The following is a 115343-nucleotide window of genomic DNA, read 5'->3' on the forward strand; positions in this document are numbered from 1 at the left end:
GCGAAGAGCCGGACAACCTGTTCGACGAGAGCGGTGGCCAGGTCGGCGATCGGCGGTCCGGGCGGCTGGTCGACGACGAGAGTGACGGCTGGAATGACGTCGAGAAGGATCTCGTGGCTGAGGATGTCGGTATCGACGGTGCCGGAGCCAGCGCCGAGGAGGCCGCCGTGCACGTCATCCCGGACGAGCAGTACGAGGACTGACCCGACAGGGGCCGGGACACCGGGTGCCACTCGCACCCGGTGTCCCGGCCCCTGTTCGTCCTGCGTCGCCCCGTTCACCGGGCGAGCGGCGCACCCACCCGGGGTGACGATCCGGGGTCCATGGCTCCCGGGCCGGATGGCTTCTGGGCGTCGGCCAGGGCTGCGCGGACCCGTTGCCGCCGGATCTCGATGGCCTCTCCCAGTTCGCGAGCCAACGCCGGATGGTGCTCGAGATAGTCGCCCAGCTCGGCGGTGGGCAGGCGTAGGACGGTCAACTCCTCGGTGACGGTGGCCGCGGCGGTGACGGGCTCCCGGGTCAGGGCGGTCTGGCCGAGGTACTCACCAGACCCGAGCAGGGCGATCGGTATGACGCCCCCCGCTGATCGCACCCACAGCTGGCAGCTCCCGCCGACGATGAACCGGAGTGCGTCGGGCACGCTGCCTTCCGCCTGCACCGTCTCGCCGACGCCGTAACGCTCCATGCGGGCCTGTCCCGACAGCTGCTCCTGGTCGTCGGAGGTCAGGCGGAACTGACGGGCGGCCTGGGCCATCGCCGCGCTGACCGCCGGCGGGCCCAGCTCGTCGTCGGCGCCGTCGAGGTGCAGCCCGGCCCGCCGGGCGGCGTACCAGAGCCACCGCCGGAACGTCGCCTCGGTCGCCCCGGCGTCGGCCGGGGACAGGATGGGAATGCGGGTCTGGAAGGTGCGGCTGGCGGTGTGGGCGGACGTCGGACGGGCCTCGGGGTGCAGGGTGGGCACGCCCCCGGCGACCTCGTTGAGCAGCCGCACCACCTGGTCGGGCGGGTCCTGGATCGGGAACGACGTCTCGATCAGCGCGGCCGGCGGGCCGACCGGTCGGCTGAGGTTGACGAAGGAGGCGCCGGCCAGCGAGGCGTTCGGAGTGACCTCGATGCCGTGACCGGTGTCGATGTGCACGGCCCGCCAGTTCACCTCGACCACCCGGCCGCGGCTGCCGCCCGCCTCCAACCAGTCGCCCAGCTTGAACGGCTGTTCGAACAACAGCAGCAGCCCGGAGATGATGGAGCCGACGGCCCCCTGGAGTGCGAAACCCAGGACCACCGAGCTGACACCGAGGAAGGTGAAGAGGCCGGCGACGTCGGCGTCCCAGACGTACGAGAAGATCAGCCCGAGTCCGGTGATGACCAGGACGAGACGGACGATGTCGACGAAGATCGACGGCATCCGGTCCCGCCAGGTGCCCTGGCCGGCGTTGGTGAACAGGGCGACGTTCAGCGCGGCCAGGATGGCCAGCAGCAGCATGAACCCGAAGATCGTCGCGACGATGCGGACCCAGGTGACCTCGACGGACACGTCGGCCGCCCGGGTCAGCAGCAGGAAGAGGGCCGCCGCGGGGACCACCCAGTTGCGGACCAGCGCCACCGGTTTGGCCAGCGGGCTGCCCGTCCGCTGCAGGGCGGTCAGCAGCTCGCTGAGCACGAACAGGGCGATGGGCAGTCCGACGACGATGCCGACCGTCCACCAGAACCACGGCTGATCGGTCAGCCCGGTCATGAGGTGGACACCTGCAGCTTCCAGACCGACTGCGTGCCGTCCTGGGTCTCGACGGTGCCGGCGGGCGCGAAGTCCTGCATGCCGACGAGCCGTTCCCGCACCCGTTCGGTGACGAAGATGCCCGACTCGCCGTGCCGGTCCTGCAGCCGGAACGCGAGACTGACGGCGTCGCCCCACATGTCGTACATGACACTGGTGCGGCCGATGAGACCGCTGGTGACCGGCCCGGTGTCGATGCCGGCGCGGAGGTTGAGCGAGGCGCCGTGCTGCAGGTTGAAGCGCCGCACCACAGCGGCCATCTCGAGGGCGAACTCGACGGTGCGTCGTTCGTTGTCGACCCGCGGCACCTGGAGGCCGCAGCTGGCCAGGTAACCGTCGCGCAGGGTCCGTACCCGTTCGATCCCCAGCCGCTGCGCGGCCTCGTCGAACCCGCGGACTAGCGAGTTGAGCAGTTCCAGCGACCGTTCCGACGGCATGCCGGAGGTGAACGCCTCGTAGCCCAGGACGTCGGCGTAGATGACGGAGACCCCGGTGTGGTCCTCGGCGATGGTCTGCTCGCCGTCCCGGTAGCGCCGGGCGACCTGCTCGGGCATCAGGGTGTGCAGCAGCCGGTCGTTCTCGGCCATCTGCTCGTCGAGCAGCTGTTGCTTGGTGCGCAGGCTACGGCCCATGTCGTTGAAAGCGGTGGCCAGGTCACCGAACTCGTCGCGGGTGTTGACGTCCACCCGGGCGTCGAGATCGCCGGTGGCGACCCGGTTCACGCCGGTGACGAGTCGCCGGACCGGCCGGGAGAAGATCTGCGCGAGCAGCAGGGAGGCCAGACAGACCACGAAGATGATCGCAGCCGTGGACAGCGCCAGGTTGCGGGTGAAGTCGTCGACCGGGGCGAACGCCTCGGAGGTGTCGAGTTTGGCGACGATGACCCACTGCAGGTCGCCGATGGTGATCGGCGCATAGGCGACCAGGGCCTCGTCGCCGAGATATTCGGTGTCGACGATGGTTCCGGTGCGTCCGGTCAACCCCTGACGGACGGCCTCGGTACGGGTGGGTTGCAGCAGGATCGTGTCGTTGATCCGGACGGCGTGTTCGGCGACCGCGCGGGGGGTGGCCGCGTCGACCGCCCGCGTGACGTACTCGGACGGGTTCTCGACGAGCATGCGCGAGATCGACCGCATCGTGAGATCCGGCCCGGCCAAATACGTCTCGCCGGTGGAGCCGAGTCCGTCCTGCGTCCACCGGTCCTGGTTGGTCATCACCTTGTTGATGAGCTGTTTCGGCAACTGCAGGGCCAGGACCCCGATGGTGACCCCGTCGCGGGCGACCGGGGAGACCGCCCAGGCGACCGGCTGACCGTAGTAGGGCGCGTAAAACTCGAAGTCGGTGATGTCGACGAAGTCCGGTGAGGTGGCCCGCATCGCCGCCCGGTAGGCGGTCGACAGGTTGGACTCGTTGAGCGGTCCGGTCAGGACGTTGGTGCCGAGGTCGGCGGACTTGTAGGCGGAGTAGACGACGTCGCCGTCGGTGTTCAGCAGCAGGGCGTCGTCGTATCCGAGACGGTTGATCGACTGCCGGAAGTAGTCCTGGAAGGTCGCGTTGGCCGCCGACCACGAGCTGCCGTCGCCGGCGTCGTCGACGGCCAGGGAGGCGTCGTAGTCGTCGCCGGCCGGGACGGTGTATCGGGCCTGCAGGTAGGTCTGGGCGGCGCTGGTCGGCTGGAAGGTCTGCGGGTCCGAGGCCTCACCGGTCTCCTCGGCGAGCTTGGGCGCGAAGGCGTTCGCATACCAGGAGTCGACGGTCTGGGTGTCGGCCGGGTCGGCCGGGCGGGCGTTGAGCTCGGCGAAGCCATTGTTGAACGAGGTCACCGCCTCGACCGCGGTCGTGCCCCGCGTCAGCACGACCGCTTCGCCCTGAATCCGGTCGAACAGGTCGGTGATGGCGGCGGTGCGGGACTGCCGGACCTCGGTCAACCGGTCGAACGCCGCCTGGCGGATCGACTCGCTGCCGGAGCGGTACCCGATCAGGCCGACGACCGCGGCGGACAGCACGCTCACGGCCAGCAGCATCAGCAGCAGTTTGGACTGGATGCCCAGGCCGAAACGTCGGCGCGGCCGGAGGGCGGGTGGCGGCGGTCCCGCCGCCGCGGCCTCCTTCGCCGGCGGTGGCCCGATCGTCGGTGGAACGCTGGTCTGCGTCGCCGCCGGGTTTCCGACGTCGGTCACCGCCATGGGTACCCCCTCGCACTGTCCCGACCCCCCGGGACTCGATACTCAATGTCACACATTAACTACTGACAGCTACTGAACACGAGGTCACCGTCGGCGGACGCGACGGCGCCCCGGGATCGGGATCCCGGGGCGCCGCGGTGCGAGGTGAGGTCGTCAGTCGTTGAGCGTCTTGGCCCGCCCGGCGACCGCGTCGACGATGGAGTCGATCTGGTCCGGGGTCTTGTCCTTGATCGCGTTGGCGATGCTGTCGATCTTGTCGTCGCTCAGGATCTCCTTGGCCTTGTCGATGAGGCCCTTGGACTCCTCGGCGGCGGCTTCCGCCTTCTCCGACGCGGCCGCGGCCACGTCCGTCGCGCCGTCCTTGGCGGCGGCCACCGCGTCACCGGCCGCGCCGGCGGCCTCGTCGGCCTTGTTCTCGGCGCCCCCGAGCAGATCCTTGGCCTTGTCGAGCAGATCGTCGAACCCCATGGTGTTTCCTCCCCTGGTGCGCCGGTGGGGCGCTCCTATTGTGGTTCCGCCACGGTACGACCGGATGTCGCTGGCGAGAATTGCCCGAAAGGGCCGGGCGCTAGCCACTTTCGGGCTCGCGGATGGTGACTGCCGCCGCCCGCCACGAGAGCGATATACCGTCCGACAGAACAGCTCTCGGATCGGGTCGGGGCCGGTACCGCGACGGGTGCCCCAGGCGGGGGATGGCGGGGACCCGCCCGGGCGGGCGACGATGACGCGCGGCGACCGAAAAGGCCTCTCCGACCCGGTCATCCGCTGCGGCGAATGCGGTGGCGGACCGCCCGAAAGAGGGAACGAAAATGTGGTTGCCGCCTCCCGGGGTCGTGCGTAGCGTTGTCGGTACACGGGAGAGGAGGTGGTCCAACGTTGAAGACGTCATGGACTCGTGAGGTGGCTGGCCGCTAGGCCGTCGACCCGCGTCAGGTCAGAACTGCTCCGGCACACCGGCGGAGATCACGGTCTGGCCATCACCGGACAGTCAGCCGACCCCCGAGCCGCCGACCGTGTCCAGTCGGCCCGGACCTCCACTCACCGGAGTGCGGAACGGACAAGGCTCGGGGGTTGTCCACGTTCTGGGCCGGTTGCACCGGTCCGTCGCCGGACGCGGCTCAGAGCCCGCGTTCCACCGGCATCTCGCCGCGCATGACCGCCTTCACCAGCGCGGCGTGGTCGGCCTCGGTCTGATCGGCGTAGAGCCGCGCGAACGTCACGAGGGCGTCGTCCAACCGCTGGGACTGCCCGACGTAGCCGGCGATCATCGACGCCCCACTGGTCCGCGCGTGGCCCTTGGCGAGCAGGTGTCCGACGATGCCGGCGTAGTCGGCCAGCGCGGATCCGTCGATGGAATCGAGCGCGACGGTGCCCTTCATGTTGCGGAACTGCCGCACGTAGTACTGCAGACCGTCGGCCGTCGACGCCCATCCCAACAGGGGGTCGCTGACCGTCTGCAGGGCCTGCTGGTACTCGACGACCCGCTGCCCCTGGTGGTCGTGCCAGGCCGATTCCCCGTGCACGTACTGGGCCAGCACGGACCGTCGGGCCTGCTTGAGCTGGAGGAACACGACGTCGTCCGGGTTGGATCCCTCCAGCAGGGCGACATAGGCGCGCAGGCCCACACTGCCCACGCCGACGACCTTGTGGGCGATGTCGACGAGCGTGTAGCCCCCGAGGGCGCGTCGCCAGTGCGGCGCGAGGGTGTCGAGGTACCCGTCGAGGGCATCGGCCAGCATCTCCCGCTCGGCGTCCCGCACCCGGGTGATGAGCGGCGGCTCCTCGACGATCCGCCGTCGACCCTCGTGCTCGCGGGTGAACCGGGGCAGCGCCCGGTCGCTCGTGCGGGTGCGGGCCTGCCGGACCGCCCGCCGGATCTCGGCCCGCAGCTGGGCGTGGGAGGTCGACTCGGACAGATGGTCGACGTCCAGGCGCTGGTAGGAGCGCATGAGCAACGGCATCTCGGCCAGTTCGCGCACCTCCTGCCGGTAGGCGGCGACACAGGCCCGGACACCCGCCTCGCACTGCCCCTCCGAGGCGCCGTTGTGGCGCCCGGCGACCCAGATGCTGGCCACCAGACGCCGCAGGTCCCATTCCCAGCCACCCGGGTGGGCCTCGTCGAAGTCGTTGAGGTCGATGACCAGATCCCGTTCGGGCGAGGCGTAGAAGCCGAAGTTGCCCAGGTGCGAGTCGCCGCAGATTACCGGGGTGATACCGGTGGCCGGTAGGCCGGCGACGTCGCGGGCCATGACCACGGCGGTCCCCCGAAGGAAGCCGTAGGGCGAGGCGGTCATCCGCCCGACCCGGATGGGGATCAGCCAGTCGAGCCGACCCTGGTGCGACTCCCGGATCTGCTCGACCGGATCCGGGCGGCCGTCCGGCGGCGTCCAGTCGGCCAACGAGGACCGCGGGACCCGGTGCCGCAGCTCCTTCCCCATCCGATAGCGGTCCTGCCGCGAGGTGGGCCGTCGCCGCAGGCTGCCGAACGCCTCGCTGTCGGCGGTGGCGAGGACGACGTGGCCGGTTCGTCCGTTCGTCGTCCCGGCCGTCGCCGTCGGAACGGGTCCGGACGGTTCCGTGGCCGGCTCGGTATCGGGCGCGAAGGGCGGCAGGTCGTTCACCGGACGGAACTCCAGAGGTCGCGGGGACTGTTCGGTTCGAGCTGTTCACCGGCGGTCAGGGATCGTCCGGCGGCGACGCGGCGACGGGCACCGACGAGCACCGGTCGCCGCGCCTGGGGGGCGCCGATCGTCGCGCGCGACCCGATGATCGCCTGTTCAGCGACGACGGCGCGCGCCACGGTGGCGTCCCGGCGGATGACGGCGTCGGCCATGACGACACTGTGCCGTACGGTCGCTCCGCGTTCGACAGTGACCCCCGGGCCGATGATGGAGTGGACCACGGTGCCGGCGACATGGGCTCCGGGGGAGATCCACGCCTGGTCCAGATCGGCCGACCGGTCGATGCGGGCCGGTCCGCGGACCGGCATCGAGGTCAGCATCGGCCAGTCCGGGTCGTCCAGGCGCAGCGGGGGACGCGGACGCAACAGTTCCAGCTGACCGTCCAGGTACGCCTCCGGGGTGCCGAGATCGCGCCAGTGACCTTCGTGCCGGTGTTCGGTCACGGTGCTGGTCTCCAGCATCCGGGGGATGAGGCGGTCGCCGTAGTCCCCGAGGTCACCGCCTTCTTCTCTCAGGTCGCGCAGGGTCTCGGCCAGGCGGTGCGGTCGGTACAGGAATACCTCGGTGCCGATCAGACGGCCGCGCGGGCGTTCCGGCTTGTAGTCGACCTCCCGCACCCGGTGACCGTCGCCCTGGACGACGAGGTACCGCGAGCAGTCGGTGCCGCGGGGGAGTTCGGTGGTGATGACGGTGACGTCCGCGTCGGAGTCCTGGTGGGCGGCGATGGCGTTGCGGAAATCGTGCCGCTCCAGATGGTCGGCACTGCACACCAGCAGGATGTCCGGATCGAAGGCGTCGATGAGCGGCCAGTTCCGGGCGAGCGCGTCGGCATTGCCGCTGGCGAAACCGTCGCGGTCGTGCCCCTCGAACGGCGGCAGGGTGCGGAACCCGCCGCGCGTCCGGTCCAGATCCCATGGACGACCGCCGGCAAGGTGCTCGTTGAGCAGATGCGGTTCGTACTGCTGCAGGACCCAGACGTCGGACAGGCCACTGTGGGCGGCGTTCGACAGAGAGATGTCGATCAGCCGGTAGTGCCCGCCGACCGGCAGGGACGGTTTGGCCCGACCGGTGGTCAGGGCCCCCAGGCGGGACCCCCGTCCACCAGCGAGGACGAGACACAGGACGCGGGAGCGGGGGGTGACGGCCATGGTCAGAGCCATCCTGCCGTACCCGTCGGGGGAGTGCCCGATCACGGTGGGTCGTCGAGCTCGTGATGCGGCAGAGCCTCGGACCGCCGGGGAGCGTCGGCCGGTCGGTGGTCGCGCACGGGCGGATGTCCCCTCGCCGGCAGTGGTCGGGCTGGTCGACACCGGTGACCAGGACGGCGATGTCACGTGACGGCGGTCACTGCTCTGTCGCAGTGAACCTGTGGGGTCGCTGTTCAGGAGCTGGGTGAAATCGAGAAAAATCAGCGGTCACCCGGTCGCCCGAATGAGTGAAACTACCGCCGCCACAAGGGGTACCGCGAAGGCCCCAGCGGACCCTCGGTGACCCCCATCAGCAGCGGAAATGGTCGAATGCTGGACAGTTACTTGATCGTTACCGCTCCGTGATCTGTGAACTGGGCCTCTGGTGTTTTCCCAGCCGATTTGTATGGTTGTCATCGGTCGCAGGGCATGCCTCTGAGACCGCCGCAGTCTGCTCCTGCCCGCCGCGCCGAGCGCTGTCCACTTTGGGCCAGGAGATCCGACCGAAACAGGAAAGGCTTGGACAGCGACGGGGAAACCAACTTTGGCCGGCAGGCAGTTCGCCGGTCTTGGGGTGAATCCGGCTCACGCCGGACGGGCAATCCCCTCCACGTCCGGAGCTTGCGCTCCGGGCTGCCCGAACCCGACAGCTCACCTCGCAGGCGCAGCTAGGGGAAGATTCTTCATGTCTCGTACCACCGCTCGTCACCGCGCCACCTCCCGTACCCGCGTCTGGGCCCTCCGCAGCGCCGCCGTCGGCGCCGTCGCCGGCGTCTCGGCCCTCGGCCTGGTCGGCACCGCCAACGCCGCCCCCGAGTCGACCTGGGATGCCGTCGCCAACTGCGAGAGCACCAACAACTGGTCGATCAACACCGGCAACGGCTACTACGGCGGCCTGCAGTTCTCGCAGTCCACCTGGGACGCCTACGGCGGCCAGGACTACGCCGCCCGTGCCGATCTGGCCACCAAGGACCAGCAGATCGCCGTCGCCGAGAAGACCCTCGCCGGCCAGGGCTGGGGCGCCTGGGCCTGCGCCGGTGCCGGCGGCCAGGAGCCGGCCGACACCTCCAAGACCGCTGCGAAGTCGTCTTCGTCCTCGTCCTCCAGCTCCAGCAGCTCGGACGACTCGTCCTCCAGCAGCTCGGCCAACCGCAGCCGCAGCTACGAGAGCAACGACGACGACAGCAGCTCGTACAGCGCGCCGGCCAAGAAGAAGAACTACGACAACGACGAGTCCTCCTCGTCCTCGTCGTGGAGCAACGACGACAGCAGCTCCTCCTCCTCCTCGTGGTCCTCGGACGACGAGGCCACCTCGTGGAGCAGCGCCGCCGACGGCACCTACACCGTGCAGTCGGGCGACACCCTGTACCTGATCGCTCAGGCCCAGGGCGTCTCCGGTGGCTGGGAGGCCCTGTACTCGGCCAACTCCGACGTCATCTCCGACCCGAACCTGATCTACCCGGGTCAGGTCCTCCGTCTCGGCTGAGTCGGACGTCCCGGGTAGCCCGGGGCAGCGACACGTTCGCACGGCCGAGCTCGTGAGCCAGTGACATCCCGAACGGGGGTGTCGGACACCGCAGGGTGTCCGACACCCCCGTTCGGCGTTTCCGGGTCCCCCGAGAGACCGGGCAATTCGACCGATCCCGTACCCCGCCGCCGGTTACGATCCCCGCATGATCACCGCGGAGGCCGCCACTGTCCGCGTCGGGGGAGACCACATCCAGCGCTCGTCCGGTGCGCTCTCCCGGGCGCGTCGTTCGGTCGTCGCCCTGACCCTGGCGCTCGGACTGGCGCTGTCCGCCTGCTCCGGGTCGAACAGCAGCCCACCGCCGGACCGGCCCACCGACCCCGCGGCCATCCTGGCCGCGTCGTCCACCGCGATGGCCGGTGTCGACACCGCCCACTTCACCCTCGCCGTCGACGGGACGATTCAGGGCGTCACCATCAGCAAGGCCGACGGTGACCTGACCCGGGGCGGGGACGCCAAGGGCACGGCCACCATCTCCCAGTTCGGCCAGCTCATCGAGGCGCAGTTCGTCCTCAAGGAGAAGCGCCTGTTCATCAAGGGCCCGACCGGCGGGTTCGTCGAGGTGCCGGCCTCGGCCACCGGGTCGCTGTACGATCCGTCGGCCATCCTGGACCCCGCCCGCGGGGTCGCGAATGTCCTGGCCAAGGCCTCCGCGCCGACCCTGGCCTCCTCGGACGGCTCCGCCAGCGTCGTCACCGCGACCGTTCCGCAGGCCGTGGCCGCCGCGCTGGTCCCGGGTCTGCAGTCCGACGTCAACGGCACCTTCACGGTCGCCGCGTCCGGGAACACCTTGACCTCGGCCCGCTTCGACGTCACCGACCAGTCGCTCACCGGGGGGCAGCCGGCGTCGGTGACCGTCGACCTGACCGACCTGAACGCGCCCGTCGACGTCACCGTCCCGTCTTGAGCCACCCGGGTCCGGCAAGTCCGTCCGGCCCGGATCGCGCATCGGCCCCGCCGTCGCGGGCGCGGTCCCGGTGGGCCATCGGCGCCGCCGGTGCGGCGGTCCTGCTCGGCGCGCTCGACGCCTATGTCGTGGTCGGTCTGCTCGTCGAGATGATCGGTGATCTCGGAATCCCGGTGAACCGACTGGAGCGGGCCACGCCCATCGTCTCCGGATACCTGCTCGGCTACGTCGCGGCCATGCCCCTGCTGGGCGCGCTGTCGGACCGCTGGGGGCGACGGACCGTCCTGCAGGCCGCACTGCTGGCCTTCGCCGTGGGATCGACCGTCACCGCGCTGGCCGACTCGGTGGGCCTGGTGGTGACCGGTCGACTGGTCCAGGGCATCGCCGGGGGAGCGCTCCTTCCCGTGACGATGGCCCTGGTCGCCGATCTCCGTACCGGTCGCCGAAGGACGGTGGGCCTCGGGCTCGTCGGTGCCCTGCAGGAGCTGGGCAGCGTGCTCGGCACGCTCTACGGCATCGGGGTGGCCGCGCTGCTCGCGGCCTGGCCGGTGACGGCCGCGATCGAACCGTCCGGCTGGCGCTGGGTGTTCTGGATCAATCTGCCGTTGACCGCGGTGGCCATGGTGCTGATCGCGCTGGCCGTGCCCGGCCGACGGCCGGCCGGGGCAGGGAGTCAGGGTCGACGTGTCGACGGAAGGGTCGTCGGAAGGGTCGACGTCGTCGGGGCCGCCCTGCTGGCCATCGGTCTGGCTCTGCTGGTGGTGGGCCTGCAGAACCCCGATCCGTCGGTGGCCGCCCTGCCGCCCTGGGGGCTCCCGATGCTGGGTGCGGCGGTGGTCGTGCTGGCCGGTTTCGCCGTGTGGGAGCGCCGGGCCAGCGTCCGGCTGTTGACCATCCCGCGGGGCGGCGGCCGGCCGGTGGCCGGGGCGCTGCTGGTGTCGTTCGCCACGGGCGCGGCCCTGCTGACCACCCTGGTCCAGGTCGAGTTGTACGGCCAGACGCTGCTGGGGTTGGACACCGCGGGATCGGCGGGCCTACTGGCCCGGTTCCTGGTGGCCCTGCCGATCGGTGCGGTCGTCGGTGGCGCTGTGGCCGGCCCCTGGGGGGACCGCATCGTCGCCACCCTCGGGCTCGTCGTGGCCGCACTCGGCTTCTGGGCGATGACGGCGTGGCCGGCGAGTACCGACGACCCGGCGGCCGCCGGACCCTGGATGCTCGGCCAGCTCGGGGTGACGGTTTTCGACATCTGGCTGGTGGTGGTCGGTCTCGGGCTGGGGTTCGTCCTGGCACCGGTCTCGGCGGTCGTCCTGCGGTCGGTCGGCGACGACCAGTTGGGGGCCGGCGCGGCGGCGGTGGTGGTCGCGCGGATGGTCGGCATGCTCATCGGGGTGGCCGCCCTCACCGCCTGGGGACTGCATCGGTTCGCGACGATGACCGCGGGTCTGGACACCCCGCTGCCGATCGGGGTCACCGAGCAGGAGTACGCGGTGCAGCTCGCCGACTACCAGGCGCAGGTGCGCGGGGCCCTGACGGTCGAGTACCACGAGATCTTCGGCATCACGTCGGTCGTCTGCGCCGTCGGAGCGCTGCTCGCCGCCGCTCTGCTCGGCCGCCGGGGCGGACCCGCTCGGTCGACAACGGAAACTGTCTCAGACAAGCAAGATTGTCGTTGACAACCATGATTGTCGTTGGCATGCTGTCGGCATGGACCTGCAGGAGATGTACGACTACATCGCCACCCTGCTGAGTGACGCCGCCGTACCACCGGCGGCCGAGCCAACCGAGACCGAGTTCGAGCTCACCCGCATCGCGCTCATCTCGCAGGCCAGGCTCATCCTCGACATCCTCGAGGCGCAGTCGGTGCACGAGCTGCGCAGCTCCCTCCCGCAGACCAGTTACGGCGAGATAGGTGCCGCGCAGGGCATCAGCAAGCAGGCCAGCCGAATCCGGCACACCAAGCTCGAGCAGGTGCTCAAGGTGCACCAGCTCGACGGTCGGCGCCATTCGCTGGCCAAGGCCGTGGTCAGCAGCAAACACCGTCGCGCTGCCCGTCCCGCCCGTCGGGCGAACCGGGAATCCGGCACGGTGTAGGGCCTTCGCGGTGTGCACCGCGTCAGGCGCATGTGGGGCGGCCCCGTCGGCCGTGCCCGTCTCCGTCGTCCTCGTTCGGCGACCGCCGCACGGCGTTCGCTGTCTTTCCCCACCCCAGATGCCGGACACCGGCATCCGATCGAAAGGACCCATCCGTCATGGCCAAGCCCGAGGTCGTGTCCGACCACACCGGAGCCTTCTACGGTGCCGCAGTCGCATTCCTGCTGGTCACCGGGATCTGGAACGCCGCCAACATCCTGCTGTCCGGGATGGCCGTCCAGCAGCAGTGGAATGTCGCGATGGGCATCGTGAGCGCGATGTTCGCGGTGGTCGTGGTCAGCAAGGTGATCCGCGACCGGCAGGAGTCGCAGAAGCTGGTCAACGGCATCCGGCAGGCCCGCTACGAGGAGATGCTGGCCAACGCCCCGGCTCCCGGGCTGGGCCACCTCTGATCATCCAGTGCGGCTCTCGCCCCCGGTTCGCCCGCCCGGTCGCGGGACGAACCGGGGGCGGGTGCGTCTGCGCCTTCGGGTGCACTCGCCCTAGCATCGGGCCATGGAGTTCTGGTGGTGGATCCTGCTGGGCGCGGTCGTCGTCATCAGCGGAACGGTCATCCTGTCGCGGCGGGCAGTGCGTTCCGGTCCCGACCCGACCCAGCTGACGTTCGAGCCGGCGCTGATCGCCGAGATCGAGCAGCTGTGCGCCCAGGGCCGTCAGGTGGAGGCCATCGCGGTGCTCCGTCGGGCCACCGGACTGAACCTGTTGAACGCCAAGGTGATCGTCGATCGCGTGGACCGTCGACGTCGGGAACGCGCCGCGGGCGGCGCCGCATCGACCGGGCGATCCCCGGCGCGAGGGCCGGAACCGGTCGCCCGGGTCGATCCGGCCCCGCCGCCGGTCAGCGAGGGTCCGTCGGTCAGCGAGATCGATCTGGACACCGAGTTGCACGCGCGCGGTCTCGTCGCCGATGGCCGGCGGACGGACGCGGTCAACCTGGTCCGCGCCCGCACCGACTGGGACACCGAACAAGCCGCCCGCTTCGTCGACTCGCTGTAGGGCGGGTCCGGCACCTCGGTCGGGACCGGCCTTCCCGTGCCTGGGGTGCCTCCGCAACCTCGGGCGGCCAGGCGTTCACCCACCTTCGGTACCGGTGATCACGGAAATGATCCATTTGCACCATGTCGTCGCCCGGTCGGGTTTCCTAGGATGATCACGAGCGGGCACTGTGTCCGTTTCGCGATTCGCCCAGGCTTCATCGACGACAAGGCGTGCATGGTGACTGCCGAGCCCGGTGCGGGTGTGTCCGGGGTGATCGTGTGCGGTGGTCACCCCGAGGTCAGGGACGCCATGGTCGCCGCTCTCCTGGCGCGCGGACAGCACGCCGCCGCATTCGAGACCGCAGACGTCAGAAGCGGGGTCGGGCCGCGGACCTCGGCCCTGGTGGTCATCCTGACCCGCTCGGCCGACGAGCTGGACCTGATCGCCTGGGCCGCCGGTTCCCCGGTCCGCGTCGTCGCCGTGCACGGTCCCGCGGACGTCCGCGGACGGGAGGCGGCCCGGCAAGCAGGCGCCGACGTCCTGCTGCCCCGCAGCGGACGGACATCGCCCCTGACGGACGCCCTGCTGGCCCCGATCTCCCGGTCGATCGGTGGGTCGGACCCGGCCGGGCTGCCGGATCAACCGCACGCGGAGGACACACGCTCCGCCCGGCCGACCCGCTGAGCAGCGGCCGGCCGGGCGGAGTAAGGATCGGCGTCAGCGTCCCCAACGCAAGGCCGGAGTGTGGACGGGGGCGTCCCACAGCTCGGTCAGCTCGTCGTCCAGTTTCAGCAGGGTGATCGACATGCCCTGCATCTCCAGGGACGTGAAGTAATTGCCCACCAGCGACCGGGCGACCTCGATGCCCCGCTCGGCCAGGTACGTCCGCGCCGAGTGGTAGGCCAGATACAGCTCCACCGACGGGGTCCCGCCCATGCCGTTGACGAAGAGCAGGGTCTTGTCGCCGCGCTCGAACGGAAGATCCTCGACGACGGAACCCAGCAGCGTGGCCACGATCTCGTCGGCCGAGGTGAGCTTGACCCGCTCGCGACCGGGCTCACCGTGGACGCCGATGCCGATCTCCATCTCGTCGTCCTCCAGGACGAACGACGGCTCGCCTGAGTGCGGCACCGTGCACGCGGTCAGGGCCATGCCCATGGTGCGGACGTTGGCCACCACCCGGCGGGAGATCTCCACGACGGTGTCCAGGTCGTCGCCGCGGGCGGCCGAGGCGCCGGTGATCTTGTACCAGGGGATTGCTCCGGCGACGCCGCGCCGACCGGCCGTGTAGGTGGAGTCCTTGACGGCGACGTCGTCGTCGAGGATGACCGGGACGACCTTGATGTCCTCGGCCTCGGCCAGCTCGGCGGCGGTCTCGAAGTTCAGGATGTCGCCGGTGTAGTTCAGCACCAGGTGGACGACCCCGGCGCCGGCATCCGCGGCCTTGGTGGCGTCGAGGATCTGGTCGGGCGTGGGCGAGGTGAAGACCGCGCCCGGCACGGCGGCGTGCAGGATGCCTTCGCCGACGTAACCGCCGGCCAGTGGCTCGTGCCCGCTGCCGCCGCCGGAGACGACGGCCACCTTGCCGGTGTCCGGGCCGCCGGCGCGGGTCACGAAGTTCGGGTCGAAGTGCACGGTGAGCAGGTCGGCGTGCGCCTCGCCCAGACCCTGCAGCGCTTCCCGCGCCACGTTGGCGGGGTCGTTGATGATCTTCTTCACGGGGTGGTTCCTCCGGTGTCGGTCCTCGTTGACGATCAGATCGTGCGGGTTGGCGGCCGCTCTGTCGACCCCAGAATCACGTGGCGGGAAACCCTCGGTCCGGAATCACCCGGGACGGGGCATTGTTGGACGGTGTGTGGGTCCGGGAACCACCCGGAACGCGAAGGGAGTCCCACCGATGAGTGCTGTCGATACTCAGCGAGCCGTGCTGGCCGGAGGCTGCTTCTGGGGCATGCAGGATCTGATCCGCAAGCAGCCCGGAGTGGTGTCGACCCGGGTCGGCTACACCGGCGGCGACGTGCCGAACGCGACCTACCGCAACCATGGCACCCACGCCGAGGCGATCGAGATCGTCTTCGATCCGGCGGCGACCTCGTACCGCGCGCTGCTGGAGTTCTTCTTCCAGATCCATGACCCGAGCACCCGCAACCGGCAGGGAAACGACGTCGGCATGAGCTACCGGTCGGCCATCTACTACGTCGACGAGGAGCAGAAGACCGTCGCGCTGGACACCATCGCCGACGTCGACGCCTCCGGTCTGTGGCCGGGCAAGGTCGTCACCGAGGTCCGGCCGGTCGGCGACTTCTGGGAGGCCGAGCCGGAGCACCAGGACTACCTGGAGCGCATCCCGTGGGGCTACACCTGCCACTTCCCGCGGCCCAACTGGGTGCTGCCGCGTCGGACCGAGTCGGTCGGCTGACGCGGGTCAGACGGCGAGGGGCGCGGCTGCGGCCTTGGTATCGACCACCTCGGTCCGCAGCCCGCGGCGCACCCGGGGGTGGTCGGTCAGGCTCACCGCCAGGGCGGTCAGCAGTGCCCACAGGACGAAGGCGCTGAACACCAGACCCAGCACCGGAACCCATGCCCCGCCGAGTTCCTCGGCCATCGAGCGCTTCGCCCAGACCTTCCAGGTGAGCACCCCGTTGACACCCAGTCCGATGGCGTACGAGCTGGCGAACGACAGCAGGAACGGCTTCCAGGTGCCGTCGGCGAACCGCGCCCTGAGCGGCTCGACCCGCAGGGGGCTGACCACCGACAGCACGTTTCCTACCCCGAGCCAGACCAGCATCATCGTGACGAGTTCGCCCAGAGCACTGATCAGGGTGTCCGTCGAACCGGACACCCAGGCCAGCAGTGCGGCCAGGACGACCCCGAGCGTCCCGACGATGAGGAACAGGGCGAGGTTCTTGCTGATCAACAGTCGGCCGAGCCGGCGCCCCCTGGACATCGCGTCCCGGACCCGACGGGCGTCCCACGCCAGCGAGTTGGTGCAGACGACCCCGCCGATCACCCCGGACAACGCCAGCAGGGCGAGGTAGGGGGCCTGCTCGACGTTGTCGTCCCAGCTGCTGGCGACGACGAAGGCCAGTGTGGCCAGTCCGATGGCGAAGCTGATGACAAGTTTCATCAGGATCTTGCGGTCGCCGAGGATGGTGGCCATCTCGCGGCGGGTCGAAGCGAAAGCGCCGCGCCCGGTGCTGGCGACGCGTCTGGGCAGTTCACGGGTCGAGCTCCTGGCCCGCTGCACGACCGGAGCGGGTGCATGTGCCGGGGGATTGGCGAGATCGGCCGACCATCCCCGGAGGACCTCGACGCTGGCCTGCAGGACGGCCAGTCGGGCGAGGGCGATGGCGGTGTCCGCGTCGGCCTGCCGCCGCCGGTCCTCGGGACCATCCGCTGCGTTCCCGTCGTCGTGCGGCGGGAGCTGGTCGATCTGCGCCGTCGCGTCGTCCAGGCGTCGTTGCCACACCGGGGACGGTGCCGGCGACAGCGGGTCGGGGTGCCGAAGGGCGGCGCGGGTTCTGCCCAGCTCCCGTTCGGCGCGGTGCAACGCGGCCCGGGTGGCGGCGGCGTCCTGGAACACCAGTGCCCGGGCGGCCTGCTCGGCGCGCTGCCCGGCGAGCACGATCTCCCGCAGACCGTCCGGTGTCGCCACGAGCGCCTCCTCCCGCTGGCCCACCCCCTGGTCGACCCCTCGTATCGTCCCCGGGTCGGCCGGCTGAGCGGTTGATCGACAGGCGCCTTCACTCCATTAGGCCGGCCGCCTGTCGCAGGTCCGCCACGAGGCCGTCGCGCGCGGCCTCGCGTTCGTGGGCGTCCCGCGCCCGCAGGACGGCCGAGGGGTGGATGGTGGCGAGGGCGCGACGGGGTGCGAGGTCCGCGGCGAACGGTCCACTCTCCGGCGGCCAGGTGAGCGGGGAGCCGCGGTGCGCGGAGATGGTGAAGGATGCGCCGAACAACGCCTTGCCCGCCGACGCGCCGAGTGCGACGACGACCCGGGGATCGACGGCGGCGAGTTCGGCGACCAGCCAGGGGGAGCAGGCCGTGATCTGCCCGCGGGTGGGGCTCTGGTGGATGCGGCGTCGCCCGGTGTCGGTGCTCTTCCACCGGAAATGCTTGACCGCATTGGTCACGTAGGCGGTGGACCGGTCGATCCCCGCCTCGGTGAGCACCTCGTCGAGCAGTCGACCGGCCGGCCCGATGAACGGTTCCCCGGCACGGTCCTCGGCGTCGCCCGGTTGCTCGCCGATGAGCATCATGCGGGCGCCGGCTCCACCCGCACCGAACACCGTCTGCGTCGCGTCGCGGAAGAGCTCGCATCCCTGGCAGCCACGCGCCGCCTCGGCCAGCTGGGTCAGATCGGTGGTGTCGGGAACGAACGGTCGCGCCGACGCGGGGGTGGTCATCTCAGTCGTTGGTGACGGCCTCGACCGTTTCGCCGACCTCGGAACCCGCGGTGTGGCGGGCGATGTCGGCCTCGGAGATGATGCCGACGAGTCGACCGTCGTCCATCACCGGCAGGCGCCGGACCTGGTACTCACCCATGGTGGCCAGGACGTCCTCGACCGGGTCGTCGGCACCGATGGTCACGGGTCCGCCTTCGGCGAGTTCCCCGGCCGTCGTGACAGTCGGATCGCCACCGTCGGCGACACACCGCACGACGATGTCCCGATCGGTCACCAGACCGACGAGCGCCCCGTCGGCACCGCAGATCGGCAGTACTCCGACGTCCAGGTCCCGCATCCGCCGGGCCGCCTCGGCCAGGGTCTGCGCTTGCCCGATGCACTCGGGGCCGCTGGTCATGATGTCGCGGGCGGTCTGGACCACGGCGTGCTCCTCCGTCGAAAGGGCTTTGCCGAAGCCCGGTTTCCGGTGGGGAGGGGCCTCAATCATCGGCGCGCGGAGCGTTCGCGGGACGTCCGCAGTGCTGGGCTCATCGGAGTACCGGCGTTGCGCCGAGGCGCGGCGGTGTGCAAGATGGAGTGACATCACCACTGGCTCAACCAGTCGCCAGCAGAATCCTCTCTTGTCTGAACGAGGATCGCCATGGCTCCCTTGATCGATTCCTTGGCCGGTGGGGCAGTTTCGTCCCCTGCGGTCACCACCACGCTGTCCCGCGATGGCGAGGTTCACCAGACGCCCGAATGTCTGGTCGATCTGGCGGCCGCGCAGAACGCCGGTAACGAGGCGGCGCTGCGACGGTGCGAACGGATCACCGTCGAGCGCTACCGGCCGTTGGCCGACCGTATCGCCGGCCGTTACCGCGGACGCGGGGTCGATGACGACGACCTGCGGCAACTCGCCCGCCTGGGCCTGTGCAAGGCCATTCGGCGGTGGCGACCCGACCTGGATCCCACCCTGGTCCAGTTCGCGACGCCGACCATCGAGGGCGAGATCAAGCGGTACTTCCGGGACCACTGTCGGCCGATCCGGATGCCGCGGTCCCTGCAGGAGGACACCGCGATGCACCAGTCGGTGCAGAACGATCTGACGCAGAAGTTGGGCCGGACCCCGCACGACGACGAGATCGCGGTGGCGGCCGGCACCAGTCTGCCCCGGGTCCGCCGGCAGCGGCTCGCCGCTCGGCTGTGTCAGCCGGTGTCGGCGGATTCGCTGACCGGGTCCCGGGTCAGCCGGGTGCCCTGCGAGGCCGCTGATCGTGAGATGAGCCTGCTGGTCGATAATCTCGCGCTCACCGATGTCGTGCAGCAACTGCCCGAGCGGGACCGGCGGGTGCTGGGACTGCGCTTCGTCGACGAGCTCAGTCAGCGCGAGATCGGCGAATGCCTCGGCGTCAGTCAGATGCAGGTGTCCCGCATCCTGCGCTCGATCCTGGATCGGTTGCGCGCCCAGCTCGTTTGACCCGTCGGTACCCGTCGGTACCGGTCGCTCAGGTCGGTACCGACTGCGAGATGCCCGGAGAGCTGGTTCGGCCGGCTCTCCGGGCGTTCGCCGCATCGGTCGGCGAACTAGTTGCGGCGTAGCACGATGGTCGTCCAGCTCGTCCGGCCGCGAATGTCGAGCGTGCCGCCGCCCGGTGCCGTCGGCGGCCCGGCCTTGTCCTTCAGGGTGGACATCGATCCGCCCTGCCAGTCGGTGGTCCGGATGACGGTCGCGCCGTCGACCGTCACCTTCACGGTGCTCCAGGAGGCCGACACGTCGACGACGCAGCCTCCGGTCGGGAAGGGCGAGTGGCTGAAGTCGAGGTCGGCGGACCCCATCGAGCCGACGACGGCCAGCACGGCCGGGATGGACCAGACCCCCCGCCGGCGGACGTTGGTCCAGTCGATGTCGATGGTTTCCGACGGCGTGGTCACCAGGGCGCCTCCGGCAGCGGCCGGCGGTCCGCCGGGGTGCGCGGTGACCGGGAAGAGTCGGTCGGCGGTGGGTAGGTCGTCCAGGACGGGGCGCAGCTCGCCCCGGGTCCGGGCCGCGTAGGCGCGGGTAGACCGTTCCTCGAATTCCTGCAGATCGAGGTAGCCGGCGCCGACCGCGTCGTGGAGCAGGGCGACCGCCCGTTCGCGGTCGGCGGTCCCGACGCGGATGGCAGCGGCAGGGTCGAGGGGGTCGGGGTTTCTCTCCGATCCGGTCATCGGTCCGATGCTACCGAGCGTCCCCCGATCTCGGCGGGGATCCCCGTCCGGCCCCCACCACCATGCGGTGGCCGGTATCGACCCGTCGGGTCCAGCCCCGGGTGTCGAGATGCTCCAAGAGTGGGATCACCACCCGCCGGGTGGTGTCCAGGGCGGTCCGTGCGGCGCTCGTCGTGAAGGGCTGGGGGAGTGCGGCCAGCAGCCGCATGGCCCGCGCCGGCGCGTTGGGCAGCAGAACGACCCCGTCGGGCAGGCGCAGCAGCCGTCCGATGCGTTCGGCCGCGGCCAGTTCGCGGACGCCCAGGCCGAGCGCCGCCAGGTCATCGGCCTCCGGCGCGGCGAAAGGGCTGATCCCGAGCCGGGTCTCGAGCGCGGCGATCGCCTGTTCCGTCGGGCCCAGGCCGACGGGTTCGCGGGTCCGCAGCTGGCCGCCCGACCGCTGCAATCCGCTGGCCACGACCAGTCCAGGCAGCAGCGCTGGATTGGGCAGACCGAGCAGGTCGACGGCCGCGCCCTCGGGGAGCCCGGCCGACAGCGGGTCGGCGGCGAGCACGGTGGTCACGCGGTCGATGAGTCGCCGGGACCAGGTCGCGTGGGTGGCCGCGTCGACCCACCAGCCGGCGCTCGCGACGACACCGTCGGGCGGCTCGGCGGTCTCGGCGTCGAGTATGCCGAGTCGGAGCAGCTCTGCCGGTCGGACGGCCCCCCGACGGCGTACCTCGAACGCCGGGTCGCCGGCGACGGGAAGGGTGCGCAGCGCCGCCGCTCGTCGGGTCCCGTCACCCCGGCGTCGCAGGGCCGGCGGGTCGGCGTCGAGAATCCGCACCCCGCCGACGATGCCGCGGGACGGCTCCCGCAGGACCATCCGGTCACCGAGGGTCAGGGGTAGCGGCCGGTCCAGTACCAGCCGGCCGTGGTCGTCGTCGAACGGTCGCAGTCGGGCCGGCCGGGCGGCCGTGCCGACGTGCACGGTCAGGGTGGCCGGAACGTCGGTCAGGGCCGGTCCGGTGACCCGGCGGACGTCGACCGTGGTGGTGATCGGCCAGGCCTCCGGGGTGAGGAGCGTGTCGCCCCGGCCCACCTGGTTCGCGGCGGCGCCCCGGACGTTGACCCCGACACGGTTGACCGGGGCGATCTCCGGTTGCGGACCGCCGCGGGTTTGCAGGCCGCGCACGGTGACGTCCCGGGCGCCGTCGGCCGTCCAGAGTTCCATCCGGTCGCCGCGCCGCAGGGTGCCGGCCGCGAGGGTGCCGGTCACCACGGTGCCCGCCCCGGTGACGGGGAAGGACCGGTCGATCCACAGGCGGACCCGCCCGCCCGCCGGTGGCTCGGGAACCCCGTCGAGGACGTCGTCCAGCGCCTGTCGCACGAGGTCGAGCCCGCGGGCGGAGTCCGGTGGTCCCGGCAGCGCCAGGTGCACCGCCGGGGCGCCGGCCAACCCGGTGGTGGCGAGGGCCTCCCTGGCCTGGGCGAGGGCCCGGGCGCCACCGTCGGCCGCGCGGTCGGCGCGGGTGATCGCGATCAGGCCGTGCCCGATGCCGAGCGCGGCGACGGCGTCCCGGTGGTCGTCCGACTGCGCCCGCCAGCCCTCGTCGGCGGCGACCACGAAACACACCACCGGTGTGGGCCCGAGGCCGGCCAGCATGTTGCCGAGAAACCTCTCGTGGCCGGGGACGTCGACGAAGGCCACCGGCCGCCCGGACGGCAGGGTCGTCCAGGCAAAGCCGAGGTCGATGGTCAGCCCGCGGCGGCGTTCCTCGGCCCAGCGGTCGGGTTCCATCCCGGTCAGGGCCCGGACCAGTGTGCTCTTGCCGTGGTCGACGTGACCGGCGGTGGCGACGACGAACACCCGGTCCTCAGTCCTGGCCCGGGCGCAGCGCCCGGCGGACGGCCGTCGTCAACCGTCCGTCGTCCGCTTCCGGGACGCAGCGCAGATCGAGCAGGCAGGCTCCGTCGTGGACGCGGGGCAGGACGGCGGGCGTCCCGGTCCGCAGCCGGGCGGCGACGTCTTCGGGCAGGCGCACCGCCCAGCCCGGGAGAGGGACGCCGGGCGCGCCGCCCCCGCCGACCCGGCCGTCGTGGGGCACGACCGTCCCGCCCACGGCCCGGGCCATCCGCTCGGTCCGCTCGCGCAGGGCATCGGGGTCGGCGTGCAGCGCCTGGGTGACCGGCGGTGGTGTTCCGTCCAGGGTGGCCGCCAACGCGGCGAGCGCCAGCTTGTCGGCGCGGACGGCTCGGGCCAGCGGGTGGCGGGCCAGGCGGTCCACCAGGTCCCTCCGGCCGAGCACGATCCCGGCCTGCGGTCCGCCCAGCAGCTTGTCCCCGCTGGCGGTGACCAGATCGGCCCCGTCCAGGAGTGCCCGTGTGGCGTCCGGCTCGTCGGGCAGCAGCGGATCGGCCCGCAGTTGGCCACTGCCGATGTCGACGACGAGGGGCACATCGTGTTCGCGGGCGAGGGCGGCCAGATCGGGAACGTCGACGGCTGCGGTGAACCCGGCAATCCGGAAGTTGCTCGGATGCACCTTGAGCAGGCATCCGGTGTCCGGGCCGATGGCGTCGGCGTAGTCCCGCAGGTGGGTGCGGTTGGTGCTGCCGACTTCGCGCAACCGCGCACCGGCACTGGCGATGAGGTCGAAAAGCCGGAACCCGGCGCCGATCTCGACGAGCTCACCGCGGCTGACGACCACGTCGCGGCCAGCGGCCAGGGCGGTGGTGGCCAGCACCAGGGCCGCCGCGCCGTTGTTGACGACCAGCGCGTCCGCCGCCGCGGGGCAGGCGGCCAGCAGCGCCGAACGGGTGCCCGCGCCACGCCGGGAGCGGGTGCCGGACGTCAGGTCGAGCTCGACATCGGTGTAGCCGGCGGCGTCGACCACGGCCTGCACCGCGGCCGCGGACAAGGGAGCGCGACCGAGGTTGGTGTGCACGATCACCCCGGTGGCGTTCAGGACCGCGGTCGGACCGGTCGGTCTCGCGGCGGCGGCTGCGTCGAGGTCTGCGGCCACCTGTGTCGTGACGTCCTCCGGGGCCAGTTCGCCGCGCCGGGCCCGGTCCTGGACGTTCCGCACGACGGAGCGGACGACGACGTCGCCGAGCCGTTCGCGCTGAGCGATCACCTCGGGCCGGGCGAGCAGTCCGTCGGTCCGCGGGATGCGCCGGCGCGGGTCGGGGTCGGCGGGCTGCTCGGTCACCCGGTCATTCTGCGACGTCCGGGGCCCGGAAGTGGCGGAGGCGGACGGGAATCGAACCCGCCAGGCCGAGATACTCGACCTCATCGGTGTTGAAGACCGTGGGGACCACCAGGAACCCGGACGCCTCCGCGCCCCGGCCACGGTAGCCGACCCGCCGCGCCCGCGGGTCCGCAGTCATAGCCTGGGCCCATGGACACCACGACGGGACCGGACGGCCGGCGACTGACCGGGTACGCGCACGGTGGGGGGTGCGCCTGCAAGATCCCGGCCGGCGAACTGGAGGACGCGGTCCGCGATCTGATCGGCCCCACGTCGGACGAGGTGCTGGTCGGCCTGGACACCGGGGACGACGCGGCGGTCGTGCGCCTGGGCCCGGATGCGGGCGCCGCGGTGGTGTCGACCGCCGACTTCTTCACCCCGGTGGTCGACGACGCCTACGACTGGGGCCGCATCGCCGCGGCCAACGCGCTGTCCGACGTCTACGCGATGGGGGGTCGGCCCATCGTCGCGATCAACCTGGTCGGCTGGCCGCGGGGCGTGCTGCCGATGGAACTGCTCACCGAGGTGCTGCGCGGCGGACAGGCCGTGGCCGGTGTCGCCGGGTGCCCGCTCATCGGTGGCCACACCATCGACACCCCCGAGCCCGTCTACGGTCTCGCCGTCACGGGGATCGCCGATCCGCACCGTCTGCTGCGCAACGACGCCGCCACGGCGGGTCTGCCCCTCACGCTGACCAAGCCGCTGGGCGTCGGCATCCTGAACAACCGGCACAAGCAGACGGGGGAGACCTTCCCCGAGGCCGTCGATCTCATGACGACGCTGAACCGGGAGGCCTCGCAGGCGGCCCTGGCCGCCGGCGTCACGGCGGCGACGGACGTCACCGGGTTCGGGCTCCTGGGTCACCTGTACAAGATGGTGCGGGCGTCCGGCGTCGGCGCGGTCGTGGAGCGGTCGGCGGTCCCGGTGCTCGAGGCGGCCCGGGCTTCGCTGCGACAGGGCTTCGTACCCGGGGGATCTCGGCGCAACCTCGACTGGGTGCGACCGCAGCTGACCAGTGGCGCCGACGTCAGCGAGGACGACCTGATCTTGCTGGCCGACGCGCAGACCTCCGGGGGACTGCTGGTCGTCGGTGAACTGCCCGGCCATCCGGTGATCGGGCATACCGTCGCCGGGTCGGGTGTCCGGGTGGTCTGACCGATCAGGCGGCGACGCCGGCCGGTTCGGAGACCGAATCGGCGCCGACCAGATCACGGTGGACCAGGGCGGCGTAGCGCCCATGACGAGCCATCAGCTCGTCGTGCGTGCCGGTCTCGACGATCCGCCCACAATCCAGCACGACGATGACGTCAGCCTCGCGGACCGTGGAAAGACGGTGGGCGATGGTCAGTGTGGTGCGTCCCTGGGTGAGACCGTCGAGCGCGGCCGTCACCGCGGCCTCGGTCCGCGTGTCCAGGGCGCTGGTCGCCTCGTCGAGGACGAGGATCGGCGGGTTGCGCAGGATCATCCGGGCGATGGCCAGCCGCTGCTTCTCGCCACCGGAGAACCGGTAGCCCCGTTCGCCGACCACGGTCTGATAGCCCTGCGGCAGCGCGACGATGAGATCGTGGATCTGCGCAGCCCTTGCGGCCGCGACGAGATTGGCGTCGCTGGCGTCCGGCCGCGCGAATCGCAGGTTGTCGGCAATGGACGCGTGCAGCAGATAAGCCTCCTGCGAGACGACGCCCACCACCGAGGCCAGGTCGGCCAACCGCAGCTCGCGCAGGTCGATGCCGTCCAGGGTCACCGTCCCGCCGGTCGGGTCGTAAAGGCGGGCGGCCAGGTAGCCCAGCGTCGTCTTGCCCGAGCCGGTTGAACCGACCACGGCGACATGCTGTCCGGCCGGGACGGTCAGGTCGATGTCGGCAAGGGTCGTCGCGTCGGTGCCGGGATAGGAGAAGGTGACACCGTCGAAGCGGAGTTGTCCGGGGCCGTGCGGCAGGGGGGACGGCGAGGTGGGTTCGTCGATCTCGACGGGGAGGTCGAGATAGTCGAAGACCCGCCGGAACATCGCCATCGACGTCTGCAGGTCCACCCCGGCGCGCAACAGCGAGATCATCGGGCGGAAGAGCTGGGCCTGCAGGGTGGTGAAGGCGACGAGGGTGCCGATGGACACCGGTCCGGTGCTGCCGGCGACGGTGAACGCGGCCGCCAGGTAGATGACGGCCGGCAGCACGGCGACGATCATGCTGATGCTGGACTGCCGCCAGCGTCCCGTGGTCGCCGCTCGCACCTCGAGATCGGCCAGCTCGCCGGACGTCTCGGTGAACCGGTCGCGCAGGGTCGCACCGCGTCCCATGGTCTTGGTGAGCAGGATGCCGGACACCGACAGCGATTCCGAGACCTGGCTGGACAGGTCGGCCATTCGTTCCTGTCGGACGGTCGCGATCTGCCGGCGCATCCCGCCGACACGGCGGGAGATGAGCACGAAGACGGGCACCAGGACCAGCGAGACGAGGGTCAGTTTCCAGTCCAGGGCGAGCATGGCGACCAGGGTGGCGATGACGGTGGTGCCGGAGGAGACGACCGTGGTCACCGTGCTGGTCACCGTCGCCTGCATCGCCACGATGTCACCGGCGATGCGCGACTGGATCTCGCCGGTGCGCGTGCGCGTGTAGAAGCCGAGCGAGAGTCGTTGCAGGTGGCCGTACACCGCGGTGCGCAGGCGATGCATGACGGACTGACCGACCAGGGTGGACTGGCGGGACTGGATGACGTCGAGCACGGTGGTGCCGATCGCGATGGCGATCAGGCCGGCGGTCAGCAGCGCGGTGAGGGCGGTGTCGCGGCTCGGCAGCGAGACGTCGAGGATCTCGCGGAGCAGGAACGGGGAGGCCACCGAGATCAGCGCAGAGGCGACGATGAGGGCGGCCACCACCATCAGTCGCCCCCGGTGCTCGGAGAACAGGGCCAGGATGCGGCTGATGTCGCCGGGTCGCCGGGACCGGCCGATGGGAGCGGCGAGGCGGGGGGACCGGGGTGATCGGGGGGAATGGCGCACTGGGGTCGTCACAGGCGCTCCTTTCGTCTAGGGTTTTCGCATGTCCTGAGTATGCCTCATAGTGAGGTGAGCTCACAATGAGGAACCCTCATGATATGGATTACCTGGTCCGAAGGAGGATGGCGTGGTCGACGGGCCGACGGAGGTCAGTGCGGCAGAGCTGGCGGAACGGGTCATGCAGATCGCCCATCGGATCCGTCGGTCGGCCTCGGCCGGGTTGGCGCCGCTGCAGATGACGCCGGCCCAGAGTCGGGCGCTCCGGGTTGTCGCCCGGGCCGAGGCTCCGATTCGGATGGGGGAGATTGCCGCCCGTCTCGACGTGGTCCCACGGTCCGCGACCGGGCTCGTCGAAGCGTTGGAATCCGCCGGACTGGTCGAGCGGACGGTCGACCCGGCCAACCGGCGTTCGGTGCTGGTCAGTCTCAGCGAGCAGGGGACGAGCATCCTGCGGGAGATGACCCAGGCGCGGGCGGCCACCGCCGAGGTCGTCTTCGGCGTCCTCGACCCGGGCGAACGGACGCAGCTGGCGGCCCTGCTGCATCGTGTGGTGGCGGTGTCCGACGAGGAGCCGGCGGGGTCGGAGCGCTGAACGGGTCTGTCGTCAGGACGGTGAACGGCCCCAGTGCTCCAGCGCCTGGATGGCTGCACGCAGGGCCAGTCCGCGATCAGTGAGGGCGTAGGCGCGCGTGTTGTGCTTCAGCGGCAGGCGGGTCAGCACGCCGGCCGCCTCCAGTTCCCGCAGCCGCGTGGCCAGGATGTTGGTCGGCACCCCGAGGTCGCGGTGCAGATCGCCGTACCGCTGGGGGCCGTCGAGCAACCGGCCCACGATGAGCAGCGCCCACCGCGCTCCGACGACTTCCAGTGCCGCGGCCAGGTCGTTCATGCGGTCGGCGCGGTGTCCGCCTTCATCCAGAACGGCGAGTAGTGGTAGCCGTCCGGGTCGTCGAACTGGCGCTGATACATGAAGGGGTAGTCGTCGGTGTCTCCGATCCGTCCGCCGGCCGCCCCGGCCCGCTCCACGATGGCGTCGACCGCCTCGGGGCTGTCCAGGTCGAAGGAGACGGTGACCTTCGACGGCGTGTCGGGGCCGCCCACCAGGTCCTCCGATCCGCCGACGCTGGCGTACATCTGGTGACTCCCGAGCATCACGTACTGGTCGGGAGCGATGGCGAAGCAGGACACGTTGTGATCGGACATCTCCGTGTTGAGGGTCCACCCGAGGGCCGTGTAGAACGCGGTCGCACGCTCGACATCGGCGACGGGGCAGGTGATGAAGAGGCTCATGACATGACACTTGCAAAAAGCAAGTGACGCGTCAAGACCGCTACGGGTTTTCGTCGGTCATCCGGACCCGGTCATCAGCGCGGCGATCCGCTCTCCGATCATCACCGCGGTCGCCGCCGGACCGCGGGAGGGCGTGAACGGCAGGATCGAGGTATCGGCCACCCGCAGGCCCGTGACCCCGTGCACCCGCCCGTTCTGGTCGACGACGGCGCCGTCCGCCGGGTCCGGCCCCATCCGGCAGGTGCCGCCGCCGTGGATGGCGGTGGCCAGGTGGGCGGCGATCCAGTCGTCGAGACACCCACGGTGGTGCAGGATCTCGTCGTCGATCCCGATGCCTTGGACGAGTGGCCGCATGGCCTCGGTGCGCAGCAACCGCACGGCAGTCCGCACCGCATCGCGCAGCCTCCGGCGATCCGACGCATGCTCCAGGTAGTGGTAGTCGATCCGCGGCGCAGCGGTGGGATCCGGGGAGACGGTGGTGACCGCGCCTCGGGAGTGCGGCCGTTGCAGGGCCAGGAACAGCGTCAGATCGGCGGTGGTGCCCTCCCTCGGCACGCCCATGATGTCGGGCAGGGGCCGGAGGAACGGCAGGATCTCCAGATCGGCCTCGTCGGCCCCCGCCTCACCGCAGTGCAGGACGCACTGCAGGAAGTCGCGTCCCGCCGCGGGTGCCGTCGGCCGGAGCGAGACGTCCAGGCGGATTTGCGGGTGATCGGTGAGGTTTCGTCCTACGCCTGGGAGGTCCACCATCGGCGGGATGCCGACCCGCTCCAGATCGGCCCGGGGGCCGATGCCGGACAGCATGAGCAGGTGCGGGGACATGAACGCCCCGGCGGCGAGCACGACCTCCGGGGCTTCGATCATCCGGACCGCGCCGGCGTGCTGCACCTCGACGCCGGTCACGGCCGCGCCGGTCAGTGCGAGCCGCCTGACCACGACGTCTCCGCGGACGGTGAGGTTGGGTCGACCCAGTGCCGGTATGACGTAGGTCAGACCGGTGTTCATCCGGATGCCGTCGACGGCGTTCATCGGGAGCGGCCCGACTCCGGGGGACTGCTCGCCGTTCTTGTCGGGCTCCCAGGGGTGGCCCAGTTCCCGACAGGCCGCGACGAACGCCGCCGTCACCGCCGTATGGTCCCGATCGGGCACCCGTCCGACGGGCACCGGACCGGTGCCGCCGTGCAGGGGCGTCTCGCCGAGGTCGAGGTCGGTCTCCAGGCGCCGGAAAAACGGCAGCACCGCCTCGTACGACCACGCGGGATTGCCGGCGGCGGCGTAGGCGTCGAAGTCCCGGCGCCGACCGCGGATGAAGTAGGTCCCGTTGAGCGTCGTCGAGCCGCCGAGGATGCGGCCCCGGGCCACCGTGGTGGAGACGGTGGGAGTGAGGTGACCGGCGAACGCCCAGTTATGGGTGTGGTCCGGGATCGCGCCGGTCAGTCGGGAGGCATCGAGCAGGTCGGCGGGGAAACCCGCCGTCGTGGTGGGGGTCGGCCCGGCCTCGAGCAGCAGCACGGTTCGCCGGGAGTCCTCGGACAGCCGGACCGCCAACGGAGCGCCTGACGCGCCGGCTCCGACGACGATGACGTCGTACCTCATGCCGCGCAGTCTGCCCCGTCCGGTGGTGACGAGCAGGCCTACCGCACCGTGATGATCGAGTCGTCGGCGGCGCCGGTGCCGCTTCGCCCGTCCGGCAGCCCGGATTGCAGTGTGCGGAAGAGGATGTCCAGCATCCGGTGCGGTTGTTCCTGCTCGGCGGCGAGGAGGTAGCCCTCGATGACGAGAGTGGCGACCAGATTTGCGGTCTCGACGTTCAGTGGCGACGACCGGCTGATCGACCCCGCCAGTCGACCCCGGTGTCCCCGCCAGGTCCGCTGCCAGACCGCGTAAAGGGCCGGGGTCTGCTCGACCAGGTTGCGGAAGCGGGTGAATTCCACGTCGTCGTCCCGTCGGGTCGTGGCTGCGCGTGAGGTCAGGAACCAGTCCCGCAGGGCTTCCAGAACGTCGACCCCCTCCGGCCGCCCCTCGACAGCGCGGGTCAGCGAAAGGATGACGGTCTCGTCCTCGTCGAAGACCAACGACTCCTTGCCGGGGAAGTGGGCGAACAGGGTGGCCACGGCGACGTCGGCCCGCTCGGCGACGTCCCGGACGCTCACCGCGTCGTAACCGCGTTCGGTGAACAGCTGTACCGCGGCGTCGGCGATCGCGGCCTTGGTGACTGCCTTCTTTCGCTCGCGCCGCCCGATCGGGCGGTCGGCTCGATCGGCGCTCGACGGATCTGACATGCCTCGACCCTAGGGCACCGGCACTCCTTCTTGTACTCTCTCTAAAATCAGAACCATTCTGACTTTAGCGGCCATCAACCTGGAGGTCCCCCGCATGAGCCCCACCACTGTCGGCAGCAACCCGGCCCGCATCGTGATCGTCGGCGCCGGCCCGGGAGGTCTGGTCTGCGCACGCATCCTGCAGCGGCACGGCATTACGGTGACCGTCCTCGAGCGTGACCGCGACGAGTCCGCACGCAACCAGGGCGGAACGCTGGACCTGCATCCGGACGACGGTCAGCTGGCATTGCGCGAGGCCGGCCTGCTCGACGACTTCTTCGCCCTCGCCCGTCTCGAGGGGCAGGAGATGCGACAACTCGCCCCCGACGGTGAACTGCTCGTGCGGCGGCTGCCCGAGCCGGGTGAGACCTCCGCGCCGGAGATCGACCGGGGGCAGTTGCGGGGGCTGCTGCTGCACTCCCTGGAACCCGGGACCGTCCAGTGGGGTCGTGCCGTCCAGACCGTGGTCGACCACCAGAACGGCTCCGCGACCGTCCTTCTCGACGATGAAACCGCCATCGAGGCCGATCTTGTCGTCGGAGCCGACGGCGGCAATTCCCGTGTTCGCCCGGCCGTGTCCGACGCCGTCCCGGTCTATTCGGGGGTCGACTTCCTGGAGGCCTGGTACGACGACGTCGATCGCCGGCACCCCGAGATCGCGGACCTGGTCGGCCAGGGGAGCGCGATGGTCGGTGACGCCGACGGGGCGTTGTTCGCGCAACGCAACAGCGGGGGTCACCTCCGGGTCTACATCATCCGCCGCCGACCACTCGACTGGATGGCGCGCCACGGTCTGCGCCCCGGGGACACCGACGGCATCCGCGCCCAGCTGCTCCGCGACTTCGACGGTTGGTCGCCCGAGGTGCTGCGGTTCATCACTGCCAACGACGGCGCGTACGTCGATCGGCCGCTGTTCGTCCTGCCGGCTCCACACAGCTGGCCGCGGTCGACGTCGGTCACGCTGGTCGGCGACGCCGCCCACCTGATGCCGCCGGCCGGGGTGGGGGTCAATCTCGCCCTGCTGGACGGGTGCGATCTCGCGCTGGCCCTGGTCCGGACGGCCACCGTTGCCGAGGCCATCGCCGCCTACGAGGCCACGATGCTGCCCCGGTCCGCCGCAATGGCCACAGCCCTGGACGGGCACGCCGATTTCCTCCTCGATGACGGCCGGCAGCCCGGCGGACGGGAGCCGGGCGACGTCAGTCCGCAGGCGGTGTCGGCGGGAAGACGGTAGGACTGACCGCGCTACCGCACCGTGGTGATCGAGTCGTCGGTGATGCCGGCGGCCCGACGGGCGGCCAACCGGCGCTTCTGCGGCTCGATGGTGTAACGGGGGTCCTTGGCCGACTCGATACCGGCCTCGAAGATCCCGAACCGGGTCAGCGCGGACGAACCCAGCAGGCACAACCCGGACACGGCTGCCACCCCACGATGCCGTCCGCCCATCACCGCGCCGAGACCGCCCACGACGGCGAGGATCTCGCTGGCTCGCAGCATCTTTCCGACCTTGCCGTGGTGCAGCGTCTCGGCCACCACCGGGTCCATGTTGCGGTGCATCACCTTCGACGCGGCCACGTCACCCGCGGCGCCGAGCACGGCGAGAACCCGGGCGGGGGCAGTCTCGTCGGTGGGTGTGGTCAGCAAGGCCAACCCGCCCGAGGCCATCGCGGCCGAGCTGACGAAGACGAACGGCAGCTCGTTGTGGGCCGCGTTCCAGGTCGGGGTGGCGGTATCGCCCAGCAGCACCGCGGTGTAGGCGGCCAACGGGGCGCCGAGCACGGCGGCCCAGATCCCGCCGCCGACGTCGACGGTGGGGAGCAGCGAGCGAAGCGGTCCCAGCGGCAGCCGGCTACCGGTCATCCGGTCCACCTCGACCGCGGCGGCGGCCCCGGCGCCAACGCTGAACGTGGCCAGGATCCAGGATCCCACGCTCATCGGAGAGGTCACCTTGAAGGTGCGCAGCATGTTGAGGAACCGCTCCGGGCGGCCGAGATCGGCGACCAGGGCCAGGCTGCCGACGCCGATCGCGCCGAGGGCCGACAGCCGGGAGTTGCGGCGCAGCCGCGGACGGCGGGTGAACTGGGCGCCCGCGGCCAGCAACGCCGAGCCTCCGGCCACGCCGCCGAGGAACAGGTACGCCGGGATCTCCTCGCCCCACGGCGGCGCCTTGACCACCGGTCGACCGTAGTAGGACTCGAACTCGACCTCCGGGACCATCGGCATCTCGCGCCCACCGTCGCCGCCGCTCGTCCGACGTCGCTGACCCGTACCCCGTGCACCCCCTCGGCGTCGGCGGCCCTCGGGTTCCGGTGGACGGAACGCGTCGAAATCCGACGTGGTCATCGACGGCCGCCGCTCAGGAACGAAATCGCCGCCGCGGCCAGCATTCCCGCGGCCGCGGCACCGGCCCGCCGCCACATCCGGGGCAGGTCGGCGGTGGGGACCCGCGGGTCCGGTGGCAGACCGTAGACCTCGGGTTCGTCGAGCAGCAGAAAGACCGAGCCGGTCCCGCCCACGCCGTCGTTCTCGTTGGCCCCGTACAGCCGGGCCTCGGTCTGGCCCTGCTCGTGGAGTTGGGCGACCCGCTCCCTGGCCGCCACCACCAGATCGTCGTGGTCGCCGTACTTGATCGACGTGGTCGGGCAGGTCTGCGCGCAGGCCGGGGTCTGACCCTCGACGATGCGGTCGTAGCAGAGGGTGCACTTCTGGGCCACGTGGTTCGGGGCGACCTCGGGGTGCTCGGGCCGGTCGGCCTGGGTGCCGTACGTCCCGTCGTCCCTGCGCTCGACCACGCCGAACGGGCAGCCCGCCACACAGGTGCCGCAGCCGTTGCAGACGTCGGCCTGCACGACCACGGTGCCGAACTCGGTGCGGAACAGTGCACCGGTCGGGCAGACGTCCAGGCATCCGGCGTGCGTGCAGTGCTTGCACACGTCCGAGGACATCAACCAGCGGAACTCCGGGGTGTCCGGTGGGCTCAGGTCAGGCTCGGGAAGTGTTGTCGCGGAACCGTTCCGGATGGTCGGCATGCCCAGGCCGACCAGCGCGCGACCGGACGCCCGGGCTTGTTCGATCCGGTCCTGCCCCTGCTCGACGAAGGCCACGTGCCGCCAGGTGCTGGCGCCCAGGGCCCCCGTGTTGTCGTACGACGAGCCGAGCAGCTGCAGGTCACCGTCGCGGGGGTTGCGGTTCCATTCCTTGCAGGCCACCTCGCAGGCCTTGCAGCCGATGCAGATCGACGTGTCGGTGAAAAACCCCTTACGGGGGTGCGTGTGCTCCCATCCCGCGTCGGCGGTCGGATCGGTGGGTCCGCTGAGCTGGCCCATCAGCCGCGCACTCCTTCGTGGGCCGGGTCGGTGACCGGCTGGTTGTCGGTCTGCACGGTCGTGCCCGACCGCGACTGGTACTCGTTGACCAGGCGCTGCAGGTCCTCGCCCTGGGGCCGCCGGCCGGGACGGATGTCGCAGGACCCGGCCTTGGACTCCTGGATCTGGACGTTCGGATCCAGGGTGATGCCCAGCAGGTCGTTGGCCGCGTCACCGCTGACCACCGCGTCACCACCGACGCCCCAGTGGTATGGCAGGCCGATCTGGTGCACCGTGCGCCCGCCCACGGTCAATGGCCGCACCCGGTCCGTGACCAGGACCTTGGCCTCGATGGCCGCCCGCGGCGAGACGATGGTCGCCCACCCGAAATTCTCCAGACCGCGTTCGGCGGCCAGTTCCGGCGAGACCTCACAGAACATCTCGGGCTGCAGCTCCGCGAGATACGGCAGCCACCGGCTCATCCCGCCCGCGGTGTGGTGCTCGGTCAGCCGATAGGTGGTGAAGATGAACGGGTACACATCGGCCCCCGGCGCGTCGGCACTGGGCGCCCACAGGTTGTCCTTGCGCGGGAACGTGACCCGCGACGGGTTCTGCTGCTGCGGGTAGAGCGCGTTGCCGACGGGGGATTCCTGCGGCTCGTAATGGGTGGGCAGCGGGCCGTCGAGCATCCCCTTGGGCGCGAACAGCCACCCCTTGCCATCGGACTGCATGATGAACGGATCGTCGCCGGCCAACGCCGCCGCTCCACCCTGGTCGGGGTCCGGCCGGGAATGCGGAGCCCGGTCGGCCACGAAATCCGGGATGTCGTCCCCGGTCCACCGGCCCTGCTCGGCGTCCCACCAGACCAGCTTCTTGCGCTCGCTCCACGGCTTGCCGTCCGGATCGGCCGAGGCCCGGTTGTACAGGATCCGGCGGTTGGCCGGCCACGCCCAGCCCCACTCGTTCTGACTGGGCCCGTCGCCACCCTGCGGCACCCGGTTGGCGGCCTGGTTCACGCCGCCCGCATAGACGCCGGTGTAGATCCAGCAACCACCGGCGGTCGAGCCGTCCGCCCGCATCTGGGTGTAGGAGGACAGCGGCTCGCGGTCGTCGGGGCCGCCGACGCGGTAACCGTTGATCTCGGCCAGCACCGCCTCCGAGATCACCTCGCCGTGCTCGTCGACCGGGTAGTCCCAGGTCAGGTCGAGCAGCGGCCGATCCCGCGGATCGGTGGACCCGGCCAGCCGCTGGCGGATCCGCACCCCCAGCTCGTGGAAGAAGTCGAGTTCGCTCTGCGCCTGCCCGGGCGGGTCGACCGCCTTCTCACGCCACTGCACCAGCCGTTGGGTCTGGGTGAAGGAGCCGGCCTTCTCCACGTGGCTGGCCGCGGGCATGAAGAACACCTCGGTGGCGATGTCCTGCGTGGTCAACTCGCCGGAGGCAATCTCCGGGCCGTCCTTCCACCAGGTGGCCGATTCGATGAGGTTGAGATCGCGGACGACCAGCCATTTCAGGTGCGACATGGCCATTCGCTGGAGCCGGCCGTTCGCCGATCCGACCGCCGGGTTCTGGCCCAGGATGAAGTAGCCGTCGACCTCGTCGTCCATCATCGCCATCAAGGTCTGATAGGTGCCGTGCGGGCCGGTCAGTTTGGGCAGATAGTCGTAGGCCCAGTCGTTCTCGGCCGTCGCCGCGTCTCCCCACCAGGCCTTGAGCAGGCTGATGGTGTAGGCGTCGGCGTCGGTCCAGAAGCCCTTCTGCTGCTTGCCGGCGATCGTGTCCAGGTAATTGCGGAAGGTGTCGTGACGGCCGGCCATCGGCATCGGAAGGTAGCCGGGCAGCAGGTTGAACAGGGTGGGGATGTCGGTCGAACCCTGGATGCTGGCGTGTCCGCGCAGCGCCATGATCCCGCCGCCCGGCCGCCCCATGTTGCCCAGCAGCAGCTGCAGGATCGCGGCCGTGCGGATGAACTGGGCGCCCAGGGTGTGCTGGGTCCAGCCGACGGCGTACGCGAAACAGGTGGTGCGGTCGCGCCCGGAGTTCTCGGTGACCGCCTTGGCCAGGTACGCGAAGTCAGCGGCATTGATGCCGCAGACCTCCTGCACCATCTCCGGGGTGTACCGGGCGTAGTGCCGACGCAGGATCTGGAACACCGTCCGGGGGTGCTGCAGGGTCTCGTCCCGCTGCACCCGGGCGTGCGGCAGGGGCGGACCGCCGCTGCCGTGTTCGTGACCGCCGGCCCGGGTCGAGGCGTCGGCCCCGTGCTCGTTGACCGCCTCGCCCTCGAGCTGGCTGTCGCCGTCCTCCTCGGCGTAGCCCCAGCTGGTCAGGTCGTACTTTCCGGTCTGGGGATCGAACCCGGAGAACAGCCCGCCGAGATCCTCGGTGTCGCGGTAGTCCTCGGTGATGATCGTGGCCGCGTTGGTGTACGGGATCACGTAGTCACGGAACCACAGGTCGTTGTCCAACACGTACCTGATCAGCGCCCCGAGCAGCACCACGTCCGATCCGGCGCGGATCGGCATGTACTTGTGCGCGATCGCCGACGTGCGGGTGTACCGCGGATCGATGTGGATGATCCGCGCCCCGCGGGCCTTGGCCTCGGACACCCACTGGAAGCCCACCGGGTGGCACTCGGCCATGTTGGAACCCTGGATCACGATGCAGTCGGCGTTCGCCATGTCCTGCAGGGATTGCGTCGCGCCGCCGCGTCCGAACGAGGCCCCCAGACTGGGAACCGTGGCGGAGTGTCAAATACGGGCCTGGTTCTCGACCTGGACAGCGCCGGCCGCCGTGAACAGCTTCTTGATGAGGTAGTTCTCCTCGTTGTCGAGGGTCGCGCCGCCCAGCGCCGCGATCCCCATGGTCCGGCGGACGTGACGGCCCTGCGGGTCCGTGTCCTGCCAGTGAGCCTGGCGGGCGGCCAGGAACCGATCGGCGATCATGTCGATCGCGGTGTCCCGGTCCAACGGCTGCCATTCGGTGGCATGCGGTGCGCGATAGAGGATCTCGGTCTGCCGGCCGGGCGAGTTGACCAGCTGCTCACTGGCCGAACCCTTGGGACACAGCCGTCCGCGGGAGATCGGCGAGTCAGGGTCGCCCTCGATCTGCACGACCCGCTCATCCTTGACGAAAACCTTTTGGCCGCAACCCACCGCGCAGTACGGGCAGACGCTGCGGGCGACCCGGTCGGCGGTCACGGTCCGTGGGGTCACGGCACGGGTCTGCGGCGACGTCACCGCGGGCCCCCGGCCCAGCACGTCGCCGGAGCGCAGCTGCCGGACCACCGGCCACTGCAGAGGACTCCATCGCGCCACGACGACACCGTAACCCCGGAGCCCGACTGTCGGGTGATCGGTACCGGTATTTCGTGCTGAGCCCGCCGCGAAGGGGTAATAGTTTGCCGCGCAAATGTTCCGGACCCAGGAATGGGGGCCGGCGTCCGGAGGAGGCAGCCAATGTCGGCGGAAGCCATCGGGAAGACCGTCACCAGCACCATCCCGGCCCGTCTGGACCGATTGCCCTGGTCCCCGTTCCACACCAGACTCGTCCTGGCCCTCGGCGTGGCCTGGGTGCTGGACGGGTTGGAGATCACCGTGGCCAGCGCCATCGGGGCGACGCTCACCGAGCCGAGCACCCTGGGGTTGTCGTCGGCCGAGGTCGGCCTGATCGCGACCGTCTACCTGGCCGGCGAGGTGGTCGGTGCCCTGTGGTTCGGCCGGCTGTCGGACAAACTGGGACGGCGCAAGCTGTTCATGATCACCCTCGGCGTCTACCTGCTCGGTTCCGGGCTCACCGCCCTGACGCTCGGCTCGGGCACCGGCTGGGTGCTCTTCCTGTACGCCACCCGGTTCATCGCCGGCATGGGCATCGGCGGTGAGTACGCGGCGATCAACTCGGCGATCGACGAGCTCATTCCGGCCAAGTATCGCGGGCGCATCGACATCGCCGTCAACGGGACCTACTGGTTCGGCGCGGTTCTCGGCACCCTGGGCACGCTGTTCCTGCTCAACGTGCTGGACCCGTCGATCGGCTGGCGGCTCGGTTTCCTCATCGGTCCGGTGCTCGGCCTGGTCATTCTGGTCGTCCGCCGGCACCTGCCGGAGAGTCCTCGGTGGCAGATCATGCACGGCCAGGCCGAGGCGGCCGAGGAGTCGATCACCGACATCGAGCACCGGGTGCGGGCCACCGGCCATGATCTGCCACCCGTCGACCCGGACAAGTCGATCGAGCTGCGGCCCGAGCGCAGCCACGGGTACCTCGCGCTGCTGAAGGTGCTGTTCAAGACCTACCCGCAGCGGTCCATCCTGGGTGCGACGTTGATGATCACGCAGTCGTTCCTGTACAACTCGATCTTCTTCACCTACACCCTGGTGCTCGGCAAGTTCTACGGCGTGCCGGCCAGTGCCACCCCCTGGTATCTCATCGCGTTCGCGGTCGGCAACTTCATCGGACCGCTGGTGCTGGGGCACCTGTTCGACACCCTGGGCCGGAAGAAGATGATCGCCGGGACGTACATCCTGTCCGGCGCGCTGTTGGCGGTCAGCGCGTTCCTGTTCGAGGCCGGCCTGCTCAACGCGGTCACCCAGACCATCGCCTGGTGCGCCATCTTCTTCTTCGCCTCCGCCGGCGCTTCTTCGGCCTACCTGACGGTCAGCGAGATCTTCCCGCTCGAGGTCCGGGCCATGGCCATCGCCGTGTTCTTCGCCATCGCCCAGGGCTTCGGTGCGCTCGGCCCGGTGATCTACGGCTTCCTCATCGGCGACGGCTCCAACCCCACCGCGCTGATGTGGGGCTACCTGATGGCCGCCGCGATCATGATCGTCGGCGGGCTGGTCGAGGTGTTCCTCGGCATCGATGCCGAGGGCAAGTCGCTCGAGGACATCGCCCTGCCGTTGTCGGCGCTGGAGAACGCCGACCGCTGAGTCGACATGTCAGATATGACGGGTCCGAGGTCGGGAGACCGGTCGGTGGTGGCATGTCGATCAGGGGCCCACCCGCCTCGGCGGAGCGCGCGCTGCACCCGGTCGACCACGTCCTGCGGGCGGCAGAACAGCTCGTCGGCCAAGGCAACGGCAGTGGCCACAGGATTGCCGCGGTGAGGTGGCTGAGGAAAGCGTCGGCCGGCGCGGCGACCATCAGGGCCCGGCAGCGGGCAACCAGGTCGTTCGCCTCCCACGGGGCCTGAGCTGTCCGCACTCACCGCCCACGCCACCCGATCGACGTGCCACCAACGACAGGTTCGGGTCAGCAGACCCGTCGGGACTGGCATGTCGATCTGCGGAAGCGACTCGAAGGGGTCGCGCACGCCCGAGAACCCTTGCCATGCTGTGGGCCATGGAGCTGCGCAGCCTGGAGTACTTCGTCGCGGTGGCCGACGAGCGGTCGTTCACCCGCGCCGCGCAGCTGTGCCACGTCACCCAGTCGACGATCAGCGCGCAGATCTCCGGTCTGGAGAAGCAACTGGGGGAGCCGCTGTTCGACCGCTCTGGTCGGGAAGTCGGGCTGACCGAGGGCGGGCAGGTGCTGCTGCCGTACGCCCGTCGCTGTCTGGCCGCGGCGGCCGACGCGCGGGCCGAGTTCTCCGCCCGGGCCGGGTTGGAACGGGGCGAACTGCGGATCGGCACCGGCGGCGGGGTGGAACACACCGCCATCCCCGAGTTGCTCGGACGGTTGCACCGCGAGCGCCCCGGCATCGACATCCATCTCGTCGAGGCGACGAGTGGACCGCTGCTGGATCTGCTGTTGCAGGGCCGGCTGCACGCCGCCGTCATCGCCCGCCCGGTCGAGGCGCTGCCGCCGACCGTCACCGCCGCTCCGCTCTTCACCGGCCGGCTGGTGGCCGCATTCGACCCCGCGGTCTATCGGCTGGACGAGCCGGTGTCCCTGGCCGAGCTGGCCGGCCATCCGGTGATCAGCTACCCGACCACCAGCGCACTGCGGACCCGACTGGACGCCGCGGCCCGCGACCAGGGGGTCACGCTGGCGGTCAACTACGTCGCCAACGACGTCCGCCTGCAGACGGCGTTCGCCCGCGAGGGCGTCGGTGTGGCCGTCTCGCTCGGCGCGGACCCCGCGCTGGGCGACCTGCGCGGGTTGGCCGTGCGCTCGATCTCACCGGCGGTACCGATCGAGAAGATCCTGGTCTGGCGGACCGACATCGTCGCCTGCGCGCCGCTCCGGGCTTTCCTGGCCCTGTGGAACGAGTGGTCCACCGACGATGAGCGACGGTCGGCCTGAGCGCCCCGCATCGGGGGACGGAACGCTCAGGCCGGTCGCCCGGCCATGTGGTGGTCAGGACCGGAAGAATTCCAGGAGATCGGCGTTGATGACGTCGGCGTGCACGGTCGGCATGCCGTGCGGATACCCCGGGTAGGACTTCAACGTGCCCTGCGGGAGCAGCTTCGCCGACAGCGGTCCCGAGTCGGCGTAGGGCACCACCTGGTCGTCCTCGCCGTGCATCACCAGGACCGGGATGTCGACCGCCTTCAGGTCCTCGGTGAAATCGGTCTGCGAGAAGGCGACCACCCCGTCGTAGTGCGCCTTGGCGCCACCCGACATGCCCTGCCGCCACCAGTTGGCGATGATGCCCGGGTCAGGCTCCACCCCGTCGCGGTTGTAGCCGTAGAACGGACCGGACGGGAACGACCAGAACAGCGAGGCCCGGTTCGTCGCCACCTGCTCCTGCAGCCCGTCGAAGAACGACTTGGGCAGGCCCCCCGGATTGTCCTCGGTCTGCACCATGATGGGCGGGACCGCCGACACCAGCACCGCCTTCGCGGCCCGGTCGACCCCGTGCCGGGCCAGATAGTGGATGACCTCGCCGCCGCCGGTCGAGTGACCGACGTGCAGCGCGTCGCGCAGATCGAGATGCCGCACGACGGCCGCCAGATCGTCGGCGTAGTGGTCCATGTCGTGGCCGTCGGCCACCTGCGCCGACCGGCCGTGGCCGCGCCGGTCGTGGGCGACCACCCGGTAGCCGTGGGCCAGGAAGAACATCAGCTGGGCGTCCCAGTCGTCGGACGACAGCGGCCAGCCGTGGCTGAAGACCACCGGTTGCCCCGATCCCCAGTCCTTGTAGAAGATCTCCACCCCGTCGTCCGTGGTCACCGTGGGCATCCGGCGGTCCGCCTCTCAGCACGGCGGGTCCGGAGATCGTCCGTCCCGCAGTCGATGTCGTCGACCAAGACGCTAGGACGCGGCCGCCGTGTCCGATAGGTACCGGATCATGAGGAATTTCGATGGAGCCATCGACGCGACGGATGTCGACGACTCGCTGCTCGGGCGGAGGACCCTGCGGGTCCGTGGTCCGTCAGGGTGGTGGGACGTCCTAGGGGCCTGGGTCGCCGGTCGGGAAGGCCGGGCGGGCACCCGCGGGCAGGTCGAGCGGGAGCACGGCAGTCATCAGGGTGCCGGCCCCGGGTGTGCTGACCAGGATCAGACGACCACCGAGGACATCCGCACGATCGACCAACCCCCGGATGCCGGTGCCGTTCTCGATCGCCGCACCCCCGCACCCGTCGTCCTCGATCTCGACGGTCAACGTCCCGTCGCGGACGGTGAGATCGACCGAGACCCGGCGGGCCCCGGCGTGTTTGATGACGTTGGCGACCGCCTCGGCGACCACGAAGTAGGCGGTGCTCTGGATCGCCAGGGGGAGGGGACCGATGTCCGCCAGGCGCAGGCTCGATCGGATCGGCAGCCGGTCGAGCAGGTCCTCGGTCGCCGCGACCAGGCCCCGTTCGACCAGTGACGAGGGCATGACCGCGTGCACCAGGGCCCGGAGTTCGGCCGCCGCGGCGTCGATGCGCTGGCGCAGTTCCGTCGCGTGGTCCCGGGGTTCGGAGCCGATGTCGAGGCTGTTGGCCACCTGCTGCGCGTCGAGGGCCAGCAGCACCAGCTTGACCTGGAGGCCGTCGTGCAGGTCCTGGGCGATCCGGCGACGTTCCTGGTCGGCGGTCCGCACGATCCGTTCCCGGGAGCGCCGCAGCGACTGCTCGCTGACCCGCAGCGCGGCGGTCAGCCGCTCCCGGTCGACCCCGAGGGCGACCACCCGGCCGGCCGCCCGGACCAGTTCGGGGTCGTCGATCAGGTCGGCGTCGTAGACGATCGCCGCGATCGTGCTGCCGGACAGCTCGATCCCGACCCACGCCCGATCGGCCCGTGACTCCGCCGGTAGTTCGACCGTCGTGCCCGCGGCGTCGACCCAGCGCTGCTGACCGGCGACCCGGAACGCGAGTTCCAGGCTGGGGTCGCCCAGGACGGACGACAACGCCCCACCGAGCTCGGAACGCTGGTCGTCGCCCGACCCCAGCCAGGTCGACAGTTCCTGCAGCTCGCCGGTGCGGGCGAAGCCGCCGCGAAACACGGCCGCCGCGAAGGCGACAGGGATGCCGGCGATGACGACCAGCTGCGTCAGGATGACCACGTCGAACGGCATTCCGAAGAAGCGGCCGAGCAGGTTGGCCGACAGCGGGATCCACAGCACCGCCAGCAGCCCGTAGCCGAACAACGGAATGAGGACCCGCCGCTGGAACGGCTGGGCGCGCCGCAGCCGGACGGCGAGGATCACCGTCGTGGCCACCATGACCGCGGTCCCGGACAACGCCTGCACCACCGTGCCGATCTCGAGCAGGTCGGGTCGGTCGGCGACGAACCAGGGCAGGCCCGCCGCAGCAGGATCGAAGGCATAGAGCGGGATCTGCAGAACGAAGCAGACCAGGTACCCGGCGATGACGGTCAACCGGGACGCCCGCCCCCGGACCCTCCCGGAAGGAAAAGCGTGCAGCAGGTGGACCATGACCGAGAGGGGAGCGGTCGCGAACACCGCCCCCACGGTGGCGACCGGGATCGCGGCGCTGCTGCTGGCGGCGGCCAGGTTCAAGGTGATCCCGCCCCACACCATCAGCGCACCCATGCCGTTGCTGGGCCGGCGCCACCAGGCGAAGACACCGGTGACCACCCACAACCAGCACACGGCCGTGTAGAAGACCATGTACGACGTGGGCTGACCGCTGTCGACCAGGTTCGTGAACAGCAGGCTGCTGACTGAGACCACGGCAAGGGTGAGGAACAGCAGCGCGCGGCGCAGCGACCGGACCAGGTCGGAGGCGGCTTTGCGGACCCCCGGCACGCTGCTGATGGACGCCGGTCCCACAGTCCCCGGCGTGCTGTCCGGTGGCGTCACGCGGATTCGCGGGTCAGGTACTTGAGCACGGCCTGCACCCGCCGGTGCCCGTCGTCGTCGGCGGCCAGGCCGAGGGCATCGTAGATCCGGGACGTGTGCTGGACGACGGCCTTCTCGGTGATGACCAGCTCGGCGGCGATGGCGCCGTTGCTCCGCCCCTGGGCGACCAGGGTCAACACCTCGTGCTGTCGGGGGGTGAGCCTGCTGATGGCGGTGTCGTCGTGACTGGCCCGGGCCACCATGATCGCCACGACCTCGGGGTCGATCACCGCGCCGCCGGCCGCTATCCGCCGCAGGTCACCGCAGAAGGTGTCGACGTCGGCGATCCGCTGCTTGAGCAGATAACCGATGCCCCGGCGCTTCTCGGTCAGCAACTCGATCGCGTACCGCCGCTGCACGTACTGGGAGAGCACGACGACGGCCATGTCCGGGTAGGTCCGCGCGACGTGCAGCGCAGCCACCATGCCCTCGTCGGTATGGGTCGGCGGCATACGGACGTCGGTGATGACCATGTCCGGCCGCACCTCGTCCGTCAGGCGGATCAGGTCGTCGGCGTTCTCCGCGGCGCCCGCCACCTCGATGTCGGCGGACCCCAGCACCAGGCGGAGCCCATGGCGCAGCAGCGCCTCGTCCTCGCCGATCACCACGCGCATGGCCGACCCCCGGGAAGCACGGCTCGGGCGCGGTGGATCCGCGCCGGCGACCCCAGTCTCGTGGATCGGCCCGGTCGGCGGAATGGACCCAGGCCCCCTGTCTGCAACCGGCGCCGCCCGGCGAGCCCGGGTGTCAGGGTCGCTGGTCGGCGGTGTCGAACTGACCTCGGAAGTACTCGCGCAGGGCTGTCATCGCCGGTGTGAAGGAGACCGCGCGGTGCCACGCCAAACCGATGCGCATGTCGGGAACGGGATCCCGCAGCACCACGGTGTCGACCTTCTTGCCCTCCAGGCTCCAGGGCCGGTAGACCATGTCCGAAAGGATGGCCACGCCGTCTCCGTTGGCCACGATGCTGCGCACGGCCTCGATGGACGACGTCTCGAGCAGCACCCGGGGCGAGAGCCCTCCCCAGTAGGAGCGGGTGGTGTAGTCAGCCTCGTCGACCGTCAGCTGGACGTAGGGGTGTTCGGCGACATCGGTCAGCCGCACCTCCGGCAGGTCCCCGAGGGCATGGCCGGGAGCGTGCCAGAGCCGGCGGCGGGAATGCACCAGGGTCTCGTGGTCCAGTTCGCGGCGGCGGATGTTGGAGGTCAGCACCAGTCCCAGATCGAGATGCCCGGAGTGCAGCAGGTCTTCGACCTCAGGCCGATCGAGCTCCAGCCACGAGATCTCCACCTGCGGGAACATGGCCCTCAGCCGCTGCAGGTGGTGCGGGACGAAGTACGCCATGACGGTGTACGTGACCCCGACCTGGATGTTGCCGCGCAGATCGGTGTCGCTCGTGGCCACCAGGGTGGCGTCGTCCATCAGTTGCAGGATGCGTCGCGCCTTGGGTAGGAACGCCCTGCCGGCCGGTGACAGGACGACCCCGCGGGGACCGCGGACGAAGAGTTCGGCCCGCAACTGCCGTTCGACCTCCTGCACGGCCATGGTGACCGCGGACTGCGAGACGTAGAGCTCGCGGGCGGCCGCGCTGATCTGCCCGGCGTCGGCCACCGCGACGACGTACTGCAGCTGTCGGAAGGACAACGAGGACATCACCGAGCTCGTCGTCATGGAACCTTCCTTGTCATCAGTTCTACCGATATGACGTCATCAGGATATTGATCTTGTCGATCACAGTCCACCGCCATAGCTTCCATTCCCAACAGAGGAAGGCGGGCGGATGACACGCACGGCACAGTCGGACCAACGATCGACCATCGACATCAACTGCGACATGGGTGAGGGCTTCGGCACCTGGACCGTCGGAGACGGCGTCGATGATCAGATCCTGCCGATGGTCAGCTCCGTCAACGTGGCCGCCGGCTTCCATGCGGGTGATCCGCTGACCATGTCCCGCACGGTCGAGCAGGCCCATGGCCTGGACATCGGGATCGGGGTGCACCCCGGGTTCCGTGACCTGGTGGGCTTCGGTCGTCGCCACATCGCCGCCGCCCCGGAGGAGCTGGTCGCCGACGTGCTCTACCAACTGGGCGCGCTGCGCGAATTCCTGCGCTACCACGGTGCACCGTTGCAGCATCTGAAGCTGCACGGCGCCCTGTACATGCACGCGGCCGCCGACGAGCCGTTTGCCGACGCGCTGACAGCGGCGCTGCAGCGCATCGACCCGGACCTCCCCGTGCTGGTGATGGCCGGCTCCACCGTGGACGTCGTCGCCTCCGCGGCCGGGCAACCGGTGGTCCGGGAGTTCTACGCCGATCGCCACTACGGCGACGACGGCCGCATCGTCTTCACCCGCGACATCGGCGCGCTGGACGCCGACGCCGTGGCGGCCAAGGTGTTGCGGGCCTGCCAGGACGGCACCGTCGAGACCGTGACCGGCGGCACCGTGCCCATCGACTTCGACTCCGTCTGCCTGCACAGCGACACCCCTGGTGCGCTGGAACTCATGACCCGGACGCGCGCCGCGCTCGACACCGCCGGAATTGCGGTGCGCTCGTTCGCGCGTTGACCGACCCGCGGGGTGCCGCCACCGACCGGCCCCGCCCGATGCCGTCATAGGCGGCCGGCATCGGACCTCTCACATCCCGTCACACGCTCGCCACGAGCGTGCCCCCCGACAAGGAGCCTCATGTCCGAGACCACGACGCCGCCGGAGACACGGTCGTCCGACGGCAGCGACACCGCCACCCACGCCATCGCCGACGCCGATCGGGCCGGTCGTGGATCGTTGACCATGGCCTGGTGGGGGGTCTGCAGTGCGCTGTTCTACATCTTCCTGGCGGCGACCCTGGCGATCGCCTACGGCACCGTCAACACCATCATCGCCATCGTGCTCACGATCGTCAGCTACGGCGTCGTCAACGGCGTGCTCGCCCGTTCGGCCATCAAGACCGGTCTGAGCGTCTCACTGTTCTCGCGGGTCCTCTTCGGGCGGGTGGGCGCCCTGGTGGCCACCGCGATCTTCTTCCTGACCGCCATCTACTACGCGGTGTTCGAGGGATCGGTCATCGCCGTCGCCGCCAGCCAGGTGGTCGGCGGACTGAGCTACGGCTGGGCCTGCGTGCTGGTCGTCGTCCTCGCCGTTCCGATGGTCTTCGGCAGCGTGCAGAAGTTCCTGGACAAGCTCAACGGTGTCCTGTTGCCGTTCTACGTCCTCGGCCTCATCGCCGCGGTGGTCGCCACCGTCGCGACCTACGGCTACAGCAACGCGTGGCTCACGTATCAGCCGGCCGGGGGAGCGCCGGGGACGGGCTGGTTCAGCGCCTACGTCGCCTACATGGGTGTGTGGGTCCTGATGATGTTCACCATGGACTTCGCGCGCTTCGGGAAGCGCTCCGATGTCGACTACCACGCCCGCTTCAACTTCGGTATCCCCTTCTACGTCATGACTTTCGGGGTGAACGGGCTTGTCGGCATCTTCCTGGTCACCTCCGGCGCGGTCGCTTCGGTCTCCGAGACCGCGGTCGTCGACCAGCTCATCACCGTCCTGGGCGGGGTGTGGGCACTGCTCTTCGTCTGGGTCACCCAGACCCGGATCAACACGGCCAACTTCTACCTGGCCACCGTCAACATGCAAGCGTTCTTCGACAAGCTCGGCATCCGGTTGACCAAAGCGGTCTGGGCCGTCGTGGTCGGGGTCGTCGCGCTCGTCATGATGCGCGCGACCGACGTGTTCAGTTACATCCTCACCGCTCTGAACTACCAGGGCATCTTCGTCACCGCCTGGGTCGGTATCGCGGTCGTGCACATCCTGAGCCCCGTCTACCGGCGGATGTTCGGTGACCAGGTGCGCTACCACTTCGATCAGGTACCGGCGTTCAACCCCGCTGGACTCATCGCCTGGTTCGGTGCGGCGATCACCGGTCTGGCCATGACCATCTCCGGGGTCGGCGCCGCCTGGGCGCCGGTCGCCACTGTCCTGATCTCCGCCGGCCTGTATGCCGCTTTGCAGCGGGTCGCCCGCCCGAGCTGGTACGCCACCGGTGTGCCGTCGGCGCCTGCCGTCACCCGTTGACGGGTCGCACGACCCGACCTCTCCCACCGCTGATCGACCGTCCGACGATTTGGAGAACCCCGTGAGCACCGTCCACGACGTCACCTCGCCCCTGCCCGGCACCTTCTACCACCGTGAGAGCCCTGCCAGCCCGCCGTTCGTCACGGTGGGCGCCACCGTCGCCGCAGGCGACACCGTCGGCCTCATCGAGGTCATGAAGATGTTCACCCCGGTCACCGCCGAGGTCGCCGGTGTGGTCACCGAGATCGTCGTGGAGGACGAGGACGCCGTGGATGCCGGTGACGTCCTGGTGCGGATCGAGGAACTGTGAGCGGAGCTCCCGCCGGGGTCGCCCGCCCCATCCGCCGGCTCCTCATCGCCAACCGCGGCGAGATCGCCGTCCGTCTCGTGCGTGCGGCCCAGGAGATGGGCATCACCGCGATCGTCGCGCACAGCGATCCGGACCTGGATTCGCTCGCCGTGCGGCTGGCCGACGAGGCCATCCGTATCGGTCCCGCCCACGCTCGCAAGAGTTATCTCGCGGTCGGGGCAGTGGTCGGCGCCGCTCTGGAGGTGAACGCCGACGCCGTCCACCCCGGATACGGCTTCCTCGCCGAGAACGCCGACTTCGCCCGCGCTGTCGTCGACGCCGGACTGATCTGGGTCGGACCCGACGCCGACACCATCTCGCGGATGGGTCACAAGGCGGAGGCGATCGCGACCGCCCGGAGTGCGGGTGTGCCGGTGGTCCCCGGCAGCGACGGCCTGGTCGAGTCCGACGACGCCGCCCACGAGATCGCCGCGAGCATCGGGTTTCCGTTGCTGATCAAGGCCGCCGCCGGGGGTGGGGGGCGCGGGATCCGTATCGCCTCCGACCCCGGGGAACTGACCGCAGCCATCGCCGCCGCCCGCCAGGAGGCGTCCGCGGCCTTCGGCGACCCCGGTGTGTACCTCGAGCGATTCGTCCCACGAGCCCGGCACATCGAGGTGCAGATCCTCGGGGACGGCGTGGATGCCGTGCACTTCTTCGAGCGCGACTGCTCGCTCCAGCGGCGCCGCCAGAAGATCTGGGAGGAAGCCCCCGCCGCCGCCCTCGACGACGCGACCCGCGAGCGGCTCTGCCGGTCGGCGGTCGACCTCGCCCGTTCCGTGGGGTACCGGGGGGCGGGAACGGTCGAGTATCTCTACGACCCCGACCGCGGGGAGTTCTACTTCATCGAGATGAACACGCGCATCCAGGTCGAGCACCCCATCACCGAGGAGATCTGCGGAGTCGACCTCATCCAGGCCATGCTGCTGGTCGCCGGGGGAGAGTCGCTGCCCGTGCGGCAGGACCAGGTGCACCGTCGCGGCCACGCGATCGAGGTGCGACTGAACGCCGAGGATCCCGACGCGGACTTCCGTCCCCAACCGGGCACGATCGCGGACGTGCGCTGGCCGGCCGGGCCCGGGGTACGGGTGGACGCCGCCGCCTTCCCGGGGTGGACCATCCCGCCGTTCTACGACTCGCTCATCGGCAAGCTCATCGTCTGGGCACCGGACCGGCCGTCCGCCCTCGCCCGGCTCCGTCGGGCGCTCGGCGAACTGCACATCGACGGTCCGGCCACCACCGCTCCGCTGTTCTCGCGGCTGGCCGACGATCCCGCGGTCGTCGACAACGACATCCACACCACCTGGATCGAGCAGTGGCTCAAGGGAGGGCAGGCATGACCCGCTACACACTCGGTGGCGACGAGCATCTGTTCGTCGAACTGTCGGAGAGCATGTCGCTGTCGGCGTTCTTCACCGGCAGCCTGATCACCCGGGAACTGGCGGCCCGCGGACTGTCCGGCATCCTCGACATCTGCCCGGCGAACGCCTCGTTCCAGGTGCGCTTCGATCCGGACGTCCTGCCGGTCGCCCGGCTGCGGGCTGAGCTGGAGGACATCGAGGCCGGTCTGGCTGCCGCATCCGGGATCCTCCAGACGCGGGTCATCGAGATACCCGTCCTGTACGACGATCCCTGGACCAACGAGACACAACTTCGTTTCCGCGATCGTCACCAGGACCCACAGTCGACGGACCTGCAGTACGCCGCCCGGATCAACGGCTACGACGACGTGCCGTCCTTCATCGAGGCGCACTCGGCGAAGCCGTGGTTCGTCTCGATGGTCGGCTTCGTCGCCGGGCTGCCGTTCATGTATCAGATGGTCGAGCGGGACAAGCAGATCCAGGTGCCCAAGTACCTGCGTCCGCGGACTGACACCCCGAAACTGACCGTGGGCTACGGAGGCTGCTTCAGCTGCATCTACTCGGTCCGCGGCGCCGGTGGGTACCAGATGTTCGGGGTGACCCCGGTCCCGATCTACGACCCCGAGCAGCGGATCGCGCACCTGTCGGACTTCCTGGTGCTGTTCCGACCCGGCGACATCGTGAAGTTCCGCCCGGTGGACCGGGCCGAGTACGACCGGATCGTGGCAGCGGTGGATAGCAACGAGTATCGCCTGCGCATCGCCCCCGTCGAGTTCTCCCTGCCGGACTTCGAGAGCGACCCGGCCGGTTACCCCGCTCGTCTCCTGGAGGTTCTCGATGCGCGTTGAGGTCGTCACACCCGGACTGGCCACGTCCGTGCAGGACGCCGGCCGAAGCGGCTACTACCACCTGGGCATCCCGCCGTCGGGTGCGATGGATCAGCTCTCCTACCGGGCCGGCAACCTGCTGGTCGGCAACCCGGAGACCGCTGCGTCGCTCGAATGCGCGCTGCTGGGGCCGGATCTGCGCTTCGAGCGGGACACTCGCCTGTCTCTGACCGGTGCGCGGACGCGGTTCACCGTCGACGGCGAGCCCCAACCCGCCGACACCGTCGTCGACGTCGCTGCCGGGCAGAAGGTCTCGGTCGGGTTCGCCACCGCGGGTGCGCGCGCCTACCTGGCGGTCGCCGGCGGGTTCGAGGTACCCGAACAGTTGGGAAGCCGCTCCACCTACGCACTCGGCGGTCTGGGCGGGCACCGCGGCCGTACCCTGCAGGCCGGTGACGAGCTGACCGTCGCGGGTCCGACCTCCCCGCCGCCGCCGGGCCGGGAGATCCCCGACGAGCTGCGGGTGCCGCTGCGCAAGGAATACGAGCTGCGGATGATCCGCGGTCTCTACGACCACCGGGTGCAACCGGACTCGATGGACACGTTCCTGGCCGAGACCTGGTCCGTCGCCTCGGAGGCCGACCGCATCGGGTACCGGTTGAAGGGGGGCACGCCACTGGACTTCGTCCCCCGGGAGGCCCCGTTCGGCGCCGGCGAGGACCCGTCGAACATCGTCGACGCCTGCTATCCGATCGGCTCCATCCAGGTCCCGTCGGGTCAGCAGCCGATCGTCCTGCATCGGGATGCCGTGTCCGGTGGCGGCTACATGATGGTCGGTACGGTCATCAGTGCCGATCTGGACCTCATCGGCCAGATGCCACCGAACACCCGGGTCCGCTTCACCTCCGTCTCCCTCGACGAGGCGCTGGCGGCGCGGGCCGACCGAGCCCGGTGGCTGGACAAGTTGCGTGCGGCGTTGGTCGGCTGACCGGTCCGTACTGAGACATCTCTGATCGCGATACGGCAGGGTGACCGGTAGCCGGTCGCCCCGTCCGGCGATCGGAGGGCGCGATGTCGACGACCGGGCAGAAGCCCGCACCCGGGCCGCGGCTGCTGCTGGTGGAGGACGACCGACAGCTGGGTCCCCTGCTGGCCGAGATCCTCGACGAGGCCTACGAGGTCGATCTGGTCACCGATGGCCAAGCGGGCCTGCACGCCGGTCTGACGGGCGGGTACGCCGCCCTCGTCGTCGACCGCGGGTTGCCGGTGGTCGAGGGCCTGGACATCGTCCGCGGGCTGCGGCAGAACGGGGTGATCACCCCGGTCCTGGTGCTGACCGCTCGGGGGACGGTCGCGGACCGGGTCGAGGGGCTCGACGCCGGCGCCGAGGACTATCTGGTCAAGCCGTTCGAGATCGACGAGTTGCTCGCCCGGTTGCGGGCCCTGCTCCGCCGGTCTGCCGACGTCGCCCAGACCCTCGCGGTCGGCGTGCTCCGGTTCGACGTCCTCGGTCGCCGGGTGACGGGGCCGGACGGCATCGTCGACCTCTCCGGTCGGGAGGCCGCTCTGCTGGAGGTGCTGGCCCGTCGCCCCCAGCAGGTGTTCACCCGGCCCCAACTGTTGGCCGCGGTCTTCGACCCCGCCGACGATCCCGGCAGCGTCGACACCTACGTCTACTACCTGCGCCGCAAACTGGGCCGGGACTGCGTGCAGACGGTGCACGGCATGGGCTACCGGCTGGGGACACCGTGACCGGGTGGTTGCGGCGCGCCTCGACCGACACGGATCCGGCCTCGGCCCGGACGGATCCGGACCGGGTGCTGCTGCGCCGGGCGACCACCCGGATGGCCTGGCAGCTGGCCGCGGCCAGCGCCGTCGTCGTGGTGCTGGCCGGGTTGACCGCGCTGCTGATCAGCCCACTTGTGCGCGACCACCATGGTGGACGTCCCGGCGGCCCCGACCGGGACGACGAGATCCTGCGGGACCTGCTGCTCATCGCCGCGGTCGTCGGCGTGGCGATCGCGGGGGTGGTCGGGTTCCTCATCGCCCGCCGGGCGGTCGCGCCGCTCGGTGAAGCGCTGGCCCGGCAGCGCCGGTTCGTCGCCGACGCCGGTCACGAGTTACGTACTCCGCTGACGGTGATGCACACCCGGGCGCAATTGATCGCTCGGCGGATGCCGCCGGACGACCCGTCCCTCCCGGCGATGCATCAGCTGCTGGACGACAGCCGCGTACTACGGGAGATCGTCGATGAACTGCTGGCCAGTGCCGCCCTGACGGGCGATCCGTCGGCCGGGGAGCCGGTCCGACTCCGCCCCCTGCTGTCCGACATCGCCGCGTCGATGGGTGATCTCGCCCGTCAGGGCGGGGTGCGGATCGAGATGCAGGCCCCTGACGACCTGACGGTGGTCGGTGCCCCGATCGCGCTGCGGCGGGCGGTGTCCGCGCTGGTCGACAACGCGCTCGGCCACACCCCGGCCGGCGGCACGGTCGAGTTGGCTGCGGTCCGGGACGGCACGGGAGTCGTCGTCGCGGTCACCGACGACGGTGAGGGCTTCGGTGACCAGGACCCCCAGGAATTGACCCGCCGGTTCGCCCGCGGCTCGCGGTCGGCCGACGGGCCCGGCGGACGCCGCTTCGGGCTCGGGCTGGCCCTGGTCCGGGAGGTCGCCGTCGCCCACGGGGGTGAGCTGGTGTTGCGGCCGGGTCCGACCGGGGGCGCGCGGGCCGAACTGCATCTGCCCGCTCGCACGGGGTAGTCGGCCGGCCGTCCCAGGTTCAGTCGGACGACGGACCGAACACCGCGAGACTGCCGTCGCGCCAGACCACCAGGCCGCTGCGGCCGGGTCGACGTCGCAGCCAGGTGGCCGCGTCCGGTCCGCGGGCGTAGGCGGCGGTCGCGTCGATGTCGGCGTCGGTGACGGTGGCCGCGACGACCGTGACCGACGCGACGGCGTCCGGGGTCGCACCCGTGCGGGCGTCGACCAGGTGCGCACCGCGGTGGGTGGTGCCCGAGGTGGCCACGCCGCCGTCGAGGACCGGGACGACGGCCAGGACGCGGGTCGGGTCGGAAGGGTCCTCGATCCCGATCCGCCAGGGTGCGGCTCCGGGACGGACGGTGCGGCAGAGCATGTCGCCGCCGGCGGACAGGCAATAGTCGGTCGCGGTCAGCTCGTCGAGGTGGCGGGCCGCCCGGTCGACCGCCCAGCCCTTGACCACGCCGCTGGGGTCGAGCCGGGTACGTCCGTCCGGACCGGGCAGCCGGACGCTGAACGCGCCACCGCTCTCCTGTTCGGCCCGCTCGCCCAGCGCGAGCACCTCCCGGACCTCGGCCGGGCAGTCGTCGAGGGCGATCTGCCCCCGTCCGAGCCGGCTGATGGTCGAGTCCGGACGGTAGGTGCTGAACGTCAGGTCGATCTCCCGGAGGGTCTGCACAACCCGGATCCACGCCGAGTCGGCGGCCGCGTCGTCGGTGTGCCGACCGCGTAGCGCCAGGCTGACCGGCATGCCCATCACGTGCACGACCCGTCGGCGGATCGGCGCGGGGTCGGGCGGCGTCCGGACGTCGTCCGGCGACGCGGTGATCACAGGCCCGCCTGGTCGAGGGCGCTCTGCAGCGATGTCCGGTAGCCCTGGCTGGTGACGGTCGCACCGCTGACCATGTCGATGTCGGCACTCTGGGCGCTGACCGTCTCGGAGATCAGGACCGGCAGGGCGCGGGCGTTGATCTGCTGGTCCTTGCCGTTGCCGTCCGGGTACTGCAGGACCGAGACCTGGGTGATCCTGCCGCTCTCGACGGTGAGCTGGACCTGGACCGGGCCCCACCGGGTCTGGGCCACCGAGCCGGTGACCGTGGTCGAGCCGGATGTCGTCGAGGGGTCGGCGGTGGTCGGGGCCGCGGTCGCGGACGTCCCCGAGTTCGACGACGTGCCGGCAGAGGAACCTCCCGACGACGTTGTCCCGGATGACGTGCTGCCGGACGATCCGGTGGACGGCGCGCCGCCGGTGGTCGGGGCGGTTCCGCCGACGATGGGCGCGACCGCCGACGATTCGGGGAGGACTGTGGCGGCCGACGAGTTGGTGGAGGTCTTGTAGCTGAACAGCAGAACGACGGCGGACAGCGTGCTCATCGCCCACAGCAGGATGCGTCGCATGTCCGTCACCACCCGAAGGTCTCGGTGTGGAACCGTCCGGCCGGGAGTCCGGCGGCGACGGCGGAGCGGCGCAGCGAGGTCGCCCACGCATCGGGTCCGCAGGCGAAGACGTCGCGGTCGGCGATGTCGGGGACCAGGGTGCGCAGGGCGGCGGCGTCGTCGATCGGCGGGACTCCGGCACCGAGCCAGGAGTCGGGGGAACGGCGGATGCCCGGTAGATAGACGACCTGCAGTCCGCGGTGGTCGGCCAGGGCCCGCAGTTCGCGGGCGAACAGCGGCTGATCGGTGAAGCGGTAGATCAGCACGGCGTCTCCCGGTGCGTAGGGCAGGGCCTCGGCCAGTGCGCGCAGCGGGGCGACGCCCACTCCGGCGCCGATGAGGGCGACCCGCGGGCGGGTCCGAGCCCGGGCGCTGAGCCGCCCGTGCGGGCCCTCGACCAGCACCCGGGTGCCGGGCCGGAGCGCGGCCAGCGCGGCGGTGCCGTCCCCGACGATCCGGGCGGTGAAGCGCAGCCGGCCGTCGACCGGGGCGGCGGACAGCGAGTACGGGTGGGCCCGCGTCCAACCACGGCCGGACAGGAAGCGGAAGGTGAAGAACTGTCCGGCTTCCGGGCGCGGACCTTGTTCGCGCCCGGACAGGTGGACCGACACCACGCCCGGTCCCTCGGTGACCACCTCGGTCACGCGGAGCCCGTAGCGGGCGCTGCGCACCAGGGGCAGCCCCACCCGCCAGACGAGGATCGCCAGAGTGGCGGCGATCCACAGCCCCCACCAGAACACCACGCGGCCGGGGGAGGAGGTGAACTCCTGGCCGGTCCACAGCTGGTGGGGCAGGGCCAGACCGACTCCCAGGTAGGCGTACAGGTGCAGCAGGTGCCAGGACTCGTAGCGCAGACGGCGCCGGGCGGCCTTCACACTGGTGACCACGACCATCACCAGGCACGCCGTTCCGGCGACCGCGATCAGCATCCCGGGGTCGTCGACGGTCAGCTCCCACGCCGTCCCCGGGGTGGACAGCAGCCGCCCGCCGGCGTAACCCCACGTGATGAGCCCGAGGTGGGCGAACATCAGAGTGAACGAGGTGAACCCGAGGAGCCGGTGGCCGCGGGCCAGCCGCTCCTGACCGAAAGCCCGCTCCACCAGAGGGATCCGGGCCATGGCCAGCACCTGGAAGAGCAGCAGGACGGCCGAGACCAGGCCGGTCAGCCGGCCGGCCGAGTCCAGCCCGGACACCCAGCCGTGCAGATCGCGGATTCCGCCGCCGGTCGCCCACCACCAGATGACCAGACCCGTCGCACCGACGAGTGCGGCGACCACCAGGCGTCGGACCAGAGCGTCGCGCCGGGCCCGGGTCGTGTCGACCGAGGGCCGTAGGGAGCGGCCCTCGCCCCAGACCGTGGGGCTGCGCACGGTGACGCCGGCCGGGGCCGGCGATGGCGGGAACGTCGCCGTGGACGCTGCTGGGGTGAGCGGAGGAGAAGCGAAAGGCCGTACGGACATGGACCACCTGCAGCGAACGGGTCAGGGTGGGTTCCCCGACCTTTTCGATGGTCCGGTGGGTCGGTCAGAGCTTTCTCACAACGGCCGCTTCCGCGGTGTTCTCACAGCAGCTGCTCAGTCGCGTTCACCCGAGGTCAGCGGTTGTTCTCGTGCTGGATGGCGTCGATCCCGACGGCGGTGGCGATGGCCAGCACGGGATCGAGTCCGTCGACCTGGACGGCGAAGGCGTCGGTGATCGAGATCCAGCGCCGGGTGGTCGTCCCGACGGTGGCGCCGGCCCGCTCGAAGCTGAACTCGTGGTTAAGCATGTCGCCGTGGATCTCGACGTCGTCGCCGCCGTCGCCTTCGATCGCCCAGGTCTCGTGGACCGGGGCGAAGCCGGTCTTACGGATGGTCACGTCGGCCCGGCCCGGTCGCGACAGGGTGAACGTCGGGTGCACGTGCATCGGCGGGCGGGCGAGGTCGGCGACCTCGGCCCCGTCCGGGGTGAACATGCTCCACTTCTGGCCGACCAGCGTGAAGTGGCCCTTGAACCGGTAGGCCTCCTGGCCGGCGGCGTCGTCGACCCGGTAGCCCTCGATCGTGCCCAGGCGACGGTGCACGACGAAGGTGCCGGGCGGCAGCGCGGTGGGGGTCGACTCGGCCGACGACGAGGAATGCGAGTGGAACACCGAACCTCCAGGTGAGCGTGGGCGGCTCGTGACGGCGCGAGCGGCCGACGGCAGGACGGATCCAGCAGACCACCCGGCGGTGAGCGGACGGTCGCTGCTGGACCGGGCCCACCCGATCGAGCGCGGGCCCCTTGCGATGCACAGTTTGAGTCACTTAGACTCAAATCATGCTCACGACGACCGAGGCGATCGACCGGATCACCGAAGCCCGTACCGCGGCCGATCTCTTCGGTGACACCGCGACGTCCAACGATCCGGTGCGCGCCGCCCGCCGGCGGTTCCACGGTCTGCTGCAACTGGTCCACCCGGACCGCGCTCCGGGGGATCTCCGGGCGGCCGACGCGGCCATGCGGCTGACCGCGCTCTACGACGCCTGGACCGCTCCGGCGGCCGGGGCGCCGAGCGGAGTGGTGCTCCAGACCCGTTCGGCCGACTACGAACTCGGTGACCTGATCGGGCGAGGGAGCATCGCCAACCTGTACCGGGCCCGCGTCCTGGATGGGACGGTCGGCAGCGGGCGTGCGGTGGTCGTCAAGCTGCCGCGAGACCCGCGCGCCAACGGGCTCATCGAGGCCGACTTCGAGACCCTGAGCGCCCTCGGGCGTCTGACGTCGGTGGCGGACTCCGCCTGGCTGGCCGGGTACTACCCGTCCCTGGTCGATCGCGGCGTCCACCTCGGTGCGGACGGCGTAGAGCGCTCGTTCACCGTGCAGGAACCGCTGGGTGGTCCCGGATGGGCGACCCTCGCCCAGATCCACGCCGCCCATCCCGACGGCATCGACGGCGACGACTACGCCTGGATGCACCGGCGCCTGCTGTGGGCTCTGGCCGGGCTGCATCGCACCGGGCGAGTGCACGGCGCCGTCCACCCCGACAACGTGCTGGTCTGCTCCGACCCGCGCACCGTCGTCCTGCTGGGCCACTCGTTCTCGGTGCGGGCCGGGCAAGTGCTGAACGCCACCGTCGATGGTGCCGCCTACCCGCCGGAGGCGCTGGCCGGGCGTCCGGTCAGCGGCGAGAGCGACGTGTTCCAGGCCCACCGCCTGATGCTGACGATGCTCGGCGACCGGGCCACCCCGGCCGAGATCTGCTTCGCCCAGGGGTGTCTGCAGGACGCCGCGGCGCTACGCCCGACCGCGGCCGACTTGATCACGGAATTTGACGATTTCATCGACCACACCTACGGGCCGCGGCGGTTCCGACCCTTCCCGCTGCCCAATAGCTGACCTCTGTTCCTCACCCACCACCCTGAAAGGGAGTGCCCGTCATGGGAAACGGCACCTGGTCCGACCACACCTACAACGCCGCCCGCACGTTCCGGGCCGCCACCGGCGCCGCCGACTTCGGCTACACCGCGGCGACCCGGTCGCAGCACCCGGACACCTGGAAGGCGCACCCCACGCTCGACCCGCTGAACGTGAGTGCCCGCGAAAGCCGCGACTCCGACGAGCACCCGGACGCGCTGCCGGTCGCCGTGCTGTTCGACGTCACCGGCTCGATGGGGCAGGTGCCGCGCATCCTGCAGACCAAGCTGGGCAAGCTGCACGGCCTGATCCAGCGCAAGGGCTACGCCCGTGACCCGCAGATCCTGTTCGGCGGGATCGGCGATGCCGACACCGATCGGGTGCCGCTGCAGGTCGGGCAATTCGAGAGCGACAACCGGATGGACGAGCAGCTCCGCACCATCTTCCTGGAAGGTGGTGGTGGCGGGCAGAAGTCGGAGTCCTACGAGCTGGCCGCGTACTTCATGGCTCGGCACATCAGGACGGACGCCTGGGAGAAGCGGCAGCGCAAGGGCTACCTGTTCATCATCGGCGACGAGTTCAACAAGCCGCGGCTGGCCGCCCGACACATCCGCCGGGTTATCGGCGACGACGTCCGCCTGGACGTCTCGGTCGAGTCGGTCTACCGCGAGCTGAGCCGGCAGTGGAACGTGTTCTTCATCCTGCCCCGGCAGAGTGCCTACTTCGACGACCCGGCAATCATCGATCACTGGCGGAAACTGTTGGGGCAGAACGCGATGAAGCTCGACGACCCGGCCGCCGTGTGCGAGTTGATCGCCCTGACCATCGGTCTCGGTGAGGATCGGGTCGACGTCGCCGACGGACTGGCCGATCTCGCCGACGTCGGATCCGGCGCGGAGGCGCAGTCGGTCCGTCGCGCGCTGGAGGGCGCGGCTGACGGTCGGAACCGGCGGACGTCGGCCGATGACGACGACGCGCTCCGCGCCCGCAACGGCGGGTGGGGGCGGCTGCGCCGGCTCGCGCACGGCACGGTCGCCATCCGGGGTGCCGGGACACCGGCCGGGTTGGACGACGCCGGCGGGGTGACGTTCCGATGACCGCCGCCCTGCCGTGGGCGGACGGCCGCCATGTCGTGGTGGTGGATCTCGGGTTCGGCGACGCCGGCAAGGGCGCCACCGTCGACTGGCTGTGCTCGCCGCGGTCGGGGCTCGACGTCAGTGCGGTCGTCCGCTTCAACGGCGGCGCTCAGGCCGCCCACAACGTGGTCGTCGGCGGACGGCACCACACGTTCCGGCAGTTCGGGTCGGGCACCTTCAGCGGCGTCCGCACCCTGCTCTCCCGGTACGTGCTGGTCGACCCGTACGCGCTGGCCCAGGAATCGGATCAACTCGCCGCCCTCGGCGTCGACCGTCCGCTCGATTTGATCGAGATCCACCGTGACGCGTTGATCACCACCCCACTGCACCGCCTGGCCAACCGGGCCCGGGAGGACGCCCGCGGTACCGCCCGGCATGGGTCCTGCGGGACGGGCGTGGGAGAGACCGTCGCCTACGCGCTCGACCACCCGGACGCGTTGCGGGTGCGGGACTGCGCGGACGGGGCGCTGGTCAACCGCAAGCTGGTGGCGCTCCTCGAGTACTACCGGCCGTTGCTGGCCGCCGACGGCGCGCTGCCGGCGGGAGCCGGGCCGGGCGCGATCGCCGACATGGTGGGGACGTACCTGGCCTTCGCGCAGGCGGTGGAGGTCGTGGGTGACGAACGGCTGGCCCAGTTGGCCGCGGCGGGCACTCTGGTGTTCGAGGGGGCGCAGGGGGTGCTGCTCGACGAGTGGCACGGCTTCCACCCGCACACCACCTGGTCGACCACCACGCCGGACAACGCCCTGACCTTGCTGGCCGAGATCGACGCGAGGGGTGTCGTTCTCGGGGTGACGCGCACCTACAGCACCCGGCACGGCCATGGCCCGTTCCCGTCGGTGGACGTCGGTCTGGACGCGCTGCTGCCGGAGCCGCACAACGGCGCCGGCCGCTACCAGGGCGAGTTCCGGGTGGGTCACCTCGATCTCCCGCTGCTGCACTACGCGGTGCAGGCCAGCCGACGGGTGGATGCGCTGGTGGTGAACCACCTGGACGCGGTCGACACCGCCGCGCTGCGGATGGTCGACGGCCACGTCGACGCGGACGGTCGCGCGATGACAGCGCCGACCGCCGCGTTCGACCACGACCTCGATCGTCAGCAGGCGCTGACCGACGCGTTCAGCGAGGCCGGTGTCGTGACCCGACCGGTGGCCGGAGGGGCCGCCGTCCTGGCGGAGATCGAGACCGGACTGGGCCGCCCGGTGGTGCTGACCGCCGACGGCCCGGACCGGAGCGACCGTTCCGTCGTGAACACCCACGGGACGGCCCAGCGGGCGGCCTGAGGCGTCAGGTCCACACCCACGGCTGATACGGCCGTCCAGGCCCACCGGACCGGACGGCCGCCTCGGCCTGCTGCAGACCGGGCATGCTCCGCAGCATCCGGTTGAGGTTGCCGCGGTCCGGGCGCGAGCCGCTCAACGCTTCGGCCAGCGCCAGCGCCCGGGCGGTACTGAACTCCTCGCCCAGGATGGCGCGGGTGAAGGTCCGGTCCCGCCAGAGCAGACCGGCCAGCGCGGCGCGGGCGACCTCGAGGATGGGACCGTGGTCGAAGGCCAGGTGCGGTACCTGGCCGAACGCGAACCAGGACGCGGTGTCGACCGGCGCGGCCGGGTCGACCACCGCCCACATGGACAGTGAGAGGGTCGGGCCCCGGGGGTCGCGCAGGGGCTCGTCGAAGGTGGCCAGCTGCCCGACCCCCCGGATGTGCTCGGGCGGCAGGCCGACCTTGCCGGTGATCGCGCGCAGGGCGGCGTCGTACAGGCGCTCCCCGCGACCGAGGAGCACCCCGGGCAGAGCCAGCTCGCCCGCGAACGGTTCCCGGTCCCGCCGGATGATCGCCACGCTCGGTGTTGCCTCGGTCACCGCGAACCGTACGGCGACGACGTCGACCGACACCATGGACGCCTCGGGCAGGGACACACCCGGATTCTACGAACCGCTCCGCCTCAGGCACTCGATCGACTCGTCACGGATGTACACCGCAGGGGCCTGTTTCCGTCCATCTGTGACGAGTCGATGCCAAGCTGGTGGCATCGCCGCGTCGGTCGGCGCGGGGCAGGGGGAGACATGCTGATCGCCGGGTGCGTGGTCGCGGCTGTCGCGGCGCTGATCCACGCCTACATCTTCGTTCTCGAGTCGGTGCTGTGGCGGACGCCCCGGGCCAGGAGGGTGTTCGGCAGCACCGAGCAGGCCGCCGCCGCCACGGCGCCGATGGCGTTCAACCAGGGGTTTTACAACCTGTTCCTCACCATCGAGGTCGTCGTCGGCATCGTGCTGTTGGCTGCCGGGTACACCGCGGCCGGTGCGACCGCCGTCCTCATCGGCACCGGCTCGATGCTCGCTGCCGGCCTGGTCCTCATCCTGTCCGATCGGTCCAAGGCACGGCCCGCGCTGATCCAGGCGGTGCCGCCGTTGATTGCGATCGTGCTGCTCGTGATCGGCCTGGTCAGCCGCTGACCTGCTTCACGACTTCTCCGCGGGGGCATCCGGGTTGTCGGCGGTGAACGGCCCCTCGTCGTCACCCTCGCCGGGTTCCCGCTCCTTGCGGCGGAGCAGCAACGCCGTGCCACCGAGCAACAGGACCAGGACGCCGAGCACGCCGACCTCCCACATCGCGTCGGAGAACGGGGTGCCGGTGCCGATCTCGTCGGCCGCCTTCACCGACAGCACCACGATTTCCTTGATGGAGGCGATGATGCCGACCAGCAGGAACGGTTCGGCGATCAGCTCCCGGCGGGCGATCGTGATCCGCACGGCGTACAGCAACTCGACGACGATGAAGACGAGCAACAGGGTGTCGAGCATCTCCAACGCCGACTGGGCCGCGCTGTCGCCGGAGAACAGCGGCGGGATCGAACGGGCGGCGATGACGAACGCGCCGATGGCCAGGATCAGCAGGAAGACCGCGACCCCGGCGTAGACGATGCCCTCGGCGATCTCCAGTGCCCGGTTGCCGGCGCGCACGAGGGGTGGAACGTCGGCGTCGGTCGTCTCGTCCTGCGGACGGCGGCGGCGCGGTGCGTCCGTGATGACGACCTCCGGTGGTCGGACTCGAACCGACGGTCGAGTGGTCTGGTGATCATGGTTTCGGGTGGTGGTCCCGTCAAGGCGAGGGTTCGGCGAGCGCCGCTTCCGGCGCGTGAGGTTCTCAGCCGATGGTGCGGCGGTACCTTCGGCCCTGTTCCGACGGCGCGGTGGAACCCAGACTGCGGTTCATGACGACGAGCACGCGGAAGTGGCAGGACATGTCGCCCAGCCGACGGGCGGGTCTCGCGGTCGGCACTCTCGGACAACTGGCGTTGCTCGGCGCGGCCCTGCGCAGTCTGAGCAAGCGGTCCGCCGCGGAACTCAATGGTCCCCGGGCCCTGTGGATCGCCGTCTCGTTCGTGAACTTCGTCGGCCCCATCACCTATTTCGTCCTGGGACGCCGCCGATCTACCGACCGGGGAAGCGAAGGTGCCGCGCGAGAGCCAACGACAAGAAAGAGAGGATGTGTCCGAGGGGGGACTTGAACCCCCACGCCCTTGCGGGCACTAGCACCTCAAGCTAGCGCGTCTGCCATTCCGCCACCCGGACCGGTGTGCCGCGCCATCAGCGCTGCGACGTCAAAGACTACTCGATCGCGGGAGCCGGAACCAACTGCGCAGGCCAGGGATGGTGCCGGGGCCGTCGGGGTGTAGGAAAGAGGCATGGCGCCTGACACCTCGCTCCCGTCCGATCGCCCCTCGCATGACGGCCCCGACGTGGCCGTGGAGGAGGTCGTCGGCCTGTGCAGCGAGCTGATCCGCTTCGACTCAGTGAACACCGGTGACCCGGCGACCATCGGGGACGGGGAAGCCCGGGCGGCCCGCTACCTCCAGGAGAAGCTGGAGGAGGTCGGGTATGAGACGACCTACGTCGAGGCCACCCCGGGCCGTGGCAACGTCATCTGCCGGCTACCCGGTGCCGACCCGTCCCGCGGGGCCCTGCTGGTCCACGGACACGTCGACGTCGTCCCGGCCGATGCCTCCGAGTGGACGGTGGACCCGTTCTCCGGTGCCGTGCAGGACGGGTACGTCTGGGGTCGGGGCGCGGTCGACATGAAGGACATGGTCGCCATGACGGTCGCGGTGGCCCGCGACTTCAAGCGCCGCGGGGTCGTCCCGCCCCGCGATCTGATCTTCGCCTTCATGTCCGACGAGGAGGCCGGCGGCCTGTTCGGTGCGCACTGGCTGGTCGAGCATCACCCCGAGCTCTTCGAGGGGGCCACCGAGGCCATCTCCGAGGTCGGCGGCTACTCCATCACCATCGGCGACGACGAGCGGGCCTACCTGTTCGCTGCGGCCGAGAAGGGCGTCGCCTGGGCCACTCTCACCGCCACCGGCCGGGCCGGACACGGGTCGATGATCAACGACGACAACGCGGTCACCCGCATCGCCCGGGCCGTCACCGCCCTGGGCAGCCATGAATTCCCCATCGTCCGGACCGCCACCATCAATGCCCTGCTGGCCAAGGTCACCGAACTGACCGGACTGGAGTTCCCGGACGACGACCTCGAGGGCAGCATCCGCAAGCTGGGCCCGGTCGCCCGGATCTTGAACGCCACCCTGCGCAACACCGCGAACCCGACCATGCTGTCGGCCGGCTACAAGGCCAACGTCATCCCGTCGACCGCCAAGGCCACCGTGGACTGCCGGGTGCTGCCCGGCTCCGAGGACGGCTTCCGCGAGCAGGTCGCTGAGATCGTCGGCCCTGATGTCGACATCGAGTGGGTGTGGCAGCCGCCGCTGGAGTACCCGGCGTCCGGGGACCTGGTCGATGCCATGGCCGCGGCCCTGGAGGCCGAGGACCCCCACGGGCATCTAGTGCCATACATGCTCTCCGGCGGCACCGACAACAAGGCGTTCGCCAAGCTCGGCGTCGTCGGGTACGGGTTCTCCCCGCTGCGGCTGCCGGCCGACCTGGACTTCAGTGCCCTGTTCCACGGGGTCGACGAACGGGTGCCGATCGATGCCCTGCAGTTCGGTGTCCGGGTCCTGGACCGGTTGCTCCGCAACTGCTGACCCACGCCAGGGGTCGGTCAAGACTGCCGCTACCGCATGAGCGGTAGCGACACTTTTGACCGACCCGGGGGTCAGCTCCCTGGCCAGATCAGCCGGACGAGCGCGGTGGTGGCCGCGGCCAGCCCGACCACCACCAGGAACGGCCACCGCCGCCACACCGCGATCCCGGCCACCGCGAGCCCCGCGACCCGGGCGTCCACCGTCAACGACGTTCCGGTCGAGAACGTCTGCAGCACGATCAAGGCCGCCAGCAGCACGACGGGCAGCAGCCCGGCGACCCGGTGCACCGTCCGGTTGTCCAGCACCCGCCGGGGCACCGAGAGTCCGGCCAGCTTGAGCAGGTAGCAGCCCAGCGCCCCGCCCAGGACGCCCCACCACAGCGTCATGCGGGGACGTCCGCAGACCGGCCACGGCGCCGCACCAGGGCCGCGACCACGCCGACCACCGCGGCCAGCAGCACCGGCACGCCGACCGGGACGAACGGCACCGCCAGCACCGCGACCGCGGCGGCCAGGCCGGCGACCACCCAGGCGTGCCCGCCGGTGAGCCGGGGGGCCAGCAGAGCCAGGAACGCGGCCGGCGCCGCGGCGTCCAGCCCCAGCACCCGCGGCTCGGCCAGCCACGACGCCCCCAGCGCGCCGATCAGGGTGCCCAGGTTCCACAACACGAACACCCCGAGTCCGGTGGCCCAGAAACCGAGTCGCGCCGAACGCGGGTCGCGGCGGGCCACGGCCATCGCCGTCGACTCGTCGATCACTAGCTGAGCGGCCAGCAGCCGACGCGGACCTTGGGCCTGCAGGATCTCGGTCAGTCGCAGCCCGTAGAGCGCGTTACGGACGCCGAGCAGGATCGCCGTCACCGCGCCGGCCACCGGGGCGCCGCCGCCGGCGACCACCGCGACCAGCCCGAACTGGCTGGCCCCGGTGAACATCAGCGCGGACAGTGCCATCGTCTGCCAGACGTCCAGCCCGGTGGCCAGCGCGATGGCGCCGAACGACAGCCCGTACGCGCCGGTGGCGACAGCGACCCCTGCGGCGTCCCGGAGCACCTCCCGGCGGTCGGGTACAGCGCACGGCGGCTTGACGGACTCTGACTCGGACTCGGGCACGGCGCTCACCGTAGGCCGCCGGACGACCCGAGTCCGCGCTGCGTGCCGACTGTCGGTGCCGCCACGTAGCGTCGGTCGGCGTGAGCGTCGTTGCCGATGAACCGATGATCAGCGCCCGGGGCCTGCGCAAGTCGTTCCCGGTCAAGGGCGGCCAGTTCGAGGCGGTGCGGGGCATTGACGTGCAGGTGCGCCGGGGCGAGGCATTCGGGTTCCTCGGCCCCAACGGGGCCGGCAAGTCCTCGACCATGCGGATGGTGGCGGCCGTGTCGCCGCCGACGGCGGGGGAGTTGCGCATCCTCGGCCTGGACCCGGCCACCCACGGCCCGGACATCCGGGCCCGGATCGGGGTCTGTCCGCAGGACGACACCCTCGACCTGGAGCTAAGTGTCGTCGACAACCTGTACATCTACGGCCGCTACTTCGGCATCCCGCGGCGGGAGCTCCGGGAGCGGTGCGAGGAGCTGCTGGGCTTCGTGCAGCTGCTCGACAAGCGGGACGCCAAGGTCGACGGCCTGTCCGGCGGGATGAAGCGCCGGCTGACCATCGCCCGCTCCCTGGTCAACTCGCCCGATCTGCTGCTGCTCGACGAACCGACCACCGGTCTGGATCCCCAGGCTCGACACCTGCTGTGGGACCAGCTGTTCCGGCTCAAGCAGCAGGGCGTGACCCTGGTCCTCACCACCCACTACATGGACGAGGCGGAGCAGCTGTGCGATCGCCTGGTGGTGATGGACGGCGGCGTCATCGTCGCCGAGGGTCCACCGCAGCAGCTGATCCGCACCCACGCCACCCGCGAGGTCGCCGAACTCCGCTTCGGGACCGGCGAGCACGAGGCGCTGTCCGAGCAGGTCGTCGACCTGGCCGAGCGGGTCGAGGTGCTGCCCGACCGGCTGTTGCTCTACACCGAGAACGGGGAGGAGACGCTGGCCGCGGTGCACGCCCGGGGTCTGCGTCCGGTGGCGTCCCTGGTCCGGCGGTCGTCGCTGGAGGACGTGTTCCTGCGGCTGACCGGACGGGCGCTGGTCGACTGATGGCCACCACCGACTCCCACGTCCGCGTCCGCCGCGCACCCCTGGCCGGGCGGCTCACCGACTACTGGTTCACCGTCTACCGCCGCACCTGGAAGGGCAGCATCGTCTCGTCGTTCGTGACGCCGCTGCTGTACGTGCTCTCGCTCGGCGTGCTGCTCGGCGGGTACGTGCGGGCCGACCCGGCCACGCTGGAAGGCGCCCCGACCTACGTCGCGTTCGTCGCCCCCGGCATGCTGGCCGCCGCCTCGATGCAGATGGTGTTCGGCGAGCTGTCCTACAACGTGTTCGGCCGGATCCGCTGGCAGAAGACCTACCACGCGATGACGGCCAGCCCGCTCGGTGTCACCGACATCGTGCAGTCGCAGGTCGCCTACGTGCTGGCCCGGGTCACGCTGGCCGCCGCGGTGTTCGTGATCGTCCTCGCGCCGTTCGGGGTGTTCGCCTCGCCCGGCGGCGCCGTGCTGGCCCTGCTGGCCCAGCCGCTCATCGCGCTCGCGTTCGCGACCCCGGTCTTCGCGTTCTCGGCCTGGGTGACCAGCGACTCCGCGTTCGCCCTGCTGTTCCGATTGGCCATGCTGCCGCTGTTCCTGTTCTCCGGGGCGTTCTTCCCGATCGCCAACCTGGGTCCGGTACTGGAGACCGTGGCCCGGCTCAGCCCGCTCTGGCACGGCGTCGACCTGACCCGGATGCTGACCCTCGGCACCGTCGAGGTGGGCCCGGTGCTGGTCCACCTGGTCTACCTGCTGGTCCTCGGCGGGGTCGGCTATCTGCTGGCCGTGCGCGCCCTGACCCGCAAGCTCGTCCGATGAGCGCGCTCACCCACCTCGCGCTGCGCGAGGAACGCCGCCGCCGCGGCGCGCTCGCCTCGGCCGGTGTGGTCGTGCACCGCAACTACCTCACCTACCGCCGCATGTGGTGGCTGTTCCTCTCCGGCTTCCTCGAGCCGGTGCTCTATCTGTTCTCGATCGGCGTCGGCGTCGGCCAGCTGGTGACCGGCTTCGAGGTCGACGGCCGAGAGATCTCCTACGCGGCTTTCGTGGCCCCCGGCATGCTGGCGTTCGCAGCGATGAACGGCACCCTGCTCGACGCGACCATGAACTTCTTCTTCAAGCTCAAGTTCGCCAAGACCTTCGACCAGATGCTCGCCACCCCGCTCTCCACCCGGGACATCGCGCTCGGCGAGCTGGCCTGGTCGCTGGCCCGCGGTGGCATCTACTCGACCGCGTTCCTGCTGCTGATGGTCGTCCTCGGTCTGGTCCAGTCGTGGTGGGCGGTGCTGGTCGTGCCGGCCGCACTGCTGATCGGGGTCGCGTTCGGCGCGGTCGGGATGGCCCTGACCACCTGGATGCGGACGTTCCAGGACTTCGAGTGGGTCACCGTCGCCACGCTGCCGATGTTCCTGTTCTCGGCCACGTTCTATCCGGTGACCACCTACCCCCGGTGGCTGCAGCTGTTCGCCGAGATCACCCCGCTGTACCGGGGTGTCGTGCTGGTCCGCGAGCTGTGCCTGGGCACCGTCGGTCCCGCCGCCCTGGTCTCGGTGGTCTACCTGCTGCTGCTCGGGGTGGCCGGTCTGCTGGTGGTGCGTCGCCGGCTGGACCGGTTGCTGCTGCGGTGAGCGGTCTGCAGATCCCGCACCGGCTGGTCGCCTGGGGCACCACGAGAGCCGAGCGCGACGCCCGACACCCGGCCGACCGGCACGTACCGGCCGGAGGTGAGCACCTGGTGCGGGCGATCGACGTCGACGCCGATCCCGCCGTGGTGTACCGCTGGCTGGTCCAGCTGTCGGTCGCGCCCTACTCCTATGACCTGATCGACAATCTGGGCCGCCGGAGCCCTCGGACCCTGACGCCGGGCGCCGACGATCTGCGGCTCGGCCAGCACGTGCTGATCGGGCCGCTGGTCGAGATCCTGCCCGGGCGCGGGTTCGTCACCGCGGCCGGGCCGACCGGGCAGCGCCTGTTCGGCGACATCGCGATGAGCTACGAGGCGGTACCAGGCATCTCGACCCCCGGACGTATCCGGGTCTGCCTCGCCCTGGGGCCGCGACGGCGACACAGCCTGGGCGTCTGGCGCACCGTGCTGGCCGCCGGGGATCTGGTGATGATGCGCAAGCAACTCCACACCCTGCGCGACCTGGCCCAGCGCACCTCGGGCGGCGCCTGAGCGCCGACGGGCAGGCCCACGGATTGTTGAACGCGAAACATCCGCAACACGCAAGCTTCTCGACCACCCACCGCGGCCGGAGGCGCCGGGGAGTTGTAGCGTGCGCCCATGCTGATCGCCCACTCCACCCGCCTCGTCGGCCGCCGGTGGATCGATCTGCACCGCGTGAAGACGACTGCCTGTTGACGCCGGTCGCCGTTGCCAGCGGACTCGTTGGCTGTCGACGGCGCCCGCCCGTCCGTTCCCGCCGCGTCCCCACCCGCTAAGGATCACGCCATGCCCGATCAGTCGTCCCTCCCCGCGCCGTCCCCGTTGACCCGCCGCCGCTTCCTCGGCGTTTCCGGGGGCCTGGCCTCCACTCTGCTGCTGGCCGCCTGCGGTTCCAACACCGGCCGGGAGGCCGCCACCACCGCCGGATCCGGCGGGTCGGGCGCTTCAGGGTCCAAGCCCACGCTGGCGCAGTGGTACCACCAGTACGGAGAGACCGGCACCCAGCAGGCGGCCGAGGGGTACGCCGCGGCCTACCCGGACGCCACGGTCAGCGTGCAGTGGACCCCGGGGGACTACGAGAGCAAGCTGTCGTCCTCGCTGGTCGCCGGGAACGGTCCGGACGTGTTCGAGTGGGGCAACGGCCCCTCGATCGACCAGATCCAGGGCGGCCAGGTCGCCGCCCTCGACGACCTGCTCGGCGACGCGAAGTCCGACTTCACGTCATCACTGCTGCAACGCATGTCGTACGACGGCAAGCTCTACGGCATCCCGCAGGTCATCGACATGCAGCTGCTGGTCTACCGGCCCAGCCTGCTGCAGGCGGCGGGCGTCCAGCCGCCGGAGACGTTCGACGACCTCGTCAGCGCCGCCGCCAAGCTCACCACCGGTGGCGTCAAGGGCCTGTTCGTCGGCAACGACGGCGGCGGTGGCGTGCTCACCGGACCGACCCTGTGGTCGGTCGGCGCCGACTACCTGACGTCGGACAACAAGGTCGGCTTCGACCAGCCCGCGGTGGCCGAGGCGTTCGGTCGGCTGCACGGGCTGTTCACCAGCGGCTCGCTGCTGCTGGGCGCGCCCACCGACTGGTCGGACCCGTCCGCCATCACCCAGGGCCTGACCGCCATGCAGTGGACCGGGCTCTGGACGCTGCCGACGCTGGCCAAGGAACTGGGCGACGACTTCGCGGTGACCGCGTGGCCGAAGTACAGCTCCTCGGTCGGCGCCCCGTCCGTGCCGATCGGGGCCTACGGCTCCGTGGTGAATGCCAAGGGCGCGAACGTGGATGCGGCCAAGGCGTACGTGAAGTGGCTGTGGGTGGACAACACCGCCGATCAGCTCGACTGGGCGCAGAGCTTCGGCTTCCACATCCCGGCCCGGCAGAGTGTCGCCGCGCAGGCCGACAAGCTCAAGACCGGGGTGGCCGCCGACGCGGTGGCCCTGGTACAGAACTCCGGCCACGCCCAGTCGCCGCTGCTGTGGACCCCGGCCTCCGGGACGGCCATGAGCGACGCGGTCAGCCGCATCATCAAGGACGGCGCCGACCCGGCCGAACAGCTCGGCCAGGTCGCCACCACCGTGCAGTCCGAGCTGCAGCGCGTCGCCGGCTGACATCGCCGCCGATGAGCGCTCCGACCCGGTCACGGCCGGTGGCCCAACGGCCACCGCTGTGGCGTCGACTGGCGGGCGACCAGAACCGCAACCTGTGGTTCTGGGCGTTTGTCGGCCCGTTCGTCGCCGGCCTGACCGTCTTCGTCTACATCCCGATCCTGTGGAGCGTCTACCTCAGCTTCTTCGACGCCCGGAACACCGTGACGCCCACCGATTTCGTGGGCTTCGGCAACTACCGCGACATGCTGACGGACCCCGCGTTCCTGTCCAGCATGGGCACGTTCATCGTGTTCGCCGCGTTCATCGTGCCGCTGACGTTCGCGGCGTCCCTGGGCCTGGCCCTGATGATTCACCGGGTCCGGCGGTTCAAGGCGTTCTTCCGGTCGGTCTACTTCCTGCCCACCGCCTGCTCGTACGTGGTCGCCGCGCTGATCTGGAAGCTGTCGATCTTCAACGGGGTCCGGTTCGGTCTGGTCAACACGGTGCTCAGCTGGTTCGGCATCGAACCGATCGCCTGGCTGTCGGTGACCCAACCACCCTGGTACTGGCTGGTTCTCGTCACCTTGCGGCTGTGGCTGCAGGTCGGCTTCTACATGATCCTGTTCCTGGCCGGGCTGCAGCGCATCCCCACCGTGCTCTACGAGGCAGCCGCGGTCGACGGCGCCGCCCCCGGCTGGCAGACGTTCCGGTACGTCACCTTCCCGCAGCTGCGGACGACGTCGGTGGCCGTACTGGTGCTGTTGCTCATCAACGCGTTCCAGGCGTTCGACGAGTTTTACAACCTGCTGGCCAACGCGGGCGCGGCGGGCAGCGGCGGCGCCTACCCGCCGTACGCCCGGCCGCCACTGGTCTACCTCTACTACGTGGCCCTGGGCAGCCAACAGGACTTCGGCCACGGCAGTGCCGGCGCGGTGCTGCTGGCCCTGGTGATCGCACTGTTCACCGTGCTGCAGGGGCGCCTGCTGCGGTTCGGACGCAACGAATGAGCGGGGGAGGACGGCGATGACGGCAACGGACTCGGACCGGCGGACCCCGGCAGCGGGCCGCCGCCCGCAGGCGGGCATCCGCCTCGGACGGGCCCAGCGGACCGGGCAGGCCCTGCGCTTCGTCGCCCTGCTGCTCGGCGCGGTGGTGTTCCTGGTCCCGTTCTACCTGCTGGTCCGCAACGGTCTGTCGACCAACGCCGACATCACCGCACCCACCTGGCGCCTGCTGCCCACGCAGGTGCAGTGGGGCAACGTCGGTGAACTGTTCGCCGACCCCGCCGTGCCCATGCTGCGCAGCCTGGTCAACTCGCTGCTGGTGTCCGTTGTGCAGACCACGGGCACCATCGTGCTGTCGGGGCTCGCCGGCTACGGGTTGGCCCGCATCCCGGTCCGGTACGCGGGCGTCGTGTCCGGGCTGATCGTCGCCACCCTGCTCATCCCGGCCGCGGTGACGTTCGTGCCCACCTTCGTCGTCGTCTCCAGCCTGGGCTGGGTCAGCAGCTTGCGCGGCCTCATCGTCCCCGGCCTGTTCCAGGCGCTGGCGACCTTCCTGTTCCGGCAGTACTTCCTCAACTTCCCCCGGGAACTGGAGGACGCCGGGCGCGTCGACGGGCTGAACTACTGGGGGGTGTTCTGGCGGATCGTGCTACCGAACTCGAAGGGGTTCGTCGCTGCCGTCGCGACCATCACCTTCATCGGATCCTGGAACGCGTTCCTGTGGCCGTTGGTGATCGCGCAGGACTCGTCGTCCTGGACGGTGCAGATCGCGTTGTCGACGTTCCTGACGTCCCAGACGATCAACCTGCACGAGCTGTTCCTGGCGGCCGTCTTCTCGATCCTGCCGTTGTTGCTGATCTTCATCGGGCTCCAGCGGTTCATCGTGCAGGGCGTCGAGTCGACCGGCATCAACCGCTGACCGTCACGGGGTCAGGTCGGGCAGCAGGCCGGGGGAGCGCTTGCGGCGCAACCACACCCGGCGGGTGCCGTCGGAGTACTTGAGCACGCGGGCCAGTTCCCAGCCGGAGAACTCGGCCCGCACGGCCAGCATCGTCGCCGCGGCCGCCCGGGACATGCTCGGGTCGATGCGCAACGGCCGGTACTCGAAGTCGTCGTTCGTCTCGATGGGTCACCTCGACAGGTCAAGGGTGGGCGGGTGGGGCCGATGTGGGCGAACGGTCCAACCAGTGTGCACCCCGCCCTGTTCCCGCCCACGCCGCCGGCCAGCGGCGTTCAGGGGGCCTGCAACAGCTCCACCAACCGGGTACGCCGCGGTCGGGACCCGATCGTCGACACCGCGCGGGCCACGGCCGGACCGGCCGCGTGCACGATCGACAGGTGCCGCCTGGCCCGGGTCAGCGCCGTGTAGACCAGCGGGCGGGACAGCATGGCACCGGCCTCCGGGGGCAGGACGGCGACGACCGACTCCCACTCCGATCCCTGCGCCCGGTGCACGGTGATCGCCCAGCCGTGCAGCAGTTCACCCAACGCCCGGCCGGACACCTCGGACTCGCCCCCGCTGAACGCCACCCGCAGCGAGTTGTCGCCGGTGGCCACGACGGTGCCGACCTCGCCGTTGGCGTACCCGGTCGGGGTGGCGTCGGCGTGGTTGGCCGTGGCCACCACGCGGTCGCCCTTGTCGAAGCCGCGCACCGCCCCGGGCCCCGGATTGAGCTGCGCCTTGAGGGCCTTGTTCAGGGCCTGGGTGCCCGCCGGTCCCCGGTGCACCGGGGTCACCACCTGGGTCTGATCGGGCGCAGACCCGAACACCCGCGGGATCGAGTCGGTGATCAGCTGCACCACCCGGGTCGCGGCCTCGGCCGCACCGCGCGCCGGGACGATGACCACCTCGTGGGTCGGGTCGTCCACCGCCGGCAGCGTGCCCTGCCGGACGGCCGTCGCCAATCGGGCGATGCTCCCGCCCTCGCTCTGCCGGTACAGCGTGACCAGCTCGGTCACCGGCACCACCCCGCTGGCCAGCAGATCGGCCAGCACCTGCCCGGGGCCGATCGACGGGAGCTGCGCCGGGTCCCCCACCACCAGCAGATGCGTCCCGTCCGGCAGGGCCGAGATGAGAGCGGCGGCGAGCTGGACGTCGAGCATGGAGGCTTCGTCCACGACGACCAGGTCGGCATCCAGCGGGTTGTCCGCGTCGTGGTCGAAGAAGCCGGCGCGAGAGCCGCCGTCCGTCACCGGGCGGGCACCGAGCAGCTTGTGCACGGTGCTGGCCGCGGCCCCCGCCAGCTCCTCCAGGCGCTTGGCCGCGCGGCCGGTGGGCGCCGCCAGTGCGACGCTCCGGCCGTGCCGGTAGGCCAGGGCGACCACGGCCGACACGGTGCGGCTCTTCCCCGTCCCCGGTCCGCCGGTCAGCACGCTGACGCCGTGCCCGGCCACGAGATCAACGGCGGCGCGCTGGGTCTCGTCCAACGCGTCGTCGCCGGTGTCGTCGGCCGCTTCGGTCGACCCGGCCGTGGGCGCCCACGGTGTGGCCGAGCCGATCAGGCGACGCAGTCCGTCGGCGATCGCCTGTTCGGCGGTGGCGAGTTCGGTGGGGGAGAACCAGCTGCGATCCGGCCCGGACGTCGTCGTCCCCGCTTTGACGGCCGCGGCGACGGCCGACGGCAGGTCCACGCCGAACGCCCGCACCGCCGTTCCCAGGTCGTCCCCCGAGGTGACGGTGTGCCCGTCCCGCTCGAAGCGGGCCATGGTCCACTCCAGCAGGGCCCGCCCCCGGCGGGCGTCGAGCCGGCCGGCGTCCGGGTCCAGGGAGCGGGCCAGCCGGTCGGCCTGCGCGACCGTGACCTCCGGCAGGGCCAGCAGCCGCCACGGGTCGGCCCGCAACGCCTCGGCCGCGTCCATCGAGACCCCGGACTGCTCCAGGGCTTCGGCCAGCCGGGTGGCCCAGCGGGCCGGCAGCTCCAGGGGCAGCAGCAACTCGACCAGGCCCAGCAGGTGTTCGTTGCCGATTAGCGACGTCACCAGCCGGTTGGCCCGGCGCTCGGTCATCCGTGGCAGTGCCGTCAGCGCCCGGACCGTGACCTGTTCGCGGCGGGTGATGCCGGCCGCGGTCAGCTGCGCCGCGGTCGTCGCGCCCAGCCCCGGCCAGAGGCCGGCCGCGCAGAACTCGGCGAACGCGCGCTCGGCCGCCGCGCTCGATGCCCCAGCGGGTGAAGCCGTCACCCGGCCGGTTCCGGTGCGCCGGCCGGCGGGGTCGCCCCGGTGGCCGGGTCGACGGCCGGGACGGTGGAGGCGTCGGCGAGGTCGACGTCCGACACGTCGTCCAGGGCCGCCCGGATCGTGGCCGGCAGGACCAGATCGGAAGCGGCGAGCGAGCCGAGCAACTGGGCGCGGTCCCGGGCGCCGACGACCACTCCGGCCACTCCCGGCCGATCCCGCACCCAGGCACAGGCGACCGCCAGAGGCGAGGTCCCCAACCCGTCGGCCGCGGTCGACACCGCCTCGACGATACGGGCGGCCCGGTCACCGCGATACCGGCCCACATACCGGCTGAACTGCGGTGAGGCGCCCCGCGAATCGGCCGGCGTGCCGTGCCGGTACTTGCCGGTCAACACCCCCCGTCCCAACGGTGCCCAGCCCAGCAGCCCGAGACCGAAGGAACCGGCCGCGGGCAGGACGGTGCCCTCCGGGGACCGTTCGACCAGCGAGTACTCGTTCTCCACCGCGACCAGGGGGACCGCGCCCCCGTGCCGACCGGCCAACCACCCGGCGAGCGCGGCGATCTGCCAACCGGCCATGCCGGACAGGCCCACGTAGCGCGCGCGCCCGGAATCCACGGCGGTGCGCAGGGTCTCGGCCGTCTCCGACAACGGCACCGTGTCGTCGTGCCCGTGGACCTGCCAGAGATCGACGTGATCGGTCTGCAACCGGGTGAGCGACTCGTCCAGTGCGGCCAGCAACCGACCCCGCCCCGCGCCGACCCCCACCGTCGTGGTGGCCAGGGTGACCGCGGACCGCGGCACGACCCGGGGGACCAGGGTGCCGAGGATGGTCTCGGCCGCGCCGTCGCCGTACACGTTGGCGGTGTCGACGAACGTCCCGCCGGCGCCGACGAACGCCTCCAACTGCTCCGCGGCGGCGTCGGAATCGGTGTCCCGACCCCAGGTCATCGTGCCCAGGCCCAGGGTGGAGACGGACAGGCCGCTACGGCCGACCGGACGGATCTGCATACCGCCAACCTACTGACACCGCCGGAGCCTGTCCGGAAGGCGGGCCGATGCCCGGTAGCGTGCAGTCGGCTCGGACTCGACCGGCAAGGGGGACATGACGTGCGCTTGGGACTCAGTCTCGGATACGTCACCACCGCCGCCGAACTGGCTGACAACCTCGCCCTCGCCCAGGCCGCGGAGAGCCTCGGCTTCGACGTCGTCTGGGTCGCCGAGGCCTACGGCTCCGACGCGGTCAGCGTCCTCGGGGCCATCGCCGCGCGGACCACGGCCATCGGCATCGGGTCGGCCGTGCTGCAGATCCCCGGCCGCACCCCGGCGATGACGGCCATGACGGCCGCGACCCTGGACGCGGTCTCCGACGGCCGGTTCCGGCTCGGTCTCGGCGTCTCCGGACCGCAGGTCTCCGAGGGGTGGCACGGGGTGCGGTTCGCCGACCCGGTCGGCCGCACCCGCGAGTACGTCCAGATCATCCGGACGGCCCTGGCCCGTCGACGGGTGACCGCCGGCGGCGAGCACTTCACGTTGCCGCTCCCCGAGGGTCCCGGCAAGTCGCTGGTGCTCTCGCTGCAACCCGTCCGCCGGGACATCCCCGTCTACCTGGCCGCGCTCGGCCCCCGGAATCTCCGTCTGGTCGGAAAACTGGCCGACGGCTGGCTCGGCATCTTCCACGACCCGCTCACCGGCGCGGCCACCCTGACCACCATCGCCGACGCCGCCCGCGCCGCCGGCCGTGACCCCCGGGACATCGACATCTGCGTGTCCGTACCGGTGTCCGTCCACGACGATCCGCAGGTCGCCGCCGACCGGGTGCGCGGTCACGCCGCCCTCTACCTGGGCGGTATGGGGTCCCGGGAACAGAACTTCTACCACCGCACCGCGACCGCCATGGGTTTCGGACCGGAGGCCGACGAGGTGCAGGACCGGTTCCTGCGACGGGACTACGGCGGAGCCGCCGCCGCGGTGCCGTTCGACTTCCTCGACCGGACCAGCCTGCTCGGTCCGGTCGATCGGATCGCTGCCGGGATCAACCGACTGGCCGACAGCGGCGTCACCACCCTGAGCGTCTCGACCTTCGACGGTGAACTCGAGGCCCGCATCGCCACCCTGGCCACCGTCGTGGCCGCCGCCGAGCAAGCCGGAGTACGTGAGTGAACATCTTCCAAGCCCTGGTCCTGGGCATCGTCGAGGGGCTGACCGAGTTCCTCCCCGTGTCCTCGACCGGTCACCAGACCATCGTCGCGGGGCTGATGGGCATCAAGATCGACGACCCGTCGGTGACGTCGTTCATCGCCGTCATCCAGGTCGGCGCCATCCTCGCGCTGGTGCTGTACCTGTGGAAGGACATCCAGCGGCTGTTCCTGGCCTGGGTCCGCGGGCTCCGTTCGGCCGACCAGCGCCGTGACCCGTACTACCGCTTGGCGTGGCTGGTGATCATCGGCTCGATCCCCATCGTCATCGTGGGCGTCGTCGGCCGCGACCTGGTCAAGGGTCCGCTGCGCTCCCTGTGGGTGGTGGCCGCCGGACTGATCCTGTGGAGCTTCGTCATGCTCTACGCGGAGTACAAGGCGCGCCAGACCCGCAAGGACACCGACCTGACGCTGAAGGACTCCCTGCTCATCGGCGGCGCCCAGGCGCTCGCCCTGGTCCCCGGTGTGTCCCGCTCCGGGGCCACCATCTCGGCCGGCCTCATCCTCGGCGTCGACCGGGTGACCGCGGCGCGGTTCGGCTACATGCTGGGGATCCCCGCTCTCGCCGGCGCCGCCGTGCTGGAGACCCCGGACGCGTTGTCGGGCGGGGTGGGCCTCTGGCCGACCCTGGTCGGCACCGTGGTGTCCTTCGTCGTCGCGTACTTCACCGTGGCGTGGATGCTGCGGTTCGTCAGCCGGCACACCATCCGCGGGTTCGTCTGGTACCGGCTAGGTCTGGGCGCGCTGCTGATCGTGCTGCTGTCCACCGGTGTCCTGTCGGCGACGGGGGTCTGATCGTGAACGCCGCCGCACCCGCCGGGACGACCGGGGCCACGGTCCTGCTGCTCCGGCACGCCCGGTCCACCGCCAACACCGCCGGCGTGCTCGCCGGCCGCACTCCCGGGGTGCACCTCGACGAGCACGGACGGGGGCAGGCGGACAGCGTGGCCGGGCGCCTGGCCGACCTGCCGGTGACCCGCATCGTCTCCTCCCCCCTGGACCGGTGCCGGGAGACCGTCGGACCGCTGGCCGAACGCCTCGGACTGGCCGTCGATGTCGACGACCGGCTCGCCGAGGTCGACTACGGCCATTGGTCGGGTCGGCCCCTGAAGGACCTGGTCTCCGAACCGCTCTGGCGGGTCGTCCAGGGCCACCCGTCCGCCGCCGCCTTCCCGGGCGGGGAGGCCATGTCCTTCATGTCGGCCCGGGCGGTCGCCGCCGTGCGGGACGCCGTCGCCGCTGCCGCCGTGCCGCTGCCCCCGGCCCCCGATCCGCAGGCCGACCCGCCGGCGGCCCGATCGGCCGCACCGGCCACCCCGGTGGTGCTGGTCTGCAGCCACGGGGACGTGCTGAAAGCGATCCTGGCCGACGCCCTCGGACTGCACCTGGACCAGTTCCAGCGGATCGTCGTCGCCCCGGCGTCACTGTCCGTCGTCCGGTACACCGATCTGCGGCCCTTCGTCGAGCGGGTCAACGACACCGGTGACCTGACCGGGCTGCGCCCTGCCCCCCCGGCGGCGGATGCGGCAGGATCGAGTTCGGACGCCGTCCCCGGCGGGACCACCCGCTGATCCGCGGCCCGACGTCCACCACCCGTCGCCGCGACCGCGGTGGCCTAAGCTCGAAGGTGCCATGTCACGACAGGTCCACGTCTTCCGCTCACCCGATCGTTTCCTCGCCGGAACCATCGGGCAGCCCGGCGAACGCGAATTCTTCCTCCAGGTGGTCGACGGTCGCCGCGTGCTGTCGGTGTCCTGTGAGAAGCAGCAGGTCGCGGTGCTCGCCGACCGGCTCGGCTCACTGATCACCGAGGTGGCCAAGCGCTTCGGCGCGACCGCCGACTCCGCCGCCCCGTCCGGCACCGACCCGCTGCTGACGACCCCGGTCGACGCCGAGTTCCGGGTCGGCACCATGGGCCTGGCCTGGGACGGCGAGGGCTCGCAGGTGATCGTCGAGTTGCTGGCCCTGTCCGAGGAGGACGTCGGCGAGGAGATCGTCCTGGAGGACCGCGAGGACGGTCCCGACGCGCTGCGGGTCTTCCTCTCCCTGGGCGAGGCCCAGCACTTCGCGGACCAGGCCCAGCGGGTCGTGGAGGCCGGTCGGCCACCGTGCCCGCTGTGCGCCAACCCGCTCGACGCCGAGGGTCACATCTGCCCGCGGCTCAACGGATACCACCGCGGTGCGAGCGGCTGATCAGCCCACCTGGGGGGAGTCGGGGGACGGGGAACCGTCCGACGACGTCGTCGCCCGGGTGTTGGCCGAGGGTGAACTGACGGTCACGGGCCGGATCAGTGATGCGTCGAACCTGACCCTGCTGGCGACCGCGACCGCCGATCTCGGTGCCGTGGGCGGCCCGGTCTCGGTCGAGTGTGTCTACAAGCCGGTCCGGGGCGAGCGGCCGCTGTGGGACTTCCCCGACGGCACCCTGGCGGCCCGCGAACGCGCCGCCTACCTGGTGTCGCACGCGGCCGGGTGGGACTGCGTCCCCCTGACCATCCTGCGACCCGGCCCCTACGGCGAGGGCATGGTCCAGCGGTGGATCACCGTCCCGGACGACGCCGAGGACACCGTGGACCTGCTACCGGTCGACCGGATGGTGCCCGGGTGGTTGCCCGTCCTGCGGGCCGTCGACATGGACGGCTCCGACGTCGTCGTCGCCCACGCCGACCGCCCCGCGCTGGCCCGGCTGGCCGGGTTCGACGTCGTCGTCAACAACGCCGACCGCAAGGGCTCCCACATCCTGACCAGCCCCGACGGACGCATCCTCGGCGTCGACCACGGCCTGTGCTTCCACACGGACAACAAGTTGCGCACCATCCTGTGGGGGTGGGCCGGCGACGACCTGCCTGCCGAGGTACGCGACGGGGTCGGGCGCCTGCGGACCGCGCTGGACGCCGACCTGGGCGAACAGCTCGACGAACTGCTCACCGTCACCGAGGTGACCGCGTTCCGCCGGCGCCTCGAGCGGCTCCTGGAACGCCCGGTGTTCCCGCGGCCGCCGACCAACCGCACGCCCATTCCCTGGCCGCCGCTGTGAGCCCGGGGGGCGGTCTGTTCCGCGACGCCCGGGAGGCGCTGCTCGGCGTACCGCGGGTGCTCGGTCGCACTCTCGGCGCCGCGACCACCGACCTCGCCTCCGGGGCGGCCGAACTCGTCGAGACCACCGGCGAGCGACTGACCGGCCGCCGCCGCGACCTGTCAAGCCTTCGGGTCGCGGTCGTCGTGCTGTCCGACGAACAGGGCCGGCCCGTCACCAGCGTCGAACGCGTGCAGGCATCCCTGGACCGCGCGGACGCCGTACTGCGGGCCGAAGCCGGGATCGCCGTCCGGGTGACCGGGGTGACCGTCGACCCCGACCCCGCGCCGACCGACGCTCTCGACCCCCCGGCCAACCGGCGCCTGCTGTTGGCCGACGTCCTGGGACGCACCGAGACCTACCGTCGACACACCGACCCGCCGGGTCCCGGCGGCGGCGCCACCAGCCTGGGCGCCCCCGTCACCGTCGTCGTGGTCCGCGACATCTCCGGCCGCACCACCGGGTGCTCGCTGGGCATGACCGCCGACTGGGTCATCGTGCAGGCCGCGCTGTTCGACCCGGAGCGGGCCCACACCTACGACGAGACGGTGCTCGCCCACGAGCTCGGGCACGCCCTGAACCTGCCCCACCACCGCGACCGGCACAACCTCATGTTCCCCGCGTCCTCCCCGCCCGGCGACCTCCGCGGCACCGACCTCACGCCCTGGCAGGGCGCCGTGCTGCGGGCCAACCGGCACGTACTCCCCGGGGTACCGCTGCATCCGTGACACCGGCGGGTGACCGCGCATGCTCGACGGCGGCGTCGCGAGTTCGGTCGCCGCGCCAACTAGGCTGGTGCCGTGCAGTCCTGGAACCCGCCCGCCATCCCGTCCGTGCCCGGCCCCGGACCGCAGCTGTGGTTGTACGACTCGTCCAGCGAAATGGTCCGCCCGACCACGCCGGGGGAGACCGCCACCCTCTACGTCTGCGGCATCACCCCCTATGACGCCACCCACCTCGGCCACGCGGCGACGTACCTGTCGTTCGACCTGGTACAGCGGGTGTGGTTGGACGCCGGGCGCCAGGTGCACTACGTGCAGAACGTCACCGACATCGACGATCCGCTGCTGGAGCGGGCCGAGCGGGACGGCGTCGACTGGCGGGACCTCGCGGCCGAGCAGATCCAGCTCTTCCGCGACGACATGGAATGGCTGCGCATCATCCCGCCGCGCGACTACATCGGCGCCGTCGAGGCCATGGACGAGATCAGCGCGGCCGTGGCCGACCTGATGGAGAAGGGCGCCGGCTACCGGGTGCCCGACGACGACCACCCGGACATCTACTTCGACCTCCGCTATTCGCCGCGGTTCGGCTACGTCTCGCACTACGACAGCGACACCATGTTGGCGTTGTCCCGGGAACGCGGTGGCGACCCCGATCGCGAGGGCAAGTACGACCGGCTCGATCCGCTGCTGTGGCGGACCGCCCGGGACGGCGAACCCTCCTGGGAGTCCCCGCTGGGGGCCGGCCGCCCGGGCTGGCACGTCGAATGCGCGGTGATCGCCGGCAACCGACTGGGTTGGTCGATCGACGTGCAGGGCGGCGGCAGCGACCTGATCTTCCCGCACCACGAATGTTCCGCCGCGCACAGTGAGACCCTCTCGGGGGAGGGACCTTTCGCCAAGCACTACACGCAGGCCGGCATGATCGGGCTGGACGGCGAGAAGATGTCTAAATCCCGCGGCAACCTGGTGTTCGCCTCCAAGCTGCGGGCAGCCGGCGTCGATCCGATGGCCGTGCGGCTGGCCCTGCTCACCGGGCACTACCGGCAGGACCGCGAGTGGACCGACGACGCGCTGGAGCAGGCGACCATCCGGCTGGGCGTGTGGCGCAAGGCCGCCGATCGCCGTGGCTTCGACACCACGCCGCTGCTGCAGGCCATGCGGTCCGCCCTCGCCGACGACCTCGACACCCCCACGGTGGTGGCCCGTCTCGACGCCTGGGCGATCGACGACTCCTTGGAGGGGTCCGTCGTCGCCGATGCCGTGGACGCTCTGCTGGGGATCGACCTGCGCTCCTCCTGACGTCGCCGGGTGCTCAGGCAGCGGCTCATACCACGGGGCCGGTGGTGGTCCGCTGACCGTCAGGGTTCGCGGCCGCGTCACGACCGGTTGCTCGAGCAGGTCGGCGACCGCCTGCTGCGCCGCAGCCGCCGACCGCGCCCGCGCGACCGCGGACACGGCCCGCTCGTGGCCGACAAGCGGCGCAGCCCAACGGACCTCAGCCACGATCGGTCCGCCGCGAAGCAGGGTCAGCACCGAGGACAGCAGGGTCTGATCGCCGACGAAGGCGGCAGCGCTGGTCGGCCGGCCGTTCCGGTCCCGGTAGGCCAGCGCCACCGGTCGCACCGGCACAGCAGCATCGAGGGCGGCCTGGAAGGCGGCCCGACGGAACGGATCCAGGGCGGTGCCACACCTGGTGGTCGCTTCGGGGAAGACCTGCACGCAGGCCCCGGCCCGCAACGCGGCGGCCATCGACGCCACCGTGGCGGGCAGCGACCGCAACCTCCGGCGATCGATGAAGACGGCGCCCACCCGGCGGGCGACGGGACCGATGACCGGCCAGCCGGCGATCTCCACCTTGGCTACCGGCACCAGGGGGCCGCCGGCGGCCAGCACCGGGATGTCCAGCCACGACATGTGATTGGCGACGATCAGTCCGCGGCGCGGCCCCGGCGGGCCGTCCTCCCGCATCTCGACCCGCAGGGACCACAGCAGGGCCCGGCAGCCGGCGCTGAGCGCCCGCGACCCGGACCAGCGGGAGCCGGCGGGCAGCAGGTAGGTCACCCGCACCAGGACGGCGACGCCCACCAGCACCAGCAGCGTCCGGCCGGCCCGCAACAGCACCACCGGCCACGGCACCTGTGGGCGGACCTGCACGCACGATCGCTCGCACCGGGTCCGCCGGCAGGGCAGGGCGCTCATGGCTGGTCCGCAGCAGGCACCATTCCGGCCGGGGCGGGAGCCGCACCCCCCTGGCCCAGGTCACGACGGGCCCGCCGGGCGCGTTCGATGACGACCGCGTCCCCGGCCGAGACCCGTTCCAGCATGCGCGGATTCGCGGCGTGCAGGTCGAGCAGGACCAGGAAGTCGGCGGTGCCGAACTCACGGTCGACGGCCGGGTCGCCGCAGACCCGCGCCCCCAGATTCAGGTAGGCCCGCAGCAACGGCGGCAGATACAGGCGCTCCGGCCGCGCCACCCCCTCGAGCTCGAACGGCACCCGCGGCCGGCACGGGGCCGGGAGATCGGCCCGGTAGCGGGTGCGGGCCTGATCGGCGAACCCGGCCGCCGTCGCGCCCCCGTCGGTCAGGTCGACCGATGCGCACCCGATCAGGTACCGGTAGCCGTCCCGGCGCAGGTAGCGCAGGATGCCGGCCCACAGCATCATGATCGCCGCACCGTTGCGGTGGTCCGGGTGCACGCAGGCCCGGCCGGCCTCGACCGCGTCGGGCAGGTTTCCCGCCAACGGGTCGATGTCGAACTCGGTCGCGGTGTACAGCCCGCGGCTGCGGGGGCCGCTGGTGGAGCGGCGGGCTGGCAGCAACCGGTAGGTCGCGACGGCCCGACGGTCGGACCCGTCGACCGACCACACGATCACGTGGTCGCAGACGGCGTCGAAGCGGTCGCGGTCAACACCGTCCGGACCGGGGGTCCGCGCCCCCAGTTCGCCGGCGAACACCGCGAAGCGCAACTGCTGCGCGGCGAGCACATCGGCCCGGTGGCGGGTGATGCTGACCTGGTAGGCGGGTGTCGGCTCGGGACGAGCCAGGACGGGTACCGGCTGGACTGTGGTCACGTACCGGGACGGTGACCTCCCCAGGTGAGCGAACGACCAACTGCGGCTGACGTGTTCGAGCACCTCGTGTGAACTGCGCCGACCCCGCCGGTCGGCCGTCGGGAGATCAGTCGACGATCGCCTCGCGGGCGCGCTGCACGATGAGCGGGTCGGGGGCGTGGACCACGTCGGTGTTCTTGTCCTCGTAGTCGAACTGGGAGAGGAAGAACCGCATGGCGTTGATGCGGGCCCGCTTCTTGTCGTTGCTCTTGATCGACGTCCACGGGGCGTGGTCGGTGTCCGTGGCCAGCACCATGGCCTCCTTGGCCTCGGTGTAGGCCTCCCACCGGTCAAGGGACTCGATGTCCATCGGTGAGAGCTTCCAGCGCCGTACCGGGTCGATCTGCCGGATGGCGAACCGGGTGCGCTGTTCGGACTGCGTCACCGAGAACCAGAGTTTGGTCAGTGTGAACCCGCTCTCGACCAGCATGTCCTCGAAGAGGGGCGCCTGTCGCAGGAACATGCGGTACTCGTGTTCGCTGCAGAAACCCATCACCCGCTCGACGCCGGCCCGGTTGTACCAGGAGCGGTCGAACAGCACGATCTCCCCAGCCGTGGGCAGGTGGGTGACGTACCGGTGGAAGTACCACTGACCGCGCTCGGTCTCGGTCGGCTTGTTCAGCGCCACCACCCGCGCCGCCCGCGGATTCAGGTGCTCCATGAACCGCTTGATCGTGCCGCCCTTACCGGCGGCGTCCCGGCCCTCGAACACGATGACGTGCTTGCCGCCGGTCTCCTGCGCCCAGTACTGGAACTTCAGCAGTTCGATCTGCAGCCGGTATTTCTGTTCCTCGTAGTCGTCCCGGTCCATCCGTTCGTCGTACGGATAGTCCTCCCGCCACGTCTTGATCGGGTTCCCGCCCGGGTCGATAAGGTCCGGGTCTGACCCGTGCTCATCGTGCCGGACGGAGTACCCGTCGGTGAGCAGCTTGTCGAGGTACTCGCGGAAGTTCTCCCTGATCAGCACTGCTGGATTATCCGGCGGCGCAGACGACCGGTCGGTGATCGGGCGGTGAACATACCGGCATGAGTTCCAGCTGCCAGAGTGACTGATGTGCGCTACAACGGACCAACCATGCCGGAGACCACGTCAACGCGCACTGCGCCGACCCTCGTCAGGTGGCTGGGCGCCATCAGTGCGGTGTGTGTTCTGCTCGCTGCAGGTGCCGCCGTCGTCACCGTGACCCAGGGCGGCCAGAGGCCGTTGTTGCTCCTGGCGCTGACCGCGGTGAGCTGGACGGTGACCACCGGGCTGCTCCCGGTAGTGCCCTCCTGGCGGCAGCGTCCACTGGTGGGGGTCATCGGAGCCGTCGTCACCATCGGACTGGGTATCGCCGCCGCGACCGTCGGTGGGGGAGACGGTGTGCTCGGGAGAATCGGAGCAGCCCTGGTCGCGCTGGGTCTGTCGGGAGCGGCCGGGGTCATTGGCTGGATGGCCCTGGGCCTGCGCCGCCGACAACGGCGGCGACCGGACGAGCCGGAGAGCTAGGTCCCCGGACACGGGTGAAGGCCCGCGCGACCGCTCAGCGCTTACCGGGCCCTTCACGGCCCGGACCGTCGCCTCGGCCGGGACCCCGGCGGCGCAGGTACCGTTCGAACTCGGCGGCGATCGATTCCCCGGAGGCCGGCTGGAGCGGCTCGTCGGCCTCCTCGCGTTCTTCCAGGGAACGGATGTACTCGGAGATCTCCTCGTCCTCCGAGGCGATCTGCGAGACCTCGGTCTCCCACTCGTCGGCCTGCTGGGGCAGGGCGCCGAGCGGCACCTCGACGTCCAGGGCCTCCTCGACCCGGTGCAGCAGCGCCAGCGTCGCCTTGGGTGACGGGGCCTGGGACACGTAGTGCGGGACCGACGCCCAGAAGGAGACGGACGGGATGCCGGCCTGTACGCAGGCGTCCTGGAAGACCCCGGAGATGCCGGTCGGGCCCTGGTAGCGGGAACGGGTGAGGTTGAGGCGCTCGGCGGTGGTCTCGTCGTGGGCGGACCCGGTCACCTGGATGGGGCGGGTGTGCGGGACGTCGGCCAGCAGCGCGCCCAACGAGAGCACCGTGCTGACCTCGTGTTCCAGTGCGATCTTGAGCAGCTCGTCGCAGAACGCGCGCCACCGGAAGTTGGGTTCGATGCCGTGGACGAGGATCACGTCGTGGGCGGCGTCGGGAAGACGGCAAACGGACAGGCGGGTGGTCGGCCACTCGATGGTCCGGGTCACCCCGTCGACGAGTTTGACGGTCGGGCGACTGACCTGGAAGTCGTAGTACCCCTCGGGGTCCAGCTCGGTCAATGGTGTGGCGTCCCAGGTCAGACCCATCTGCTCGACGGCCGCGCTGGCGGCGTCGCCGGCGTCGTTCCACCCCTCGAAGGCAGCGATCATCACCGGGCTGCGCAGTGGCGGGAACTCGGTCACGCAGCTCAGCCTACGTCCGGCCACGGGTCGCCGGTGGCGGGTGCCACGCCGGTGTCGGTGGCCGGCGGACGTGTGTGCGACCCGAGCCCCCCGGCTGGGCAACTACCCTGAACGGCGTGAACTCCGTGCACTCGCATCCCCTGATGGTCGCGCTGGCTCAGCGTGTGATCGTGGCCGACGGGGCGATGGGCACCATGTTGCAGGCCCAGGACCCGAGTCTGGACGACTTCGCCGGTCTGGAGGGCTGCAACGAGATCCTCAACGTGACCCGCCCCGACATCGTGCGGGCGGTCCATCGCGCCTACCTCGAGGTCGGCGTCGACGCGGTCGAGACCAACACCTTCGGGGCGAACCTGGCCAACCTGGCCGAGTACGACATCCCCGAGCGGATCCGCGAACTGGCGCACGCCGGCGCCGCGTTGGCCCGGGCCGAGGCCGACGAGTTCAGCACCCCGGCCCAGCCGCGGTTCGTCCTCGGCTCGGTGGGCCCGGGCACGAAGCTGCCCACTCTGGGTCACGCGCCCTACGTCGCGTTGCGCGACGCCTACGAGCAGCAGGCCCTGGGCATGCTCGACGGCGGCGTCGACGCGGTGCTGGTGGAGACGTGCCAGGACCTGCTGCAGGCCAAGGCGGCCGTCCTCGGGGCCCGCCGGGCCATGACCGCGTCGGGCATCGTGGTGCCCGTGCTGGTCCACGTGACCGTGGAGACGACCGGCACCATGCTGCTCGGGTCGGAGATCGGCGCCGCACTGACCGCGCTCGAACCGCTCGGCATCGACTACATCGGCCTGAACTGCGCGACCGGTCCGGCGGAGATGAGCGAGCACCTGCGGTATCTGTCCCGGCACGCACAGACGGGCGTGTCCGTCATGCCCAACGCCGGTCTTCCGCAACTCGGGCCGAACGGGGCCGAGTACCCGCTGAGCCCCGAGGAGCTGGCCGAGGCCCTGTCCGGCTTCGTCCGTGAGTTCGGCCTCGGTCTGGTCGGCGGCTGCTGCGGTACGACGCCCGAGCACCTGCGTCAGGTGGTGGAGGCCGTCCGCGAGACCACCCCCGCGGTCCGGCATCCGCAGACCGAACCGGGCCTGTCCTCGCTGTACCAGAGCGTCCCGTTCGAACAGGACGCGTCGCTGCTGATGGTCGGCGAGCGCACGAACGCCAACGGCTCCAAGGCGTTCCGCGAGGCCATGCTGGCCGAGGACTGGCAGGCGTGCGTGGAGATCGCCCGGGCCCAGACCCGGGACGGGGCCCACCTGCTCGACCTGAACGTCGACTACGTCGGCCGGGACGGCGCGGCCGACATGCGGGTGCTGGCCGGCAAGCTCGCCACCGCCTCCACCCTGCCGATCATGATCGACTCCACCGAACCGGACGTGATCCAGGCCGGGCTGGAGCAGCTCGGCGGCCGGTCGATCGTGAACTCGGTCAACTTCGAGGACGGCGACGGGCCGACGTCCCGGTACGCACGGATCATGCCGCTGGTCGTCGAGCACGGGGCCGCGGTGGTCGCGCTGACCATCGACGAGGAGGGCCAGGCCCGCACCCGCGAGACCAAGGTCGCCATCGCCGAACGGCTCATCACCGACCTGACCGAGAACTGGGGTCTGGCCGAGAGCGACATCGTGGTCGACTGTCTCACCTTCCCGATCGCCACCGGTCAGGAGGAGGTGCGCAAGGACGGCATCGAGACCATCGAGGCGATCCGGGAACTCAAGCGTCTGCACCCGGATCTGCACTTCACCCTGGGCATCTCGAACGTGTCCTTCGGTCTCAACGCCGCCGCCCGGCAGGTCCTGAACTCGGTGTTCCTGGCCGAGTGCGTCAAGGCCGGGCTGGATTCGGCCATCGTGCACGCGTCGAAGATCCTGCCGATGGCCCGGATCCCGGACGAGCAGCGGCAGGTCGCGCTCGATCTCATCTACGACCGCCGCCGTGAGGGCTACGACCCGCTGGAACGGGTGCTGGAGATCTTCGCCGGGGCGACCGCGGCGGCCGGCCGGGAGACCCGCGCCGCCGAACTGGCCGCGTTGCCCCTGGAGGAGCGGCTGCAGCGGCGCATCGTCGACGGCGAGCGCAAGGGCCTGGAAGCCGATCTGGACGAGGCCCTGCAGAGCCGCTCGGCCCTGGCCATCATCAACGACACGCTGCTGGCCGGCATGAAGACCGTCGGTGAGCTCTTCGGGTCGGGGGCAATGCAGCTGCCCTTCGTGCTCACCTCCGCCGAGGTGATGAAGTCGGCGGTGGCCCACCTGGAACCGCACATCGAGCGGGAGAGCGACGGCAGCACCTCGACCAAGGGCACCATCGTGCTGGCCACGGTCAAGGGCGACGTCCACGACATCGGCAAGAACCTGGTCGACATCATCCTGTCCAACAACGGCTACTCGGTGGTCAACCTCGGCATCAAGCAGCCCATCGCCACCATCCTCTCGGCCGCCGAGGACAGCGCGGCCGACGCGATCGGCATGTCCGGTCTGCTGGTGAAGTCGACGGTGATCATGAAGGAGAACCTGCAGGAGATGAACTCCCGCGGGCTCGCCGAGAAGTACCCGGTGCTGCTGGGCGGGGCCGCGTTGACCCGGTCCTACGTCGAGAACGACCTGTCCGAGGTGTTCGACGGCGACGTGCGGTACGCCCGGGACGCCTTCGAGGGTCTCCGGCTCATGGACCGGGTGATGTCCCGCAAGAAGGGTCTGGACCCGGAGCAGGACGCTGCGGAGGCGGCCAAGGCCGCCGAACGCAAGGCCCGGCACGAGCGGTCGCGACGCATCGCCGAGCAGCGCCGGGCGGCGGCCGAGACCTCCGGCGCGGACGGCGAGAGCGATGCCGATCTGCCGGCGCGCTCGGACGTCGCCCTCGACAACCCCGTCCCCACCCCGCCGTTCTGGGGTTCACGGGTGGTCAAGGGCATCCCGCTGGCCGACTACGCGGCGATGCTGGACGAGCGGGCGACGTTCCTCGGCCAATGGGGTCTGCGCGGCGCCAAGGGGGGCCAGGGGCCGAGCTACGAGGAACTGGTGGAGACCGAGGGCCGGCCGCGGCTGCGGTACTGGCTCGACCGGTTGTCCACCGAGCAGGTGCTGCAGGCCGCCGTCGTCTACGGCTACTTCCCGTGCGTCTCGGAGGGGGACGACGTCGTCGTACTCGCCGAACCGCGGGTCGACGCCGCCGAGGTCGCCCGGTTCACCTTCCCGCGGCAGCGACGTGACCGGCACCTGTGCCTGGCCGACTTCTTCCGCCCGCGGGAATCCGGTCAGGTGGACGTCATCTCGTTCACCGTGGTGACCATGGGCCAGCGGATCGCGGACTTCGCCAACGAACTCTTCGCCGCCAACGCCTACCGGGACTACCTGGAGGTGCACGGGCTGTCCGTGCAGCTGACCGAGGCGCTGGCCGAGTTCTGGCACTCCCGCGTCCGCGCGGAGCTGGCGTTCTCCGACGGCTCGACGGCCGCCCGGGACGACGCCGAGGAGGTCGAACGGTTCTTCGACCTGGATTACCGGGGCGCGCGGTACTCCTTCGGTTACCCGGCCTGTCCGAATATCGAGGACCAGACCAAGATCATGACCCTGCTGGAGCCCGACCGGATCGGTGTCGAGCTGTCCGAGGAGTTCCAGCTGCACCCCGAGCAGTCGACGTCCGCGTTGATCGCCCACCATCCGGAGGCCAAGTACTTTGCTGCACGGTGATTCTCGTCCCGATCAACTCCGGGCGGTGCTGTTCGACATGGACGGCACCCTGGTCGACTCCGAGGGTCACTGGGAACGGGCGATGTTCGACCTGGCGGCCGAGTACGAGCGGACGTTGCCGCCGGACATCCTCACGGCGGTGACCGGCACGTCCGTCCCGGACACCGTCCAGCTGCTCACCGAACGGCTGTTGCCCGGCGGCGACCCGGTGGCGGTGCAGACCCGACTGCTCGAGCTGACCGCGACCCGGCTGGCCGAAGGCGTGCTGTGGCAGCCGGGGGCCGAGGAACTGCTGGAAGCGGTCCGGGCGGCCGGGTTGGCGACGGCGCTGGTGACGAACTCGCCGCGGTCGATCGTGCAGTCCTCGCTGCCGCTGCTCGGGGTCGACCGGTTCGACGTCACCGTCTGCGGCGACGAACTGCCCCGGCAGAAACCGGATCCCCTGCCGTACCTGGAGGCCATGAACCGGCTGGGCGTCACCGCCGCCGAGTGCCTGGCCATCGAGGACTCGCCGAGCGGGGTGCAGGCCGCCATCGACGCCGGTGTCCCGGTCCTGGTGGTGCCGTCATCCGCCGGGGCCATCGTGCCCGAGGGGCCCGGCCGGATCTTCGCCGCGTCGTTACTGGAGGCGACCGTCGAGGAGCTCCGACACCTGCACGCCGAGTTCCGCCGACGCCACGCCTGACCGCGGGATCCGTCCACGCCGTCACCCAGGACACGGAGCGTGACGCTCGGAGACCCGGCCGAGTTGACGGCATCCTCCGAGCGGATGACACTGCATGCTGTCATCCCAGTCGCGCCCACGGCCGGTGAGTTCCGCACGTCGGTGCGTACCCCCCACGGTGGTCGGCCCGGCCGTTCCCCTGACGGAAGGACCCGGCCAGTCGATGGCGCGCACCTCAGGCCGGCACCGTGCCGTCGCCGTCCCCACCCGCTCCCGGCGCCGCGGTCTCGTCGTCGGGGCCGCCGCCGTGGTGGTCGCCGCAGCCGCACTGTCCAGTTGGGCGGCGACGGCTCCGGCGGGTCCCGACGGCGCGGCCGTCGCGGTGGCCGAGACCGCAGCCCGGCCGACGCTGCTCGAGCAGGCCCGCGCCGACCGGGAGTTCCGTAGCGCGGATCCCTCGACCAGTACGGCCGCCCCAGTCCCGCCCGCCATCGAGTTGCCGGGCGGCGGACGTTCCTTCTTCCCGGATCGCCGGGTCGTGGCGCTGTACGGCAAGCCGGGCGTCGACGGCCTCGGGGTCCTCGGTCAGCAGGATCTGCCGTCCACGATCGCCCGGGTGCAGGCCACCGCGGCCGAGTACCAGGCGGTCAGCGACCGGCCCATCCTGCCCACCCTGGACATCATCGCGACCGTGGCCGACACGTCGCCGGGCGAGGACGGCGACTACTCCCGGGCCACCTCGGTGGACGACCTGCGACCGTGGGTTCAGGCCGCCGCCGACGCCGGGGTGTACGTCGTCCTGGACCTTCAGCCCGGTCGATCGACGTTCCTGGAGCAGGCCCGGGCCTACGAGGAACTGCTGCGCCTGCCGAACGTCGGTTTGGGCCTGGACCCGGAATGGCGCGTCGGTCCCGGTCAGGTCCCCGGATACACCCGCGGCACGGTGGGGGCCGCCGAGGTCAACGAGGTGCAGGGCTGGCTCGCCGGTCTGGTGCAGGAGGGCCGACTCCCGCAGAAACTCCTCGTCGTCCACCAGTTCGTGGACTCGATGATCGCCGACAAGATGCTCATCCACGCGGACCGGCCCGAGATCGCCGTCCTGTTCCAGATGGACGCGCAGGGCCCGACGATCACCAAGGGGCTGGCCTGGAAGGACGTCCTGCAGGACGCCCCGGCCGGGACGGCGTTCGGGTGGATGAACTTCGTGACCCTGGACGAGCCGATGCTGAACCCGGCCGACACGCTCGCCCAGCAGCCGCGGCCGGACATGGTGTCCATCCAGTAACGCCGCCGCGCGAAACGGTCGCTGCCTGCGCTGGCCGGCTCACTGTCGGTGCGATGTGATGGTGTGGTTCCACCTCCGGATCCCCCCCGGGGCGCCAACCGGACCGCGCCGCGTGCGGCGCGGTGACAGCGAGAGGACCGGGCCGTGAACACCTTTCGGCAGCCCCTGCACTGCATCATCCCGCCGTACATCTTCGTCCGCCTGCTGGGCAGCACCGATCCGCAGGTCCGGCTGTCGGCCATGAGCACCCTGCTGACCACCGTGCGGCTGCGGGGGGAGCGGGGCGTCCGCGCCGAGGAACCCACTCTGCCCACCGCTGCCGCCCCCGGAGCCGCGAACGGCGAACGCAGCATCTACGACTGCCGGAACGCCACCAACCTGGCCCGCGCGGTCCTGGTGCGCTCCGAGGGTGACGCCCCGACCGGGGACGTCGTGGTCAACCGGGCCTATGACGGTCTCGGCGACACCCGGCAGTACTACCGGGACGTGCACGCCCGCAACTCGATCGACGGCGCCGGCCTGCCGCTGGACGGGTACGTGCACCGCGGTCGCCGCTACAACAACGCGTTCTGGGACGGCCGGCAGATGGTGTTCGGGGACGGCGACGGCGAGGTGTTCACCGATTTCACCGCGTCGCTGGACGTCATCGCCCACGAGCTGACCCACGGGGTCACCGAGTTCACGGCCGCGCTGGAGTACCGCAACCAGTCGGGGGCGCTCAACGAATCGATCTCGGACGTGTTCGGATCGCTGGTCAAGCAGTGGAAGGCCGGTCAGACCGCCGATCAGGCCGACTGGCTGATCGGGACCGAGGTGTTCACTCCAGGCATCGAGGCCGATGCGCTGCGGTCGATGAAGGCCCCGGGTACCGCCTACGACAACGAGCTGCTGGGCAAGGATCCGCAGCCCGGGCACATGGACGACTACGTGCAGCTGCCGGACACCGAGGAGGGCGACAACGGCGGGGTGCACATCAACTCCGGCATTCCCAACCGCGCCTTCTACCTGGCGGCCAGCGGTATCGGGGGCCGTTCGTGGGAGGCGCCCGGGGCGATCTGGTACGCCGCCCTGCTGGCCAGCGGCGCACAGGACGATTTCGCGACCTTCGCCGCGACCACCGTCGCCCAGGCCGCCACCCTGTACGGCGAGTCATCCAGCGAGCAGGCGGCGGTGCGCGAGGCCTGGGCCGGGGTCGGGATCACCGTCGGCGCGGCCGCCGGTCCCACCTCCACGTCGACCCCTCGCTCCGTCGACGCGGTCGCCGCCCTGACGTCCGCCGGGGTGGCGGCCGCCGTCCCGTCCGGTGAACCTGTGGTCGGCGGCTTGGCACCCGTCGTGGACCCGCGCGACACTGTGCTGGCTGCCCTGACCGCCGAGGTCGCCGCCCTGTCGGCCCGGCTGGACCAGGTGATCGAGCGCCTGTCCCGGTGAGGCCCCGGCCGCTCCGGGCCCGAGGCGGAAGGAGCGTGCCGTGCAGATCGAGGTGTCGTCGTCGGGCGGCCTGACCGCCGGGATGCGGTACGGGCGGACACCCCAGGTCCTGGACACCACCGGTCTCGACGCCGACGATGCCCGGGCGCTCAGCGAACTGGTGCGGGCCGCCCGATCCGCCGAAGCCGGTCCGGGAGGACCGTCGGTGGGCTGCGACGACGAATCGGGCGCCGTGGGTCCGGCCCGGTCGGGCCCGGCGGCGGCACCGCGCCGGATGCCGGACGCGATGAGTTACACGATCACCGTGCGGGACGGTAGCCGGGCCGCCGTGCTGCGGGAGTCGGACGCCGACATGACCGAGGAGTTCGCGGCCCTGCTCGACTGGGTGCAGGGGCGCCTGGCCGACCGCTGAGCGACGCAGCACCCCCTCCCCGGCAGGCGCCGGCTACGGGGCCGCCGACCCGCGCGCATCCTCCTGGGCCACCAGCTCGGCGAGGTCGGAGAGCCGGTCCAGGCCGCGCAACGGCTGCTGCAGGCGCCGGTTCCCGGCGAACTCCTCCCGGTGCCGGTGCAGGAACCACCAGTAGCCGGCAGTGAACGGACACGCGTCGTCACCGACCCGGACCTTGGGGGAGTAGCGGCACCCCCCGCAGTAATCGCTCATCCGGTCGATGTAGGCGCCGCCGCCGGCGTAGGGCTTGGTGACGATGCGCCCGCCGTCGGCGTACTGCGACATACCGATCACGTTCGCGACCATCACCCACGCGTACCCGTCGACGAACACCGTGTGGAACCAATCGGTCACCTCGGCCGGGTCCCAACCGCGTTGCATGGCGTAATTGCCCAGCACCATCAACCGCGGGATGTGGTGCACCCACCCGTGGTCGCGGACCTCGGCGAGAATCGATGACAGGCAACGGGCTTCCACGGCGTCGGCGTCCAGATCGGCGAACCAGTCGGGCAGGCTGCGACGGGCCCGCAGCGCGTTGCGGTCCTTCCAGTCCCGGCCCGAATGCCAGTACAGGTGCCACATCCAGTCCCGCCAGCCGATGAGTTGACGGACGAAACCCTCCACCGCCGCGAGCGGGGCGCCGTCCTGCCGGTGGGCCTGTTCGGCGGCGTGCGCCGCGTCCAGCGGATCGAGCAGCCCCAGGTTGATGGAACTGGACAGCAGGGAGTGCGACATCCAAGGGTCGTCGGCCAGCATGGCGTCCTCCCACCGGCCGAAGGTCGGCAGCCGGTGGTCGATGAACCGGTGCAGCGCCTCGGTCGCCTCGGTGGTGGTCGCCGGGAAGATGCGGGGGCCGTCGCGTCCGACGAAGCGGACGTTGCCGTCGGCCTCCCACCGGTCGAGATCGGCCCGCACCTCCTCGTCGATCTCGTCCTCGGTGGCCCACCATGGATCGGGGACGCCCAGGGTGAACGGCTCGGCGCCGTCTCCCCGTCCGCGCCTGCCGGATCGGCGGGGTGGGGCTTCCCGGTTCTCTTCGTCGAAGTTCCACCGGCCCCCGGTCGGTTGGTCGCCGTCGACGAGGATCTCCAGGCGCCGACGGGCGTCCCGGTAGTAGTCCTCCATCAGCAGGCGCTTGCGACCGGTGCCGTCGGGCCCGCCGACCCAGTCGACGAAATCGGCCATCGACGTGGCGTACCCACGGGCGGGCAGCACGGTCACGTCCGCCCGGCCCACGGCGAAGTCCCGGGCCGGCCAGCTCGTCGGATGGCACACCTCGAAGCGGGGGGAGCGACCCAGCTCACGGGGCGGCGCGTCGAGCACCTGGGCGTAGGTGTCCGCCCGGACATAGCTGCAGCGATCGCCGAGCTCCCGCGCCCGGTGCCGCATGGCCGACAACACCAGGTGGGCCTTCTGGCGATGGAACCGCCGGCGTGCGAACACCTTTCGCGACTCGATCAGCAGGACGGGCTGATCCTCGTCGTCGAGGAAGTGCGGGCCGAGATGGTCACCGAGCAGCCAGCGGACGGTGGTCATCGTCGACCCCGATGATCGGTGGTGGCACGCTGGAGGGGACGATGCACCGGACCGGCCGGCCGACGAGAGGCGTTGCGATGACCACCGAACCCACCGCCGATGCGGCTGCCGAGGCGACGGTCGTCGTCTATCGCCGGGACCATTGCCCGTTCTGCTTCCGGCTCGAGCGCGGTCTGCAGCACGCCGGCGTCCCGTACGAGGCGCGGGACATCTGGGCCGACGACGGCGCGGCCGATTTCGTGCGCTCGGTCAACGATGGCAACGAGACCGTGCCGACGGTCGTCGTCAGCCACCCCGACGGGCAGCAGACCGTGCGCACCAATCCGGGAGTGGCCCAGGTGCTGGCCGACCTGGGGCAGGTGCCGGAGGAGCGCCCCGGTCTGCTGGGTCGGCTGCTCGGCCGGGGCCAGGACTGACCGGCAGATCACCCGGTGCCCCGCCGGGCCAGCACGCCGGCGGCCGCGGACAGCGCCGCCCACCCGGTGGTGACGGCCAGGATCTTGCCTTTCGGGGCTGACGCCGGCAGGGCCCGGGACAGCACGGCCCCGTCGCCGAGGTCGAAGACGACCCGGACGGCGGAGGCCACTGTCCGCTGGGTGGGGGTGCGGGCGAAGGCCAGCGCCAATCCGCTCACCACGTCCCGGACCCCCAGCCCGACGGAGGCCTTGCGCAGCTTCGCGGCGATCTCCGGGTGGGTGCCGCTCATGCGGGTCTGGTCGGCGAGGAGCCGTGGACGGGCGATCTCCAGGACGCCGTAGCCGGCGGTCAACCCGCCCATGATCATCGCGGGCCAGTTCAGGGGTCGAGACATGGCTGCTCGATACCCCGCGACAGTCGAGCGCACACCCGGCAGCGCATCCGGGTGTGCCCGTTCTGTTCGCCGTGTGTCCGGGTTGCCCCTCCTCGGGCGGGATGGCACTGTGACGGCCACCACGTCGCTGTAGCTCACAGTGATTTCCAACCCACCTGCCGTGATACCTGGAGGGTTCTGTGCCACTCAGACCGATGACCCGCCTTCTCCCGGTGGTGCTGGCCGCCGCGCTCGTCACCCAGGCGATGGTCACACCGGCCTCGGCGGCCCCCGCGGACCCCTCCGCGGCGGCCGACGCAACCCAGGAGGGCGCGACCTTCCAGGTCGACGCCGCGCAGATCGAAGCGGCGGAGCAGCAGGCCGCGGCTGCGCCCGCCCAGGCCGGTCGCCCCGGTCCGACCCCCGGACACGGGAACCGGGCCATGGCTTCGCTCCGCACGGCCGAGACCGACGAGAACTTCTATTTCGTGATGGCCGACCGGTTCGCCAACGGCGACCCGACCAACGACCGCGGCGGCATCGACAGCGACGACCCCTCGGTGACCGGCTTCGACCCGACCCGCAAGGGCTATTACAACGGCGGCGACCTGCAGGGCCTGCGCGATCGGCTCGACTACATCGAGGGCCTCGGGACCACGGCGATCTGGCTGACCCCCAGCTTCAAGAACAAGCCCGTCCAGGGCACCGGGAGCAACGAGTCGGCCGGCTACCACGGCTACTGGATCACCGACTTCACCCAGATCGACCCGCATCTGGGTACCAACGACGACCTCGCCGCCCTGATCCAGGACGCGCACGCCCGCGGCATCAAGGTCTACTTCGACATCATCACCAACCACACCGCCGACGTCATCAAGTACCAGAACCCGAACTTCGATCCGAGCAAGCCGGTCAACGACACCAACCGGGAGCTGCTGGACGGCGGGGCCTACGTCTCCAAGGACAGCCGGCCGTACACCGATGCCCAGGGCCGGACGTTCGACGACCGGGACGTCGCCGGCACCGACGCCTTCCCGGAGCTGGACGCGACCACCTCGTTCCCCTACACGCCGGTGAATCCCGCCGGCGAGACCGACGTCAAGGTCCCGGCCTGGCTGAACGACGTGACGCGGTACCACAACCGGGGCGACACCAGCTTCGTCGGCGAGAACTCGCAGTACGGCGACTTCTTCGGTCTGGACGACCTGTTCACCGAAGACCCGGTGGTCGTCAACGGCATGATCGACATCTACGGCACCTGGATCCGTGATTTCGGCGTCGACGGCTTCCGCATCGACACCGTCAAGCACGTCGACGACCAGTTCTGGCAGGCGTTCTCCCCGGCGGCGCTGAAGATCGCGCACGACGCCGGCAAGAAGGACTTCTTCATGTTCGGCGAGGTCTACGACACGACCCGTCCGTTCACCTCGCACTACACGACGGCCGGCCAGCTGCAGGCCGTTCTGGACTTCCCGTTCCAGGACGCCGCCCGCAGTTTCGCCAGCAAGAACGGTTCGGCCGCCGACCTGCAGACGTTCTTCGCCGACGACGACTGGTACACCGACGCGGATTCGAACGCCTACCAACTCCCCACGTTCCTGGGTAACCACGACATGGGGCACATCGGGTACTTCATCCAGTCCGACAACCCGGACGCCGGTGACGCCACCTGGCTGGCGAAGGACCGGTTGGCGCACCAGTTGATGTACCTGGTGCGGGGGAACCCGGTCGTGTACTTCGGCGACGAGCAGGGTTTCACCGGCACCGGCGGCGACCAGCTGGCCCGGCAGACCCTGTTCGCGAGCCGCGTGGCCGAGTACCTCGACGACGACCTCATCGGCACCGACCGCACCCACGCGGTCGACAACTACGAGACCACCCACCCGCTGTACCGCTCGATCGCCGATCTGGCCGCGCTCACCAAGAAGTACCCGGCGCTACGGAACGGCGCGCAGCAGAACCGTTACGCGGCCGAGGGTCCCGGCATCTACGCGTTCTCCCGGATGGATCGCACCGAACAGCGGGAGTTCGTGGTGGCCGTGAACAACAGCACCACGGCCCAGACGGCGACCCTGCCGACCTACGCGACGCGGGCCGGTTTCTCGCTGGTCTACGGCGCGGCGAACGGGGTCCCGGACACGGCGAAGACCGATCGGGCCGGCAAGCTCACCGTGTCGGTGCCGTCGATGTCCACCGTCGTCTACCGAGCGGACGGCACGATCCCGGCAGCCCGGTGGGCGCCGAACGTCAAGTTGATGTCGGCCGCCCCGGCCGCAGACACCAAGGGCCGGATGGAGGTCACCGCCAGGGTCGGCGGCACCGGATTCGCGGAGGTCACCTTCCAGGCCAGGATCGCCGGCGGCCAGTGGCAGACCATCGGCACCGACGACAACGCGCCGTACCGGGTCTTCCACGACGTGAGCGCTCTCGATCCCGGCACGAAGGTGCAGTACCGCGCCGCCGTCCTGGTCTCCGCGAACAACGGCAAGGGGCTGTGCCGATCGACCGGAGTGCTGTCCGCGAAGGTCCCGGCACCGGGCATCACCATCGATTCGCCCACCGAGGGCGGCGCCGTGCACACCGACGGTCCGATCACGATCTCGGCGGTGACCGACCCCGAGAAGGCCAGCAACGTGGTGACCTTCGAACGGTCGGTGGCTGGGGGAGCGTGGACCGCGTTCCACACCGACGACTCCTCGCCCGCCTACGTGGCGACCGACGACCTGGCCGCCGCCGGGTTCACCGACCTGCCCAACGACACCCCCGTGCGCTACCGGGCGACGGTCAGCACCCCCAGCGGCGCCTCGTCCAGTGCCGAGATCGGCCTGACGGTCAAGGACCGGGTGACTACGGCCACGGTGCACTACTACCGCCCCGATCAGCAGTACCTGGACTGGGGTCTGCACCTGTGGGGCGGGGCCGTCGACCCGGCCACCCTGGCCGGCATCACCTGGGACACCAGCCCGCTGCAGCGGACCGGGGTCGATGCCGACGGGTGGGCGACCTACGCCATCCCCCTGGTCGACGACCTGCAGAGAGTGAACTTCATCCTGCACAGGCCCAACGGTGACCAGGTACCGGCGACGCGCGAACCCGGCGGTGACCGCTCCTTCGTCCCGGTGCAGAGCGCCGAAATCTGGCTGGTGGCCGGCGATCCCACCGTCCACATCAGTAAGCCGGCGGTGGGCTGACCCCTCCGGTGTGACGGCCCCGGTTCCCCACCCGACATCGTGGGAAGCCGGGGCCGTCGGCTGCGGCCGACGGGAGCCGGGTTCAGGACCCGACGACCGGCGGAACGTTGAACGGGGTGATCACCTGGACCGGGGTGGGCCCGGTGGGACCGACCACGTCGATCGCGCCGTGGAAGCCCATCACGAGGTGCGCCGCGCGGCGCAGGTCCGCCGCCAGGTCGTGGTGCAGTACGGCGGAGATGCGGTGGCCGGCCAGCAGGGCTCGATTGTCCCGGTCGAGATCGTGTCCGATGAAGACCGAGCAGACGCGGGCGCTGTCGTCGAAGGCGTCCAGGATGGCGCGGTTGCCGCCGCCCGTCGAATAGACGGCGACGATGGCGGGGTCGGCCGCCAGCCGGGCCCTGACCTGTTCCCGCACCGACGCGTCGAGACCGTCGGTGTCGGTCACCTCGATGACCCGGCGGCCCGATCCGGTCCGCAGGGTCGAGCGGAACCCCATCTCCCGTTCCTCCTCGCCCCGGAACTCGCTGCGGCTGATGGCGATGAGCACGGCGCCGTCCGCTGCCCCGAGCCACCGGTCCACCAGGTAGGCGGCGGTCGCGCCGGCGGCGCGGTTGTCGCTGCCGACGTACCCGATGCGCCGGCTGTGCGGCAGATCGGTCACGAACGTCACCACGGGGATGCCGGCCTCGGTCAACCGCTCGACCTCGGCGACCACCTCGCCGTGGTCCGGCGCCTTGAGGATGACGCCGGACGAACCGCGGTGCCGGATGTCGCGCAGCACCCGGGCGATGTCAGCCGGCCGTCCGGACTCGCGGAAGTCGAACCGGGCGCGGACCACGGCCGGCAGCATCGTCGGCAGGACCGCCTCGGCCGCGCTCTTGACGGCTGACGAGAACCGGTCCGGGGTCTGCATGACCAGGTCCACCAGGAACGTGCGGCCCCGCAGGCGCAGTTGGGCCCGCTGCCGATCGAGATCGGTGATGGCCTGCCGGACCTTGGCGTCGGTACTGGCCCGGACCCCGGGCCGCTGGTTGAGCACCCGGTCGACGGTCGCCTCGCTCACCCCGGCCTGCCGCGCGATCTCCCGGATCGGATAGGGGTGCGTGGTCATCCCGTCATTGTGGACCCGTCATTCTCACCGCATTTCCCGTCAGCAGCCCCGCACCCCGGGGCTGCCCGGCACCCGGCGGCTAGGGTTCGGACCGCGTTTCCCGTCAGCAGCCCCGCACCCCGGGCTGCCCGGCACCCGGCGGCTAGGGTTCGGACCGCGTTTCCCGTCAGCCGAACCGCACCCCGGGCTGCCCGGCACCCGGCGGCTAGGGTTCGGACCGCAGGACCCGGCGACCGATCAACGGAGGATCGAACGTGCAGGAACTCTTGACCGACCGGGTGGTGCTCGTCAGCGGCGGCACCCAGGGGCTCGGTCTGGCGATCGCCCGGGCCGCGGGCCGGGAGGGCGCCGCCGTTGTGGTCACCGGACGCGACGCGAGTCGGGGGGCGGCCGCGGCCGACGGATTGCGGGCCGAGGGGATCGACGCGTCCTTCGTCGTTGCCGATGTCTCCGACGTCGCTTCCGCCCAGGCGTCGGTGGCCGCCACCGTCGCCCGGCACGGCCGCATCGACGCCCTGGTCAACTCGGCCGGGCTGACCAGCCGCGGGTCGCTGCTGGACACCACCCCGGAACTGTTCGACCAGCACATGGCGATCAACCTGCGGGGGCCGTTCTTCCTCATGCAGGCCGCGGTCGCCGACATGCGCCGACGTCAGGCTCCGGGGGCGATCGTCAACATCGTGACCATCGACTCCCACGGCGGCCAGGCGGTTCTCGCGCCGTACGTCGCCAGCAAGGCCGGGTTGGCCGGCCTCACCAGGAACGCCGCCCACGCCCACCGGTGGGATCGCATCCGCATCAACGGGGTCAACATCGGTTGGACCGCCACCGACCAGGAGACCGTCACCCAGCGGGAGGCCAACGGAGCCGGGGCCGACTGGGCGGAGCGGGCCGGTGCGACCCTGCCGATGGGCAAGGTCGGTCAGGTCGACGAGATCGCCGACTTCGTGGCGTTCCTGCTGTCCGACCGCAGCGGCGTGGTCACCGGCTCGGTCATCGACTGGGACCAGAACGTCATCGGCGCCCTCGGACCCTGATCCCGGCGGGTCACCCCGGTACCGCACCACCCCCCTCTGTCGTCCGTCGAAAGGACACCCCCGTCATGCGTCTCGGTCTGATCGGCCTCGGCCGGATCGGCGCCTTCCACGCCCGCACCCTCGCCGCACTACCGGCCGTCGACTCGCTGGTCGTCACCGACGCGGTGCCCGCGGCCATCGCCGCCACGGTCGAGGCGGTCGGCGCCGAGGCCGCGGACAGCCCCGAGGCGCTGCTGGCGGCCGGGGTCGACGGCGTCGTCATCGCCGCGGCCACCCCGGCCCACACCGCCCTCATCCGGGCGGGTCTGGACGCCGGGATCCCCGTCTTCTGCGAGAAGCCGCTGTCGGCCGACCCGGCCGAGGCGGTGCAGGTCGCCCACCTGGTCCGGGAGTCGGGTCTCGCGGTGCAGATCGGTTACCCCCGCCGTTTCGATCCGGCGTTCGCCGCGGCCCGCCGGGCCGTGGAGTGCGGCGAGCTCGGCTGGGTGCACACCGTGCGGTCGACCACGCTGGACCCGGCTCCCGCGCCGCGGGAGTACCTGGAGGTCTCCGGCGGCATCTTCCGGGACTGCTCGGTCCACGACTTCGACACCGTCCGCTGGTTGACCGGTCGGGAGCCGGTGGAGGTCTACGCGGTCGGCACCGCCCACGGCGCCGACTTCTTCGCCGAGATCGACGACGTCGCCACCGCGACGACGCTCGTCACGTTCGACGACGGGGCGACCGGCATCATCACCAACACCCGCTACCACGGCCGGGGGTACGACGTTCGCGCCGAGATCCACGGCGTGGCGGACAGTGTCGCCGCCGGCTGGTCGGACACCACGCCACTGCGGAACGTCGATCCCGACGTGTCCTGGCCCGCCGGGCCGGCCGCCTCGTTCTTCATGGACCGACTGGCTTCGGCGTTCCAGGCCGAGCTCGGCGTGTTCACCGAGGTGGTCGCGGGCCGTCGCCCGTCGCCGTGCACGGTCGACGACGCGCTCGCCGTGACCTGGATGGCCGAGGCCGCGACGCTGTCCCGGCGTGAGCACCGCCCGGTGCGCATCGACGAGGTGCGCCTGGACGCACCGGGTGCGAAATGACCGCGGGCGGTGAGCCGCTGCGCATCGGCGTCCTGGGGGCCGCGCGGATCTCGGCACTCTCGATCGTCGAACCGGCCCGGCTGACCGGCGCGCGGCTGGTGGCCGTGGCGGCCCGGGATCGGGGCCGGGCCGAGGCGTTCGCCGCCGAACACGGTGTCGAGCGGGTCCTGGACGGATACGCCGACGTGCTGGCCGATCCCGAGGTCGAGGTCGTCTACAACCCGCTGGCCAATTCGCTGCACGCGCCGTGGAACATCCGCGCCCTGCGGGCCGGCAAACACGTGCTGAGTGAGAAGCCGTCGGCCGGGACCGCTGACCAGGCCCGTGCCGTCCGGGATGTCGTCCGGCAGACCGGACGAACGTTCATGGAGGGCTTCCACTACCGCTACCACCCGGTGATCACCCGACTGCACGAGCTGCTGACCACCGGTGAGTTCGGCGAGTTGCGGCGGGTCGAGACGGTCATGGAGATGCCGGCGCCCGACGACTCGGACCTGCGCTGGCAGTTCGATCTGGCCGGTGGCGCACTGATGGACCTCGGCTGCTACAGCCTGCACACCCATCGGGAGCTGGCCCGGTTCGCCGGCGGGCCGCCGCAGGTCGTCACCGCCCGGGCGGGGGAGCGCGCCGGTCACCCCGGTGTCGACGAGTGGATGACCGCCGAGCTGACGTTCCCGTCGGGTGCGACCGGGACGGCGTCCTGTCACATGGCGGCCGACGCGTTCGTCATGCGGCACCGGGTGGTCGGTACCCGGGGTGAGGCGACGATCCCCGACTTCATCCATCCCCATGAGGACGACCGGCTGATGATCGACACCGAGAACGGTTCGCGCACCGAGCATCTCGGGACGCGCTCGTCGTACACCTACCAGCTCGACGCCTTCACCGCGGCCGTACGGGGCGGCGCCGCATTCGCCACCGACGCCGACGACGCCGTGGCGACCATGGAACTCATCGACGAGTGCTACCGACTGGCCGGTCTTCCGTTGCGTCCGACCCCGGGACGGTAGATCCGCCCGGTTCGCGGTGGCACCTGACGGCGCCACCGCGAACCGGCCCGTTCAGTCCGCCGGGCCCAGCACCACCGCGGCGCGAGGCGGCAGACGGAGGGTGGTGCCCGAGGCCACGACACGGTCCGCGACGGCCGGATCGGTGGCGAAGAGCACCGCGCCGGCCGGCGCACCCAGGGGCACCTCGCGCTCGGAGTCGGACAGGTTGGCCGCGATCCGCACCCCGGACCGGTCGATGACCAGCCAGCGCTCGTCGTCGTCGCACTCCACCGAGGTCAGCGGGAACCGCGGGTCGGTCAGCTCCGGCCGGGCCCGGCGCACCGCGATCAGCCGCTGGTAGACGTCGAGCATCTCGGCGTGCCGGCCCTGCGACCGCTCGTCCCACTGCAGCTTGGCCGAGGCGAACGTGTCCGGGTCCTGGGGATCGGGGACCTGGGAACGGTCCCAGCCCATCCGCTCGAACTCCTTGAACCGGCCCTCGCGGGTGGCCTCACCGAGCTCCGGCTCCGGGTGCGAGGTGAAGAACGGCCACGGTGTCGACGCGGCCCATTCCTCGCCCTGGAACAGCATCGGGGTGAACGGACCGGTGAGCACCAGGGTGGCGGCCAGCACCGCGTGGTCGAACGAGGCCTGGTGCGCCAGACGATCGCCGGCGGCCCGGTTGCCGATCTGATCGTGGTTCTGCGAGTACCCCACGAACCGCCAGGTCGGGACGGTCAGCACGTCGACGGGACGGCCGTGGTCCCGGCCGCGGAAGCTGGAATGGGTGCCGTCGTGGAAGAACCCGCGGGTGAGCACCTTCGCGATCGCCGACACCGGCCCGAAATCGGCGTAGTAGCCGGTGGTCTCCCCGGTCAGGGCGACGTGCAGCACGTGGTGGAAGTCGTCGTTCCACTGCGCGGTCAGGCCGTAGCCGCCGGTCTCCCGCGGCATGATCATCTTCGGGTCGTTCAGGTCGGACTCCGCGATGAGCGACAGCGGCCGCCGCACGTGCGGGGCCAGCGCGTCGACCCGAATCGCGATCTCCTCCAGCAGGTGCACCGCGTTGGTGTCCTGCAGGGCGTGCACGGCATCCAGCCGCAGACCGTCGACGTGGTAGTCGCGCAGCCACATCTCGACGTTGTCCAGGATGTAGTGGCGCACCTCGTCCGACTGCGGACCGTCGAGGTTCACCCCGGCGCCCCAGGTGTTGGCTCGGCCGTCGTCGTGGAGGTAGGGCCCGTACTGGGTGAGGTAGTTCCCGCTCGCGCCCAGGTGGTTGTAGACCACGTCCTGGATGACGCCGATGCCGCGCTGGTGGCAGGCGTCGACGAACCGCTGGTAACCGGCCGGCCCCCCGTAGGTCTCGTGCACCGCGTACCAGAGCACGCCGTCGTAACCCCAGTTGTGCACCCCGTTGAAGTCGTTGACCGGCAGGATCTCCACCATGTCGACCCCGATCGACGTCAGGTGGTCGAGCCGACCGATGGCCGCGTCGAACGTCCCCTCGGGGGTGAAGGTGCCGATGTGCATCTCGTACAGGACGCTGCCGGCCAGCCGTCGCCCGGCCCACAATCCGTCCTGCCACCGGTGGGCGGTGAGATCGAAGGTGCGGGAGAGGCCGTGTACCCCCTCGGGCTGCCGACGCGACCGCGGATCGGGTCGGGGTTCGCTCCCGTCGATCCGATACCCGTAGTCGATCCCGTCGTCGCCGCTCGCGACGTCGAGATCGACCGACCACCAACCCTTCTCGTCGGCGGCCATGGGATGGTCCCCGCCGAGGGCGTGCAGCTGCACGGTGTCGGCCAGCGGTGCCCACACCCGGAAAGTCTCAGACATCGAAGATCCCTTCGTCCTTGTGGCGGTCAGGCCCGGTGGAGCAGGGCGACGGGGTAGCGCTGCAGAACGGCACCGACCGGCAGGCCGGACTCCGCGGTGAACCGTGCTCCGGTCAGGGCGTCGAGCCATTCGCCGTCGGCAACGGCCACGGTGGTGTCGCCCCAGCCGCCGCGTTCGGCCAGGCCCACCGGCAGCCGGGTGGCCAGGGTGACGGCGCCGCCCCGGTCGGCGGCCACCAGATGCCCCGCGGCCTCACCGGTCACCGTCACCGGGGCATAGGAACCGAACAGCTCGGGTCGGTCCCGGCGCAGTCGCAGGGCCCGGCTCGTGACCAGCAGCTTCGCCGCGCCGGACTCGTCGATCTCGGGGACCCAGCCGGAATCCAGGCGACCCAGCAGCTCCCGACGACGGTCGTAGTCGACCTCGCGACGGTTGTCCGGGTCGACCAGCGAGAAGTCCCACAGTTCCGTGCCCTGGTAGACGTCCGGCACCCCCGGGCCGGTCACCTGCAGCAGCTTGAGCGCCAGCGAGTTCGACCAGCCGGCGACCCGGATGCGGTCCACCATCGCGGCGACGAGCGCGGCCACCGCCTCGTCGTCGTACACGGCGTCGACCAGGGCGTGCATCCGCTCCTCGAACTCCGGGTCTCCGTCGATCCAGCGGGTCGACACCCCGGCCTCCCGGGAGGCCTTCTCGGCGTAGGCGTGCAGGCGGTCACGCTCGATCGGCCAGGCGCCGACGGTGGCCTGCCACAGCAGGTTGGCCAGCGACCCGTCGGCCAGCGGGGCCAGCGAGCCGACCTCCCGGACGAAACCGCCCCATTCGTCGGCGATCTCGGACAGGACGCTGATCCGCGCCCGGGTGTCCTCGGAGCGCTTGGTGTCGTGGGTCGACAGCGCGGTCATGCTCCGGGGCAGGGTCCGGGCGCGCTCGGCCTGGCGACGGTGGAATTCGGCCGGGTCCAGCGCGAAGTCCGCCGGCTCCGCGCCGACCTCGGTGAGCGAGGTCAGTCGCGTCCACCGGTAGAACGCGCAGTCCTCCACGCCCTTGGCCATCACCATCCCGGACGTCTGCTGGAAGCGGACCGAGACCTCGGTGTCCGTCTCGCGCAGCCGATCGGCGACCTCCCGGATCGTGACGGCGATCTCCGGCCGGTTGGTGACCGCCACCTCGACCGCCTCGTCCAGGTATTCGGCCCCGACCGGCAGATAGGTGCGGTAGACGCTCATCGAACTGAGCAGCTCGGCCACCGCGTCGTCGGCCCCGTCGATGTCCGGCAGCAGCCGGGCCAGGCGGAGCACCTCCGATCGGAGGATGCCGTCGGCCACCGCCCGCTTGGTGTACCGGGTCATCTCCGCCCAGTCGACCCGCAGACCACCGCGCAGCTGGGTGTCCAGCAGGTCCAGGCCGTCCTCCCCGGCCGGGTCGACCAGCACCCGATCCAGCACGGCGAGTGCGTCGTACCCGGTCGTGCCGGCGCACTGCCATGCGTCGGGCAGGCGCTCGTCACCCTCGAGGATCTTCTCGACGAGCACGTACCGACCGCCGGACAGCTTCGCCAAGTCGTCCAGGTACTTGCCCGGGTCGGCCAGACCGTCCGGGTGGTCGATCCGCAGACCGTCGACCCACCCGGCGTCGATCCAGTGCTTGATCTCCGCGTGGGACTCCGCGAACACCTCCGGGTCCTCCACCCGCACGGCCGACAGGGTGCTGATCGCGAAGAACCGGCGGTAGTTCAGCTCGGTGTCGGCCCGCCGGTAATTGACCAGGCGGTAGTGCTGCCGGTCGTGGACCTGCCGGGCGGTCCCCGACCCGGTGCCCTCGGCGATCGGGAACCGATGGTCGTAGTACCGCAGCTCCGCGCCGTCGTCGGAGACGGCCAGCTCCGCCAGTTCTTCGGGACCGTCGCCCAGGATGGGGATGACCAGCTTGCCGTGGCCGGCCGCCCAGTCCACGTCGAACGCGGTGGCATACCGGGACTGTGGGCCGTGGCTCAGCAGGTCCCACCACCAGGTGGACAGGCGGGGCGTCGCCGTCCCGACGTGGTTGGGGACGATGTCGACGAGAACGCCCAGGCCGGCGTCGTGCGCGGCCCGCGCGGTGGCCTCCAGACCGTCGCGGCCACCGCGGGGTTCGTCGGTGACCGCGTGGTCGGTGACGTCGTAGCCGTGGGTCGATCCGGGCTCGGACTGCAGCAGCGGCGAGAGGTAGACCCAGTCGGCGCCGAGGTCCTGCAGGTAGGGGACCAGCGCCGCGGCCCGGTCCAGGGGCCAGTCGGCGGTGATCTGCAGCCGATAGGTCGAGCGGGGCGTTCTCACGGAATCTCTCCAGGGGTGCGGGGGTGGCGCGAGCCCGGCGCCCGGCCGGTGACGCACGGTCGGGCACGGGACTGGATGCCCCGTGCCCGACCGCTCACTACTTGTCCTTCTTCGACTTGCCCTTGCCGGACGACTTCGCGCTGCGCGAGTTCCCGCTGCCGCCCGACTTCGAACCCTGCGATTCCGAGGAACCGGTCTCGGCCGGGACCTCCTGGCTGGACACGGGTTCCGGCTCGGCGGTCTCGGCCTCGGGGGCCTGCGCCTCGTCGGCCTCGTCGACGCTCTGAGTGTCGGACGCCGGCGCGCCGGCTCCGGTGGGTTCGCTGCCGCCTTCCGGACGCATCGGCACGGGGACCGGCGCGATGGTGGGCACCGCCGCCGCCGGCTGGCCGGCCGGGATGGGCTCCTGCGCGTCGGCCAAGGCCTGCAGCACGACCATGCCCTTGTCCGCGACGGACACGGTGTGACCGGCCGGAATGGCTTCGAGGTGCTCGGGGACACCGGCGGTGTCGATCACCAGCCGCCAGCCGGCCGCGTACTCGACCGGGGGCAGTGTCCACTCCAGCGTCTCGTCGTGGGCGTTGAACAGCAGCAGGAACGAGTCGTCGACGACGCGCTGACCGCGGGAGTCCATGCCGCGGATTCCGTTGCCGTTGAGGTACATGCCGATCGAGCGGCCGAACCCGGAGTTCCAGTCCTCGGGCTTCATCGCGTCACCGGACGGCGTCATCCAGACGATGTCCGGCACCTCCGAACCCTCCTCCCGGCTGACCGGCCGACCGTCGAAGAAGCGGCGGCGGCGGAAGGTCGGGTGCTGGCGCCGCAACCGGGCCACCGAGGCGGTGAACTCGATGAGCGGCTCGTCCGCGTCCAGCCAGTGGATCCACGACAGCTCGGAATCCTGGCAGTAGGTGTTGTTGTTGCCCAGCTGCGTGCGGCCCAGCTCGTCGCCGTGCGCGAGCATCGGGACACCCTGCGACAGCAGGAGTGTCGCGATCATGTTCCGCTGCTGACGGGCCCGCAGCGCGAGCACGTTCTCGTCGTCGGTCGGGCCCTCGACACCACAGTTCCACGAACGGTTGTGGGACTCACCGTCGTTGTTGTTCTCGCCGTTGGCCTCGTTGTGCTTCTCGTTGTAGGAGACCAGGTCGCGCAGGGTGAAGCCGTCGTGGGCGATGACGAAGTTGATCGAGGCCACCGGCCGCCGGCCGGACGACTCGTACAGGTCCGCCGAACCCGTGAGGCGGGAGGCGAACTCGCCGAGGGTGGCCGGCTCGCCGCGCCAGAAGTCCCGGACCGTGTCGCGGTACTTGCCGTTCCACTCGGTCCACTGGGGTGGGAAGTTGCCCACCTGATAGCCACCGGGACCGATGTCCCACGGCTCGGCGATGAGCTTGACCTGCGAGACGATCGGGTCCTGCTGGACGAGTTCGAAGAACGTGGACAGCCGGTCGACGTCGTAGAACTCGCGGGCCAGGGTGGCGGCCAGGTCGAAACGGAAGCCGTCGACGTGCATCTCGGTCACCCAGTAGCGCAGCGAGTCCATGATCAGCTGCAGCGAGTGCGGGTGCCGGACGTTGAAAGAGTTCCCGGTCCCGGTGTAGTCCATGTAGTAGCGCTTGTCGTCGTCGACCAGGCGGTAGTAGGCGGCGTTGTCGATGCCGCGGAAGCCGATCGTCGGGCCCATGTGATTGCCCTCGGCGGTGTGGTTGTAGACCACGTCGAGGATGACCTCGATGCCGGCCGCGTGCAGGGCCTTCACCATGGCCTTGAATTCCTGCACCTGCTGGCCGCGGTCGCCGAACGCCGAGTACGCGCCCTCGGGGGCGAAGAAGCCGATGGTGTTGTAACCCCAGTAGTTCCGCAGACCCTGGTCGAGCAGGGTGCTGTCCTGCACGAACTGGTGCACCGGCATCAGCTCGATGGCGGTGACGCCGAGGCGGGTCAGGTGGTCGATGACCGCGGGGTGCGCGACGCCGGCGTAGGTGCCGCGCTGGCTCTCCGGGATCTCGGGGTGCATCTCGGTCAGACCCTTGACGTGGGTCTCGTAGATGATGCTGTCGGCGTAGGGGATGCCGAGCGAGCGATCGCCCGTCCAGTCGAAGAACGGGTTGATGACGACCGCGTGCATCATGTACGGCCCGGAGTCGTCGTCGTTGCGGGAATCGGGCTCGCCCATGTTGTAGCCGAAAAGTGACGGATCCCAGTCGATCTCACCGGAGACGGCCTTGGCGTACGGATCCAGCAGCAGCTTGTTGGGGTTGCAGCGGGCCCCGCTGCCGCCCGGGTCGTTCGGGCCGTGGACGCGGTAGCCGTACCGCTGTCCCGGTTGGATCGTCGGGAGATAGCAGTGCCAGACGAACGCGTCACGCTCGGGCATCACCACCCGCGTCTCGTTGCCGGAGTCGTCGATGAGACACAGTTCGACCTTTTCGGCGACCTCGCTGAACAGGGCGAAGTTCGTGCCGGTGCCGTCGAACGTGGCCCCCAGCGGATAAGCCTTTCCGGGCCAGATCTCCATAGTCACTCCCTGTGCTGCCGTGCCATCCCGCTGCGGGCGGCTCCCGGACAGATACCCCAGAGGCTGGGGGACCATGCGGCGGGGAGTGCGTCCGGACCGGGCGCCGGTCCGACCGGCGGCCCAACCCTATCGGCCGTCGTCGGCCCCGCTCGTGACCGAGGCGAGTGCCAAGTCTCTCGCTTGGTGAGGCTGATAGTCGGGTAGAAGGGAACGATCCGGGCGCGGCCGACGGGGCGGTTCGGGTGCGTCCGGTCGGACCGGATGCGCTCGGACGGACTGTCGGTCCGCGCAACTACCCTCGATCGCATGCCCGATCCCGCCACCTACCGCCCGGCCCCGGGGACCATCCCGGACTCGCCCGGGGTGTACCGCTTCCGGGATCCCGCCGGCACCGTCATCTACGTCGGCAAGGCCAAGAGCCTGCGGTCGCGGCTGAACTCCTACTTCTCCGACCTGTCGGCGCTGCACCCGCGGACCCGGCGCATGGTCACCACCGCCGGGTCGGTCCAGTGGACGGTCGTCACCACCGAGGTCGAGGCCCTCCAGCTGGAATACAACTGGATCAAGGAGTTCGACCCTCGCTTCAACGTGCGCTACCGGGACGACAAGTCCTACCCCGAGCTCGCGGTCACGGTGGGCGAGGAGTACCCACGCCTGCAGGTCATGCGCGGGCCGCACCGCAAGGGCGTGCGGTACTTCGGGCCGTACGCCCACGCCTGGGCGATTCGGGAGACCCTCGACCTGCTGCTGCGCGTGTTCCCGGCCCGTACCTGCTCGGCCGGGGTCTTCAAGCGCTCGGGACAGATCGGCCGACCCTGCCTCCTGGGGTACATCGGCAAGTGCTCGGCTCCCTGCGTGGGCCGGGTCAGCGCCGACGAGCACCGCGACATCGTCGACTCGTTCTGTGACTTCATGGCCGGACGGGCCGATCCGCTGATCCGGCGCCTCGAGGGCCAGATGCAGGCCGCCGCCGAGGAACTGGACTTCGAGCGGGCCGCGCGGTTGCGCGACGACCTCGGCGCGGTGCGTCGCGCGGTCGAGAAGCAGGCCGTCGTCTTCGGCGACGGGACGGACGCCGACGTCATCGGCATCGCCGCCGACGATCTCCTCGCCTCGGTGCAGGTGTTCCACGTCCGGGGCGGACGGGTCCGCGGTCAGCGGGGCTGGATCGTCGACGCGACCGCCGACCTGCGTGGTGTCGGCACCCAGGGTTCACCGGTGGCCGCCAAAGATCTCGACACCGACGAGACTGCGGTGGCAGCAAGAGATCTCGCACTCGGCGCGCTGGTCGAGGATTTCCTGCTCCAGTTCTACGGGGGGCGGGCGGCCGACGACGGAGCCACCGCGATCCCCCGGGAGATCCTCGTCCCGGCGCTCCCGGCCGAGCCTGTGCCCACGGTGTCGGCCGACCCGGTCGACCGACCCCGCAACGAGCCGGAGGGCGACTCCGACGATCCGGCGGGCGACGGCGAAGAACCCACCGACGTGACCGCCTGGCTGTCGTCCCTGCGCGGCGGACGGGTTCGGCTCCGGGTGCCGCGACGGGGCGACAAGAAGGCTCTGGCCGACACCGTGACCCGTAACGCCGCCGAGGCGCTCGCGCTGCACCGGCTGAAGCGGGCCAGCGACCTGACGGCCCGGTCGGCCGCGCTCAGCGAACTCGCCGACACGCTGGAGATGGACCAGGCGCCACTGCGCATCGAGTGCATCGACATCTCGCACGTCCAGGGCACCGATGTGGCCGCTTCGCTGGTCGTCTTCGAGGACGGTCTGCCCAAGCGCAGCGACTACCGCCGGTTCGCGATCCGCGATCGGCCCGGCGACGACGTCGCGTCCATCGCCGAAGTGGTCCGCCGCCGGTTCAGCCGGGGGCTGCGCATCGAGGCAGCCAGCACCGGGGACGCGACCGAGGTCGACGGGGCAGCGATGCAGACGTCGGAGCAGACCGACGCGGACCGCCCGCCCGGCATCAACCCCGAGACCGGGCGGCCCCGCCGGTTCGCCTACCCGCCCCAACTCCTGGTGGTGGACGGGGGCGCGCCCCAGGTGAACGCGGCGGCGACCGTTCTGGCCGACCTGGGCATCACCGACGTCACGGTCTGCGGGCTGGCCAAACGGCTGGAGGAGGTCTGGGTGCCGGACCGCGACGACCCGGTCATCTTCGCGCGGACCAGTGAGGCGCTCTACCTCCTGCAGCGGCTGCGCGACGAGGCGCACCGCTTCGCGATCACCTACCACCGGGCCAAGCGGTCCAAGTCGATGACGGTGTCGGCGCTCGACCAGGTCCCGGGTCTCGGAGAGGTGCGGCGCAAGGCCCTGATCCGGCACTTCGGGTCGGTCGCCGCCCTGCGCCGGGCCGACGTGGAGGAGGTGATGGCCGTGCCGGGGATCGGCCGCCGGACCGCCCAGACGATCATCGACGCGCTTGCCGGATCCACCACGGCCCCGGCGGCGTCGGGTCCGCCGGGCCGAGAACCCGCTTCGCCGTCCGGTGTGTCGTCGTCCGGGGCCCAGGCAGGTCTTCCGCGGCCGGATCCGACGGACGCCGACCGCCCGTCCGACCCACCGAGTGACGGGAGTGAAGCGGGTGACAGCATGGATTCCGCGGAAATCGTCACGGTGGCGGCCCGGATAGGAGAGGATTCCTGACGGCACGGCGGGGGGCCGCGGGCCGATGACGGGCGGGGGTCGCATGGGAAAGTCGGCGGTGGAGCGAACAGGGGTGATCCGGTGACCGAGGAACAGCACGGGCAACCGTCATCGGACGCGCGGACGTCGCCTTCGGCGACGCCGACGGCCACCGGGGCCATCGAGGTCGCCATCGTGTCCGGGTTGTCCGGAGCCGGCCGGTCCACGGCGGCCAAGGTGCTCGAGGACATGGGCTGGTTCGTGGTGGACAACCTGCCCCCGGAGCTGATCTCGCGGATGGTCGACCTGGGGTCCCGCACCAGCGGTGACGTCACCCGCATCGCGATCGTGCTGGACGTCCGCACCCGGGCGTTCACCGAGGACCTCGCGTCCGTCATCAAGGATCTCGACACCCGCGGCTACCGGCCCCGCGTGCTCTACCTGGAAGCCGACGACGCCATCCTGATCCGGCGCTTCGAGTCGAACCGCCGCTCCCACCCGCTGCAGGGCGGCGGCCGGTTGGCCGACGGCATCACCCGCGAACGCATGCTGCTGGAGCCGCTGCGGCAGGAGGCCGACGTGGTCGTCGACACCTCCAAGATCAGCGTCCACCAGCTCCGCAACCAGATCGAACGGGCCTTCGGTCAGGATGCGCCGGACCGGCACGCCTCCCTCACCGTTGTGTCCTTCGGCTTCAAGTACGGGCTGCCGCTGGACGCCGACATGGTCGTCGACATGCGGTTCCTGCCCAACCCGCACTGGATCCCCGAGCTTCGCGAGCACACCGGACGCGACCAGGACGTCAGCGACTACGTGCTGTCCCAGGACGGCATCTCCGAGTTCCTCGACCGCTATGTCGAGCTGCTCGGCCTGGTCAACGGCGGCTACCGCCGGGAGGGCAAGCGCTACCTCACGCTCGCGGTCGGCTGCACCGGCGGCAAGCACCGCAGTGTCGCCGTCGCCGAGGAGTTCGCCCGGCGGCTGGCCGACGAGTCGCTCGCCGTCACGGTGGTGCACCGGGACCTGGGGCGGGAGTGACGGCCACCGTGACCCGTCCCGCCGGCCCCGCGCTCGTCTCCGGAACCGCACCGTCCGGTGGCGACGGCGACGTCGACGGCCCGCTGCGGGTGGTCACCCTGGGCGGGGGCCACGGCCTGCACGCCATGCTCACCGCCCTGCAGCGGCTGCTGCCCGACCGGCGGCTCGACATCACGGCCGTGGTGACCGTGGCCGACGACGGCGGGTCCTCCGGGCGCCTGCGTCGCGAGGTCGACGGCATCCTGCCCCCCGGTGACCTGCGGATGGCGCTGTCCGCGCTGAGCGCCCCCGACGACCGGGGGCGACTGTGGTCACGGACCTTCCAGCACCGGTTCACCGGTCAGGGCGCTCTCGCCGGCCACCCGGTCGGCAACGTCGTCCTCATCGGCCTGACGGAGGTGCTCGACGACCCGGTCGCCGCGCTCGACGCCGCCGGAGCGCTGCTCGGAGCGCGGGGCCGGGTGCTGCCGATGGCCTGTCAGCCGCTCGACATCGTCGCCGAGGTGGTGGGCGTCGACGACGACCCGGCGGCCGTCCGGACCATCCGCGGCCAGGTCGCGGTGGCCACCACGGTGGGTCAGGTGCAGTCGGTCTCCCTGGATCCGGCGGACGCGACGGCCTGCCCGCAGGCGCTGGAGGCCATCGCCGCGGCGGACGTCATCACCTTCGGGCCGGGCTCCTGGTTCACCAGCGTGCTGCCCCACGTGCTGCTGCCCGACATGCGGGCCGCCCTGGCCGCCAGTCCCGCCCACCGGCTGGTGGTGCTCAACCTCGCGGCCCAGATGGGGGAGACCGAAGGGTTCTCCCCCGAGCAGCACCTCGAGGTGCTCGCGGCGCACGCCCCCGACGTGCAGGTGGACTCCGTCCTCGCCGACCGGTCCGCGGTCGCCCTTCCCGGGCGGTTGCGGACGGCGGCCGAGCGCATGGGCAGCCGGCTGGACCTGCGGGACATCGCCGTCCCGGGAACCGCCCGCCACGACCCCGACCGGCTCGCCGCCGCGCTGGCCGACGTGTTCGCCCGGCTGCCCGGGCCCGCCCGGTGAGCGGGCCACCGGCCCGGCGACCGTCCGCCGGCCGCGATCCCCACCCCTTCCCCGTTCCGTTCGGCGCCGGTGACCCGGCGCGACCCGCTCGAAAGGCCCACACATGGCGATGACCGCCGCCGTCAAGGACGAACTGAGCCGGGTGGCGGTCAGCAAGATCCCGGCTCGCAAGGCCGAGGTGTCCGCGCTGCTCCGCTTCGCCGGTGGGCTGCATCTGGTCGCCGGCCGCATCGTGGTCGAGGCCGAACTCGACACCGGTGCCGTCGCCCGGCGACTCCGCCGCGAGATCGGCGAGCTCTACGGGCACACGGCGGACATCCAGCTGCTGAGCCCCTCCGGTCTGCGCAAGAGCACCCGGTACATCGTGCGCGTCGTGGCCGGCGGGGACTCGCTGGCCCGGCAGACCGGACTGCTGGACGGCCGGGGCCGCCCCGTCCGCGGCCTGCCGCCCCAGGTCATCGCCGGATCGGTCGCCGACGCCGAAGCCGCTTGGCGGGGCGCCTTTCTCGCCCACGGCTCGCTCACCGAACCAGGCCGCAGCGCCTCGCTGGAGATCACGTGCCCCAGCCCGGAGGCCGCGCTGGCACTGGTCGGATCGGCCCGCCGGATGGGCGTGAGCGCCAAGGCCCGGGAGGTGCGGGGCGCCGATCGGGTGCTGGTGCGGGACGGCGACGCGATCGCCGCACTGCTGACCCGGCTGGGCGCGCATTCGTCGATGCTCGACTGGGAGGAGCGGCGGATGCGGCGGGAGGTGCGGGCCACCGCGAACCGGCTCGCCAACTTCGACGACGCCAACCTGCGCCGGTCCGCCCGGGCCGCCGTCGCCGCGGCCGCCCGGGTGGAGCGGGCGCTGGCCATCCTGGGCGAGGAGGCCCCCGACCATCTGAGCCAGGCCGGTCGGCTGCGCATCGCCCACGGTCAGGCATCGCTGGAGGAGCTGGGTCAGCTGGCCGACCCGCCGATGACCAAGGACGCGGTGGCCGGACGCATCCGGCGTCTGTTGACCATGGCGGACAAGCGGGCGGCCGATCTGGGGATCCCGGACACCGAGTCGGCGGTGACGGCCGACATGCTCGACGCCTGAGGTGCGGTTCGATCCGTAGTCCAGTACTGTGACCCGGGTCGCTGATTCGATTCAGTTCTCCGGCCGTGGGTGGTCCCGAACGGGACCCACCCCGACATGCCCGGGCTGGACTCGGCCGATACAGTGAGCCCGCGACGTCGCCCCGAACGACGGGGGGACGTGCCACAAGCCAACCTCCGGCGGAACATGACTCCGTCGCGGGGGCCCTCTCAGAGGAGGAAGCAACACGTGACTGTGCGCGTCGGCGTGAACGGATTCGGCCGGATCGGCCGCAACTACTGGCGAGCGGTCGACTCTCTCGGCAGCGACGTGGAGATCGTCGCGGTCAACGACCTGACCGACAACAAGACTCTCGCCCACCTGCTGAAGTACGACTCCGTCATGGGCAAGCTGCCCTACGACGTGGAGGCCGGCGAGGACTCGATCACCGTCAACGGCAAGGAGATCAAGGCGCTCTCCGAGCGTGACCCGGCCAAGCTGCCGTGGGGCGATCTCGGCGTCGACGTGGTCATCGAGTCGACGGGCTTCTTCACCAAGGCCGACGATGCCCGTAAGCACGTCCAGGCCGGGGCCAAGAAGGTCATCATCTCCGCGCCCGCCACCGGCGAGGATCTCACCGTCGTCGTCGGGGTCAACGACGACAAGTACGACGGCAGCCAGACCGTGCTGTCCAACGCCTCCTGCACCACCAACTGCGTGGCGCCGATGGCCAAGGTCCTGCACGAGAACTTCGGCGTCGTCCAGGGTCTGATGACCACGGTGCACGCCTACACCAACGACCAGGTCATCCTGGACTTCCCGCACAAGGACCTGCGGCGGGCCCGGGCGGCGGCCATCAACATCATCCCCACCACCACCGGTGCCGCCAAGGCCACCGCTCTGGTGCTGCCGGAGCTCAAGGGCAAGCTGCACGGCTACGCCCTGCGCGTGCCCGTCCCCACCGGCTCGGTGACCGACCTGACGGTCGAGCTGGAGAAGGGCACCACCGTCGACGACGTGAACGCGGCGTTCGCCGAGGCGGCCCAGACCGGTTCGCTGGTCGGCAAGCTGGCCTACTCGACCGATCCGATCGTGTCCTCGGACATCGTCGGCTCGCCCGTGTCGTGCACCTTCGACGCGCCGCTGACCATCGCCCTCGGGGGCAACTTCTTCAAGATCGTCGGCTGGTACGACAACGAGTGGGGCTACTCCAACCGGCTGGCCGACTTCACGGCCATCGTCGGCGACAAGCTCTGAGTACCTGATCGCGGGTGGCACCGGCTGCCGGGCGCTTCGTTCCGACCTCAATCGGACCGGAGCCCGGTGCCGGGGCCACCCGTGTCCCATGTCTCC

103 protein-coding genes, 2 tRNA genes, 1 pseudogene and 1 riboswitch (1 of these 107 only partly in view) are annotated in these 115343 nt (G+C 71.0%); of the genes and pseudogenes, 59 read left to right on the forward strand and 47 right to left on the reverse strand.

Features of this window, described 5'->3' with window-relative positions:
- Window positions 1–203 carry the final stretch of a DUF5709 domain-containing protein gene (locus tag FDO65_RS03345; RefSeq protein ID WP_205849751.1) on the forward strand. Its footprint begins 250 nt before the window's first position, so the window shows 203 of its 453 coding nt (coding positions 251–453); its start codon lies beyond the left edge, outside the window; its stop codon occupies window positions 201–203.
- Between the two features lie 74 nt (window positions 204–277).
- Here FDO65_RS03345 and FDO65_RS03350 read toward each other — a convergent pair whose 3' ends face one another.
- The 5 genes from FDO65_RS03350 to FDO65_RS03370 form a co-directional block, all read right to left on the reverse strand.
- Entirely contained in the window at window positions 278–1735 is a 1458-nt protein-coding gene (locus tag FDO65_RS03350) for a mechanosensitive ion channel family protein (RefSeq protein WP_137448034.1), read from the reverse strand.
- Complete coding sequence (locus FDO65_RS03355) at window positions 1732–3960, reverse strand: adenylate/guanylate cyclase domain-containing protein (protein ID WP_205849752.1); 2229 nt, start codon at window positions 3958–3960, stop codon at window positions 1732–1734. Before FDO65_RS03355 ends, FDO65_RS03350 begins: the two co-directional genes overlap by 4 nt.
- Window positions 3961–4113: 153 nt before the next feature.
- Complete coding sequence (locus FDO65_RS03360) at window positions 4114–4428, reverse strand: hypothetical protein (RefSeq protein WP_137448035.1); 315 nt, start codon at window positions 4426–4428, stop codon at window positions 4114–4116.
- A 650-nt stretch (window positions 4429–5078) separates the two neighbouring features.
- Window positions 5079–6437, reverse strand: a complete 1359-nt coding sequence (locus FDO65_RS03365) for a DUF2252 domain-containing protein (RefSeq protein WP_420847513.1) — start codon at window positions 6435–6437, stop codon at window positions 5079–5081.
- Window positions 6438–6577: 140 nt separating this feature from the next.
- Window positions 6578–7801 (reverse strand): glucose-1-phosphate adenylyltransferase family protein, encoded by a 1224-nt coding sequence (locus FDO65_RS03370; protein WP_205849753.1) that lies wholly within the window; start codon window positions 7799–7801, stop codon window positions 6578–6580.
- 533 nt (window positions 7802–8334) lie between these two features.
- Window positions 8335–8508: riboswitch (cyclic di-AMP (ydaO/yuaA leader) on the forward strand.
- A gap of 5 nt (window positions 8509–8513) precedes the next feature.
- On the opposite strand from FDO65_RS03370, the gene FDO65_RS23030 reads away from it, so the two are divergent.
- The 7 genes from FDO65_RS23030 to FDO65_RS03405 all read left to right on the forward strand — a co-directional run bounded on the left by FDO65_RS23030 (window position 8514) and on the right by FDO65_RS03405 (window position 14076).
- Window positions 8514–9314, forward strand: a complete 801-nt coding sequence (locus tag FDO65_RS23030) for a LysM peptidoglycan-binding domain-containing protein (RefSeq protein ID WP_137448036.1) — start codon at window positions 8514–8516, stop codon at window positions 9312–9314.
- 187 nt (window positions 9315–9501) lie between these two features.
- On the forward strand, window positions 9502–10263 hold the full coding sequence (locus FDO65_RS03380; RefSeq protein ID WP_137448037.1) for an LppX_LprAFG lipoprotein: 762 nt from the start codon (window positions 9502–9504) through the stop codon (window positions 10261–10263).
- A complete protein-coding gene (locus FDO65_RS03385) occupies window positions 10260–11936 on the forward strand; it encodes an MFS transporter (RefSeq protein WP_137448038.1) in 1677 nt (558 codons plus the stop codon). The genes FDO65_RS03380 and FDO65_RS03385 overlap by 4 nt, the downstream gene beginning before the upstream one ends.
- Window positions 11937–11967: 31 nt before the next feature.
- Window positions 11968–12354: a hypothetical protein gene (locus FDO65_RS03390; protein ID WP_137448039.1), complete on the forward strand. Its 387-nt coding sequence runs from the start codon at window positions 11968–11970 to the stop codon at window positions 12352–12354.
- 158 nt (window positions 12355–12512) lie between these two features.
- Complete coding sequence (locus FDO65_RS03395; RefSeq protein ID WP_137448040.1) at window positions 12513–12806, forward strand: hypothetical protein; 294 nt, start codon at window positions 12513–12515, stop codon at window positions 12804–12806.
- Between the two features lie 103 nt (window positions 12807–12909).
- The gene (locus FDO65_RS03400) at window positions 12910–13410 is read left to right on the forward strand and encodes a hypothetical protein (RefSeq protein WP_137448041.1); all 501 of its coding nucleotides are present in this window, start codon (window positions 12910–12912) and stop codon (window positions 13408–13410) included.
- A 216-nt stretch (window positions 13411–13626) separates the two neighbouring features.
- Window positions 13627–14076: a hypothetical protein gene (locus FDO65_RS03405; protein WP_137448042.1), complete on the forward strand. Its 450-nt coding sequence runs from the start codon at window positions 13627–13629 to the stop codon at window positions 14074–14076.
- A gap of 33 nt (window positions 14077–14109) precedes the next feature.
- Here the strand turns inward: FDO65_RS03405 and dhaK are convergent, their stop codons facing one another.
- Complete coding sequence (dhaK, locus tag FDO65_RS03410) at window positions 14110–15111, reverse strand: dihydroxyacetone kinase subunit DhaK (protein WP_137448043.1); 1002 nt, start codon at window positions 15109–15111, stop codon at window positions 14110–14112.
- Between the two features lie 178 nt (window positions 15112–15289).
- On the opposite strand from dhaK, the gene msrA reads away from it, so the two are divergent.
- Entirely contained in the window at window positions 15290–15811 is a 522-nt protein-coding gene (gene msrA / locus FDO65_RS03415) for a peptide-methionine (S)-S-oxide reductase MsrA (RefSeq protein WP_137448044.1), read from the forward strand.
- A 6-nt stretch (window positions 15812–15817) separates the two neighbouring features.
- Here the strand turns inward: msrA and FDO65_RS03420 are convergent, their stop codons facing one another.
- From FDO65_RS03420 to FDO65_RS03430, 3 genes are all read right to left on the reverse strand, one after another.
- Complete coding sequence (locus FDO65_RS03420; protein ID WP_137448045.1) at window positions 15818–17047, reverse strand: hypothetical protein; 1230 nt, start codon at window positions 17045–17047, stop codon at window positions 15818–15820.
- Between the two features lie 88 nt (window positions 17048–17135).
- Entirely contained in the window at window positions 17136–17798 is a 663-nt protein-coding gene (locus FDO65_RS03425; RefSeq protein ID WP_137448046.1) for a UdgX family uracil-DNA binding protein, read from the reverse strand.
- Window position 17799: 1 nt separating this feature from the next.
- Window positions 17800–18219, reverse strand: a complete 420-nt coding sequence (locus FDO65_RS03430) for a CBS domain-containing protein (RefSeq protein ID WP_205849754.1) — start codon at window positions 18217–18219, stop codon at window positions 17800–17802.
- 219 nt (window positions 18220–18438) lie between these two features.
- Between FDO65_RS03430 and FDO65_RS03435 the strand changes: the two genes are divergently transcribed.
- Entirely contained in the window at window positions 18439–19254 is an 816-nt protein-coding gene (locus FDO65_RS03435; protein ID WP_137448048.1) for a sigma-70 family RNA polymerase sigma factor, read from the forward strand.
- Window positions 19255–19361: 107 nt separating this feature from the next.
- On the opposite strand, the gene FDO65_RS03440 is transcribed toward FDO65_RS03435, so the two are convergent.
- The 4 genes from FDO65_RS03440 to FDO65_RS03455 all read right to left on the reverse strand — a co-directional run bounded on the left by FDO65_RS03440 (window position 19362) and on the right by FDO65_RS03455 (window position 23301).
- Window positions 19362–19985 (reverse strand): DUF1707 SHOCT-like domain-containing protein, encoded by a 624-nt coding sequence (locus FDO65_RS03440; RefSeq protein ID WP_137448049.1) that lies wholly within the window; start codon window positions 19983–19985, stop codon window positions 19362–19364.
- Between the two features lie 10 nt (window positions 19986–19995).
- Window positions 19996–21834, reverse strand: coding sequence for a selenocysteine-specific translation elongation factor (gene selB / locus FDO65_RS03445; RefSeq protein WP_137448050.1), 1839 nt, complete (start codon window positions 21832–21834; stop codon window positions 19996–19998).
- Window positions 21835–21841: 7 nt separating this feature from the next.
- The gene (selA, locus tag FDO65_RS03450) at window positions 21842–23173 is read right to left on the reverse strand and encodes an L-seryl-tRNA(Sec) selenium transferase (RefSeq protein WP_137448051.1); all 1332 of its coding nucleotides are present in this window, start codon (window positions 23171–23173) and stop codon (window positions 21842–21844) included.
- Window positions 23174–23205: 32 nt separating this feature from the next.
- Window positions 23206–23301: transfer RNA gene (locus FDO65_RS03455), tRNA-Sec, on the reverse strand.
- Window positions 23302–23362: 61 nt separating this feature from the next.
- On the opposite strand from FDO65_RS03455, the gene selD reads away from it, so the two are divergent.
- On the forward strand, window positions 23363–24367 hold the full coding sequence (gene selD, locus FDO65_RS03460; protein ID WP_137448052.1) for a selenide, water dikinase SelD: 1005 nt from the start codon (window positions 23363–23365) through the stop codon (window positions 24365–24367).
- A 4-nt stretch (window positions 24368–24371) separates the two neighbouring features.
- Here the strand turns inward: selD and FDO65_RS03465 are convergent, their stop codons facing one another.
- Complete coding sequence (locus FDO65_RS03465) at window positions 24372–26222, reverse strand: ABC transporter ATP-binding protein (RefSeq protein WP_276606804.1); 1851 nt, start codon at window positions 26220–26222, stop codon at window positions 24372–24374.
- A 112-nt stretch (window positions 26223–26334) separates the two neighbouring features.
- On the opposite strand from FDO65_RS03465, the gene FDO65_RS03470 reads away from it, so the two are divergent.
- Window positions 26335–26799, forward strand: a complete 465-nt coding sequence (locus FDO65_RS03470; protein ID WP_205849755.1) for a MarR family winged helix-turn-helix transcriptional regulator — start codon at window positions 26335–26337, stop codon at window positions 26797–26799.
- A 12-nt stretch (window positions 26800–26811) separates the two neighbouring features.
- Here the strand turns inward: FDO65_RS03470 and FDO65_RS03475 are convergent, their stop codons facing one another.
- From FDO65_RS03475 to FDO65_RS03490, 4 genes are read right to left on the reverse strand one after another with little or no spacing between them, the layout of a single operon-like run.
- Complete coding sequence (locus tag FDO65_RS03475; RefSeq protein WP_137448053.1) at window positions 26812–27093, reverse strand: winged helix-turn-helix transcriptional regulator; 282 nt, start codon at window positions 27091–27093, stop codon at window positions 26812–26814.
- Window positions 27090–27494, reverse strand: coding sequence for a VOC family protein (locus FDO65_RS03480; protein WP_137448054.1), 405 nt, complete (start codon window positions 27492–27494; stop codon window positions 27090–27092). The genes FDO65_RS03475 and FDO65_RS03480 overlap by 4 nt, the downstream gene beginning before the upstream one ends.
- A 57-nt stretch (window positions 27495–27551) precedes the next feature.
- Window positions 27552–29090 (reverse strand): mycofactocin dehydrogenase MftG, encoded by a 1539-nt coding sequence (gene mftG / locus FDO65_RS03485; RefSeq protein WP_137448055.1) that lies wholly within the window; start codon window positions 29088–29090, stop codon window positions 27552–27554.
- Between the two features lie 38 nt (window positions 29091–29128).
- Window positions 29129–29776 carry a TetR/AcrR family transcriptional regulator gene (locus tag FDO65_RS03490; protein WP_137448056.1) on the reverse strand — a complete coding sequence of 216 codons (648 nt, stop codon included), beginning with the start codon at window positions 29774–29776 and terminating at the stop codon, window positions 29129–29131.
- Window positions 29777–29870: 94 nt separating this feature from the next.
- Between FDO65_RS03490 and FDO65_RS03495 the strand changes: the two genes are divergently transcribed.
- Window positions 29871–31049, forward strand: a complete 1179-nt coding sequence (locus tag FDO65_RS03495) for an FAD-dependent oxidoreductase (RefSeq protein WP_137448057.1) — start codon at window positions 29871–29873, stop codon at window positions 31047–31049.
- 11 nt (window positions 31050–31060) lie between these two features.
- Here FDO65_RS03495 and nrfD read toward each other — a convergent pair whose 3' ends face one another.
- The 3 genes from nrfD to fdh are packed head-to-tail and all read right to left on the reverse strand — an operon-like array spanning window position 31061 to window position 36437.
- On the reverse strand, window positions 31061–32158 hold the full coding sequence (gene nrfD / locus FDO65_RS03500; protein WP_137448058.1) for an NrfD/PsrC family molybdoenzyme membrane anchor subunit: 1098 nt from the start codon (window positions 32156–32158) through the stop codon (window positions 31061–31063).
- Window positions 32155–33141, reverse strand: a complete 987-nt coding sequence (locus tag FDO65_RS03505) for a 4Fe-4S dicluster domain-containing protein (protein WP_137448059.1) — start codon at window positions 33139–33141, stop codon at window positions 32155–32157. The genes nrfD and FDO65_RS03505 overlap by 4 nt, the downstream gene beginning before the upstream one ends.
- On the reverse strand, window positions 33141–36437 hold the full coding sequence (gene fdh, locus FDO65_RS03510; RefSeq protein ID WP_137448060.1) for a formate dehydrogenase: 3297 nt from the start codon (window positions 36435–36437) through the stop codon (window positions 33141–33143). Before fdh ends, FDO65_RS03505 begins: the two co-directional genes overlap by 1 nt.
- A 141-nt stretch (window positions 36438–36578) precedes the next feature.
- Here fdh and FDO65_RS03515 point away from each other — a divergent pair, with 141 nt between their 5' ends.
- Window positions 36579–38045: an MFS transporter gene (locus FDO65_RS03515; protein ID WP_137448061.1), complete on the forward strand. Its 1467-nt coding sequence runs from the start codon at window positions 36579–36581 to the stop codon at window positions 38043–38045.
- Between the two features lie 412 nt (window positions 38046–38457).
- On the forward strand, window positions 38458–39360 hold the full coding sequence (locus tag FDO65_RS03520) for a LysR family transcriptional regulator (RefSeq protein ID WP_166442017.1): 903 nt from the start codon (window positions 38458–38460) through the stop codon (window positions 39358–39360).
- Window positions 39361–39414: 54 nt separating this feature from the next.
- Here FDO65_RS03520 and FDO65_RS03525 read toward each other — a convergent pair whose 3' ends face one another.
- The 4 genes from FDO65_RS03525 to FDO65_RS03540 all read right to left on the reverse strand — a co-directional run bounded on the left by FDO65_RS03525 (window position 39415) and on the right by FDO65_RS03540 (window position 44017).
- Window positions 39415–40239 carry an alpha/beta fold hydrolase gene (locus tag FDO65_RS03525; protein ID WP_137448063.1) on the reverse strand — a complete coding sequence of 275 codons (825 nt, stop codon included), beginning with the start codon at window positions 40237–40239 and terminating at the stop codon, window positions 39415–39417.
- 211 nt (window positions 40240–40450) lie between these two features.
- Window positions 40451–42277 (reverse strand): sensor histidine kinase, encoded by a 1827-nt coding sequence (locus tag FDO65_RS03530; RefSeq protein WP_137448064.1) that lies wholly within the window; start codon window positions 42275–42277, stop codon window positions 40451–40453.
- 26 nt (window positions 42278–42303) lie between these two features.
- Entirely contained in the window at window positions 42304–42960 is a 657-nt protein-coding gene (locus tag FDO65_RS03535; RefSeq protein WP_137448065.1) for a response regulator, read from the reverse strand.
- Between the two features lie 133 nt (window positions 42961–43093).
- Window positions 43094–44017, reverse strand: coding sequence for a LysR family transcriptional regulator (locus FDO65_RS03540; RefSeq protein ID WP_205849758.1), 924 nt, complete (start codon window positions 44015–44017; stop codon window positions 43094–43096).
- Window positions 44018–44126: 109 nt separating this feature from the next.
- Here FDO65_RS03540 and FDO65_RS03545 point away from each other — a divergent pair, with 109 nt between their 5' ends.
- The 8 genes from FDO65_RS03545 to FDO65_RS03580 all read left to right on the forward strand — a co-directional run bounded on the left by FDO65_RS03545 (window position 44127) and on the right by FDO65_RS03580 (window position 51717).
- Window positions 44127–44915, forward strand: coding sequence for a 5-oxoprolinase subunit PxpA (locus tag FDO65_RS03545; protein ID WP_137448066.1), 789 nt, complete (start codon window positions 44127–44129; stop codon window positions 44913–44915).
- Window positions 44916–45035: 120 nt separating this feature from the next.
- Window positions 45036–46421, forward strand: a complete 1386-nt coding sequence (locus tag FDO65_RS03550) for a purine-cytosine permease family protein (protein ID WP_137448067.1) — start codon at window positions 45036–45038, stop codon at window positions 46419–46421.
- A gap of 61 nt (window positions 46422–46482) precedes the next feature.
- Entirely contained in the window at window positions 46483–46731 is a 249-nt protein-coding gene (locus FDO65_RS22415; protein WP_205849759.1) for an acetyl-CoA carboxylase, read from the forward strand.
- Window positions 46728–48110 carry an acetyl-CoA carboxylase biotin carboxylase subunit gene (locus FDO65_RS03560; protein WP_137448069.1) on the forward strand — a complete coding sequence of 461 codons (1383 nt, stop codon included), beginning with the start codon at window positions 46728–46730 and terminating at the stop codon, window positions 48108–48110. Before FDO65_RS22415 ends, FDO65_RS03560 begins: the two co-directional genes overlap by 4 nt.
- A complete protein-coding gene (locus tag FDO65_RS03565; protein ID WP_137448070.1) occupies window positions 48107–48979 on the forward strand; it encodes a 5-oxoprolinase subunit B family protein in 873 nt (290 codons plus the stop codon). The genes FDO65_RS03560 and FDO65_RS03565 overlap by 4 nt, the downstream gene beginning before the upstream one ends.
- Window positions 48969–49946, forward strand: coding sequence for a 5-oxoprolinase subunit C family protein (locus FDO65_RS03570; protein ID WP_137448071.1), 978 nt, complete (start codon window positions 48969–48971; stop codon window positions 49944–49946). The genes FDO65_RS03565 and FDO65_RS03570 overlap by 11 nt, the downstream gene beginning before the upstream one ends.
- An 83-nt stretch (window positions 49947–50029) precedes the next feature.
- Complete coding sequence (locus FDO65_RS03575) at window positions 50030–50710, forward strand: response regulator transcription factor (protein WP_137448072.1); 681 nt, start codon at window positions 50030–50032, stop codon at window positions 50708–50710.
- Window positions 50707–51717 carry a sensor histidine kinase gene (locus FDO65_RS03580; RefSeq protein ID WP_137448073.1) on the forward strand — a complete coding sequence of 337 codons (1011 nt, stop codon included), beginning with the start codon at window positions 50707–50709 and terminating at the stop codon, window positions 51715–51717. The genes FDO65_RS03575 and FDO65_RS03580 overlap by 4 nt, the downstream gene beginning before the upstream one ends.
- A gap of 19 nt (window positions 51718–51736) precedes the next feature.
- On the opposite strand, the gene FDO65_RS03585 is transcribed toward FDO65_RS03580, so the two are convergent.
- From FDO65_RS03585 to FDO65_RS03600, 4 genes are all read right to left on the reverse strand, one after another.
- Complete coding sequence (locus FDO65_RS03585) at window positions 51737–52546, reverse strand: FAD:protein FMN transferase (RefSeq protein WP_205849760.1); 810 nt, start codon at window positions 52544–52546, stop codon at window positions 51737–51739.
- Window positions 52543–53112 carry an FMN-binding protein gene (locus FDO65_RS03590; protein ID WP_137448074.1) on the reverse strand — a complete coding sequence of 190 codons (570 nt, stop codon included), beginning with the start codon at window positions 53110–53112 and terminating at the stop codon, window positions 52543–52545. The genes FDO65_RS03585 and FDO65_RS03590 overlap by 4 nt, the downstream gene beginning before the upstream one ends.
- A gap of 5 nt (window positions 53113–53117) precedes the next feature.
- Entirely contained in the window at window positions 53118–54611 is a 1494-nt protein-coding gene (locus FDO65_RS03595; protein ID WP_137448075.1) for a ferredoxin reductase family protein, read from the reverse strand.
- A 134-nt stretch (window positions 54612–54745) separates the two neighbouring features.
- Entirely contained in the window at window positions 54746–55282 is a 537-nt protein-coding gene (locus tag FDO65_RS03600; protein ID WP_166442019.1) for an LURP-one-related/scramblase family protein, read from the reverse strand.
- Window positions 55283–55449: 167 nt separating this feature from the next.
- On the opposite strand from FDO65_RS03600, the gene FDO65_RS03605 reads away from it, so the two are divergent.
- The 3 genes from FDO65_RS03605 to FDO65_RS03615 are packed head-to-tail and all read left to right on the forward strand — an operon-like array spanning window position 55450 to window position 58945.
- Window positions 55450–56508: a hypothetical protein gene (locus FDO65_RS03605; protein WP_137448077.1), complete on the forward strand. Its 1059-nt coding sequence runs from the start codon at window positions 55450–55452 to the stop codon at window positions 56506–56508.
- 41 nt (window positions 56509–56549) lie between these two features.
- Window positions 56550–57623, forward strand: a complete 1074-nt coding sequence (locus tag FDO65_RS03610) for a hypothetical protein (protein ID WP_205849761.1) — start codon at window positions 56550–56552, stop codon at window positions 57621–57623.
- Window positions 57620–58945 (forward strand): adenylosuccinate synthetase, encoded by a 1326-nt coding sequence (locus tag FDO65_RS03615; RefSeq protein ID WP_137448078.1) that lies wholly within the window; start codon window positions 57620–57622, stop codon window positions 58943–58945. The genes FDO65_RS03610 and FDO65_RS03615 overlap by 4 nt, the downstream gene beginning before the upstream one ends.
- Window positions 58946–58949: 4 nt before the next feature.
- On the opposite strand, the gene FDO65_RS03620 is transcribed toward FDO65_RS03615, so the two are convergent.
- Window positions 58950–59576 (reverse strand): NUDIX hydrolase, encoded by a 627-nt coding sequence (locus tag FDO65_RS03620; protein ID WP_420847514.1) that lies wholly within the window; start codon window positions 59574–59576, stop codon window positions 58950–58952.
- Between the two features lie 153 nt (window positions 59577–59729).
- On the opposite strand from FDO65_RS03620, the gene FDO65_RS03625 reads away from it, so the two are divergent.
- Window positions 59730–60119, forward strand: coding sequence for a DUF1304 domain-containing protein (locus tag FDO65_RS03625; protein ID WP_137448079.1), 390 nt, complete (start codon window positions 59730–59732; stop codon window positions 60117–60119).
- Between the two features lie 6 nt (window positions 60120–60125).
- On the opposite strand, the gene FDO65_RS03630 is transcribed toward FDO65_RS03625, so the two are convergent.
- Window positions 60126–60626 carry a phosphate-starvation-inducible PsiE family protein gene (locus tag FDO65_RS03630; protein ID WP_240757399.1) on the reverse strand — a complete coding sequence of 167 codons (501 nt, stop codon included), beginning with the start codon at window positions 60624–60626 and terminating at the stop codon, window positions 60126–60128.
- Between the two features lie 281 nt (window positions 60627–60907).
- Between FDO65_RS03630 and FDO65_RS23265 the strand changes: the two genes are divergently transcribed.
- Complete coding sequence (locus FDO65_RS23265; protein WP_420847515.1) at window positions 60908–61174, forward strand: PLD nuclease N-terminal domain-containing protein; 267 nt, start codon at window positions 60908–60910, stop codon at window positions 61172–61174.
- Here the strand turns inward: FDO65_RS23265 and FDO65_RS03640 are convergent.
- Window positions 61156–61238, reverse strand: a tRNA-Leu gene (locus FDO65_RS03640). The two genes, FDO65_RS23265 and FDO65_RS03640, sit on opposite strands and share 19 nt — an antisense overlap.
- Before the next feature lie 113 nt (window positions 61239–61351).
- On the opposite strand from FDO65_RS03640, the gene FDO65_RS03645 reads away from it, so the two are divergent.
- Window positions 61352–62704 carry a M20/M25/M40 family metallo-hydrolase gene (locus tag FDO65_RS03645; RefSeq protein WP_137448081.1) on the forward strand — a complete coding sequence of 451 codons (1353 nt, stop codon included), beginning with the start codon at window positions 61352–61354 and terminating at the stop codon, window positions 62702–62704.
- A 71-nt stretch (window positions 62705–62775) separates the two neighbouring features.
- Here FDO65_RS03645 and FDO65_RS03650 read toward each other — a convergent pair whose 3' ends face one another.
- Both FDO65_RS03650 and FDO65_RS03655 read right to left on the reverse strand, forming a co-directional pair.
- On the reverse strand, window positions 62776–63090 hold the full coding sequence (locus FDO65_RS03650; RefSeq protein ID WP_137448082.1) for an AzlD domain-containing protein: 315 nt from the start codon (window positions 63088–63090) through the stop codon (window positions 62776–62778).
- A complete protein-coding gene (locus FDO65_RS03655) occupies window positions 63087–63812 on the reverse strand; it encodes an AzlC family ABC transporter permease (protein ID WP_137448083.1) in 726 nt (241 codons plus the stop codon). Before FDO65_RS03655 ends, FDO65_RS03650 begins: the two co-directional genes overlap by 4 nt.
- A 104-nt stretch (window positions 63813–63916) precedes the next feature.
- On the opposite strand from FDO65_RS03655, the gene FDO65_RS03660 reads away from it, so the two are divergent.
- The 7 genes from FDO65_RS03660 (at window position 63917) to FDO65_RS03690 (ending at window position 70510) form a co-directional block, all read left to right on the forward strand.
- Window positions 63917–64843 carry an ABC transporter ATP-binding protein gene (locus FDO65_RS03660; protein WP_137449431.1) on the forward strand — a complete coding sequence of 309 codons (927 nt, stop codon included), beginning with the start codon at window positions 63917–63919 and terminating at the stop codon, window positions 64841–64843.
- Entirely contained in the window at window positions 64843–65652 is an 810-nt protein-coding gene (locus FDO65_RS03665) for an ABC transporter permease (protein WP_137448084.1), read from the forward strand. The genes FDO65_RS03660 and FDO65_RS03665 overlap by 1 nt, the downstream gene beginning before the upstream one ends.
- On the forward strand, window positions 65649–66461 hold the full coding sequence (locus FDO65_RS03670) for an ABC transporter permease (protein ID WP_137448085.1): 813 nt from the start codon (window positions 65649–65651) through the stop codon (window positions 66459–66461). Before FDO65_RS03665 ends, FDO65_RS03670 begins: the two co-directional genes overlap by 4 nt.
- A complete protein-coding gene (locus FDO65_RS03675; protein WP_137448086.1) occupies window positions 66458–67009 on the forward strand; it encodes a hypothetical protein in 552 nt (183 codons plus the stop codon). The genes FDO65_RS03670 and FDO65_RS03675 overlap by 4 nt, the downstream gene beginning before the upstream one ends.
- A 276-nt stretch (window positions 67010–67285) precedes the next feature.
- Window positions 67286–68608 (forward strand): ABC transporter substrate-binding protein, encoded by a 1323-nt coding sequence (locus tag FDO65_RS03680; protein ID WP_137448087.1) that lies wholly within the window; start codon window positions 67286–67288, stop codon window positions 68606–68608.
- A gap of 11 nt (window positions 68609–68619) precedes the next feature.
- Window positions 68620–69594 (forward strand): carbohydrate ABC transporter permease, encoded by a 975-nt coding sequence (locus tag FDO65_RS03685; RefSeq protein ID WP_205849763.1) that lies wholly within the window; start codon window positions 68620–68622, stop codon window positions 69592–69594.
- Window positions 69595–69610: 16 nt separating this feature from the next.
- Window positions 69611–70510, forward strand: coding sequence for a carbohydrate ABC transporter permease (locus FDO65_RS03690; protein WP_137448088.1), 900 nt, complete (start codon window positions 69611–69613; stop codon window positions 70508–70510).
- A gap of 3 nt (window positions 70511–70513) precedes the next feature.
- On the opposite strand, the gene FDO65_RS03695 is transcribed toward FDO65_RS03690, so the two are convergent.
- The 3 genes from FDO65_RS03695 to FDO65_RS03705 all read right to left on the reverse strand — a co-directional run bounded on the left by FDO65_RS03695 (window position 70514) and on the right by FDO65_RS03705 (window position 73778).
- Complete coding sequence (locus tag FDO65_RS03695) at window positions 70514–70717, reverse strand: DUF5703 family protein (RefSeq protein WP_137448089.1); 204 nt, start codon at window positions 70715–70717, stop codon at window positions 70514–70516.
- Between the two features lie 107 nt (window positions 70718–70824).
- Window positions 70825–72771, reverse strand: coding sequence for an AAA family ATPase (locus tag FDO65_RS03700; RefSeq protein ID WP_137448090.1), 1947 nt, complete (start codon window positions 72769–72771; stop codon window positions 70825–70827).
- Window positions 72768–73778 (reverse strand): aldo/keto reductase, encoded by a 1011-nt coding sequence (locus FDO65_RS03705; protein ID WP_137448091.1) that lies wholly within the window; start codon window positions 73776–73778, stop codon window positions 72768–72770. Before FDO65_RS03705 ends, FDO65_RS03700 begins: the two co-directional genes overlap by 4 nt.
- Window positions 73779–73877: 99 nt before the next feature.
- Here FDO65_RS03705 and FDO65_RS03710 point away from each other — a divergent pair, with 99 nt between their 5' ends.
- The 7 genes from FDO65_RS03710 (at window position 73878) to mshC (ending at window position 80065) form a co-directional block, all read left to right on the forward strand.
- Window positions 73878–74930: an LLM class F420-dependent oxidoreductase gene (locus FDO65_RS03710; RefSeq protein WP_137448092.1), complete on the forward strand. Its 1053-nt coding sequence runs from the start codon at window positions 73878–73880 to the stop codon at window positions 74928–74930.
- Entirely contained in the window at window positions 74927–75760 is an 834-nt protein-coding gene (locus FDO65_RS03715) for an undecaprenyl-diphosphate phosphatase (RefSeq protein ID WP_137448093.1), read from the forward strand. Before FDO65_RS03710 ends, FDO65_RS03715 begins: the two co-directional genes overlap by 4 nt.
- A 2-nt stretch (window positions 75761–75762) precedes the next feature.
- Complete coding sequence (locus FDO65_RS03720; RefSeq protein ID WP_137448094.1) at window positions 75763–76536, forward strand: histidine phosphatase family protein; 774 nt, start codon at window positions 75763–75765, stop codon at window positions 76534–76536.
- 61 nt (window positions 76537–76597) lie between these two features.
- Entirely contained in the window at window positions 76598–77158 is a 561-nt protein-coding gene (locus tag FDO65_RS03725; RefSeq protein ID WP_137448095.1) for a DUF3090 domain-containing protein, read from the forward strand.
- Window positions 77159–77216: 58 nt separating this feature from the next.
- Complete coding sequence (locus FDO65_RS03730) at window positions 77217–78002, forward strand: SCO1664 family protein (RefSeq protein ID WP_137449433.1); 786 nt, start codon at window positions 77217–77219, stop codon at window positions 78000–78002.
- Window positions 77999–78769: a zinc metalloprotease gene (locus FDO65_RS03735; protein ID WP_137448096.1), complete on the forward strand. Its 771-nt coding sequence runs from the start codon at window positions 77999–78001 to the stop codon at window positions 78767–78769. Before FDO65_RS03730 ends, FDO65_RS03735 begins: the two co-directional genes overlap by 4 nt.
- 72 nt (window positions 78770–78841) lie before the next feature.
- Window positions 78842–80065: a cysteine--1-D-myo-inosityl 2-amino-2-deoxy-alpha-D-glucopyranoside ligase gene (gene mshC, locus FDO65_RS03740; RefSeq protein ID WP_137448097.1), complete on the forward strand. Its 1224-nt coding sequence runs from the start codon at window positions 78842–78844 to the stop codon at window positions 80063–80065.
- 366 nt (window positions 80066–80431) lie between these two features.
- Here the strand turns inward: mshC and FDO65_RS23270 are convergent.
- From FDO65_RS23270 to ppk2, 3 genes and pseudogenes are all read right to left on the reverse strand, one after another.
- Window positions 80432–80965 (reverse strand): annotated as a pseudogene (locus tag FDO65_RS23270) (lysophospholipid acyltransferase family protein); the annotation flags it as partial.
- Window positions 80962–81837: a GNAT family N-acetyltransferase gene (locus FDO65_RS03750; protein WP_137448098.1), complete on the reverse strand. Its 876-nt coding sequence runs from the start codon at window positions 81835–81837 to the stop codon at window positions 80962–80964. The gene FDO65_RS03750 and the pseudogene FDO65_RS23270, both read right to left, overlap by 4 nt.
- A gap of 106 nt (window positions 81838–81943) precedes the next feature.
- Window positions 81944–82843: a polyphosphate kinase 2 gene (gene ppk2 / locus FDO65_RS03755; RefSeq protein WP_205849764.1), complete on the reverse strand. Its 900-nt coding sequence runs from the start codon at window positions 82841–82843 to the stop codon at window positions 81944–81946.
- Window positions 82844–82951: 108 nt separating this feature from the next.
- On the opposite strand from ppk2, the gene FDO65_RS03760 reads away from it, so the two are divergent.
- The gene (locus FDO65_RS03760) at window positions 82952–83365 is read left to right on the forward strand and encodes a hypothetical protein (protein ID WP_137448100.1); all 414 of its coding nucleotides are present in this window, start codon (window positions 82952–82954) and stop codon (window positions 83363–83365) included.
- A gap of 34 nt (window positions 83366–83399) precedes the next feature.
- Here FDO65_RS03760 and FDO65_RS03765 read toward each other — a convergent pair whose 3' ends face one another.
- Window positions 83400–84245 (reverse strand): PAC2 family protein, encoded by an 846-nt coding sequence (locus FDO65_RS03765; protein WP_137449434.1) that lies wholly within the window; start codon window positions 84243–84245, stop codon window positions 83400–83402.
- A gap of 176 nt (window positions 84246–84421) precedes the next feature.
- Here FDO65_RS03765 and metH point away from each other — a divergent pair, with 176 nt between their 5' ends.
- The 5 genes from metH (at window position 84422) to FDO65_RS03790 (ending at window position 91759) form a co-directional block, all read left to right on the forward strand.
- Window positions 84422–87967, forward strand: coding sequence for a methionine synthase (metH, locus tag FDO65_RS03770; RefSeq protein ID WP_137449435.1), 3546 nt, complete (start codon window positions 84422–84424; stop codon window positions 87965–87967).
- A gap of 25 nt (window positions 87968–87992) precedes the next feature.
- Complete coding sequence (locus tag FDO65_RS03775; protein WP_137448101.1) at window positions 87993–88652, forward strand: HAD family hydrolase; 660 nt, start codon at window positions 87993–87995, stop codon at window positions 88650–88652.
- 202 nt (window positions 88653–88854) lie between these two features.
- On the forward strand, window positions 88855–89916 hold the full coding sequence (locus FDO65_RS03780; protein WP_137448102.1) for a hypothetical protein: 1062 nt from the start codon (window positions 88855–88857) through the stop codon (window positions 89914–89916).
- A gap of 144 nt (window positions 89917–90060) precedes the next feature.
- A complete protein-coding gene (locus tag FDO65_RS03785; RefSeq protein WP_205849766.1) occupies window positions 90061–91347 on the forward strand; it encodes a M4 family metallopeptidase in 1287 nt (428 codons plus the stop codon).
- A gap of 40 nt (window positions 91348–91387) precedes the next feature.
- Complete coding sequence (locus FDO65_RS03790; RefSeq protein ID WP_205849767.1) at window positions 91388–91759, forward strand: protealysin inhibitor emfourin; 372 nt, start codon at window positions 91388–91390, stop codon at window positions 91757–91759.
- Between the two features lie 33 nt (window positions 91760–91792).
- On the opposite strand, the gene FDO65_RS03795 is transcribed toward FDO65_RS03790, so the two are convergent.
- Window positions 91793–93334: a cryptochrome/photolyase family protein gene (locus tag FDO65_RS03795; RefSeq protein WP_137448103.1), complete on the reverse strand. Its 1542-nt coding sequence runs from the start codon at window positions 93332–93334 to the stop codon at window positions 91793–91795.
- 77 nt (window positions 93335–93411) lie between these two features.
- Between FDO65_RS03795 and FDO65_RS03800 the strand changes: the two genes are divergently transcribed.
- On the forward strand, window positions 93412–93750 hold the full coding sequence (locus FDO65_RS03800) for a glutaredoxin domain-containing protein (RefSeq protein ID WP_137448104.1): 339 nt from the start codon (window positions 93412–93414) through the stop codon (window positions 93748–93750).
- 8 nt (window positions 93751–93758) lie between these two features.
- Here FDO65_RS03800 and FDO65_RS03805 read toward each other — a convergent pair whose 3' ends face one another.
- Window positions 93759–94145 carry a hypothetical protein gene (locus FDO65_RS03805; RefSeq protein ID WP_137448105.1) on the reverse strand — a complete coding sequence of 129 codons (387 nt, stop codon included), beginning with the start codon at window positions 94143–94145 and terminating at the stop codon, window positions 93759–93761.
- A gap of 194 nt (window positions 94146–94339) precedes the next feature.
- On the opposite strand from FDO65_RS03805, the gene FDO65_RS03810 reads away from it, so the two are divergent.
- Window positions 94340–97315: an alpha-amylase family glycosyl hydrolase gene (locus FDO65_RS03810; RefSeq protein ID WP_205849768.1), complete on the forward strand. Its 2976-nt coding sequence runs from the start codon at window positions 94340–94342 to the stop codon at window positions 97313–97315.
- Between the two features lie 82 nt (window positions 97316–97397).
- Here the strand turns inward: FDO65_RS03810 and FDO65_RS03815 are convergent, their stop codons facing one another.
- Window positions 97398–98429, reverse strand: coding sequence for a LacI family DNA-binding transcriptional regulator (locus FDO65_RS03815; RefSeq protein WP_137448106.1), 1032 nt, complete (start codon window positions 98427–98429; stop codon window positions 97398–97400).
- A 254-nt stretch (window positions 98430–98683) separates the two neighbouring features.
- Here FDO65_RS03815 and FDO65_RS03820 point away from each other — a divergent pair, with 254 nt between their 5' ends.
- The 3 genes from FDO65_RS03820 to FDO65_RS03830 all read left to right on the forward strand — a co-directional run bounded on the left by FDO65_RS03820 (window position 98684) and on the right by FDO65_RS03830 (window position 101561).
- Window positions 98684–99466 (forward strand): SDR family oxidoreductase, encoded by a 783-nt coding sequence (locus tag FDO65_RS03820; RefSeq protein WP_137448107.1) that lies wholly within the window; start codon window positions 98684–98686, stop codon window positions 99464–99466.
- Between the two features lie 65 nt (window positions 99467–99531).
- The gene (locus tag FDO65_RS03825; protein ID WP_137448108.1) at window positions 99532–100551 is read left to right on the forward strand and encodes a Gfo/Idh/MocA family protein; all 1020 of its coding nucleotides are present in this window, start codon (window positions 99532–99534) and stop codon (window positions 100549–100551) included.
- Window positions 100548–101561: a Gfo/Idh/MocA family protein gene (locus FDO65_RS03830; RefSeq protein WP_137448109.1), complete on the forward strand. Its 1014-nt coding sequence runs from the start codon at window positions 100548–100550 to the stop codon at window positions 101559–101561. The genes FDO65_RS03825 and FDO65_RS03830 overlap by 4 nt, the downstream gene beginning before the upstream one ends.
- Before the next feature lie 51 nt (window positions 101562–101612).
- Here the strand turns inward: FDO65_RS03830 and treZ are convergent, their stop codons facing one another.
- The 3 genes from treZ to glgX form a co-directional block, all read right to left on the reverse strand.
- The gene (gene treZ, locus FDO65_RS03835; protein ID WP_137448110.1) at window positions 101613–103379 is read right to left on the reverse strand and encodes a malto-oligosyltrehalose trehalohydrolase; all 1767 of its coding nucleotides are present in this window, start codon (window positions 103377–103379) and stop codon (window positions 101613–101615) included.
- 26 nt (window positions 103380–103405) lie between these two features.
- Window positions 103406–105697, reverse strand: coding sequence for a malto-oligosyltrehalose synthase (gene treY / locus FDO65_RS03840; RefSeq protein ID WP_137448111.1), 2292 nt, complete (start codon window positions 105695–105697; stop codon window positions 103406–103408).
- 97 nt (window positions 105698–105794) lie between these two features.
- Window positions 105795–108218 carry a glycogen debranching protein GlgX gene (gene glgX, locus FDO65_RS03845; RefSeq protein WP_137448112.1) on the reverse strand — a complete coding sequence of 808 codons (2424 nt, stop codon included), beginning with the start codon at window positions 108216–108218 and terminating at the stop codon, window positions 105795–105797.
- 306 nt (window positions 108219–108524) lie between these two features.
- On the opposite strand from glgX, the gene uvrC reads away from it, so the two are divergent.
- The 5 genes from uvrC (at window position 108525) to gap (ending at window position 115247) form a co-directional block, all read left to right on the forward strand.
- Window positions 108525–110867, forward strand: coding sequence for an excinuclease ABC subunit UvrC (gene uvrC / locus FDO65_RS03850; protein WP_137448113.1), 2343 nt, complete (start codon window positions 108525–108527; stop codon window positions 110865–110867).
- 159 nt (window positions 110868–111026) lie between these two features.
- On the forward strand, window positions 111027–111884 hold the full coding sequence (rapZ, locus tag FDO65_RS03855; protein ID WP_166442125.1) for an RNase adapter RapZ: 858 nt from the start codon (window positions 111027–111029) through the stop codon (window positions 111882–111884).
- Between the two features lie 83 nt (window positions 111885–111967).
- Complete coding sequence (locus FDO65_RS03860; protein ID WP_137449439.1) at window positions 111968–112927, forward strand: gluconeogenesis factor YvcK family protein; 960 nt, start codon at window positions 111968–111970, stop codon at window positions 112925–112927.
- A 103-nt stretch (window positions 112928–113030) separates the two neighbouring features.
- Window positions 113031–114011 (forward strand): DNA-binding protein WhiA, encoded by a 981-nt coding sequence (gene whiA, locus FDO65_RS03865; RefSeq protein ID WP_137448115.1) that lies wholly within the window; start codon window positions 113031–113033, stop codon window positions 114009–114011.
- A gap of 228 nt (window positions 114012–114239) precedes the next feature.
- Entirely contained in the window at window positions 114240–115247 is a 1008-nt protein-coding gene (gap, locus tag FDO65_RS03870) for a type I glyceraldehyde-3-phosphate dehydrogenase (protein ID WP_137448116.1), read from the forward strand.
- The last annotated feature ends 96 nt before the right edge of the window (window positions 115248–115343 follow it).

This window comes from Nakamurella flava (assembly GCF_005298075.1).
GTDB classification, from domain to species: Bacteria; Actinomycetota; Actinomycetes; order Mycobacteriales; family Nakamurellaceae; genus Nakamurella; species Nakamurella flava.

Excerpts from the sequence above, each read along its gene's own strand:
- FDO65_RS03490 (WP_137448056.1), bottom strand. The coding sequence starts at position 29,776 with ATGTCAGATCCGTCGAGCGCCGATCGAGCCGACCGCCCGATCGGGCGG.
- FDO65_RS03405 (WP_137448042.1), top strand. The coding sequence starts at position 13,627 with ATGGTGACTGCCGAGCCCGGTGCGGGTGTGTCCGGGGTGATCGTGTGC.
- FDO65_RS03480 (WP_137448054.1), bottom strand. The coding sequence starts at position 27,494 with ATGAGCCTCTTCATCACCTGCCCCGTCGCCGATGTCGAGCGTGCGACC.
- FDO65_RS03625 (WP_137448079.1), top strand. The coding sequence starts at position 59,730 with ATGCTGATCGCCGGGTGCGTGGTCGCGGCTGTCGCGGCGCTGATCCAC.
- FDO65_RS03605 (WP_137448077.1), top strand. The coding sequence starts at position 55,450 with ATGCTCACGACGACCGAGGCGATCGACCGGATCACCGAAGCCCGTACC.
- FDO65_RS03610 (WP_205849761.1), top strand. The coding sequence starts at position 56,550 with ATGGGAAACGGCACCTGGTCCGACCACACCTACAACGCCGCCCGCACG.
- FDO65_RS03515 (WP_137448061.1), top strand. The coding sequence starts at position 36,579 with ATGTCGGCGGAAGCCATCGGGAAGACCGTCACCAGCACCATCCCGGCC.
- FDO65_RS03380 (WP_137448037.1), top strand. The coding sequence starts at position 9,502 with ATGATCACCGCGGAGGCCGCCACTGTCCGCGTCGGGGGAGACCACATC.
- metH (WP_137449435.1), top strand. The coding sequence starts at position 84,422 with ATGGTCGCGCTGGCTCAGCGTGTGATCGTGGCCGACGGGGCGATGGGC.
- FDO65_RS03590 (WP_137448074.1), bottom strand. The coding sequence starts at position 53,112 with ATGCGACGCATCCTGCTGTGGGCGATGAGCACGCTGTCCGCCGTCGTT.
- FDO65_RS03355 (WP_205849752.1), bottom strand. The coding sequence starts at position 3,960 with ATGGCGGTGACCGACGTCGGAAACCCGGCGGCGACGCAGACCAGCGTT.
- nrfD (WP_137448058.1), bottom strand. The coding sequence starts at position 32,158 with ATGACCACGTCGGATTTCGACGCGTTCCGTCCACCGGAACCCGAGGGC.
- FDO65_RS03540 (WP_205849758.1), bottom strand. The coding sequence starts at position 44,017 with ATGACGACGAGCTCGGTGATGTCCTCGTTGTCCTTCCGACAGCTGCAG.
- FDO65_RS03615 (WP_137448078.1), top strand. The coding sequence starts at position 57,620 with ATGACCGCCGCCCTGCCGTGGGCGGACGGCCGCCATGTCGTGGTGGTG.
- FDO65_RS03475 (WP_137448053.1), bottom strand. The coding sequence starts at position 27,093 with ATGAACGACCTGGCCGCGGCACTGGAAGTCGTCGGAGCGCGGTGGGCG.
- FDO65_RS03680 (WP_137448087.1), top strand. The coding sequence starts at position 67,286 with ATGCCCGATCAGTCGTCCCTCCCCGCGCCGTCCCCGTTGACCCGCCGC.
- FDO65_RS03440 (WP_137448049.1), bottom strand. The coding sequence starts at position 19,985 with ATGACCGGATCGGAGAGAAACCCCGACCCCCTCGACCCTGCCGCTGCC.
- FDO65_RS03395 (WP_137448040.1), top strand. The coding sequence starts at position 12,513 with ATGGCCAAGCCCGAGGTCGTGTCCGACCACACCGGAGCCTTCTACGGT.
- FDO65_RS03645 (WP_137448081.1), top strand. The coding sequence starts at position 61,352 with ATGGCGCCTGACACCTCGCTCCCGTCCGATCGCCCCTCGCATGACGGC.
- FDO65_RS03360 (WP_137448035.1), bottom strand. The coding sequence starts at position 4,428 with ATGGGGTTCGACGATCTGCTCGACAAGGCCAAGGATCTGCTCGGGGGC.
- whiA (WP_137448115.1), top strand. The coding sequence starts at position 113,031 with ATGGCGATGACCGCCGCCGTCAAGGACGAACTGAGCCGGGTGGCGGTC.
- FDO65_RS03505 (WP_137448059.1), bottom strand. The coding sequence starts at position 33,141 with ATGGGCCAGCTCAGCGGACCCACCGATCCGACCGCCGACGCGGGATGG.
- FDO65_RS03390 (WP_137448039.1), top strand. The coding sequence starts at position 11,968 with ATGGACCTGCAGGAGATGTACGACTACATCGCCACCCTGCTGAGTGAC.
- FDO65_RS03565 (WP_137448070.1), top strand. The coding sequence starts at position 48,107 with ATGACCCGCTACACACTCGGTGGCGACGAGCATCTGTTCGTCGAACTG.
- treZ (WP_137448110.1), bottom strand. The coding sequence starts at position 103,379 with ATGTCTGAGACTTTCCGGGTGTGGGCACCGCTGGCCGACACCGTGCAG.
- FDO65_RS03760 (WP_137448100.1), top strand. The coding sequence starts at position 82,952 with ATGCCGGAGACCACGTCAACGCGCACTGCGCCGACCCTCGTCAGGTGG.
- FDO65_RS23030 (WP_137448036.1), top strand. The coding sequence starts at position 8,514 with ATGTCTCGTACCACCGCTCGTCACCGCGCCACCTCCCGTACCCGCGTC.
- FDO65_RS03650 (WP_137448082.1), bottom strand. The coding sequence starts at position 63,090 with ATGACGCTGTGGTGGGGCGTCCTGGGCGGGGCGCTGGGCTGCTACCTG.
- FDO65_RS03525 (WP_137448063.1), bottom strand. The coding sequence starts at position 40,239 with ATGCCCACGGTGACCACGGACGACGGGGTGGAGATCTTCTACAAGGAC.
- FDO65_RS03780 (WP_137448102.1), top strand. The coding sequence starts at position 88,855 with ATGGCGCGCACCTCAGGCCGGCACCGTGCCGTCGCCGTCCCCACCCGC.
- FDO65_RS03725 (WP_137448095.1), top strand. The coding sequence starts at position 76,598 with ATGTCACGACAGGTCCACGTCTTCCGCTCACCCGATCGTTTCCTCGCC.
- FDO65_RS03685 (WP_205849763.1), top strand. The coding sequence starts at position 68,620 with ATGAGCGCTCCGACCCGGTCACGGCCGGTGGCCCAACGGCCACCGCTG.
- FDO65_RS03830 (WP_137448109.1), top strand. The coding sequence starts at position 100,548 with ATGACCGCGGGCGGTGAGCCGCTGCGCATCGGCGTCCTGGGGGCCGCG.
- FDO65_RS03520 (WP_166442017.1), top strand. The coding sequence starts at position 38,458 with ATGGAGCTGCGCAGCCTGGAGTACTTCGTCGCGGTGGCCGACGAGCGG.
- FDO65_RS03665 (WP_137448084.1), top strand. The coding sequence starts at position 64,843 with ATGGCCACCACCGACTCCCACGTCCGCGTCCGCCGCGCACCCCTGGCC.
- FDO65_RS03810 (WP_205849768.1), top strand. The coding sequence starts at position 94,340 with ATGACCCGCCTTCTCCCGGTGGTGCTGGCCGCCGCGCTCGTCACCCAG.
- msrA (WP_137448044.1), top strand. The coding sequence starts at position 15,290 with ATGAGTGCTGTCGATACTCAGCGAGCCGTGCTGGCCGGAGGCTGCTTC.
- FDO65_RS03660 (WP_137449431.1), top strand. The coding sequence starts at position 63,917 with ATGATCAGCGCCCGGGGCCTGCGCAAGTCGTTCCCGGTCAAGGGCGGC.
- selD (WP_137448052.1), top strand. The coding sequence starts at position 23,363 with ATGGACACCACGACGGGACCGGACGGCCGGCGACTGACCGGGTACGCG.
- FDO65_RS03350 (WP_137448034.1), bottom strand. The coding sequence starts at position 1,735 with ATGACCGGGCTGACCGATCAGCCGTGGTTCTGGTGGACGGTCGGCATC.
- FDO65_RS03800 (WP_137448104.1), top strand. The coding sequence starts at position 93,412 with ATGACCACCGAACCCACCGCCGATGCGGCTGCCGAGGCGACGGTCGTC.
- FDO65_RS03595 (WP_137448075.1), bottom strand. The coding sequence starts at position 54,611 with ATGTCCGTACGGCCTTTCGCTTCTCCTCCGCTCACCCCAGCAGCGTCC.
- FDO65_RS03705 (WP_137448091.1), bottom strand. The coding sequence starts at position 73,778 with ATGCAGATCCGTCCGGTCGGCCGTAGCGGCCTGTCCGTCTCCACCCTG.
- FDO65_RS03805 (WP_137448105.1), bottom strand. The coding sequence starts at position 94,145 with ATGTCTCGACCCCTGAACTGGCCCGCGATGATCATGGGCGGGTTGACC.
- FDO65_RS03435 (WP_137448048.1), top strand. The coding sequence starts at position 18,439 with ATGGCTCCCTTGATCGATTCCTTGGCCGGTGGGGCAGTTTCGTCCCCT.
- FDO65_RS03795 (WP_137448103.1), bottom strand. The coding sequence starts at position 93,334 with ATGACCACCGTCCGCTGGCTGCTCGGTGACCATCTCGGCCCGCACTTC.
- FDO65_RS03370 (WP_205849753.1), bottom strand. The coding sequence starts at position 7,801 with ATGGCTCTGACCATGGCCGTCACCCCCCGCTCCCGCGTCCTGTGTCTC.
- mftG (WP_137448055.1), bottom strand. The coding sequence starts at position 29,090 with ATGAGGTACGACGTCATCGTCGTCGGAGCCGGCGCGTCAGGCGCTCCG.
- FDO65_RS03400 (WP_137448041.1), top strand. The coding sequence starts at position 12,910 with ATGGAGTTCTGGTGGTGGATCCTGCTGGGCGCGGTCGTCGTCATCAGC.
- FDO65_RS03825 (WP_137448108.1), top strand. The coding sequence starts at position 99,532 with ATGCGTCTCGGTCTGATCGGCCTCGGCCGGATCGGCGCCTTCCACGCC.
- FDO65_RS03570 (WP_137448071.1), top strand. The coding sequence starts at position 48,969 with ATGCGCGTTGAGGTCGTCACACCCGGACTGGCCACGTCCGTGCAGGAC.
- FDO65_RS03425 (WP_137448046.1), bottom strand. The coding sequence starts at position 17,798 with ATGACCACCCCCGCGTCGGCGCGACCGTTCGTTCCCGACACCACCGAT.
- FDO65_RS03690 (WP_137448088.1), top strand. The coding sequence starts at position 69,611 with ATGACGGCAACGGACTCGGACCGGCGGACCCCGGCAGCGGGCCGCCGC.
- FDO65_RS03765 (WP_137449434.1), bottom strand. The coding sequence starts at position 84,245 with ATGATCGCTGCCTTCGAGGGGTGGAACGACGCCGGCGACGCCGCCAGC.
- FDO65_RS03550 (WP_137448067.1), top strand. The coding sequence starts at position 45,036 with ATGTCCGAGACCACGACGCCGCCGGAGACACGGTCGTCCGACGGCAGC.
- glgX (WP_137448112.1), bottom strand. The coding sequence starts at position 108,218 with ATGGAGATCTGGCCCGGAAAGGCTTATCCGCTGGGGGCCACGTTCGAC.
- FDO65_RS03545 (WP_137448066.1), top strand. The coding sequence starts at position 44,127 with ATGACACGCACGGCACAGTCGGACCAACGATCGACCATCGACATCAAC.
- FDO65_RS03815 (WP_137448106.1), bottom strand. The coding sequence starts at position 98,429 with ATGACCACGCACCCCTATCCGATCCGGGAGATCGCGCGGCAGGCCGGG.
- FDO65_RS03670 (WP_137448085.1), top strand. The coding sequence starts at position 65,649 with ATGAGCGCGCTCACCCACCTCGCGCTGCGCGAGGAACGCCGCCGCCGC.
- FDO65_RS03535 (WP_137448065.1), bottom strand. The coding sequence starts at position 42,960 with ATGCGCGTGGTGATCGGCGAGGACGAGGCGCTGCTGCGCCATGGGCTC.
- FDO65_RS03575 (WP_137448072.1), top strand. The coding sequence starts at position 50,030 with ATGTCGACGACCGGGCAGAAGCCCGCACCCGGGCCGCGGCTGCTGCTG.
- FDO65_RS03495 (WP_137448057.1), top strand. The coding sequence starts at position 29,871 with ATGAGCCCCACCACTGTCGGCAGCAACCCGGCCCGCATCGTGATCGTC.
- FDO65_RS23265 (WP_420847515.1), top strand. The coding sequence starts at position 60,908 with ATGTCGCCCAGCCGACGGGCGGGTCTCGCGGTCGGCACTCTCGGACAA.
- uvrC (WP_137448113.1), top strand. The coding sequence starts at position 108,525 with ATGCCCGATCCCGCCACCTACCGCCCGGCCCCGGGGACCATCCCGGAC.